Source organism: Paractinoplanes pyxinae (genome assembly GCF_026626335.1).
GTDB classification, from domain to species: Bacteria; Actinomycetota; Actinomycetes; order Mycobacteriales; family Micromonosporaceae; genus Actinoplanes; species Actinoplanes pyxinae.
Genome location: NZ_JAPNTZ010000023.1, coordinates 1 through 112,469 on the forward strand (window position 1 = coordinate 1; position 112,469 = coordinate 112,469).

The 112,469-nt window shown below is 69.9% G+C and carries 111 protein-coding genes (1 of these 111 running past the window's edge); 46 read left to right on the forward strand and 65 right to left on the reverse strand.

Features of this window, described 5'->3' with window-relative positions:
- Positions 1–229 precede the first annotated feature (229 nt).
- Complete coding sequence (locus OWR29_RS43775) at positions 230–1,480, forward strand: cellulose-binding domain-containing protein (RefSeq protein WP_267569554.1); 1,251 nt, start codon at positions 230–232, stop codon at positions 1,478–1,480.
- Positions 1,481–1,570: 90 nt separating this feature from the next.
- Here the strand turns inward: OWR29_RS43775 and OWR29_RS43780 are convergent, their stop codons facing one another.
- The 3 genes from OWR29_RS43780 to OWR29_RS43790 form a co-directional block, all read right to left on the reverse strand.
- Complete coding sequence (locus OWR29_RS43780; protein WP_267569555.1) at positions 1,571–2,326, reverse strand: class I SAM-dependent methyltransferase; 756 nt, start codon at positions 2,324–2,326, stop codon at positions 1,571–1,573.
- A 47-nt stretch (positions 2,327–2,373) separates the two neighbouring features.
- Positions 2,374–3,798, reverse strand: coding sequence for a GGDEF domain-containing protein (locus OWR29_RS43785; RefSeq protein WP_267569556.1), 1,425 nt, complete (start codon positions 3,796–3,798; stop codon positions 2,374–2,376).
- A gap of 581 nt (positions 3,799–4,379) precedes the next feature.
- Positions 4,380–4,976 carry a MarR family winged helix-turn-helix transcriptional regulator gene (locus OWR29_RS43790; RefSeq protein WP_324291314.1) on the reverse strand — a complete coding sequence of 199 codons (597 nt, stop codon included), beginning with the start codon at positions 4,974–4,976 and terminating at the stop codon, positions 4,380–4,382.
- Here OWR29_RS43790 and OWR29_RS43795 point away from each other — a divergent pair.
- Positions 4,960–5,535 carry an NADPH-dependent F420 reductase gene (locus OWR29_RS43795; protein ID WP_267569557.1) on the forward strand — a complete coding sequence of 192 codons (576 nt, stop codon included), beginning with the start codon at positions 4,960–4,962 and terminating at the stop codon, positions 5,533–5,535. The two genes, OWR29_RS43790 and OWR29_RS43795, sit on opposite strands and share 17 nt — an antisense overlap.
- 644 nt (positions 5,536–6,179) lie before the next feature.
- Here the strand turns inward: OWR29_RS43795 and OWR29_RS43800 are convergent.
- From OWR29_RS43800 to OWR29_RS43830, 7 genes are all read right to left on the reverse strand, one after another.
- Positions 6,180–6,452, reverse strand: a complete 273-nt coding sequence (locus tag OWR29_RS43800; protein WP_267569558.1) for a hypothetical protein — start codon at positions 6,450–6,452, stop codon at positions 6,180–6,182.
- 49 nt (positions 6,453–6,501) lie between these two features.
- Positions 6,502–7,116 carry a hypothetical protein gene (locus OWR29_RS43805; RefSeq protein WP_267569559.1) on the reverse strand — a complete coding sequence of 205 codons (615 nt, stop codon included), beginning with the start codon at positions 7,114–7,116 and terminating at the stop codon, positions 6,502–6,504.
- Positions 7,113–8,456, reverse strand: a complete 1,344-nt coding sequence (locus OWR29_RS43810) for a hypothetical protein (RefSeq protein ID WP_267569560.1) — start codon at positions 8,454–8,456, stop codon at positions 7,113–7,115. Before OWR29_RS43810 ends, OWR29_RS43805 begins: the two co-directional genes overlap by 4 nt.
- A complete protein-coding gene (locus OWR29_RS43815) occupies positions 8,453–9,241 on the reverse strand; it encodes an ATP-binding cassette domain-containing protein (RefSeq protein ID WP_438872736.1) in 789 nt (262 codons plus the stop codon). Before OWR29_RS43815 ends, OWR29_RS43810 begins: the two co-directional genes overlap by 4 nt.
- A 20-nt stretch (positions 9,242–9,261) precedes the next feature.
- A complete protein-coding gene (locus OWR29_RS43820) occupies positions 9,262–10,053 on the reverse strand; it encodes a zf-HC2 domain-containing protein (protein WP_267569562.1) in 792 nt (263 codons plus the stop codon).
- Positions 10,050–10,595 carry an RNA polymerase sigma factor gene (locus OWR29_RS43825; protein ID WP_267569563.1) on the reverse strand — a complete coding sequence of 182 codons (546 nt, stop codon included), beginning with the start codon at positions 10,593–10,595 and terminating at the stop codon, positions 10,050–10,052. The genes OWR29_RS43820 and OWR29_RS43825 overlap by 4 nt, the downstream gene beginning before the upstream one ends.
- Before the next feature lie 65 nt (positions 10,596–10,660).
- Positions 10,661–12,463: an NAD(P)/FAD-dependent oxidoreductase gene (locus OWR29_RS43830; protein WP_267569564.1), complete on the reverse strand. Its 1,803-nt coding sequence runs from the start codon at positions 12,461–12,463 to the stop codon at positions 10,661–10,663.
- Between the two features lie 75 nt (positions 12,464–12,538).
- On the opposite strand from OWR29_RS43830, the gene OWR29_RS43835 reads away from it, so the two are divergent.
- Positions 12,539–13,708 (forward strand): sigma-54-dependent transcriptional regulator family protein, encoded by a 1,170-nt coding sequence (locus OWR29_RS43835; protein WP_267569565.1) that lies wholly within the window; start codon positions 12,539–12,541, stop codon positions 13,706–13,708.
- On the opposite strand, the gene OWR29_RS43840 is transcribed toward OWR29_RS43835, so the two are convergent.
- Positions 13,705–13,998 carry a cytoplasmic protein gene (locus OWR29_RS43840; protein ID WP_267569566.1) on the reverse strand — a complete coding sequence of 98 codons (294 nt, stop codon included), beginning with the start codon at positions 13,996–13,998 and terminating at the stop codon, positions 13,705–13,707. The two genes, OWR29_RS43835 and OWR29_RS43840, sit on opposite strands and share 4 nt — an antisense overlap.
- A gap of 128 nt (positions 13,999–14,126) precedes the next feature.
- On the opposite strand from OWR29_RS43840, the gene OWR29_RS43845 reads away from it, so the two are divergent.
- Positions 14,127–14,681, forward strand: a complete 555-nt coding sequence (locus OWR29_RS43845) for a TetR family transcriptional regulator (RefSeq protein WP_267569567.1) — start codon at positions 14,127–14,129, stop codon at positions 14,679–14,681.
- Positions 14,682–14,700: 19 nt separating this feature from the next.
- Here OWR29_RS43845 and OWR29_RS43850 read toward each other — a convergent pair whose 3' ends face one another.
- The 5 genes from OWR29_RS43850 to OWR29_RS43870 form a co-directional block, all read right to left on the reverse strand.
- Positions 14,701–15,846, reverse strand: a complete 1,146-nt coding sequence (locus OWR29_RS43850) for a winged helix DNA-binding domain-containing protein (RefSeq protein WP_267569568.1) — start codon at positions 15,844–15,846, stop codon at positions 14,701–14,703.
- A gap of 168 nt (positions 15,847–16,014) precedes the next feature.
- On the reverse strand, positions 16,015–18,237 hold the full coding sequence (locus tag OWR29_RS43855) for a molybdopterin oxidoreductase family protein (RefSeq protein ID WP_267569569.1): 2,223 nt from the start codon (positions 18,235–18,237) through the stop codon (positions 16,015–16,017).
- 365 nt (positions 18,238–18,602) lie between these two features.
- Entirely contained in the window at positions 18,603–19,337 is a 735-nt protein-coding gene (locus OWR29_RS43860; protein WP_267569570.1) for an SDR family NAD(P)-dependent oxidoreductase, read from the reverse strand.
- Positions 19,338–19,410: 73 nt separating this feature from the next.
- A complete protein-coding gene (locus tag OWR29_RS43865) occupies positions 19,411–20,271 on the reverse strand; it encodes a fumarylacetoacetate hydrolase family protein (RefSeq protein ID WP_267569571.1) in 861 nt (286 codons plus the stop codon).
- 16 nt (positions 20,272–20,287) lie between these two features.
- Positions 20,288–21,145, reverse strand: coding sequence for an SMP-30/gluconolactonase/LRE family protein (locus tag OWR29_RS43870; RefSeq protein ID WP_267569572.1), 858 nt, complete (start codon positions 21,143–21,145; stop codon positions 20,288–20,290).
- A gap of 77 nt (positions 21,146–21,222) precedes the next feature.
- On the opposite strand from OWR29_RS43870, the gene OWR29_RS43875 reads away from it, so the two are divergent.
- Positions 21,223–22,941, forward strand: coding sequence for a dihydroxy-acid dehydratase (locus OWR29_RS43875; RefSeq protein ID WP_267569573.1), 1,719 nt, complete (start codon positions 21,223–21,225; stop codon positions 22,939–22,941).
- Here the strand turns inward: OWR29_RS43875 and OWR29_RS43880 are convergent, their stop codons facing one another.
- Together OWR29_RS43880 and OWR29_RS43885 are read right to left on the reverse strand one after the other, a co-directional pair.
- The gene (locus tag OWR29_RS43880; protein ID WP_267569574.1) at positions 22,942–23,064 is read right to left on the reverse strand and encodes a hypothetical protein; all 123 of its coding nucleotides are present in this window, start codon (positions 23,062–23,064) and stop codon (positions 22,942–22,944) included. It abuts the gene before it with no gap.
- 81 nt (positions 23,065–23,145) lie between these two features.
- On the reverse strand, positions 23,146–24,366 hold the full coding sequence (locus OWR29_RS43885) for a L,D-transpeptidase (RefSeq protein ID WP_267569575.1): 1,221 nt from the start codon (positions 24,364–24,366) through the stop codon (positions 23,146–23,148).
- Between the two features lie 203 nt (positions 24,367–24,569).
- Between OWR29_RS43885 and OWR29_RS43890 the strand changes: the two genes are divergently transcribed.
- On the forward strand, positions 24,570–25,115 hold the full coding sequence (locus tag OWR29_RS43890; protein WP_267569576.1) for a hypothetical protein: 546 nt from the start codon (positions 24,570–24,572) through the stop codon (positions 25,113–25,115).
- On the opposite strand, the gene OWR29_RS43895 is transcribed toward OWR29_RS43890, so the two are convergent.
- Positions 25,072–25,266 (reverse strand): hypothetical protein, encoded by a 195-nt coding sequence (locus tag OWR29_RS43895; protein ID WP_267569577.1) that lies wholly within the window; start codon positions 25,264–25,266, stop codon positions 25,072–25,074. The two genes, OWR29_RS43890 and OWR29_RS43895, sit on opposite strands and share 44 nt — an antisense overlap.
- A 54-nt stretch (positions 25,267–25,320) precedes the next feature.
- Here OWR29_RS43895 and OWR29_RS43900 point away from each other — a divergent pair, with 54 nt between their 5' ends.
- On the forward strand, positions 25,321–26,016 hold the full coding sequence (locus OWR29_RS43900) for a carbon-nitrogen hydrolase family protein (RefSeq protein ID WP_267569578.1): 696 nt from the start codon (positions 25,321–25,323) through the stop codon (positions 26,014–26,016).
- Positions 26,017–26,067: 51 nt separating this feature from the next.
- Here the strand turns inward: OWR29_RS43900 and OWR29_RS43905 are convergent, their stop codons facing one another.
- Genes OWR29_RS43905 through OWR29_RS43920 form a run of 4 tightly spaced genes read right to left on the reverse strand, consistent with a single transcriptional unit; the run spans position 26,068 to position 28,089 of the window.
- Positions 26,068–26,475 carry an arsenate reductase ArsC gene (locus OWR29_RS43905; protein ID WP_267569579.1) on the reverse strand — a complete coding sequence of 136 codons (408 nt, stop codon included), beginning with the start codon at positions 26,473–26,475 and terminating at the stop codon, positions 26,068–26,070.
- Between the two features lie 17 nt (positions 26,476–26,492).
- On the reverse strand, positions 26,493–26,990 hold the full coding sequence (locus tag OWR29_RS43910) for a GNAT family N-acetyltransferase (RefSeq protein WP_267569580.1): 498 nt from the start codon (positions 26,988–26,990) through the stop codon (positions 26,493–26,495).
- Positions 26,987–27,718, reverse strand: coding sequence for an aquaporin (locus OWR29_RS43915; protein ID WP_267569581.1), 732 nt, complete (start codon positions 27,716–27,718; stop codon positions 26,987–26,989). Before OWR29_RS43915 ends, OWR29_RS43910 begins: the two co-directional genes overlap by 4 nt.
- Entirely contained in the window at positions 27,715–28,089 is a 375-nt protein-coding gene (locus OWR29_RS43920) for an ArsR/SmtB family transcription factor (protein ID WP_438872733.1), read from the reverse strand. Before OWR29_RS43920 ends, OWR29_RS43915 begins: the two co-directional genes overlap by 4 nt.
- A gap of 77 nt (positions 28,090–28,166) precedes the next feature.
- Between OWR29_RS43920 and OWR29_RS43925 the strand changes: the two genes are divergently transcribed.
- On the forward strand, positions 28,167–28,631 hold the full coding sequence (locus OWR29_RS43925) for an ArsI/CadI family heavy metal resistance metalloenzyme (protein WP_267569582.1): 465 nt from the start codon (positions 28,167–28,169) through the stop codon (positions 28,629–28,631).
- Positions 28,632–28,774: 143 nt separating this feature from the next.
- Positions 28,775–29,563 carry a sulfite exporter TauE/SafE family protein gene (locus OWR29_RS43930; protein ID WP_267569583.1) on the forward strand — a complete coding sequence of 263 codons (789 nt, stop codon included), beginning with the start codon at positions 28,775–28,777 and terminating at the stop codon, positions 29,561–29,563.
- A gap of 229 nt (positions 29,564–29,792) precedes the next feature.
- Here the strand turns inward: OWR29_RS43930 and OWR29_RS43935 are convergent, their stop codons facing one another.
- On the reverse strand, positions 29,793–30,587 hold the full coding sequence (locus OWR29_RS43935) for an inositol monophosphatase family protein (RefSeq protein WP_438872734.1): 795 nt from the start codon (positions 30,585–30,587) through the stop codon (positions 29,793–29,795).
- A gap of 532 nt (positions 30,588–31,119) precedes the next feature.
- Positions 31,120–31,593: a MarR family winged helix-turn-helix transcriptional regulator gene (locus tag OWR29_RS43940; RefSeq protein ID WP_267569585.1), complete on the reverse strand. Its 474-nt coding sequence runs from the start codon at positions 31,591–31,593 to the stop codon at positions 31,120–31,122.
- A gap of 48 nt (positions 31,594–31,641) precedes the next feature.
- On the opposite strand from OWR29_RS43940, the gene OWR29_RS43945 reads away from it, so the two are divergent.
- On the forward strand, positions 31,642–32,490 hold the full coding sequence (locus OWR29_RS43945; RefSeq protein ID WP_267569586.1) for an alpha/beta fold hydrolase: 849 nt from the start codon (positions 31,642–31,644) through the stop codon (positions 32,488–32,490).
- A gap of 154 nt (positions 32,491–32,644) precedes the next feature.
- Here the strand turns inward: OWR29_RS43945 and OWR29_RS43950 are convergent, their stop codons facing one another.
- Positions 32,645–33,439 carry a universal stress protein gene (locus tag OWR29_RS43950; RefSeq protein WP_267569587.1) on the reverse strand — a complete coding sequence of 265 codons (795 nt, stop codon included), beginning with the start codon at positions 33,437–33,439 and terminating at the stop codon, positions 32,645–32,647.
- A 226-nt stretch (positions 33,440–33,665) separates the two neighbouring features.
- Between OWR29_RS43950 and OWR29_RS43955 the strand changes: the two genes are divergently transcribed.
- On the forward strand, positions 33,666–35,213 hold the full coding sequence (locus OWR29_RS43955) for a serine/threonine-protein kinase (RefSeq protein WP_267569588.1): 1,548 nt from the start codon (positions 33,666–33,668) through the stop codon (positions 35,211–35,213).
- 10 nt (positions 35,214–35,223) lie between these two features.
- Here OWR29_RS43955 and OWR29_RS43960 read toward each other — a convergent pair whose 3' ends face one another.
- The 10 genes from OWR29_RS43960 to OWR29_RS44005 form a co-directional block, all read right to left on the reverse strand.
- Entirely contained in the window at positions 35,224–35,886 is a 663-nt protein-coding gene (locus tag OWR29_RS43960) for a double zinc ribbon and FHA domain-containing protein (RefSeq protein ID WP_267569589.1), read from the reverse strand.
- On the reverse strand, positions 35,883–37,148 hold the full coding sequence (locus OWR29_RS43965) for a vWA domain-containing protein (protein WP_267569590.1): 1,266 nt from the start codon (positions 37,146–37,148) through the stop codon (positions 35,883–35,885). The genes OWR29_RS43960 and OWR29_RS43965 overlap by 4 nt, the downstream gene beginning before the upstream one ends.
- Before the next feature lie 3 nt (positions 37,149–37,151).
- A complete protein-coding gene (locus OWR29_RS43970; RefSeq protein WP_267569591.1) occupies positions 37,152–38,090 on the reverse strand; it encodes a protein phosphatase 2C domain-containing protein in 939 nt (312 codons plus the stop codon).
- 22 nt (positions 38,091–38,112) lie between these two features.
- The gene (locus tag OWR29_RS43975) at positions 38,113–40,173 is read right to left on the reverse strand and encodes a serine/threonine-protein kinase (RefSeq protein ID WP_267569592.1); all 2,061 of its coding nucleotides are present in this window, start codon (positions 40,171–40,173) and stop codon (positions 38,113–38,115) included.
- 116 nt (positions 40,174–40,289) lie between these two features.
- Positions 40,290–41,465, reverse strand: a complete 1,176-nt coding sequence (locus OWR29_RS43980) for a hypothetical protein (RefSeq protein ID WP_267569593.1) — start codon at positions 41,463–41,465, stop codon at positions 40,290–40,292.
- Positions 41,462–42,412, reverse strand: a complete 951-nt coding sequence (locus OWR29_RS43985) for a glutamate ABC transporter substrate-binding protein (RefSeq protein WP_267569594.1) — start codon at positions 42,410–42,412, stop codon at positions 41,462–41,464. The genes OWR29_RS43980 and OWR29_RS43985 overlap by 4 nt, the downstream gene beginning before the upstream one ends.
- Positions 42,412–43,713 carry a GlnX family signal transduction membrane protein gene (locus OWR29_RS43990; RefSeq protein WP_267569595.1) on the reverse strand — a complete coding sequence of 434 codons (1,302 nt, stop codon included), beginning with the start codon at positions 43,711–43,713 and terminating at the stop codon, positions 42,412–42,414. The genes OWR29_RS43985 and OWR29_RS43990 overlap by 1 nt, the downstream gene beginning before the upstream one ends.
- Before the next feature lie 93 nt (positions 43,714–43,806).
- On the reverse strand, positions 43,807–45,354 hold the full coding sequence (locus OWR29_RS43995) for a long-chain-fatty-acid--CoA ligase (RefSeq protein WP_267569719.1): 1,548 nt from the start codon (positions 45,352–45,354) through the stop codon (positions 43,807–43,809).
- A 297-nt stretch (positions 45,355–45,651) separates the two neighbouring features.
- Positions 45,652–46,134: a hypothetical protein gene (locus OWR29_RS44000; RefSeq protein WP_267569596.1), complete on the reverse strand. Its 483-nt coding sequence runs from the start codon at positions 46,132–46,134 to the stop codon at positions 45,652–45,654.
- Positions 46,135–46,663: 529 nt separating this feature from the next.
- A complete protein-coding gene (locus OWR29_RS44005; protein ID WP_267569597.1) occupies positions 46,664–48,157 on the reverse strand; it encodes an MFS transporter in 1,494 nt (497 codons plus the stop codon).
- Positions 48,158–48,203: 46 nt separating this feature from the next.
- On the opposite strand from OWR29_RS44005, the gene OWR29_RS44010 reads away from it, so the two are divergent.
- Positions 48,204–48,626 (forward strand): helix-turn-helix domain-containing protein, encoded by a 423-nt coding sequence (locus OWR29_RS44010; RefSeq protein ID WP_267569598.1) that lies wholly within the window; start codon positions 48,204–48,206, stop codon positions 48,624–48,626.
- 235 nt (positions 48,627–48,861) lie between these two features.
- Here OWR29_RS44010 and OWR29_RS44015 read toward each other — a convergent pair whose 3' ends face one another.
- The gene (locus OWR29_RS44015; protein ID WP_267569599.1) at positions 48,862–49,272 is read right to left on the reverse strand and encodes a hypothetical protein; all 411 of its coding nucleotides are present in this window, start codon (positions 49,270–49,272) and stop codon (positions 48,862–48,864) included.
- 171 nt (positions 49,273–49,443) lie between these two features.
- Between OWR29_RS44015 and OWR29_RS44020 the strand changes: the two genes are divergently transcribed.
- Positions 49,444–50,919, forward strand: a complete 1,476-nt coding sequence (locus OWR29_RS44020; protein ID WP_267569600.1) for a polysaccharide biosynthesis protein — start codon at positions 49,444–49,446, stop codon at positions 50,917–50,919.
- Positions 50,920–50,962: 43 nt separating this feature from the next.
- On the opposite strand, the gene OWR29_RS44025 is transcribed toward OWR29_RS44020, so the two are convergent.
- Genes OWR29_RS44025 through OWR29_RS44045 form a run of 5 tightly spaced genes read right to left on the reverse strand, consistent with a single transcriptional unit; the run spans position 50,963 to position 53,521 of the window.
- Positions 50,963–51,808 (reverse strand): DUF1028 domain-containing protein, encoded by an 846-nt coding sequence (locus tag OWR29_RS44025; protein WP_267569601.1) that lies wholly within the window; start codon positions 51,806–51,808, stop codon positions 50,963–50,965.
- 26 nt (positions 51,809–51,834) lie between these two features.
- Complete coding sequence (locus tag OWR29_RS44030; protein WP_267569602.1) at positions 51,835–52,320, reverse strand: SRPBCC family protein; 486 nt, start codon at positions 52,318–52,320, stop codon at positions 51,835–51,837.
- Complete coding sequence (locus OWR29_RS44035; RefSeq protein WP_267569603.1) at positions 52,317–52,640, reverse strand: ArsR/SmtB family transcription factor; 324 nt, start codon at positions 52,638–52,640, stop codon at positions 52,317–52,319. Before OWR29_RS44035 ends, OWR29_RS44030 begins: the two co-directional genes overlap by 4 nt.
- Positions 52,641–52,662: 22 nt before the next feature.
- Entirely contained in the window at positions 52,663–53,166 is a 504-nt protein-coding gene (locus OWR29_RS44040; RefSeq protein WP_267569604.1) for a pyridoxamine 5'-phosphate oxidase family protein, read from the reverse strand.
- Between the two features lie 19 nt (positions 53,167–53,185).
- A complete protein-coding gene (locus OWR29_RS44045) occupies positions 53,186–53,521 on the reverse strand; it encodes a hypothetical protein (protein WP_267569605.1) in 336 nt (111 codons plus the stop codon).
- 250 nt (positions 53,522–53,771) lie between these two features.
- Between OWR29_RS44045 and OWR29_RS44050 the strand changes: the two genes are divergently transcribed.
- Together OWR29_RS44050 and OWR29_RS44055 are read left to right on the forward strand one after the other, a co-directional pair.
- A complete protein-coding gene (locus OWR29_RS44050) occupies positions 53,772–55,364 on the forward strand; it encodes a DUF4062 domain-containing protein (RefSeq protein ID WP_267569606.1) in 1,593 nt (530 codons plus the stop codon).
- 51 nt (positions 55,365–55,415) lie between these two features.
- Positions 55,416–57,725 (forward strand): WD40 repeat domain-containing protein, encoded by a 2,310-nt coding sequence (locus tag OWR29_RS44055; RefSeq protein ID WP_267569607.1) that lies wholly within the window; start codon positions 55,416–55,418, stop codon positions 57,723–57,725.
- Here OWR29_RS44055 and OWR29_RS44060 read toward each other — a convergent pair.
- Positions 57,698–58,348 (reverse strand): hypothetical protein, encoded by a 651-nt coding sequence (locus tag OWR29_RS44060; protein ID WP_267569608.1) that lies wholly within the window; start codon positions 58,346–58,348, stop codon positions 57,698–57,700. The genes OWR29_RS44055 and OWR29_RS44060 overlap by 28 nt on opposite strands.
- Before the next feature lie 71 nt (positions 58,349–58,419).
- Here OWR29_RS44060 and OWR29_RS44065 point away from each other — a divergent pair, with 71 nt between their 5' ends.
- The 3 genes from OWR29_RS44065 (at position 58,420) to OWR29_RS44075 (ending at position 61,094) form a co-directional block, all read left to right on the forward strand.
- Positions 58,420–59,265, forward strand: a complete 846-nt coding sequence (locus tag OWR29_RS44065) for an aminoglycoside phosphotransferase family protein (protein ID WP_267569609.1) — start codon at positions 58,420–58,422, stop codon at positions 59,263–59,265.
- Positions 59,262–60,131, forward strand: coding sequence for an aminoglycoside phosphotransferase family protein (locus tag OWR29_RS44070; protein ID WP_267569610.1), 870 nt, complete (start codon positions 59,262–59,264; stop codon positions 60,129–60,131). The genes OWR29_RS44065 and OWR29_RS44070 overlap by 4 nt, the downstream gene beginning before the upstream one ends.
- Positions 60,132–60,365: 234 nt before the next feature.
- Positions 60,366–61,094, forward strand: coding sequence for a pectate lyase (locus OWR29_RS44075; RefSeq protein WP_267569611.1), 729 nt, complete (start codon positions 60,366–60,368; stop codon positions 61,092–61,094).
- Here the strand turns inward: OWR29_RS44075 and OWR29_RS44080 are convergent.
- Positions 61,091–61,510 (reverse strand): universal stress protein, encoded by a 420-nt coding sequence (locus OWR29_RS44080; protein ID WP_267569612.1) that lies wholly within the window; start codon positions 61,508–61,510, stop codon positions 61,091–61,093. The genes OWR29_RS44075 and OWR29_RS44080 overlap by 4 nt on opposite strands.
- Positions 61,511–61,590: 80 nt before the next feature.
- On the opposite strand from OWR29_RS44080, the gene OWR29_RS44085 reads away from it, so the two are divergent.
- From OWR29_RS44085 to OWR29_RS44100, 4 genes are all read left to right on the forward strand, one after another.
- A complete protein-coding gene (locus OWR29_RS44085; protein ID WP_267569613.1) occupies positions 61,591–62,973 on the forward strand; it encodes an APC family permease in 1,383 nt (460 codons plus the stop codon).
- Between the two features lie 59 nt (positions 62,974–63,032).
- Positions 63,033–63,848 carry an SAM-dependent methyltransferase gene (locus OWR29_RS44090; RefSeq protein ID WP_267569614.1) on the forward strand — a complete coding sequence of 272 codons (816 nt, stop codon included), beginning with the start codon at positions 63,033–63,035 and terminating at the stop codon, positions 63,846–63,848.
- A complete protein-coding gene (locus OWR29_RS44095) occupies positions 63,845–65,239 on the forward strand; it encodes a serine hydrolase domain-containing protein (RefSeq protein WP_267569615.1) in 1,395 nt (464 codons plus the stop codon). Before OWR29_RS44090 ends, OWR29_RS44095 begins: the two co-directional genes overlap by 4 nt.
- Positions 65,240–66,143: 904 nt before the next feature.
- Positions 66,144–67,364 carry a calcium-binding protein gene (locus OWR29_RS44100; RefSeq protein WP_267569616.1) on the forward strand — a complete coding sequence of 407 codons (1,221 nt, stop codon included), beginning with the start codon at positions 66,144–66,146 and terminating at the stop codon, positions 67,362–67,364.
- Positions 67,365–67,368: 4 nt separating this feature from the next.
- On the opposite strand, the gene OWR29_RS44105 is transcribed toward OWR29_RS44100, so the two are convergent.
- A complete protein-coding gene (locus OWR29_RS44105; protein ID WP_267569617.1) occupies positions 67,369–67,752 on the reverse strand; it encodes an ester cyclase in 384 nt (127 codons plus the stop codon).
- 59 nt (positions 67,753–67,811) lie between these two features.
- On the opposite strand from OWR29_RS44105, the gene OWR29_RS44110 reads away from it, so the two are divergent.
- On the forward strand, positions 67,812–68,138 hold the full coding sequence (locus OWR29_RS44110; protein WP_267569618.1) for a hypothetical protein: 327 nt from the start codon (positions 67,812–67,814) through the stop codon (positions 68,136–68,138).
- A gap of 461 nt (positions 68,139–68,599) precedes the next feature.
- Here OWR29_RS44110 and OWR29_RS44115 read toward each other — a convergent pair whose 3' ends face one another.
- The 4 genes from OWR29_RS44115 to OWR29_RS44130 form a co-directional block, all read right to left on the reverse strand.
- A complete protein-coding gene (locus tag OWR29_RS44115; protein ID WP_267569619.1) occupies positions 68,600–69,514 on the reverse strand; it encodes a carbohydrate ABC transporter permease in 915 nt (304 codons plus the stop codon).
- Positions 69,511–70,494 carry a carbohydrate ABC transporter permease gene (locus OWR29_RS44120; RefSeq protein ID WP_438872735.1) on the reverse strand — a complete coding sequence of 328 codons (984 nt, stop codon included), beginning with the start codon at positions 70,492–70,494 and terminating at the stop codon, positions 69,511–69,513. Before OWR29_RS44120 ends, OWR29_RS44115 begins: the two co-directional genes overlap by 4 nt.
- A gap of 91 nt (positions 70,495–70,585) precedes the next feature.
- Positions 70,586–71,953, reverse strand: coding sequence for an ABC transporter substrate-binding protein (locus tag OWR29_RS44125; protein ID WP_267569620.1), 1,368 nt, complete (start codon positions 71,951–71,953; stop codon positions 70,586–70,588).
- A gap of 292 nt (positions 71,954–72,245) precedes the next feature.
- Entirely contained in the window at positions 72,246–73,610 is a 1,365-nt protein-coding gene (locus OWR29_RS44130) for a UDP-glucose dehydrogenase family protein (protein WP_267569621.1), read from the reverse strand.
- 336 nt (positions 73,611–73,946) lie between these two features.
- Here OWR29_RS44130 and OWR29_RS44135 point away from each other — a divergent pair, with 336 nt between their 5' ends.
- The 5 genes from OWR29_RS44135 to OWR29_RS44150 all read left to right on the forward strand — a co-directional run bounded on the left by OWR29_RS44135 (position 73,947) and on the right by OWR29_RS44150 (position 81,679).
- A complete protein-coding gene (locus tag OWR29_RS44135) occupies positions 73,947–76,589 on the forward strand; it encodes a cellulose binding domain-containing protein (protein ID WP_267569622.1) in 2,643 nt (880 codons plus the stop codon).
- 60 nt (positions 76,590–76,649) lie between these two features.
- Positions 76,650–79,523: a glycoside hydrolase family 48 protein gene (locus OWR29_RS44140; protein WP_267569721.1), complete on the forward strand. Its 2,874-nt coding sequence runs from the start codon at positions 76,650–76,652 to the stop codon at positions 79,521–79,523.
- 12 nt (positions 79,524–79,535) lie between these two features.
- Positions 79,536–80,657: a lytic polysaccharide monooxygenase auxiliary activity family 9 protein gene (locus OWR29_RS44145; protein WP_267569623.1), complete on the forward strand. Its 1,122-nt coding sequence runs from the start codon at positions 79,536–79,538 to the stop codon at positions 80,655–80,657.
- A gap of 142 nt (positions 80,658–80,799) precedes the next feature.
- A complete protein-coding gene (locus OWR29_RS48210; RefSeq protein WP_369077366.1) occupies positions 80,800–80,973 on the forward strand; it encodes a SitI3 family protein in 174 nt (57 codons plus the stop codon).
- Positions 80,974–80,977: 4 nt separating this feature from the next.
- Positions 80,978–81,679 (forward strand): hypothetical protein, encoded by a 702-nt coding sequence (locus OWR29_RS44150; protein ID WP_267569624.1) that lies wholly within the window; start codon positions 80,978–80,980, stop codon positions 81,677–81,679.
- On the opposite strand, the gene OWR29_RS44155 is transcribed toward OWR29_RS44150, so the two are convergent.
- A complete protein-coding gene (locus tag OWR29_RS44155; RefSeq protein WP_267569625.1) occupies positions 81,669–84,371 on the reverse strand; it encodes an AfsR/SARP family transcriptional regulator in 2,703 nt (900 codons plus the stop codon). The two genes, OWR29_RS44150 and OWR29_RS44155, sit on opposite strands and share 11 nt — an antisense overlap.
- A gap of 148 nt (positions 84,372–84,519) precedes the next feature.
- Between OWR29_RS44155 and OWR29_RS44160 the strand changes: the two genes are divergently transcribed.
- Both OWR29_RS44160 and OWR29_RS44165 read left to right on the forward strand, forming a co-directional pair.
- Positions 84,520–84,939, forward strand: a complete 420-nt coding sequence (locus OWR29_RS44160; protein WP_267569626.1) for a hypothetical protein — start codon at positions 84,520–84,522, stop codon at positions 84,937–84,939.
- Between the two features lie 88 nt (positions 84,940–85,027).
- Positions 85,028–86,224 (forward strand): cytochrome P450, encoded by a 1,197-nt coding sequence (locus tag OWR29_RS44165; RefSeq protein ID WP_267569627.1) that lies wholly within the window; start codon positions 85,028–85,030, stop codon positions 86,222–86,224.
- On the opposite strand, the gene OWR29_RS44170 is transcribed toward OWR29_RS44165, so the two are convergent.
- From OWR29_RS44170 to OWR29_RS44180, 3 genes are read right to left on the reverse strand one after another with little or no spacing between them, the layout of a single operon-like run.
- A complete protein-coding gene (locus tag OWR29_RS44170; protein WP_267569628.1) occupies positions 86,214–86,774 on the reverse strand; it encodes a TetR/AcrR family transcriptional regulator in 561 nt (186 codons plus the stop codon). The two genes, OWR29_RS44165 and OWR29_RS44170, sit on opposite strands and share 11 nt — an antisense overlap.
- Positions 86,775–86,817: 43 nt before the next feature.
- Complete coding sequence (locus tag OWR29_RS44175; RefSeq protein WP_267569629.1) at positions 86,818–87,504, reverse strand: DsbA family oxidoreductase; 687 nt, start codon at positions 87,502–87,504, stop codon at positions 86,818–86,820.
- A complete protein-coding gene (locus OWR29_RS44180; RefSeq protein ID WP_267569630.1) occupies positions 87,504–87,650 on the reverse strand; it encodes a hypothetical protein in 147 nt (48 codons plus the stop codon). The genes OWR29_RS44175 and OWR29_RS44180 overlap by 1 nt, the downstream gene beginning before the upstream one ends.
- Before the next feature lie 230 nt (positions 87,651–87,880).
- On the opposite strand from OWR29_RS44180, the gene OWR29_RS44185 reads away from it, so the two are divergent.
- From OWR29_RS44185 to OWR29_RS44205, 5 genes are all read left to right on the forward strand, one after another.
- Positions 87,881–89,143, forward strand: coding sequence for an SGNH/GDSL hydrolase family protein (locus OWR29_RS44185; RefSeq protein ID WP_267569631.1), 1,263 nt, complete (start codon positions 87,881–87,883; stop codon positions 89,141–89,143).
- Complete coding sequence (locus OWR29_RS44190; RefSeq protein WP_267569632.1) at positions 89,140–92,067, forward strand: glycosyl hydrolase 115 family protein; 2,928 nt, start codon at positions 89,140–89,142, stop codon at positions 92,065–92,067. Before OWR29_RS44185 ends, OWR29_RS44190 begins: the two co-directional genes overlap by 4 nt.
- 1 nt (position 92,068) lies before the next feature.
- Positions 92,069–93,325, forward strand: coding sequence for an SGNH/GDSL hydrolase family protein (locus OWR29_RS44195; RefSeq protein ID WP_267569633.1), 1,257 nt, complete (start codon positions 92,069–92,071; stop codon positions 93,323–93,325).
- Positions 93,326–93,695: 370 nt separating this feature from the next.
- Positions 93,696–93,911, forward strand: coding sequence for a hypothetical protein (locus tag OWR29_RS44200; RefSeq protein WP_267569634.1), 216 nt, complete (start codon positions 93,696–93,698; stop codon positions 93,909–93,911).
- Entirely contained in the window at positions 93,908–94,516 is a 609-nt protein-coding gene (locus tag OWR29_RS44205) for a DUF2461 domain-containing protein (RefSeq protein ID WP_267569635.1), read from the forward strand. Before OWR29_RS44200 ends, OWR29_RS44205 begins: the two co-directional genes overlap by 4 nt.
- A gap of 158 nt (positions 94,517–94,674) precedes the next feature.
- Here the strand turns inward: OWR29_RS44205 and OWR29_RS44210 are convergent, their stop codons facing one another.
- A complete protein-coding gene (locus OWR29_RS44210; RefSeq protein ID WP_267569636.1) occupies positions 94,675–95,319 on the reverse strand; it encodes a DUF6199 family natural product biosynthesis protein in 645 nt (214 codons plus the stop codon).
- 51 nt (positions 95,320–95,370) lie between these two features.
- Here OWR29_RS44210 and OWR29_RS44215 point away from each other — a divergent pair, with 51 nt between their 5' ends.
- A complete protein-coding gene (locus OWR29_RS44215; protein WP_267569637.1) occupies positions 95,371–95,979 on the forward strand; it encodes an HIT family protein in 609 nt (202 codons plus the stop codon).
- A 10-nt stretch (positions 95,980–95,989) separates the two neighbouring features.
- Here OWR29_RS44215 and OWR29_RS44220 read toward each other — a convergent pair whose 3' ends face one another.
- The 6 genes from OWR29_RS44220 to OWR29_RS44245 are packed head-to-tail and all read right to left on the reverse strand — an operon-like array spanning position 95,990 to position 99,777.
- Positions 95,990–96,589: a DUF4291 domain-containing protein gene (locus tag OWR29_RS44220; RefSeq protein WP_267569638.1), complete on the reverse strand. Its 600-nt coding sequence runs from the start codon at positions 96,587–96,589 to the stop codon at positions 95,990–95,992.
- A gap of 28 nt (positions 96,590–96,617) precedes the next feature.
- Positions 96,618–97,193, reverse strand: coding sequence for an HD domain-containing protein (locus OWR29_RS44225; protein WP_324291315.1), 576 nt, complete (start codon positions 97,191–97,193; stop codon positions 96,618–96,620).
- Positions 97,190–97,966: an energy-coupling factor ABC transporter ATP-binding protein gene (locus tag OWR29_RS44230; RefSeq protein WP_267569639.1), complete on the reverse strand. Its 777-nt coding sequence runs from the start codon at positions 97,964–97,966 to the stop codon at positions 97,190–97,192. Before OWR29_RS44230 ends, OWR29_RS44225 begins: the two co-directional genes overlap by 4 nt.
- Before the next feature lie 5 nt (positions 97,967–97,971).
- Positions 97,972–98,736: a cobalt ECF transporter T component CbiQ gene (gene cbiQ / locus OWR29_RS44235; protein WP_267569640.1), complete on the reverse strand. Its 765-nt coding sequence runs from the start codon at positions 98,734–98,736 to the stop codon at positions 97,972–97,974.
- 1 nt (position 98,737) lies between these two features.
- Positions 98,738–99,082, reverse strand: coding sequence for a PDGLE domain-containing protein (locus OWR29_RS44240; RefSeq protein ID WP_267569641.1), 345 nt, complete (start codon positions 99,080–99,082; stop codon positions 98,738–98,740).
- Entirely contained in the window at positions 99,079–99,777 is a 699-nt protein-coding gene (locus OWR29_RS44245; protein ID WP_267569642.1) for an energy-coupling factor ABC transporter permease, read from the reverse strand. Before OWR29_RS44245 ends, OWR29_RS44240 begins: the two co-directional genes overlap by 4 nt.
- Before the next feature lie 371 nt (positions 99,778–100,148).
- Here OWR29_RS44245 and OWR29_RS44250 point away from each other — a divergent pair, with 371 nt between their 5' ends.
- From OWR29_RS44250 to OWR29_RS44280, 7 genes are all read left to right on the forward strand, one after another.
- Positions 100,149–100,643, forward strand: coding sequence for an AAA family ATPase (locus OWR29_RS44250; protein ID WP_267569643.1), 495 nt, complete (start codon positions 100,149–100,151; stop codon positions 100,641–100,643).
- 240 nt (positions 100,644–100,883) lie between these two features.
- Positions 100,884–103,103: a glycoside hydrolase family 9 protein gene (locus OWR29_RS44255; protein WP_267569644.1), complete on the forward strand. Its 2,220-nt coding sequence runs from the start codon at positions 100,884–100,886 to the stop codon at positions 103,101–103,103.
- 41 nt (positions 103,104–103,144) lie between these two features.
- The gene (locus OWR29_RS44260; protein ID WP_267569645.1) at positions 103,145–103,720 is read left to right on the forward strand and encodes a DUF2087 domain-containing protein; all 576 of its coding nucleotides are present in this window, start codon (positions 103,145–103,147) and stop codon (positions 103,718–103,720) included.
- Positions 103,721–103,804: 84 nt separating this feature from the next.
- On the forward strand, positions 103,805–105,604 hold the full coding sequence (locus OWR29_RS44265; RefSeq protein WP_267569646.1) for a glycoside hydrolase family 15 protein: 1,800 nt from the start codon (positions 103,805–103,807) through the stop codon (positions 105,602–105,604).
- 4 nt (positions 105,605–105,608) lie between these two features.
- Positions 105,609–105,908: a putative quinol monooxygenase gene (locus OWR29_RS44270; protein WP_267569647.1), complete on the forward strand. Its 300-nt coding sequence runs from the start codon at positions 105,609–105,611 to the stop codon at positions 105,906–105,908.
- Positions 105,909–105,926: 18 nt separating this feature from the next.
- The gene (locus OWR29_RS44275; protein WP_267569648.1) at positions 105,927–106,121 is read left to right on the forward strand and encodes a hypothetical protein; all 195 of its coding nucleotides are present in this window, start codon (positions 105,927–105,929) and stop codon (positions 106,119–106,121) included.
- 59 nt (positions 106,122–106,180) lie between these two features.
- Positions 106,181–106,621: a VOC family protein gene (locus OWR29_RS44280; protein WP_267569649.1), complete on the forward strand. Its 441-nt coding sequence runs from the start codon at positions 106,181–106,183 to the stop codon at positions 106,619–106,621.
- Here the strand turns inward: OWR29_RS44280 and OWR29_RS44285 are convergent.
- Entirely contained in the window at positions 106,614–107,309 is a 696-nt protein-coding gene (locus tag OWR29_RS44285) for an alpha/beta fold hydrolase (RefSeq protein ID WP_267569650.1), read from the reverse strand. The two genes, OWR29_RS44280 and OWR29_RS44285, sit on opposite strands and share 8 nt — an antisense overlap.
- A 62-nt stretch (positions 107,310–107,371) precedes the next feature.
- Between OWR29_RS44285 and OWR29_RS44290 the strand changes: the two genes are divergently transcribed.
- The 3 genes from OWR29_RS44290 to OWR29_RS44300 are packed head-to-tail and all read left to right on the forward strand — an operon-like array spanning position 107,372 to position 109,460.
- A complete protein-coding gene (locus OWR29_RS44290) occupies positions 107,372–108,331 on the forward strand; it encodes a helix-turn-helix transcriptional regulator (protein WP_267569651.1) in 960 nt (319 codons plus the stop codon).
- 56 nt (positions 108,332–108,387) lie between these two features.
- Positions 108,388–108,645: a hypothetical protein gene (locus OWR29_RS44295; RefSeq protein ID WP_267569652.1), complete on the forward strand. Its 258-nt coding sequence runs from the start codon at positions 108,388–108,390 to the stop codon at positions 108,643–108,645.
- A gap of 26 nt (positions 108,646–108,671) precedes the next feature.
- Complete coding sequence (locus OWR29_RS44300; RefSeq protein ID WP_267569653.1) at positions 108,672–109,460, forward strand: maleylpyruvate isomerase family mycothiol-dependent enzyme; 789 nt, start codon at positions 108,672–108,674, stop codon at positions 109,458–109,460.
- A gap of 110 nt (positions 109,461–109,570) precedes the next feature.
- Here OWR29_RS44300 and OWR29_RS44305 read toward each other — a convergent pair whose 3' ends face one another.
- The 4 genes from OWR29_RS44305 to OWR29_RS44320 form a co-directional block, all read right to left on the reverse strand.
- Positions 109,571–110,365: a M15 family metallopeptidase gene (locus OWR29_RS44305; protein ID WP_267569654.1), complete on the reverse strand. Its 795-nt coding sequence runs from the start codon at positions 110,363–110,365 to the stop codon at positions 109,571–109,573.
- Positions 110,366–110,482: 117 nt separating this feature from the next.
- Positions 110,483–111,502, reverse strand: a complete 1,020-nt coding sequence (locus OWR29_RS44310) for an ABC transporter ATP-binding protein (protein WP_267569655.1) — start codon at positions 111,500–111,502, stop codon at positions 110,483–110,485.
- Between the two features lie 79 nt (positions 111,503–111,581).
- Positions 111,582–112,391 carry an ABC transporter permease gene (locus OWR29_RS44315; protein ID WP_267569656.1) on the reverse strand — a complete coding sequence of 270 codons (810 nt, stop codon included), beginning with the start codon at positions 112,389–112,391 and terminating at the stop codon, positions 111,582–111,584.
- A 41-nt stretch (positions 112,392–112,432) separates the two neighbouring features.
- Positions 112,433–112,469: the end of an ABC transporter permease gene (locus tag OWR29_RS44320; RefSeq protein WP_267569657.1), read on the reverse strand. The gene runs 860 nt beyond the window's last position; only the last 37 of its 897 coding nucleotides appear in the window; its start codon lies beyond the right edge, outside the window; the stop codon is at positions 112,433–112,435.

The following is a 112,469-nucleotide window of genomic DNA, read 5'->3' on the forward strand; positions in this document are numbered from 1 at the left end:
CGAGCGGCGTTGGCTGCACGGTTGTGCGCGGTTGTCGTCCGGGATGCGTGCCGAGCGGCGTTGGTCGCACGGTTGTGCGCGATTGTCAGCCGAGCTGCGCGCCGAGCGGCGTGGGCTCGGCGTACACGAACGGTCGGCGGGCTGAGTGCACGGTCGGCTGTGGCGTTGTCGTGCGATTGAACGTCTCTCTTCCGTTCTGTTCCGCGTCCGGCCCTCTCGAGGAGGAGTGATGAAACGTCGTGTCGTCTGGTTGGCCGCCTGCCTCATGGCGGCGTTCTCGGTCGTGGCGGTGCTGCGACCCGCGTACGCCGCAGTGGGGTGCCGAGTCACGTACGCGGTCACCAATCAATGGTCGGGAGGCTTCGGAGCTTCCGTGACCGTGGCCAACCTGGGCGATCCGCTCAACGGGTGGTCGCTCACGTTCGCCTTCACCGACAGCGGGCAGAAAGTCGCGCAAGGCTGGAACGGCACGTTCACGCAGAGCGGGCCGGCTGTCACCGTCACCAACGCCGGCTGGAACGCCTCGGTCGCCACGGGCGGCACGATCAGCCTCGGCTTCAACGGCTCGTTCACGTCGGCCAACCCCGTCCCGACAGCCTTCGCGGTCAACGGAACGGCGTGTACCGGCGCGGTGCCCACAACACCGCCCACAACTCCGCCGACGACTCCACCCACCACGCCGCCGACCACGCCCCCGACGACGACGCCTCCACCGGCCGGTGACCAGTGGAACCCGCCGTCGACGCTCGTGCAGCCGCTTGCCGCTGTGTGGACGCATCAGGAGCAGACGTACAGCAACGGCAACCTGTACGGGTTCAAGAACTACGGCTGGGATCAGCTGTTCGCGGCCAACGGCGCCATCAACTACTGCGTACGGTGGGATTCGACCGCCCGTGTCAGCACCGCGCAACGCGACGCCATCCACGCTGCCCTGCAGCGGCAGTACCAGAGGTGGATGGACCAGATGCTGGACAACGGCCAGGGCTGGAACAACTGGCCGTACAAGCAGGTGCCGGTCAAAGTGGTCGGCTGGGCCGTTCGTGATCGCGCACAACTGGACTGGACCGACAACTCCGTCGACATCTACGTCGGCAACATCAACGAGAACGCGCCGCAGTGCTCGCCTGCGTGCGGCCGGTTCTTCCATCAGGACAACAACTACTCGGGCTGCCCGGGTGGGGCTTCCCACCACTACGACCACTCGCTTTGGCTGACCGCGGGCTTCGGCGGAGGCGCGGGCGGTGACTGGGGCCAGCGCGTGGGCTCGGAGTACTTCGTGAACAACGTCAACGCCGAGAACATGCACATCTTCTTGCACGAGCTTGGTCATACGTACGGTCTGGACGACTTCTACGACTGGGACCCGACGCCCGGGCGGGGCTTCATCATGAAGGCCGGCAGCGCCACCCAGATCACCGACTTCGACAAGTGGATGTTCCGCGACTGGTGGCGTCACCTGAAGTCGCGCTACGGCCGCTGACCGACCTGCGGCCCCGCCCAGCGACAACGGGCGGGGCCGTGGGCTGCGAATCCAGGACCCGAACCGCCGGTGTCACCGCCGTGGCGTGGCTTAATGCGAGGCGAGGGGCCGTAGCTTGAAGATCAGGATGCCCAAGTACTTGTTCATCCACTCTTGCTTGTGCGGGTAGCGCCGCGCGGCCTCCTCGGTGAGCCGGGGCTCGGCAGCGGTCTCGATCCACAGCCCGGCCGCACTGAACGTGTTGAGCAGGTCGGACATGGTGAAGGGCCGTTTGGACAGCGCGATGTGCTCGTTCCAGCCGGTGCGGTAGGTGTAGTCGGCGCTGGAGAAGTACTCCTCACCCAGTGAGGTCCCGTTTCGCTCGGTACGTTCGACGGCGTACCGGATCGGTTGGGTTCTCGTGAGCAGAATGAACCCGTCCCGCTTCAACATCGCCCGCGCGGCCCGCAAGGTGTGCACCGGGTCTTCGGCGTACCCGAAAGATTGCAGGAACAGGACCCGGTCGAACGTGCGGCCAATTGGTTGCGGCACGCGCTCCGGGTGGGACAGATCGCCCTGGATCAGCTCGACGCCGGCCGGGGGAGCGGGGATGAACTTTCCCGCGATGTCGACACCGGCCGAGGCGACCGCGCCGTCGCGGGCCAGCTCCGCCAGTTTGGCGCCGTTGCCGCAGCCCAGGTCGAGAATGGAACGTTCGGTGACATCTCCGAGAAGATCTCGCTGGGCGGGCCACTCGACGAGCCGGTCCAAGGAGTCTTCCCGGGCGCGCGCATGCTCGAAGTCCGACGTGAGCTCTTGCCAGGCCTGACTCGAATCCCGGGCCGACTGGCGATCATGTGATGTCACCCGCGAAAGCGTAATAGTCGCCGCCCTCCGGGCGCGGGTCGTCGAGGTCAGGCGAGTACGTGGTGGCGGTGGGTGGCCTTGGCGGCGTACATGGCGGTGTCGGCCTGGTGCAGCAGCGCGTCGAGCGAGCTGTCGCCCGAGGCGGCGCCGACGCTGGCGCCGATGGTGACGGGCTCGCCGCGGACGAGCATCGGCTCGGTCAGGGCGTTCCGGATTCGGGTGGCCGCTTCCGGGGCGTCCTGGCCGGTCAGGACCAGCGCGAACTCGTCGCCGCCGAGGCGAGCCACCAGATCGCCCGGGCGCACTTCGGCGAGCAGGCGTTGCGCGACCGTGGCCAGCACCTCGTCGCCGGCGGCGTGGCCCAGGCGGTCGTTGACCGGTTTGAAGCCGTCCAGGTCGATCAACAGAACGGTGGCGCCGGGATGCCGGGCCAGCAGGGCGCCGCCGCGGACGTGGAAGGCAGCCCGGTTGTAGAGCCCGGTCAGCGAGTCGTGGTGCGCCTGGTGAGCCAGCTCGGCGCGCTGGTGTTCCAGCTCGACGGCCAGGCCGCCGATGATCGCCATGGTCAGGAACTGACGTACGAGCACCAGCCCGAACGTCGTCAGCAGGATCCACACGAGTACGGGTTCGAGCGCGCCGTGCTGCACCTGCTCGATTGCGACCGCCACGACGGCCAGAACGATTGGCACGTACGGAAGAAGGGCCCAGCCGCCGGCGAAGTGCCGGGCCGCCCGCACCACCTCTTTGCGTGGCGTCTCGAGGCGGCTCGCGACCAGGATCAGCCCGGCGGCGAGCACGTAGCCGGCGCCGACCCCGCTGTACCAGGACTGTCCGTCGGAGCTGTTGTGCAGCGCGAGCATCGCCGTACCGGCCAGCACGACCGAGGCCGCCCCGAGGACGCGCGGGTTGTGACCCGTACGGCCGGGGAAGTTGCGAGCCATCGTCACGAGCGCGACCGCCGCCGCGAGCACTTCGAATGCCGTCAGCACGGTGGTGGTGACCAGCGCCGAGCCGCTGGCATGGGCCGGCTCGAGTACGTACACCCAGGAGAGGGTGAAGATCGCGCCCGACACGGCGGCCACGTCGAGCAGCCCGCGGTAGCGCTGAACGCCGGTCATGGCGGGCGCTCCCAGGAACAGCCCCACCGGCAGCAGCGTCGCGGCGGCGAGCGACCCACCGACGCCTATGGCGAACGCAACCGGCGACGACACGATTTCGTTGACCACGTAACCGACGTTGGCCAGCGCCCAGAAGCCGGAGGCGGCGGCTCCGACGCGTACGGAATGACGGGTGCGCCCGGTCTCGGTGCGCATCCGACGCCAGTAAACGACGGTGGCTGCGCCCATGGCGACGGCAATCAACGTGTCGGCCAGTCCGCGACCGAGCGCCGGCGGCATCAACAGCAACAGCAGCTGGAAGGCGAGGGCCGACACCCCCACCGTGGCCAGCTGTCCGCGCAGGGGCTTCGTCACGCTCGTCAAACTCGGTCGCGCGGCCGCCCGGTTGAGCTTTCGTCGGCGCCCAATCGAAGCGGACCGCCCACGGATCCGAGCGCCAGCGCCGACGTGCTCGAACGTGCAGCGACCGTCGAGTTGAGCGTTCATCGGCCGAAACCGAGCGTTGCCGGCGAAGTTGAGCGTTTGGTTGCGCGGGGTTGAGCGTTTGCCCGCTTGGTTGAGCGTTGTCGGCGGCGAGGTTGAGCGTTTGCCGCTGGGTTGAGCGTTTGGTGGCGGCGAGGTTGAGCGTTTGTCGGTGGGTTGAGCGTTTGGTGGCGGCGAGGTTGAGCGTTTGTCGGTGGGTTGAGCGTTTGGTGGCGGCGAGGTTGAGCGTTTGCCGCTGGGTTGAGCGTTTGGCGCAGCCGACGTTGAGCGTTTGCCGCTGGGTTGAGCATTGGCGCAGCCGACGTTGAGCGTTTGCCGCTGGGTTGAGCATTGGCGCAGCCGAGGTTGAACGGTTGCCGCTGGGTTGAGCATTGGCGTCCGCGGGTTGAGCGTTTAGCGGCGGGTTGAGCGTTTGGCGGTGGGGTTGAGCGTTTCGGGGCGGCGATGGGTGGTCAGTCGTAGCGCTCGTAAATGGCGGATCGGGCTCTTGTCGGGTCGAGGCGGTGCAGGACGGCGTCGAGGATGTCGGTCAGTTGCGTTACCTGTTCGGGGGTGAGCGCGTCGATGACGTTGTCGCGCACGGTTTCTACGTGGCCGGGGGCGGCTTCGCGCACTTTCGCCCAGCCGGCTTCGGTCAAACGTGCATTGGTTGCGCGTTTGTCCTCGGGGCAGGGGAAACGCTCGACCAGGCCGCGCGTTTCCAGGCGCTGCACGACGTGGGAGAGGCGAGCCAGCGTGGCGGTGGTCAGCTCGGCCAGGGCGGTCATCCGCAGGGTCCGGTGCGGCGCCTCGCTCAGCATGGCCAGCACGAAGTAGTCGAAGTGCGTGATCTGAGCGTCGCGCCGCAGCTGTGAATCCAGGGCTCCGGGTAACAGCTCGAGCACGGCGGCCAGGCGTACCCAGGCGGCCTTCTGCTCCTTGTCCAGCCATCGCGTGTCCACGGTCACCAGTTTTCCACGAAATTGGTTGTTGCTACAACTGGCGATTCGTGCAATGGTTGTAGCAACAACCAAACAGGTTCGGGAGGGCACCATGGCGAACATCAGCATCCTCGGCACCGGCAACATGGGTCAGGCGATCGGCGGCCTCGTCGCCAAGGGCGGCAACACCGTCCAGCAGCTCAACACGTCGAACGCCGGCGAAGCGGTCTCCGGCGACATCGTGATCCTGGCCGTGCCGCACAGCGCCCTGGCCGACATCGTGGCCACTCGCGGGGCCGAGCTGGCCGGCAAGGTCGTCGTCGACATCACCAACCCGGTCGACTTCGCCACCTTCGACAACCTGACCGTCCCGGCCGACGGCTCGGCTGCCGCCGAACTGGCCAAGGCGCTGCCGCAGTCGAAGGTCGTGAAGGCCTTCAACACCAACTTCGCGGGCACCCTGGCCACCGGCTCGCTCGGCTCCGAGACGACCGCCGTGCTGATCGCCGGTGACGACGCCGACGCCAAGGCTGCGGTGGCCGAGTTCGTGACGGCCGCCGGTCTGCGCGCGGTCGACGCCGGTTCGCTCAAGCGGGCGCGCGAGCTCGAGTCGCTCGCCTTCCTGCAGATGACCCTGGCCGCCGGCGAGAAGATTTCCTGGAGTGGCGGCTTCGCCGCCGTTGCCTGAGCGACGACAAACCGTGGCCGTTGCCTGCGCGGCGACAAACCGTGGCCGTTGCCTGCGCGGCGACAAACCGTGGCCGTTGCCTGCGCGGCGACAAACCGTGGCCGTTGCCTGCGCGGCGACAAACCGTGGCCGTCGCCTGAGCGGCGACAAACCGTGGCCGTCGCCTGACCGATGACAAACCGTGGCCGTCGCCTGCATGTGCGCGAACGGCCACGGTTTGCACGCGCGAGCGATCGCGGTTCGGACGTGCGTGAGCGACTTCAGTTCGAACGCGCACGCGCGGCCAGGATTCGAACGTGGGCAAGCGGCACGGTTCGAACGTCCATGAGGCTGATGGTGCGAATGCGCGACCAGTCGTGAGTTCAACACGCGCCAACGGCTGGCTCTGAGCGTGTCCGGCGGTCCCGGTTGGTCGCCTGCTTTGGTCCTACCCGTCGTTGGTGGGTTCTCGTGTGCGTGTCTTTGGGATCCGTCCCGCTGGATTGCTGCATGGCGGCGGCGATACTTGGTTCCCCGCGAAAGCTGGTTAAACAGCCGCCAGTCGTGACCAGGCGAGCGGGCTACGACTGGTCAGTCCAGCTTTCGTGCGCCGGCCAGAGTGCCGACCTTCTCGACAACGTCACAGTTATCAGGAAGGCGATGTTTCACACCTCGTCGTCGTGCCCGATCAACACTGTCGCGATCTCGGGGTCTGACCCCTCGCCGGGAGCACACCAGAAGACTTTGCCGCCGGCACTTGTTCCAGCCGCGATCGACCTACGCTGGTCCCAAGCGGCGGCTCGTACGCCGCGGAGCTTGGCCAGATCCTCGAAGGTGGCCCAGACGTTCAGCTCCCAGTCGTCACCGCCTTGGAGCTTCAGCACCACCTCGTGCGGTGAACCCGCGGCGCTCATCGTCACGCCAATGAGCGGTCGCATGCGGCGATCTTAAACCGGGAGGCGTCACACCCAGATCGGTGTTCGCGAGCTATTGGCCGAGCACGGCCTCGGCTGGTGCTCGGCGCGGGCCGACGCGCCACGCGTAGGTCAGCACTCCGGCGGTGAGCAGGACGGCCGCGGTGGCTGCGGCGACGGTGCTCGACGCCGGCTCGACCAGCCAGAACAGGACCTCGCGCCAGCCCGGCGACGACGCGCCGCCGGTCAGGAGCTGGATGACGGCCCAGCACAGCGGCACCTGCCACGCCATCCGGGTGCCCGCCAGGGCCACCCCGAGCCCGATCAGGCCGGTCAAGCCGGCCACCGCCCGCAGCGTCTCGCCGGGCGGGCCGAACGACGCGCCCGTGTAGCGGCTTGCCAGCAGCGGGACGGCGGCCACCACGGCGATTGCCAATAGGTGCAGGGCCCGGCGCGGCGGCCACGGGAGCGCCGTACCGGACTCGAGCGAATCGTCGTCGCTGCTGAGGGTGAAAATCAGCGGGGCCAGCACGGCCAAGGCCGTGAAGATGGCCAGGCCTTGGTTGATCTCGGGGGCGTCGGAAAACGCCGACCAGCCGGCCCAGCTCAGGGTGGCCGCGGCCACCGCCACGGTGACCGCCAGCGGAACCCGGCGGGAGCGGATGTACAGCCGCAGCCAGCGCGTCACGATGACGACTTCCCCGTCAGCAGCGGCAGCAGGTCTTCCTGGCAGGCCAGCGACGCCTCGCGGACGGCCACGACCCGGCGGATCTGCTCCTTCTCGGGCAGGGCGCGCAGTTGCCGTACGACCTCGGGCACCTGCTTCTTCATCTCCGGAAAGTAGCTGAGGCCGTCGTCGACGCCGGTCAGCTCGTCCTTGCCCATCAGCCAGGCGCCGACCGCGTGCGCGGCCACCAGATCCTGGCCGCCCTGGCAGCCGTTCCACAGGGTGCCGGCGGCGAGCACGACGTTCTCGGTCAGCGCCGGGCCGATCTGGTCGCTGAGGTCGAAGTTGACCGTGCCGGGCTCGGGGCGGGTGGCGCCCGTGCTCGACCAGTCCGACTCGCCGGGCACGTACACCTTGTCGGCCCGCCATTCGACGGCCCGGGTCTGCGCGCTCGGCAGTTTGGCCAGGAACTTCATGCCTTCACGCACTCGCGGCGCGGCGTCGTCGAGCATCTGGGCGTGCGCGGCGGTGACGCAGACCTGCGGTGTGCCGTCGGCGCAGACCAGCTTCTGCGCGCCGGCGTCCACGCGGTAGTGGGTGTCGGCCGTCCGGCCGGGGACGATCGCCGCGACTGTGCCGGCCACACCGAGCAGCACCACGGCGGCGACCCGCGGGATCCAGTTACGGCCCGCGGCCAGCAGGAAACCGGTGCCGATCAGGCCCGCGCCGAGTACCGCGTACCCGAGCAGGGCCCGCCCGGTGATCGCCTCCCACGCGTACGAGGGCGGCTGCGCCAGCATCGAGAGATTTTCCAGGTACGTCGGTTCGCCGGGCGGGCCGATCTCGGAGAACCCGAGCTGCAGCACCAGGCCGAGCACCGCGACCAGCGGCGGCACCAGCGGCGACCCCCACGCCCGGCCCGCCGCCAGCCCCATCCAGGCGCCGCCGGCCAGCACCAGCACACCCGTGAGCGGCCACAGCACGGTCACCGCGCTCGCGTAAGTGCCGGTGGTGAGCAGCCACACCGCGCCGCCGACGAAGACGACCAGGTGGCCGACGGCGACCGCCACACCGAGGGCGAGCAGACCCGGCAGCAGCCGCTGTCCGCGCGGCCGGGGAGTGCTGGCCAGCAACTCATCGGCCTTGGTGCGCTTCTCGCGACGGCCCAGAACCGCGCCGCCGGCCAGGGCCAGCGGGAGCAGCAGGAACATCGACGCCGAATGCACGTACGCGAAGGTGTGCCAAGCCGTGGATTCGAGGTTGCCGCCGAGCGCGAGCCCGGCCAGGCCCGCCGCGAGGAGCAGCACGGCCAGTGCCGGGGCGTTGGAGCGTAGTAGCTCGAAGCGGAAGATGCGGCTCACGAGAGACTCCGGTGGGAGCTCAGGAACGAGGTGTAGCCCCGCTCGGCCGGGCTGTCGCCGGTGCCGCCCTGCTCGCCGCGCGAGATCAGCTCGGCCGGCAGCCCCTGCCACACCAGCCGGCCCTCGTCGACCAGCACCACGTCCGTACAGGCCGCGACCACGTCCTCGACCAGATGCGTCGACACCACGACGCAGCTGCCGGCGCCCAATTCGCGCAACAGTGTGCGGAACTCGACGCGCTGCTCCGGGTCGAGGCCGACCGTCGGCTCGTCGAGCAGCAGCAGGTCGGGGTCGTTCACGATCGCCTGGGCGATGCCGACCCGCCGCAGCATGCCGCCGGACAGCGTCTTGAGCCGCGAGTCGGCCCGGCTGGTGAGCCCGACCCGTTCGACCGCGCGTTGCACCGCGCCGGGGACGGCCGCCTTGGGCATCTCGCGCAGCCAGGCCATGTACTCGACGTACTCGCGCACGGTGAACCGCGGGTAGAAGCCGAAGTGCTGCGGCAGGTAGCCCAACCGGCGGCGCAGCGACCGCAGCCCCCGGCCGTTGGTGGCGTCCTCGCCGAGCAGCCGCAGCCGGCCGCCGGACGGGCGGTGGACGGTCGACAACGCGCGCATGAGCGTCGTCTTGCCGGCGCCGTTCGGGCCCAGCAGGCCGTGCACGCCGTCGCCCAGGCTCAGGTCGAGACCGTTCACGGCGAGGTGCCGCCCGGCCTTGACCTCGAGCGCGGCCGCCTCGACCGGCCACGCGTAGGTGGTGGGTCTGAGCTCGGTGGCGCTGACCATGCGTACCAAAGGGGGTCTCCTTAGTTGACGCGCCGGTGATCACCGGCACGGAGGACGGCCAGGGCGGCGCCGACCAGCGCGGCCAGGGCCCAGACGGGCAGGCTGGCGGGCCGGACGACCACCGGAAGGTCGGAGGTGAGGATCGCGGGCAGGGCGACGGCCAGCAGCCAGCCGGCGCTCAGCAGCGCGGCCGCGCGGGTCACGCCGATCAGCCCGCCGAGCAGCAGCGTGGCCGCGGTGAAGGCGAGGCTCGGGAGCAGCCACAGGGTCGGGTTCATGTCGAGCCGCCAACCGGCCACCGCCAGTGGGGCCAGCACGGTCGCGAGCACGACGACCGTACGGCGGAAAAGCATTTCGAGACCGGCGCGCGGAGTGCCCACGGTGATCTCCCAGGCTGGGTCGCTGCGCCGGGACCAGGCGATGGCCAGACCAGCCAGCGGGGCCACCGGGGCCAGCAGCAGCACCAGCGACGGCCGCTGCGGGAACTCGCGGTCGAGCAGGAAGGCGGCCAGCACCGCGCTGAACACCAGCGTGACCCACGGGATCACCGACCACACGGCCCACCGATGCGCGAGGCGACGCCAGGTGCGTCGACGGACCGGCTCGGGCCCGGTACGCACCCCCCTGTCGATCATCACCTGCACGTCGTCGAGCAATGTCAGCAACGGGGGAGCGGCCAGTTCGGCCAGCTTCGCGCGGCATTCGGCGCAGTTCTCGAGGTGGACCTCGACCGCCCACACCGTGGCGTCGTCGAGGTCGCGCGCATTGGCGGTGTAGGAAGTTAGCGAAGGTGTCGGAATGTGCTCGGTCACGACAGTGCCTCCCGCAACACGCTGCGAGCGCGGCGCGCCCGGCTCTTGACGGTTCCCTCGGGCACGCCGAGGAGGATCGAGGTTTCCCGTACGGTGAACCCGTCCAGCACCATCGCGTGCAACACTTCGCGCAACTCGGGGGCGAGCCGCGAGAGGGCCAGGCCCACCTCGTCGCCGATCGATCCGGCCAGCGCCTCGTCCTCGGCGGCGGGCGTGCTGCGTACGGGCAATTCGTCCGAGGGTGTTTCGGGGTGCCGGGCGCGTTTGCGCATGGCGTCAACCAGCCGGTGCGCGGCGATCGTCCACAGCCAGCCGGCTCCGCTGCCGCCGCCCTGCAGGCCGGTGAACGAGCCGGCCGCCCGCCAGACGGCGAGATAGGTGTCCTGCAGGACCTCGGCCACCATGCCGTCGTCGGAGCAGCGGCGGCGCAGCCGGACGGCCAGCCACGGCGACGTCCGCCGGTACAGCTCGTCGAACGCGGCCCGGTCGGCCCGGGCGACGCGCCGCAGCAGCTGCTCGTCGTCCAGCTCGGTCACTTTCATATCAGGACAGACGACGGCGCCACCCGCGACGGATCATCGTCGCGAGTGACGCCGGTCACATACGGCTAGGCGGTGTGGTGCGACTCCTGCAGCCGATAGACGGGGGTGGGCAGACCTTCGTACCGGGCCTTCAGTTGCAGGGCCAGATAGAGCGAGTAGTGCCGGGACTGGTGCAGGTTGCCACCGTGGAACCACAGGTTCTCCTGCTGGGTGGGCTTCCACATGTTGCGCTGCTCGCCCTCCCAAGGTCCCGGGTCCTTCGGCGTGTCCGAGCCGAGGCCCCACACCTTGCCGACCTTGTCCGCGGTCGCGCTGTCGACGAGATCGGCCACCCAGCCGTTCATCGAGCCGTAGCCGGTCGCGTAGACGACCAGGTCGGCCGGCAGCGTCGTGCCGTCCTCGAGCACCACGGCGTCCTCGGTGAGGTGGTCGACCTGGCCGTGCGCGAGCTTGACCCGTCCGTCGGCGACCAGGTCGGCCGCGCCCACGTCGATGTAGTAGCCGGAACCGCGTCGCAGGTACTTCATGAACAGGCCGGAACCGTCGGCGCCCCAGTCGTGCCGGAAGCCGGCCTTCTCCAGCCGGGCGTAGAACTCGGCGTCCCGCTCGGCCATCCGTTCGTACAGGGGAATCTGGAATTCATGCATGATCCGGTAGGGGATCGAGGCGAAGATCATGTCGGCCTTGTCGGTGGTGACGCCGCTCGCCACCGCCCGCTCGGAGTAGAGGTCGCCCAGGCCGATGTCCATGAGCGAAGCTGACTTGACGATGTGCGTCGACGAGCGTTGCACCATCGTCACGTCCGCGCCGTGCTCCCACAACGCTCCGCAGATGTCGAACGCCGAGTTGTTCGAGCCCACCACGACGACTCGTTTTCCCGCGTACGCCTCAGGGCCCGGATGTTGGCTGGAGTGCTGCTGATCCCCGCGGAAGACGTCCTGGCCGGGGAACGTCGGGAAGTTGGCCTTGCCCGACATGCCGGTCGCGAACACCACGTGGGCCGGCGTCAGCTCGACCGAGCCGCCCTCGCGATCGACGATGACGCTCCACTTGTTCGTTTGCTGATCGAAGGTGGCCGAACGAACAGTCGAGGATGTCCAGTACGGCACCTCCATGACCTTCGTGTACATCTCCAGCCAGTCGCCGATCTTGTCCTTGGGCGCGAACACCGGCCAGTTGGGCGGGAACGGCAGGTACGGCAGGTGGTCGTACCAGACCGGGTCGTGCAGGCAAAGGCTCTTGTACCGGCCGCGCCACTGGTCGCCGGGCCGCGCGTTCTTGTCAATCACCAACGCCGGTACGCCTAGCTGGCGCAGCCGGGCGCCGAGCGCGATGCCGCCCTGACCGCCGCCGATGATGACGACGTACGGCTGTTCCGCACCGCCCAGCGCCGCCGCCTCCTCCTCGCGGCGCTCCTTCCACGACTGGCGTCCCGGCGTCAGTTCGTGCTCCACGCCTTGCGGCCGGCGCTCGCCCAGCGACTCCTCATGCCCCTTGAGCTCCCGCAGCGTCGTGAGCAGCGTCCACGCACCCTCCGGCTTGAGCCGCAGCAGCCCGGTGCCGCGCCCGACCGCCGTCTCGAACCGGATCCAGGCCTCGATCACGCCGTCCGCCTCGGACGGCTCCTCGGTCACCTCGAAGCCGGACGGGTCGGTGCCGTCCAGCGTGCTGGTCAGCAGGTCGGCGATGCCGTCGCGGCCCTCGACGGTGGTGATGTTCCAGGTGAAGGCGACCAGGTCGCGCCAGAAGCAGTCGGGGGCGAACAGGGCGGTCGCGGCCGGGATGTCCCGGGCCCGCAGCGCGGCCTCGAAGGACTCCAGCCAGTCGTCCACGCGCTGCCTTACGGAGAGCTCGGTTGTCTGCGTCATGCCCGCCAATAGACAAGCCCGACTTCGTTGCGCAACAGGGTTGCAACACATTGCACGCGCGGGCCATGCTCAGCCATGGGCGATTTCGGCGCGGTGCGGCCGGGCACCGACCTGTCGCGGCACGCCCGTGAGCTGCGCCGTGTGCACGACGCGGTGCTGACCGGGGGCCGCCCACCGCATCGTCCACGCGCGCTGGTCGAACGGTCGTGGTCGCGCGTGATCGGGCTGGGCCTCGATCCGGCCCGGGCCAACGCCCGTGACCCGGTGCCGTTCGACGATGTTGAGCGCCTGCGCCGGGAATCGCCGCTGGCGCTGATCGTCGACGACCTGCTGCGGCTGGCCGACGGCTTCCTGCTGGTGGTGACCGGGGCCGACGGCGTGATCCTGTGGCGGGTCGGGCCCACCGCGCTGCTGCACCGGGCCGACGTCCTGGGCTTCACCGAAGGTGCGCACTGGACGGAGGCGGCGGTCGGCACGAATGCGATCGGCACCGCGCTGGTCGAGGCGGCGCCGGTGCAGCTGTTCTCGGCCGAGCACTTCGAGCAGGCGCAGCACGCCTGGTATTGCACGGCTCATCCCGTGCACGACCCGCGTACAGGGGAAATGCTCGGCATCGTCGACGTGAGCGGACCCGCCCTCACGCTGCATCCGGCGATCGAGGCCCTGGTGGCCATGGGTGTACGCCTGGCCGAGGCCCAGTTGTGGCGGCATCACGCCGACCGCCTCGAACGGCTGCGCCGCTCGGCTGCCCACGTCACGGCGACGGTGGCCGGGCCGCACCTCATCGTCGATGAGCAGGGCTGGGTGGCCGCGGCGAGCGGTGTGGCCGTCCGCGACCGCATCGGGGCGCCGCGCGAGGGCACCGCGCTCGGCGTACCGGGATTGGGCCTTTGCCTGCCGGAACGCCTGGCCGAGGGCTGGCTCGTGCGCCCGGCCGGTCCGCACGTCACCATCCACGCCACCCTCGACCTGCGGGCGGCGCCGGTCGTCGAGGTGCGCGGCGAGGCCGAACCGTGGCGGACGCCGCTGACCCGCCGCCACGCCGAGATCCTGACGCTGCTGTGGACCTGCGGGCCCAACGGCCTGACAGCGGGGCAGATGAGCCGCTTTCTGTTCGGCGACGCCGACCACGTGGTGACGGTCCGGGCCGAGGTGTCCCGCCTGCGCCGGGCCATCGGGGCCCTGGTCGCCACCAACCCGTACCGGCTGGCCACCGGCGTCTCGCTCACGGTGCTGCGCGCCTAGCCTTTGAGCTCCACGAACAGCGTCTCGGTGTCGGTCTCGCCGATGTTGTGGCCGGAATGGTCCTGCGCGTCGAGCCAGCGGACCTCGCCCGCCGAGAGGTTGACCTCGACGCTGCGGTCACTGTGGACCAGCCGGCGCCGGAAGGACGACATCGTGATCATGACGCTGTCGGGGTGGTGATGCGGCCGGGTGCTGTCGCCGGGCCGGTCGTGATAGTGCAGCACACGGACCCGGGGATTCTCGAACACCACCGAGTACAGCTCCGGGTTGGTCGCGACGGGGTCGTTCATGACGTCTCCCTTCCGAGTGCTCGTGGTACTACCCTCCCATCATGGGCACCGAAGTACCACGAAGCGATTCGGCGTCATACGTGGAGACGGGTCGGTCGGCGCAAAAGCGACGTACGTACGACGCCCTGGTGGCAGCCGCGAGGCAGGAGCTGGCCGGTGGTCGCCCGGTCACGGTGGAATCGGCGGCCGCGGCGGCGGGGATCTCGCGTACGACTGCCTACCGGTATTTCGCCAACCACCGCGACCTGATCGCCGCCGCTCATCCGCAGATCGACGTGGAGTCGCTACTGCCGGACCCGGCGCCGGCCGACCCGGCCGAGCGGTTGTCGCTGGTCCTGCGCGTGTTCATCCACGACGTGACGCTGGCCTGGGAGCCCCAGTTGCGGGCCGCCCTGCAGCTGGCGCTGGCCCCGCCGCGCGAGGCCGTAGCCGCGGACGCCGGCACATTGCGGCAGGGCCGGGGCATCCGATGGATCCTCGAGGCGCTGGAGCCGTTGGCCGACACTCACCCCGGGCTCGACCTGCCGTTGCTGGCGCGGGCCATCCGGTCGGCGGCGGGCATTGAGGCGTTGATCTGGCTCACCGACGTCGGGGGTTTGTCGCGGGCACGGGCGGCCGAGGTCATGCGGGCGTCAGCGATGTCCGTGCTGCGGGACGCCACCGAACGGGGTGTCTGGCCCTGATCACCCCTTCATGGCCGGTTCATGGCCGTTTCATGGCGGGGGAGGAGTAGACGCTGCCCACGCGGAAGCCGTCGAGCCAGGCGGTGAGGCGTTCCGCTTCGGCTTCGAGCAGGGTGCGGCCGTGGTCGTCCACCTCGGAGAGGAGTTTCAAGTGGACGGCGCCGGAGGGATCTTGGACCCAACAGCCGACGGCGCGGCCGTTCAGCCAGGCGGTGGTGCCGGCGTTGCCGCGGGTGTCGAACAGCTGCTCGCGGTGCGGGCCCAGGTAGAAGTCGCGGCCCTTCCAGCCCATCACGGTCGGGTCGAGGACGGGCAGCAGAGCAGCCCACGGCTGGTCGAAGGTGACTTCGTCCAAGTCGTCGGGCAGCAGCCAGCCCGTCGCGCCGCCGTCCAGGGTGACTGGCTCGGCGTCCAGGCTTTTCAGCGCCGTGCGGACGACTGCCTTGGTGGAGCCGAGCCACCAGACGATGTCGTCCTCGGTGCCGGGACCGAAAGTGAACAGCCAGCGCCGTACGAGTTCCCGGTAGCCCTCCTCGGCGGTGAGCAGGGCCGGCAGGTCGGCGAGCCAGTGCCGCATCAGCGTCCACTGGGGGCGCGAGACGTGCCAGCCGCCCGTGTTGAGCCCGCGGACGAGATCGCCGGTCAGGCCGAGGTGGGTGAGGACCCGGCCGGCCGTCCACATCTCACCCGCCCGGACGGCCACTTTGACGTCGATCAGCGGCACCGACCGACGCAGCTCCAACGCGGACCGGCCGTCGGGCACGGCGGCGAGAGCTTCTATTACGGCCGTACGCGCCTGGTCGAGCCATTCGTGCCCGTCCTCGGCGAGGCCGGCCGTCACCGCGTCCTGCGCCATGCGGGTGCGTTCGGTGGCCGCCACGCGGGCCGACGCGCTCGGCCAGGCGGCGGCGAGAAGCCCGACCGGAAAGACGAACAGCGTGCGCCGCATGGCCAACTGCTTGACCAGCGTACGATCCACGTAGAGCGCCCGATCAACGTCAGCGACCGAAAGTGATCGCACCCGAGCCCAGCACGACAGATACACCGTCGGCGGCTCGGTGGCGTGCAGCACCGTCATCGCCTCGGTGGCAGCCTCGGGCGAGTCCACCTTGACGGCCAACGCATGCCGAACAGCCAACCGCGCGCGCCGCTCGTCATCGCTCACGTGCCGCATCGCGTCATGCTCCCACGAGCCGTTCGATTCCCACCGCCATGCCGCGTGGCCGACAAGCGCGTCGCTCGTCATCGCTCACGTGGTGCATCGCGTCATGTTGTCGCAAGTTGTTCGATGGTTGGCGCTATGCGTGTGGCCGGCGGGCGCGGCGCTCGTCGTTCAGACCTTGGTCTGCTGCTGGCTGGGTGTCGCTCCTTGCGGGGCGTTCGGCACTTCGTCGCGTCGCGCGAGCGGTTTGATCTCGACCGGGATGCCGTTGAGCACGCTGTTGCCGGAGAGCGGGTCGATCACCGACTCGTCGGTCAGCACGTTCGAATTGACGCCGGGGTGGGCCGCGGCCACGGTCTGCCGGGTGCCGGGCACGTCGTGGCCCCACCCATGCGGCAGGCTGACCACGCCCGGCATCACCGCGTAGGTGACCTCGACGCGAGCGCTGATCGTGCCGACCCGCGAAGTGACCTGGGCGTCATCGCCGTCGACGAGGTCGAGCCGGGCCGCGTCGGCCGGGTTCAGCTGCAGCGTGCAACGGTCGCGGCCTTTCACGAGGGCCGGCACGTTGTGCATCCAGCTGTTGTTCGACCGCAGATGACGGCGGCCGATCAACACCAGGCTGTCGGGTTCCCGGTTCAGTGCGGCGCGTAGCCGCTCGACATCCGCCGCCAGCGGGGCCGGGCAGAGCTCGACCTTGCCGCTCGGCGTGCGCAGCACCTCGGGCAGGCGCGGCTCCAACGGGCCGAGGTCGATGCCGTGCGGATTGTCGATGAGCTGCTGCAACGTCAGTCCGTACGGTCCGGCCCGCAACGCCGCATCCAGCAAGCCTTCCGGGTCGGCGGTCGTCCCATGGCCTGACCCTCCGTGAGTTGTCGCTTGATGGGCCTCTGCATGATCCGCGGTTGACCGGTCGGCCGTCGACCGCCCTGCGGCCAGCTGGCGACCAGAAACGATCGCCTCGAGGCGGGCCAGGATGTCGCACTCGTCCATCGAGCCGGGCAGCAGCGGCAGCACCGGCGGGCTGTAGGCGGCGAAGTTGCGGACGGCCAGGCCGAGGAACGAGAAGTCGTAATGCCCTTTGCGTACGGCGTCGGGTGGTGGCAGGACGACGTCGGCGTGCCGGGTCGTCTCGTTCAAGTAGGGGTCGACGCTCACCATGAACGACAGCCCCGCCAGGGCCCGGTCGAGTCGTGCACTGTTCGGCGTGGACAACACCGGATTGCCGGCGACGGTGATGAGTGCACGAACCTGCTCGTTTCCCGGCGTTTCGATCTCGTCGGCGAGCGTGGCGACCGGAAGCTCACCCTTGACCTCGGGCAGCCCGCGCACCCGGCTGTGCCAGCGCCCGGTGCGGAAGCCCTTGCCGCTGCCCGAACCGCGTCGCACGTGCGGGGCGAGCGGGAACATGACACCGCCGGGCCGGTCGAGGTTGCCGGTGAGCGCGTTCACGACATCGACCAGCCAACTGGTGAGCGTTCCGAACTCGACCGTGCAGGTTCCGATCCGTCCGTACACCGCCGCGCGTGGCGATGCGGCCAGCTCGTGCGCAAGCGAACGGATTCGCTCAGCCGGCACGCCGGTCACCTGGCTGACCACTTCCGGAGCGAAGCCGGCGGCCAGCTCGCCGACGGCGGCCACCCCCTCGACGTACGGCGAAGGGTTGGTCAGATTGTCGGCGAACAGCGTGTGGACAATGCCGAACAGTAAGAAGGCGTCCGTTCCGGGCCGAATGAACAGATGCTCGTTCGCGTGCGCGGCCGTGCGCGTTTTGCGCGGGTCGACGACGATGAACCGGCCGCCCCGCTCCTGGATCGCCTTGAGCCGACCCGGGAAATCGGCCGCCGTGGCCAGGCTGCCGTTCGACTCCCACGGGTTGGCCCCGAGCATCAGCAGCAGGTCGGTACGGTCCAGGTCCGGGACGGGGATCGCCAGCGGGCTGCCGAACATGTACCCGCACGACACATGCTTGGGCATCTGATCGACAGTGCTCGCCGAGAACACGTTCCGGGTGCCGAGCGCCTTGACCAGCGGACTCAGGTAAAGCCCGCCGGCCATCGTGTGCACGTTCGGATTGCCCAGATAGATGGCAGTGGCGTGCGGCCCGTACGTCTCGATCACGGGCCGCAACCCCGCCGCGACCACCTCGAAGGCCTCGTCCCAGTCCACCTCGACGTGCTCACCGCCGCGCCGCACCAGCGGCCGCCGCAACCGATCGGGGTCGTCCGTGACCTGCCCGAACGTGGCGCCCTTGGGACACACGAACCCATGGCTGAACACGTGCTCCCGGTCGCCGCGGGCCGCAACCACCCGCCCGTCCTCGATGGTCAGCTCGAGACCGCAGGCGGCCTCACAGAACGGACACGTCCGGTACGCGGTGCGCAACTCACCCACGACGTCACCAACCTCTCCAGGCGGGTTACTCGCGAGTATCCTGCCACGCCCATCCGTCGCAGGAAACCGTTCACTTATGGCCGCGGCGCACACAAACGGCCAACAACTGCGCGTTTGCTGCACGAGGTCGTTCGTTTGCGGGCGTGCTGTGTCGGGACGGCCGACGGGTGCGCGTTTGATGCACGAGGTCGTTCATCTGTCCGCGTGCTGTGGCGGAGCGGCCGACGGATGCGCGTTTGGCGCGGGCGTGGTCAGTAAATGTCCGTCGAATGCTCGGTCCGTGCGCTCAAGCGGTCTGCGGGGACGGTCAATGTAGGGCGCGGCTGACGCAGGGAGCGGTCGGCAGGACTCCCTGCGCATGGGGCTTACTTGCGAAGGCGCAGGCCCTGCATGCCGCCGTCGACGGCGAGCGCGACGCCGGTGGTGGCTGAGGCGTCGGGGCCGGCCAGGTAGGCGATGGCGTCGGCCACCTCGTCGGCGGTTATCAGGCGGCCGGTGGGCTGGCGGGCCTCCAAGGCGGCTCGTTCGGCGGCCGGATCGTCGGCCTTGCCGAGCAGCCGGCCGATCCATGGGGTGTCGGCCGTACCGGGATTGACGCAGTTGACCCGGATGCCCTCGGACAAGTGGTCGGCCGCCATGGCCAGGGTCAGCGACTGCACCGCGCCCTTCGTCGCGCTGTAGAGGGCCCGGCTTGGCAGACCGGCGGTGGCCGCGACCGAGCAGGTGTTGACGATCGCCGCATGCGACGACTGGCGCAGGTGGGGAAGCGCGGCCCGGCTGACTCGGACCATGCCCTGCACGTTGACGTCGAAGACGCGCGCCCACTCGGCGTCGTCGTTGTCCTCGACCGTGCCCTGCGCGCCGATGCCGGCGTTGTTGACCACCACGTCGAGGCCGCCGAACTGCTCGGCCGCCGCGGCGACGGCGGCTCGGACGGAAGCGTCGTCGGTGACGTCGCAGCGCAGGCCGACCAGGGGCGACGGCACCTCGGTGGTCAGGTCGAGCGTCGCGACCCGCCAGCCGCGCCGGGCCAGCAGGGTGGCGGTGGCCAGGCCGATGCCCGACGCGCCGCCGGTGACGATCGCGCGCAGCCCGGTCATCGCGGCCCTGCTTCTTGCCGGCCGGTGGCCGTCGAGCCGGCGGGCCGAGGGACGGCGTCGAGTGCGGGAATGGTCATCGGGGCGCCACCACCTGCTGGCGGGCGCTGCCCAGGTGTTCTATGCCGAGCGTCATGACGTCGCCGGGCTTCAGGTAGGTCGGGGGCTTCATGCCCAGGCCGACGCCGGGCGGCGTGCCTGTGTTGATCAGGTCGCCGGGCTCCAGCACCAGGAACTGGCTCAGGTAGTGGACGATGAAGTACGCGTCGAAGATCATCGTGCGGGTGTTGCCGGTCTGGCGGCGCTCGCCGTTGATGTCGAGCCACATGTCCAGGTTGTTGACGTTGGGGATCTCGTCGGGGGTGACCAGCCAGGGGCCGGCTGGATTGAACGTTTCGGCCGACTTTCCCTTCGTCCATTGTCCGCCGCGCTCACTTTGGAATGCACGTTCGCTCACATCATTGACCAGCACATAGCCGGCGATGGCGTCGCGCGCCTGCTCGACGTTGTCCAGATACGACGTCCGGCGGCCGATGACGATGCCCAGTTCGACCTCCCAGTCGGTTTTGGTCGAACCGCGCGGGATGCGCACGTCGTCGTTCGGGCCGATGAGCGTGTTGGGCGACTTCGTGAACAGGATCGGCTCGGCCGGCGGCTTCTGACCGGTCTCGGCCGCGTGGTCGCTGTAGTTGAGCCCGATGCACAGGATCTGGTGCGGCCGGGCGATCGGGGCGCCGATCCGCTGGTCGCCCAGCGGCTGCGTCTGCCCGGCGGCCAGGCGCTCGGCCACCGGGCCGGCGATCCGCTCGACGCCGCCGGAACCGAAGAACGCCTCGTCGAAGTCGGGCACCAGGTCGGACACGTCGACGTAGGCGCCGTCGCCGGCGCGGACGGCGGGCTTCTCGGCGCCTACGGCACCGATGCGCAGGAGTTGCACGGGGTGTGCTCCGATCTCAGGGTTTCCAGTACGGCGTACGCAGGCCGGTGACGCCGACGGCAGCGGTGAACAGACGCCCCGAAGCCGGCTGCCGCGTCAGTTCGGTGGGTGACAGGCCCTCGGTCGCGGTGGTGATGACCAGGATGCCGAGGTTCGGCCCGGCGAAAGCGCAGCTGGTCGGGTGCGGCACGTCCACGTCGACCAGGGCCAGCAGCTCGCCCGACGGCGTACGGCATTCGATCCGCCCCAGCCCGTGGTTGGCGATCCACAGATTGCCGATCGCGTCCACGCACAATCCGTCGGGCAGCCCGTCGGTGATCCGGAACAACTCCCGCCGCTCGCCGTCCGGGTAGTCACGCCCGTAGATCACGCCCGGGACCGAGTCGACGCTGTACAGCGTGCCGCCGTCCGGGCTCCAGGCCAGCCCGTTGGACAGGGTCAGGTCGTCGTCGAGCACGGTCACCGCGTCGCCGTCGAGCCGGACGAGCGTCTGGGTGCCCTTCGAGTCGTCGAGCGCCATGCCACCGACCAGGAACCGCCCCTGCGGGTCGACACCCCCGTCGTTCAGGCGACTCCCGCTTCGACTGAGGTCCGCGATGGGCGTACGGACGCCGTCGGGGTCGATTTTCACGACCTCACCCCGCTGGGCCACCAGCAGCTCGCCGGCCTCCGACACGGCCACCACGCAGGCCACATCGTCGAACTCCCAGGTGCCGGTGACGGTGATCCGGCCCGGCTCGACCGAGCCGGCGTGCACCGTGCCGCCCTGGATGTCGACCCAGAGCAGGCGATCGCGGTCGGCGTCCCAGATCGGTCCCTCACCCAGCGTGTACGCCTCCGCGCCAGCCGGCCGGGCGACAAAGCGCGCAGTCATGTTCCGGATCGTAGGCGCAACTTCCGGTCAGATGAAGGATCTTCCCGTCGGGACCGGCGCGGCGTTACGGTCAGATCATGTCTGATCGGCGCAGCGCACAGTGGTACGGCGGCGACGACCGGAACAGCTACATCCATAGAGCCTGGATGCGGCGGGGGCTGCCGGCCGACGCGTTCGACGGCGAACGCGCACATATCGCCATCGCCAACACGGCGTCCGATCTGACGCCGTGCAATGCTCACTTGAACGAAGTTGCGCGAAGTGTCGCCGACGGCATCCATCGGGCCGGCGGCATCGCGCTCAACCTGCCGGTCGTGTCGCTGGGCGAGACGCAGGTCAAGCCGACGGCCATGCTGTGGCGCAACATGGCCGCGATGGCCATCGAAGAGATGCTGCGCGCGAACCCGATCGACGGCGTGGTGCTGCTCGGCGGCTGCGACAAGACCATTCCGGCCCTGCTCATGGCGGCGGCGTCGGTCGACCTGCCGGCCGTCGTGGTGCCGGGCGGCCCGATGTTGACCGGCACCTTCCGGGGCGTTCCGCTTGGTTGCGGTACGGACGTGTGGAAGCTGTCGGAAGAGGTGCGCGCGGGCACGCTGAGCGCCGCCGAGTTCCAGCGCTCCGAGTCGTCGATGATCCGCAGCCGGGGTCACTGCAACACCATGGGCACCGCCTCGACCATGGGCCTGCTGGCCGAGGTGCTGGGCATGACGCTGCCCGGCATCGCCGGTACGCCTGCCCCCGACAGCCGCCTGCTCGAGGCCGCGCACGCCACCGGAGTGCTGGCGGTCGACCTGGTCGACCAGGAGCGCCGGCCGAGCGCGGTCATGACCCGCGCGTCCTTCCACAACGCGATCGTGGCCCTGGCCGCCCTCGGCGGTTCGACGAACGCTGTTGTTCATTTGCTGGCGATTGCCGGCCGTTTGGGCGTCGAACTGACACAGGACGACTTCGACCGCATCGGCGCCGGCGTCCCGTTGCTGGTCGACCTGCAACCGGCCGGCCGCTTCCTGATGGACGACCTCTATCGCGCCGGGGGCCTGCACGCCGTACTGGCCGAAGTTCAAGATCTGCTCGACCCGTCGGCCATAACGGTGATCGGCGAGCCCCTGGTGTCGGCGCTGGGAACGGCCCAGGTGTACGACCGTGAGGTGATCCGCGCCCGGCAGGACCCGCTGCAGATGGAGGCCGGAATTGCCGTCCTGTACGGGAACCTGGCCCCCGACGGTGCGCTGGTCAAACCGGCCGCCGCCACCCCGGCGCTGCTGCAGCACCGAGGCCCCGCCGTCGTGTTCGACTCGGTGGAAGACCTGCACGCCCGGCTGGACGACCCGGAGCTGCCGGTCACCGCCGACTCGGTCCTGGTTCTGCGCGGTTGCGGTCCCAAGGGCTATCCCGGCATGCCCGAGGTTTCCAACATGCCGCTGCCGGCGAAACTGCTGGCCGAGGGCGTACGCGACATGGTGCGCATTTGTGACGGTCGGATGAGCGGCACTGCGTACGGGACTGTGGTGCTGCACGTGGCGCCGGAAGCCGCCGCCGGTGGCCCCCTGGCCAAGGTGCGTACGGGCGACATGATCGTGCTCGACCTGGAGAACCGCCGCCTGGATGTGGACGTGCCCGCCGAGGAGTGGGCCGCCCGCGAGCCGTCGGCCGAGGCCGCGAAGGCCTACGCCGCCCCGACGCGCGGCTGGGAGAAGCTGTACGTCGACACGGTCAACCAGGCCAACACCGGCGCCGACCTGGACTTCCTGCTCGGCTCCAGCGGCGACCAGGTAGCCCGCGAGTCACACTGATCAGCCGCCGGCCGGGCCGCCCGCCATGATCTCGGCGAACGCGGCCACGGCCAGGCCGAGGAGCGAGCCGGCGGCGAGGGCGATCACGGTCTTGGGCCGGAGCGGTCGCGGCATGGTCTTCATGCGTGCCACTGTGCGCGCCGGCGGGCGGGTGGGAAAGGTGCGATCGGATGATCGGCGCATCGGTCAGGATGATCGGCTGAGTCAGTCCGATTGGCGGTCGTACTTGTCGAACGGGACCGTCCAGTCGCCGAGGCCGTTCCAGATCGGCAGCTCGCGTGGGGTGTTCTTGACGTCGACGATGTCGCCGACCAGGAAATTGTTGTAGACCCACTTGGCGTCGGCCGTGCTCAGATTGATGCAGCCGTGCGAGAGGTTGGCCCGGCCGAGCGAACGGTTCCACGGCGCGGCGTGCAGATACTCACCCGAGTAGCTGATCCGCGTACAGAATTCGATGTTTTCGGTGACGTAGTAGTTCGGGTCTTTCGGGTCGGTGATGCCGTAGCTGGCGGAGCTCATCGTGTGCTTGCGCTTCTTGCCCAGGACGACGTGCGGGCCGCCGGCCGTCCAATAGCTGATGCGCTCGCCGTTCGCGCCGGTTGTGCCCCCGCCTTTACCCAGGCTCGATTTCATCGTACGAACCAATTTGCCGTCGATGTAGACCTTGGTCATGTGCGTCCGGTTGTCGCTGATCGCGATAAGTTGCCGGCCGATGCGGAAGTTCGTCGACGCGTTCTTCGCCCCGTACGTCGTCTTGCCGAGTTTGACGCCGAACATGTTCACTTTGACGTCGATCTTCGTGCCGGCCGCCCAGTATTTCGCCGGGCGCCAATGCACCGTACGGTCGTCGCGCCAATAGAACTTGCCGGGCACCGACGGCGAAGTCTTGACCTCGATGGCCTTTTCGGCGGCATTCTTGTTCACCGCGCGGCTGAATCGGACGATGACCGGCTGCCCGGCGCCATAGGTGCGGCCCTCTTTGAGGGCGAGCATGGCGTTGGCTTGGAAGGTGACCGTGGCCGTCTTCTCCGGCTTGAGCGTGGAGAAGGTGGTGTTGTGGGTGGTTTTGGCACCCGCGCCATCGGTGGCCGTGACGGTCACCTTGTACGTCTTGCCGTACGCGAGATCGCCGGTCGACCGCCAGCTGCCGTCGTCCTGCAGCGCGCCCTCGATCTTGGTCTTCCCGGCGGCGAGGACGACCGACTCGACCTTGCCGTCGGCCGCGCTGACCACGACCGGCTTGGTCGGCAGCACCCCGGAGCTGGCCTTCGCCGGGGTCACCGTCACCCGGACGGGCGGGACGACTGCCTCCGCCACCTCAGCCGCCGAGCCGACCCAGGAGGCGGCCCCGCCGTCGCTCTTGCCGGCCGAGGAACACCCGGCCACCGTGGCGGCCGCGGCCGCACCGACGGCACCGAAGATCACCTTGCGTCGCTGAATCATGACTCTCGCATTCGGGGGATGCCAACCGGCGCCGTCCTGGCCCGATAACTAAGACGCGAGCCGGCCGTGAAACGTTGCCCCGGTTCCGGAGGGAGATCATGGTGACAGATTTGAATCCCGCCCGATACCCCGTCCCGGCGGTAAATCGATGGTGATGCTGGTCATTCGTGCGGCATGGTTCACCGGTGATCGTCATTCAGCGCGTACGGGTGAGGTGGACGGCCGCCGGACGCGGAGCGCCCGAGGCTGATCGTCGCCGTGATTTGAACGAGCCGGTGCCGCTGCCGGCGGGGGTTCCCGCTGAGGAGGTCGTGCTGCACGACGTGCTCGCCGATGAGGCAGCCTGCTATCAGCGGGACGCGACGGTTTCGGGCGGTGGATTCGAGCTTGCCCGGGATGCCGGTTTCGGGCTGGCTAGGCGCGGGGCCGATCTGGTGATCGATCGGCTGCCGGGCTGGGAATCGTATCCGCGGCGGCCCGGCAAACAGCGGCTGTTCGTGCTGAAGCCGGGCGAGGTCGGGCGTTACCGCACAAACTTCCGGTGGACCGCCTGCGAGTGTGACCAACATTGGTCGTACGACGAATGGAACGTCCACATCGCTCACCAAACGCCATTCGTCACCGACGGTCCGGACCACGAAGCCGACCACCGGGTGCATCTTTACGGTGGCCGGCGTCGCACGGCGGTCAGTCGGGCGGCTCGGGGGCGTTCTCGTCCTCGCCCTCGTTGAGGTTGGCGCGGCGCTCGTTGATGCCCTTGTTACTGCTGCCGCTGGCCGGGGTGTCGGCGGTCGGCGGCCGATCGGTGGTGAATTCGTCAGTCTCGCCGGAACCAGTGACGGCCTGGTCGGTGCTGGCTCCGGCATTGGGTGTCTCGGTCATTTCGTACGGATACCCGTTACCAGTCATTCGGAACTTCGGCGATGGGTGGTCGTGATGCGGGTCGGGGTATGCCAGACGCCGGAGATCATGGGGGACGTGGGGGCCGCGCTCAGCCTGGTCGCGGAGTTCGCGGAACAGGCGGATGGTGTTGATCTGCTGGTCTTTCCGGAGTGTTTTCTGCAGGGGTACACGGTTACGGCTGAGCATGTACGCACGTTCGCGATGCGGCTGGAAGATGTGCGCCTGAGTGTGCGGCCGACCGTGGTGCTGGGGATGATCGAACGGCGGGGCGACCGGTTCTCCAACACGGCGGCGGTCGTGCGCGGCGGGCGGGTCGTGGGGGCGTACCGAAAGACGTTTCTGACCCGTGGCGAAAGCGTCTTCACAGCCGGGGGCGGCTATCCGGTGTTCGACTGTGCCGGTGTCCGGTTCGGCATCAACATCTGTTTCGACGGGCAGTACCCGCATGCGGCTGCGGCTGTTGCGCGGCAGGACGCTCGATTGCTGGTGTTCCCGGCGCAGAACATGATGCGGCGGGCTAACGCTTATCGCTGGCAGCACAAACACAATGAGCTGCGTCGGAAGCGGGTGCGAGAGACCGGCTTGTGGCTGGCCTCGGCCGACGTCACCGGTACGCGCGGCGACACCCATCTGGGACTCGGGCCGACATGCGTCATCAACCCATTCGGCGAAGTGGTGGCGTCGGTGCCGCCCGGAACCGTGGGAATGGCCGTCGCGACCATTACCTGACGTGGACGGGCGGGGGCGGCTCATTGCGCAGACCTTGCGGCTGATCGGGGATCAGCCGCGGTTGTTGAGCTCGGTGAGGAGTTTCTCGACGCGGGTGCGGATGTCGTCGCGGATGGGGCGGACGGCGTCGAGGTTCTGTCCTGCGGGGTCGTCCAGTTTCCAGTCTTCGTAGCGTTTGCCGGGGAAGTACGGGCAGGCGTCGCCGCAGCCCATGGTGATCACGACGTCGCTGGCTTCGACGGCTTCGGGTTCGAGTTTCCTGGGGTGTTCGGCGGTGATGTCGATGCCGACTTCGGCCATCGCTTGGACGGCGACAGGGTTGATCTGGTCGGCGGGTTCGGAGCCGGCGGAGCGGATCTCGATGGTGTCGGCGGCGAGGTGGCGTAGCCATCCGGCGGCCATTTGGGAGCGGCCGGCGTTGTGGACGCAGACGAACAGGACGCTGGGCTTGCTGGTCATGGTGGTGGCTCCGAGGCTCAGGTGATGGTGGGGCTGCGGCGTTCGATGAGGGTGACGTCGCGCCAGGTGCCGTGGTGTCGGCCGACGCGTTGGCGGGTGCCGACGGTCCGGAAGCCGCAGGCGGCGTGCAGGGCGAGGCTGGCGGTGTTCTCGGGGAAGATCCCGGATTGGATGGTCCAGATCCCGGCGGTCTCGGTGGAAGCGATCAATGCGCCGAGCAGGGTCCGGCCGACGCCGCGGCCGCGGGCGTCAGGGTGGACATAGACGGAGTGCTCGACGACGCCGGCATAGACGCAGCGGTCCGAGACCGGGCTGCAGGCGATCCAGCCGAGTATCGTGCCGTCGGCGTCGAGGGCGACGAAGCGGTGCTCCAGAAGGCGGGAGGCGGTGAACCGGGACCAGTCGGGTGGTTCGGTCTCGAAGGTGGCGTTGCCGGTGGCGATGCCGAGCCGGTAGATCTCCAAGACCGGGTGGGCGTGCTCGTCGTGCATCGGGGCGACGGTGATCGTGTTCATCGTGGCGTGGCCTCCTGCTGAGCGCGCGGGACGACGACGTCAGAGGCCGCCGGGCGGGAGCCGGGATACCACCAGGCGATGGCGGCGACGGCGAGCAGGCCGCCGGCGATCTGCGCGGCGAGGAATGCCGGCGCTGAGGCGGGGGCGATGCCGGCGAAGGTGTCGCTGAACATGCGGCCGATGGTCACGGCCGGGTTGGCGAAGCTGGTCGAGGAGGTCCACCAGTATGCGGCGCCGATGTAGGCGCCGACCGCCGCCGGCGCGGTGACCGCGCGTCCCGATCGGGCCAGCGCGACGATCAGCAGGACGAGGCCGCCGGTGGCGACCGTCTCGGCGAGCCAGAGGTTGGCGCCGGACCGGGCGGTGGCGGCGGCCGTGACGACGGGCAGGCCGAACATCAGGTTGGCCAGGATCGCGCCGCCTATCGCCCCGGCGGCTTGGGCCAGGGCGTAGGCGAGCAGGTCGCGGCCGGCCAGGCCGGTGCGGGTGGGACGGCCGAGCCACCAGTCGACCGCGGACACGACCGGGTTGAGGTGGGCGCCGGAGACCGGGCCGAAGATGAGAATCAGCGCGGCCAGAGCCAGCGCGGTGGCGACGGCGTTCTCCAGCAGTTGCAGGCCGACGTCGTCTGGGGAGAGCCTCGTTGCGGCGATGCCGGAACCGACGACTGCGGCGACCAGCAGCCCGGTTCCGGTGAACTCGGCGCTGGCGCGGCGGGCCAGGTTCACGCGTCGGCTGCGACGGTCATCGTGGACGCGTCGAGCAGCTGCGACAGCGCGGCCAGAGCCGAGGGGACGACCCGGTAGTAGACCCAGGACGCGCGCCGCTCGCCGGTGATCAGCCCGGCGTCGCGCAGCACCTTCAGGTGATGCGAGATCGTCGGCGCGGTCTGGGTGAACGCGTCGAGCAGGTCGCAGACACAAACCTCGGCGCCGGCGCGGGCGGCGATCATCGACAGCAGCCGCAACCGGACCGGGTCGCTGAGGGCCTTGAACGTCTGCGCGAACGCGACTGCGTCGGACTCGGTCACCGGCTCGGTGACCATCGGCGCATTGCAGCAGCCCTCACCGGGGATCACTCGCAACTCTGGATTCGACACCCGTCGAGTTTGACACTGGTCGAATTCGATGGCAAGCTGCGGATTAGATGACAGTCGAATCTGCTGGAGGTGCAGGGATGTCTCGTGTTCAGCTCGCGTTGCGGGTCGCCGACCTGGAGGGGTCGGTGGCGTTCTATTCCAAGCTGTTCGGCGTCGAGCCGGCCAAGCGCCGGCCCGGCTATGCGAACTTCGCGATCGCCGAGCCGCCGCTGAAGCTGGTCCTGCTCGAGGGCGAGCCCGGCCATCCGACCGTGATGGACCACCTGGGCGTGGAAGTTGAGACGTCGGAGGCGGTCGACGCGGCGACCACCCGCCTGACCGAGTCGGGTCTGATCACGCTGACCGAGGGCGACACCGAGTGTTGTTATGCGCTGCAGGACAAGGTTTGGGTGCGTGGCCCTGGCCAGGAGCCGTGGGAGGTGTATGTCGTCAAGGGAGACTCGAACGTCGGTGACAAGCCGATGCCTGACGCCGTCGACTGCTGCGCGGACAGCCCGGCAGTCGCTGCCGCCGCCCCTGCCTCAGCCGGCAGCTGTTGCTGACCCCGGCCGGTGTCTTGTAGTCGTCGACGGATGAGCGCGAGCATTCCACATATCCCAGTCAGAGACCTGCCCGGCCCCGAAGCTGCGAAACATTTGCTCGTTATCGTCGCGATTATGATGAGAGCGTCGCCGGCCCGTTTGCTATGACCTGGCAGACCGGGCTCACCGGTTTCCTGGCCGGGCTGGTGATCTCCGTCGTCACTTCGCCGGTCGGGGTGGCCGGCGCCGTGTTCCTGCTCCCCGTCCAGCTCAGCGTTCTGCATGTCCCGAGTCCGGCCGTCACCCCCACCAATCTGCTGTTCAACGTCGTAGCCGGGCCCGGCGCTCTTGCCCGCTACCGCCGCAACGGCCAGCTCATCGGCCCGCTCGCTCGACTCCTGATCGCCGGCACCGTCCCAGGGGTCATCCTCGGCGCGATCGTCCGGGTCTTCGCCATACCCGGTCCGCAGGTGTTCCGCATCGTGGCGGCCGCGGTGCTGCTCCCACTCGGCCTATGGCTTCTCGGTCGCACACTGCGCCCGGTAACGGCTGATCGGCCACCGCTGTCGCGGCGCACGATCCTGGGCCTCAGCGTCGTCACCGGCGCCGTCGGCGGCATCTACGGCATCGGCGGCGGATCCGTCCTCGGCCCGATCCTCGCCGGACGCGGCATGCCGATGACGCAGATCGCGCCCGCCGCTCTCGCCGCCACCTTCGCGACATCTCTGGCCGGCGCCGGAACCTACGGCGTCCTGGCCCTGACTACCAGCGGAAACATCGCCCCGCACTGGACCCTGGGGCTGCTCTGCGGAGCCGGCGGACTCATCGGCGGCTACCTCGGCGCCCGACTCCAGCCCCACCTACCGGAACGGGCGCTGCGACTGCTCCTCGGAACCCTTGCCACCGCAATCGCCGTGCTCTACCTGATTCAAAGCCTTCAACCCCAGAGGTAGTACCGGAGATCCGCAGAAGGATGTCGTCCCGAACACACGCCCATCGAATCCGGCGAACAAGGCCTGGGCTCGGAACTCGCGATCCAACGGGGCCACTAGTAGCGCTCAGAACCACTTGGCCGCTCTCATGAGTTGGGGCGGTTTTCGTGTGGCGGCTCGAACCGGGCCGGGGCACCCGTATGAGGCCATCGGCGCGGGTCGGGTCGCCTTTGTGGGCGAGCTTGGGTTTTTATGAGGCGGCCCGGGCGGCGGGGTCGCCGACGAGGGTGAGGGCCGCTTCGCGCAGGGCGTCGCTGCGGGCGTACACCGAAGCACCCGGACCGGGACGCAAGCGTCCGTTGACGCCGCTGTAGCTGCCGCCGGCCTCCTGCACGATCAGGGAGGTCGCGGCGAAGTCCCAGATCTGGCCGCCGGTCTGCACGGCCAGGTCGAGGTCGCCGCGCGCGATCATCAGGGCCGGGTGGATGGGCCAGGGCAGCGCGGGGGTCACCTCTTTGATCGGCGCCACGAGCTCGCGGCCCCAGTCCTCGGGGACCACGCCGAGGCGGCAACCGGCCACCGAGTCAGCGCCGGCCGAGACGTGCACTGGCGTTTCCGCAACGACCCGACCGCCGACCACGCGCCCCTCGAACGATCCGCCGTCGCGCGTCGCCCACCACAGGCTGCCCTGTGCGGGGTGGGCCGCCACCGCCGCGACGATCTCGCCGTCCTCCTCGAGGGCGATCAGAATCAGCCATCGGTTGTCGCCCGCCACGAACAGCGCCGTGCCGTCGATCGGGTCGATGATCCAGCGGCGGCCGGAGGAGCCGGTCTGACCCTCCTCCTCGCCGAGAATGGCGTCGCCGGGGCAGGCCGCGGTCAGCACGTCCCGGATGGCCGACTCGACCGCGCGGTCGGCCGCGGTTACCACCGAACCGTCCGCCTTGACCTCACGCGACAGTTCGGCCAGCGCCTCGAAGTGCGGCAGCGCCACCGCCGCCCCGGTCAAAGCGGCCCGCTGCGCGAGCTGAAGATCCGTCTCCACGATCCCCATCCTGCCTCCGATCGTCCGCCGCCCAAGGCGACGCGCGGGCCGTGTCACCCACCTCACTGACAGCCCACCGCACCCGGTTGAACACCGGACCAAGCCCACCCCAACCCTCCGGTACGCCCGAACCGATCCCCATCGCAGCGATGCGGCCGCGACGCCACACGAACGCCGACGCCGACGGCCGGCCGCCGCTCGGTGTTGACCGGTTCATGTCGCCGGCTGCGTGACGTTGTTCGTTTGTTCTCCGCAGCGCATCGCTGGCGCGCTTGTGTGCTTCTGCGGGGCGGCGCCGGCGCGCTTCTGTGCTTCGCGCGGGGCGGCGCCAGCGCGACTTGTGTCGCCGGCTGCGCGACGTTGTTCGTTTGTTCTCCGCAGCGCATCGCCGGCGCCCTTCTGTGCTTCGCGCGGGGCGGCGCCGGCGCGACCGGGAATGGCCGGTGCGGTCAAGTGTCAAGCGCCGAGGTCGCGGGCCATCCAGCCAGGGTGCCGATGCGGATTCGTATGTATTCGCCGGTGGGGCCAGGTGTCAGGCGCCGAGGTCGCGGGCCATCCAGCCGGGGGTGTCGAAGCGGATGGGCTGGTCGCCGACCAGCGAGGCCAGCTGGTCTTCGAGGGTTTCCAGCTGCTCGGAGCCGATCTGCTCGGCCCACTGGCGGCGGCGGGCGTTCAGGACGGCTTCGCCTTTGCGCAGCACCTCGAAGCCGAGCTCGGTCACGCGCAGGCGTTTGCGGCGGGCGTCGCGGGTGTCCGGTTCGCTCGTTACATAGCCACGTTCTTGCAGAATGGTGATCGTTCGTGCAGCCGACTGTTTGGTGATCGACAAGCTGCGGCCGAGTTCGGACGCGCTCTCGGCGCCGTTGGCGATGGCGCGCATGGCGAAATCATGCACCGGGCGCGCATCCTCGTGCCCCATCTCGGCCAGTTCGGTGATCGCCTCGTCCACCATCGCGCGGAAGCCGGCCAGCAGCAGCAGCGCGAGATCAGGCCCGGAACGGTTCATGCGGCGAGCCTAGACAAACGACAGTCTGACTGTCTATCTTTCGACAGCATGACTGTCGAATCAAAGGTCGAGCACCACTACGCCGAGGTCAACGGCACGACGCTGCACTACGTCTCGGCCGGCGCAGAGGGCGAGCCGGTCCTGCTCGTGCACGGCTTCCCCGAAAGCTGGTACGCCTTCCACAAGCTCATCCCGCTGCTGGCCGCCCACCACCGCGTTTTCGCCGTCGACCTGCGCGGTTTCGGCGACTCCGTACTCGCGGGCGACGATCACGACAGCGCCACCGCCGCTGAAGACCTGCATGAGCTGATCGCGCATCTCGGCGTCGGACCTGTGCACCTGACCGGCCAGGACATCGCCGGCGCCACGGTCTTCCGGCTGGCTACCACCCACCCCGAGGACGTTCGCAGCCTGACTGCGATCGAGATGGGCCTGCCCGGCTACGGCCTCGAGGCGCTGGCCGACGTCACCCACGGCGGCGCCTGGCACATCGGCGTCCTGGCCGCGCCCGGCATTCCCGACTTGCTGCTCACCGGACGCGAACGCGCATTCCTGAGCGAATACGCATTCCCGTCGATGACCGCCGTCGCCGGAGCGATCACCGACGCCGACATCGACGAGTTCGCGCGCAGCTACGCACGCCCCGGCGGCTGGCGGGGCGCGGCCGGCCTGTACCGCTCGATGTTGAGCGAGGGTGACAACATCGTGCAACTTCCGCCATTGCAAACGCGCGTTCTGGCCGTCGGCGCCGGTGGCGGCCCCTTCACCGCCAACACGATGTCGCAAGCCACCGCCGGCACCGTCCACTCGGTCCAGCTGAACGGTGTCGGTCACTACGCAGCCATGGAGGCCCCGGACGAGCTGGCCAAGGCCCTGCTCGACTTCTTCGCGGCCTGAGCGCTCGCCGGAGTCGGGCGCGGCGGGCCGTACTGGCCGGGGTCGCGCGCGGCGGGCTGTTCTCGGGGTCGGGCGGCGGGCCGTCCTGGCCGAAGACCCAGGCATCGCCGGAGGAGCGGATCAGCGGCATCCTCCGGCGGATCGCTGCGCGGGGTTACCTCGCTATCACCACTGGGCAGGAGGAGCGGCGGAGGAGGCGGCTGCCGATCGAGCCGAGCATCAGGCCCTCGTAGCCGTGGGTGCGGGGGCCTACGACGACCATGCGGGCGGCGCGGGAGCGCTGCACCAGCACCTTGTCGGCTCGGCCGTCGACGAACTCGCGGTGGGCGTGGACGTCCGGGTACTTCTCGCGCCACGGGTCCAGTTCCGCGTCGAGGCCGGCGTCCAGCGGGTCGTCGGGGCCGGTCCGCTCGCCGACCGTGACGGCTTGGACGTCGGTGTGGTGCAGGGAAGCTTCTTCGAAGGCGCGGCCCACGACGGCCGACGAGCCGTTGCCGTCTACGCCGGCGACGACCGGGCCGGCCTCCGGGTCGTAGTGGCCACGCACCACGACCACGCAGCACTTGGCCTGGGTGGCGACCTGGCTGCTCACCGAGCCGAACGGCAGCACCGGCAGGCCGCCCTCGTGCCGGCTGCCGACGACCACCATCGCCGCTTCTTCGGCCGCGTGGACCAGCATCGGCACGGCGTAGCCGGGAAGGGCCAGGCAGCGCACCTCGATGTCCGGGGCGGCCGCGTGGGCCTGGGCGACCGCGCGGCGCAGGTTCTCGGCCGCGTGTTCCTCGGCCGTGCGTTTGGCCGACGGGCCGGGAATGGATCGTTCGCGGTAGTAGGCCGCCATCACTCGAAGCTCGGCCCCGCGGCGTGAGGCCTCGGCGGCGGCCCAGCCGACCGCCGCGGTGGCGTGGTCCGAGCCGTCCACACCTACCACGATCCGCGATTTGATCATGTCCGCCTCCTCGTAACAGGCGGTCGCCGGGAACCGGCGGCTCAATTCCAGATTCGACCTGTCGAGGCACCGTTGACAAGCCCATTCGACGGCCAATGACATTTCAGACAAGACCCCGGCGCGGAGCGGTCCACATGGTCGGTGGATGTCGGAACGGTCGGTTCGGGTGAGGGCGGTGGCCGGGCTGCGGATGCGGACGGCGGTCGATGTCGGCAGACTGGCGCGAATGGACGGATCGATCTCCGCCGCCGGGCCCGGGACGGACCTGGCCGGGCGGGTGCTGGGTGGGCGGTACGAGCTGCTGGTTCCCATCGGCACGGGTGGCATGGCGGTTGTCTGGCGGGGGCGCGACCATGTGCTGGCCCGGGAGGTCGCGGTCAAGATCGTGGCTACGGCGGCCGCGGACCATCGCATCCGGCAGGAGGCGCAAGCGGCGGCGGCGCTGTCGCATCCGAACATCGCGCAGGTGCACGACTATGGTGAGTTCCGCACGAACGGGGGGCTTTTCCCGTACGTGGTGATGGAACTGGTCGAAGGCGGCACGCTCGCCCAGCGGCTGGCGTCCGGGCCGGTCAGCCCGCCCCTGGCGATGCGGGTGTGCGCCGAGGTCGCGGCCGCGCTGGCCGCCGCCCACTCGGCCGGGCTGGTGCACCGGGACATCAAGCCGGCCAACGTCATGCTCGGACCGACCGGGGCCAAGGTCGTCGACTTCGGGATCGCCGCCGTCACCGCGCCGAGTGGCACTGGTGATCTCGATCCCGAACTTCTGGGCACGCCCGCCTACCTGGCGCCGGAGCGGCTGATCGACGACGCCGTGGAACCGGCCTCCGACGTGTACGCGCTCGGTGTGGTCCTCTACCGGCTGCTCAGCGGGCACTCGCCGTGGACCACCGAGGACACCACGCAGATGTTGAAGAACCACATCTACGTCGAGCCGGCGCCGCTGCCGGCCGTGCCGGGCGTCCCGGGTCACGTCCGCGATCTGTGTGAACGGTGCCTGCGCAAGGACCCGTCCGGCCGCCCGAGCGCCCGCGAGGCGGCCACCCTGCTGTCGGCCGGCGCCGAGCCGACAGTCCCAGCTCCGGCGAGGAATGCCGGGCAGGCGGCTCACACCCCAGCGGACGCTCCGGCGCGGATCGTCCGCGCACGGGGACGCACGCCGGCCGGTAACGCTGCGCCGGCTAGACGGCCCGCGCTGGTCGCCGCGACCGTTGCCGCCATGGTCGCGGTGGGCGCCGCCGGATGGATGCTCGCTCCCGGCGATAAGCGGACGGCCGGCTCCCCGTCGGCCACGCCCTCTCCGGCGCCTCCGCCCAGCGGCAGGGCTTCGGTCACCGCCTCGGTGCGTCCGGCCGATGCCGCACCGAGCGCCCGGCGATCGGCCGGCCCCATCGCGGCCGCGACACCGGCGAACCGCCCGGCCACGACGTCGGCGGCGCCGGCGGACACCGCGACACCGACCGGCACGACCACGACCCCGGTCACCGCCACCGTGACGCCGCCGGGAGCACCCACTGCCGCTCCGACCGTGACCACGGTGGCCCCACCGCCCGCCACGAGATCGTTCTCATCGACCGCCGGAACGCTGACGGCCACCTGCCCGTCGCCGAGCACCGCCGAGATTCTTTCCTATTCGCCCAGCAAGACGTTCAAGGTGCAGTCGGCCGACCCGGGCCCGGGCCCGGCCGCCACCGTCACCTTCAAGCACGGCAAAGCGACCACCACGATGACAGTGACCTGCGACGCGGGCCGGCCCGCCGCCTCGACCACCTAGCCGGCGGCCGCTAGGAAGCGGGGGAGTTGAGAGTGAGGGTGGTCCAGGCGCCTACGTGCACCCGGTCACCGCTGGTCAGGGAGCGCGACTCCCCGGCCGTCAGTGGCTGCTGGTCGTCGTTGATGTAGGTGCCGTTGGTGGAGCCCAGGTCGGACACCAGCCACACCCCGTCGACGCTCAGGGTGAGCAGCGCGTGGGAGTGGGACACGCCGGGGTCGTCCTCGGACAGGTCGATCTCGGGGTGGGTGCCCTTCGAATTGCTCTTGCGCCCGATCCGCACCTGCGGCGGCGGCAGCGAGACCGTACGCGCGGCCTGCGCCGCCGGGAACTCGATGCCGTCGATGGCGTTCTCGGCGAAGTACACCGGGTCGGGCGCGATCGTCACGGTCCACCCGGCCGTGGGTCCGGCCGGGGCCGCCGAAACCGGGCTGACCAGAGCGGGGACCCGGCCGGTGTCGTGATCGAAGCCGCAGTCCTCGCAGAACCGGGCGGTGCCGGCTCGAGGCGTACCGCAATTGGGGCACGGCGGGGCGGAAGCGGGTGCCGCCGCCGAGGCGGGCGCCGCCACGACCGCCGGAGAAGCGGCCGTAGACCCGGAGATCTTGGCCCCGCACGTGTCGCAGAAGTCGCTCTCTTCCGAGGCGTGACCCTTGGGGCAGGCGTACGTCGTCACTGGCCGCGCCCCACCCGGACGGTCTTGGTCGAGCGGGTGTCCAGTGCCATCTCGTCGGCCGCGGCCACCTTGCGCCGCAGCCGCACCGTGCCCGTCGCCGCGTCCTCGATCTCGACCACCGTGGCTAGCAGTTCGGACGTGGCCTTGTTGCCGCTCTCGTGGGCCAGCTGGGCCGCCCGGCCGAACTTTATCGTGGCGGTGTGGTCGTCGCCCGCCTTGCGCGCCTCGATGCCGGCCTGGATGGTCTCGGCCAGCTCGGCCTGGCCGGTGTAGTGGGCCACCTGCCGGTTGATCCGGGTCGACAGGGCCGCGTCGTCGGTCCACACCGCGCGGACCAGCGCCTGCGTCAGCACGTTGTCGCCCTCGACCAGCGAGATCCGCGCGGCCAGCATCTCGTCGCCGGCCGCGCCCGGCGGCACGTCGACGCACACGTGGTAGTCGCGGCTCTCGGCGCCCCACGACCCGAGCGGGTACCGTCCGGCCCGGGCCCCGTCGGCCACCCGCTTGCCGGTCAGGTCGGCCACCTGGGGCTCCACCTGCTTGACGAAGCGGACAGTGGCGTTGACCGGCGTCCAGACCTTCAGCTGGACGTCGGCCGAGGTCTTGCCCATCGCGGCGGTCATCATCTGTTCGAAGGCGGCCGTCAGGTCGGACGGGCGGGCCACGATGTCGACGGTGCCCAGCATGGCGTCGGCGATCTTGCGGAGCTCGGACACCTTCCAGTTGGTGCCCACGCCCCGGCAGTCGACCGCGAACTTGCCGGCGATCGTCTCGAGCACGCTCTCGAGGTAGCCCGCGCGCTCGCCGTTGTCGCCGTCGGTGAGCATGATGGCGTGCGCGATGTCGCCCGGCCGCTGGGCCATCAGCTGGGCCGCGAGCAGCAGCCAGGCGCCCATGGCGGTGCCGCCGCTGGCGTGCAGCCGGTCGATGGCCCAGGTCGCCTCGGCCCGGGTCTGGGCCGACGACACGGCGAGCTGGCCGGGTGCCGGGAACAGTTGCTGGGCCGTGCCCACGCCGGCGATGAGCGCGAAGTGCACGCCGTCGTCGAGGCAGGCCACGGCCGCCTTGGCCGCCTGCCGGGCTGCCGCGATGCGCCCCTCGGCCTGCATCGAGCCGGAGGCGTCGACGATGATGATCTCGGTGGCGCCGGCGGTGCGCTGCCCGCTCGCGCTGCCCGTCGAGGTGACGGTGACGATCGCGTTGACCTCGGTCGCCCCGAGGGCGAGGAACTCGTTCTGGAAGGCCTCGGCGGTGTACGTCATCCCTTATTCCTTAGAACTAGGCGACACGGGGATCAGAGCCACGGTGATGTTGTCGGCGCCGCCGGCGGTGTTGGCGTAGTCGGCCAGCCACCGGGCGGCAGAGATCAGCGTGCCTTGCTCGCGCAACCCCTCGCGCACGGCGGCGGCGAAGGCGGCCGGGTCGGTGAGGTAGTTCCACAGCCCGTCGCTGCACAGCACCAGGTGTCCCGGGTCGCCGACCACGAATTCGCCCGTACGCGGGGTGACCTTGCCGGCGTCGGCGCCCAGCCAGGCGGTGATGGCGTGCGCCTTCGGGTCGCGCATCGCCTGTTCCGGGTCCGCACCCAGCGCGATCACGTGGGTGGCCCACGAGTCGTCCTCGGTCAGCTGCTCGGCCGGGCCGACGTCGGGCACCCAGTAGGCGCGGCTGTCGCCGATCCAGCCCACGGTGACCGCGTCGCCGCGCACGGCGGCCGCCACGATCGTGCAGGCCGGGTTGGAGGCCTGCCGGCGCGGGTCGCCCGAGGCGGCCAGTTCGGCCACCGCGACCTGGGCCGCCTGGATGGCCGCGACCACGTCACCCGACGCGATCGAGGCCCCGGCCGCCTGCACCGCGGTCAGCGAGGCCACGTCGGGGTCGAACGACGACGAGACGCCGTCGCTGACCACCACGTCGACCTCGGCGTCCCGCGTGACCAGCCACATCGCGTCCTCGTTGCGATGATGCCGCAGCCCGCGGTCGGTCACGGAGGCGGCGACCTCGCCGCAGTCGGTCTCGAGATGATCGCGTTCGCGCCCGGCCAGCATCCCGCAATGCTCGCAGTACCCGTCCTCGCCCACGCCGCCGGGTGTCCCGCAGTGCGGGCACTCGGGCTCGGCGGCCAGCGACCGGCCGCAGACCTCGCAGAAGGCTGCTCCGGCGGTGCGCTCATCGGCGCACGAGGCGCAGTCGGTCATCGTCATCGGGCCTCGCTCTTGAAACCGTTCATGTACGCGTCCGGGGGCGGGACGCGTTGGCCAGGTCGACCAGGCGGATCTTCTCGGCGCCGTGAGCCGCGCGGGCCATCTCGCGGTACGCCTCCTCGAGCGCGAACCGGATGTCGCGCTCACGGATGTTGCCGTTGCGGGCGGGCCCGAGCACCGCCGCGGGCAGCGTAGCCTTGCCGGCCACGTTTCGCAGCGCCTGTTCGAGCAGCTCGGCCCGCAGAGCGGCCAGTTGTGCGGCCTCCACCTCGAGCCGTTCGATGAGGGCGGCCGCCGTGGCCAGCGCGTCGACGTCGGGCACGGCCGACGCGTGCGCCCGCACGAGCGCCCGGACCGCGCCGACCTGCGAACTCCGGTAGGCGGACGACGTACCGGGAACGCGGTTGTAGGCCTCGACGGCCCCGCTGCGGTCACCGGCGCCGAGGCGGCAACGCGCCAGGCCCGCCGCCGCGGCCGTGTAGGACGGATCGGTGCGGCTCACCACGTCGTAGTAGCCGGCCGCCGCCGCGTCCCCGGCCAGCTCGAGCGTCAGTCCCAGCGCGAGCTGCGGCGCGAGCTCGCCGGGCAGCGCGGAGTAGACGGCGTCGAAGCGCTGCCGGGCCTCGGTGTACTGGCCCTCGGCCACCGCGAGCAGCCCGTCGTACCAGGCCACCCGCCAGTCGTCGCCGTACTTGGCGGCCAGCCGGTCGCACTCCTGCCGGGCCCCGGCGAACGAGCCGTCGCGCACGCCGAGGTCGATCAGCGCCCGCAGCCCGCGCAGCGCCACCTCGAGCGTCTCGGCCGGCGCCGAGCGCAGCAGCGTCAGCACCTCGGCCGGGTCGGTGACCGTCACCGAGGCCAGGAAGGCCGCCGCCGGGTCGGTCAGGTCGATCAGGGGAGTGGGCAGGTCTTGCCAGCGCGGCGTCTCGGAGCGCAGGTCGGTTCGCAGTTCGCCGGTGAACAGCCGGGAGGGCGCCGGCTGGGGCGTGCCTTCGGCCGCCAGCACCTGCCGCAGCACGCCCAGCATCTGCTCGGCCATCTCGGCGCTGTCCACGAACCGCTCGCCCGGGTTGCTCGCCGTGGCCCGGCGCAGCAGCCGGTAGAACGACTCGAACCGCTGGTAGACCGGGAACTCGCCGCGGTCGGGGAGGCTGTCGGAGAACGTGGTCTGGTAGCCCCGGAAGTCGGTCGTGAGCACGGCCAGCGTACGGCCGATGGTGTAAAGATCCGACGCGATGGACGGGCCCAGCGTGGCCATCTCGGGCGCCTGGTAACCGACCGTGCCGTAGAGAGCCGCATCCTGGTCGTCGATGTGCACGACGCCGCCCAGGTCGATCAGTTTGAGCTGATCGGCGACCTGGATCACGTTGTCCGGCTTGAAGTCGCAGTAGATCAGGCCGCGGTCGTGCAGATAGCCGAACGCGGGCATGATCTCGAGGACGTACGCCAGGGCCTGGTCGACCGGAAGCGGGTCGGACGTGTTGCCGGCCGCCGTCCGCCGGTCCTTGAGGATGTCTTTGAGCGACTTGCCGCCGACGTACTCCATGACGATGTAGCCGGCGCCGTCGTGCTCGACGAAGTTGTAGATCTTGACGATGTTGGGGTGCTCGACCTCGGCCAGGAACCGCCGCTCGGCCACGGCCGCCGCCAGCGCGTCCTCGTCGCCCGAGTTGAGCAGGCCCTTGAGCACCACCCAGCGGTCCGAGACGTTCTTGTCGACGGCCAGGTAGATCCAGCCCAGACCGCCGTGCGCGAGCGCCCCGATCACCTCGTACTGCCCGCCGATCAGGTCGCCCTTGACCAGCTTGGGAGTGAAGTTGAAGGGCTCGCCGCACGAGGGGCAGAAGCCCGACGTACGCCCGGGCCGGTCGCCGCGCGTACGGCCGACCTGGTTGCCGCACTTGGCGCAGTACCGCTTGGATTCCGGCACCTCGGCCGTGGCCATGACGGCGGTGGCCGGGTCGGCCTGGGTGATGGGCGCGATGTCGACCAGGCCGCCGCCGAACCGGCGCCGCGATCCGGTGCGCGAGCTGCCGGTGCGGGCCGATCCCGACGTACGCGTGGAGAGCGCCGACGTACGCACGGAGGGGCTGGTCGCCTCGCGCGGGGCCGGTGCGGGGGTTGAACCTGTTCGGGGCGCGAGGCCGCAGGTGTCGCAGTATCCGTCCTCGATGGTTCCGGGGCAGTCACGTTCGCACTTCATCGGTTCCTCGCGATCGTGGCGGTGAGGGCTTCCTGGTACGCGTTGACGGCGCGGCGGGCCGTGGTCAGGTCGCACGGGGCGACGTAAAGGGCTTCGCGCGCCGTGGTGGCCAGCGGGCTCAGGTCGGTGTGCTCGGCCAGCCCGTGCCGCAGGGCCTTGGCCTGGTAGGCGTCGAGGCGGCCGCGCAGCTCGTTGCGGGTGGCCAGCAGGCCGTTGTTGCGGGCGGCGCCGTCGCGCAGGGCGGCCAGCTGGTCGCGGGCGCGGCGGTTCCACTCGGCCAGGCGGGAGCTGATCAGCGGCCAGTGCCCGGCCGCGGCCAGCGCCTCGACGGCCACCAGGTCGGGCCGCAGACTGGCCGAGGGCACGGGGGCGATCTCGTGCGGCGGGAACCGGTCGGCGGCCTTCTCGGCGGCGGCGTGCGCCTCCTGGGTGGCCGCGTCGATCTCGGCCGCCGTCTTGTGGGCGTCGGCCAGCCGCTGGACCAGCATCTCGCGCAGTTCGCCGGCCGACGTGCGCTCGGCGTCGGCGCGCTGGATCAACGTGCGTACGGCGGCCAGGTCCCGCTCCTCGACGCCGAGCGGATCGGTGGCCAGCGTGGCTGTGAACTGGCCGAGCCGCCGGTCCGCCTCGTCGACCGCGGCGGTGCTCCCGCCCGACTCGCGGGTCAACCGCCGTACGGTCTCGAGCGAGCTCGCCGCCTCGGCCGCCGCCGGCAGAAGTTTGTCCCAGGCCTCGCCGGCCCGCGTCGCGACACCGACCGCCGTGGCGAAGGCGGCCTCCATCGCCGACAGGAGCTGGGCGGGCGTGCACGTGGTGTGCACCTGGCCGGGACCGAGCAGGCCGCGCTGGGCCAGCGGCACGACCTTGGTCGACAGCGTGATCGACTCGCCCAGCACCTCGTGGGCGAACTTCGTGCGCTCGGTGTCGCTGGGCCGGCGCTTGTCGCGGAACTTGGACGCGCGGGCGACCACCTCGGTGAGCAGGCGGTAGCCCTCCCACAGCTCGGTCAGGGCCTCGGTCGCGTCGGCCCACGCGGTCGCCGTCCGCCCGGTCAGGGACGACCGGTCGAGCTCCTTGCGGGCCGGGTTGTCGTCCAGGTCGACCAGGTTCGACGAGATGGCCGACATCGCGGTCTCGAGGCGTAGCAGTTCCGTCTCGGCCTGACTCGTCATCGGTACTGAGCCTTGGGCGGTGGGGGCGCCGCGCCGAAGTCGCCCAGCCATTTGTCGTACGTCTTCTTCCACGTGCCGTCGGCGCGGTTGCGCTCGAGCACGGCGTTGACGAACCGGGCGAACTCGGGGTGGGTCTTGTTCATCGCGATCGCGTACGGCTCCTCGGTGAAACGCTTTCCGATGACCTTCGCGTACGGGTCCTGGGCCGCCATTCCGGCCAGGATCGTGTCGTCGGTCGAGATGCCGTCGACCTCGTTGCGCTGGAAGGCCACCAGGCAGTCGCCGAACGCGGGCCGGGCCACGGCGATCGGCTTGGTCTTCACCTTGCCGATGTTCTCGAACGACGTCGAGCCGGCCGCCGAGCACACCTTTTTGCCGCCGAGGTCGTCAATACTCTCGGCCGTCGAGTTCTTGGAGACGAGCACCTTCTGCCCGGCTTCGTAGTAAATGCTGGAGAAATTGACATCCGCCCAGCGTTCGCAGTTCGCCGTCATGGTGTCCGCGACAATATCCACACTGCCGTCGGCAGCGGAACTGACGCGCTTGTCGTAGCCGATGACTTTGATCTGAATTTTGTCCGGGTCGCCGAAGATGGCCTCGGCGATCTGGCGGCCCATGTCGACGTCGAAGCCCTCGATCTTGCCCGAGAAGGGGTTGCGCGAGCTGAACAGCAACGTGTCCTGGCTCGTGCCCAGGATCAGCCGGCCGCGTTCCTGGATCGTGGCCATGTAGCTGCCGGCGGGCATGTTGCCGGGCTTGGGCAGCGAACCGGCCGGGCGCAGGCTGGCCCGCGGGTTGCAGGCCGGTGCCGCTTTGCCGCCGCCGGGGGCCGGGGTGGTCGCCTCGGCCTGGGGCCGGTCGGGCGTGAAGGGCAGGGGAGTGACGTCGCCGGAGCAACCGGCGAGGGCGGCGACCGCGGCCAGGGCGAGGGCGGCTCGGATGCGCATCAGCGGTACTCCTCCAGTCGCGTGCGGAGCCCGATGAAGGCGAGGACGCAGGCCGCCAGGGCCAGCAGCGGCCCGCCGACGGTGAGCAGGCCCAGTCCGTCGCCGGCGGCGCTGATCTCCCGGGTGAAGAACTCCTTGCGGTTCTCCAGCGCCCGGTCGAGCTCGAGCCGCACCCCCTCGAACGTGTCGGTGGTCTCTTTGCCGATGGCCAGCTTGACCGCGTCGTCGTAGTTGCCGCTGTCGTCGAGCGCGCGCACGTCGCTGTGGGCGGTGACGTACTTGTCGAAGCCCTCGGCGGCCCTGTCCATGGTCCGGCCCAGGGACGGATCGAGCAGGCCGTAGGAGTTGACCATCGGCCCACCGGACTGGCGCAGCCGTTCGGCGACGGCTTCGAAGTCCTTCTCGTACGGTCCGGAGCCGGCCCGGGCAGCCAGGGTCAGCGCCTCGTCGCCCCGGGCCTGCAGGGCCAGCAGCCGGCTCTCGGCGATCGACGCCACCGGCCCCGAGCCCTGGTTGGCCGCCCGGTCGAGCCGGGTCTGCTGAGCGATGAGAATGCTCAGAACGCCGATCGTGAGAACCACCGTCACGGCGGTGGCCCCAACCAACGGCACGTTGAACGTGCGGCGCGTGTTGCGGCTCAGATAGCGCTGGGTGAGGGCCAGCGCGACGATCAGGGCCACCAGCGACAGCACCAGCAGCGTCATCCAGCCCCAGGCCCCGGCACGGCCGTAACCGTCCTGGACCTCTTGCTGCGCGCCCTGGAACAACTCGCGGGCCTGCGGCTGCAGTGTGTCGCGGTTGAGCCGTGAGGCTTCGGACAGGTAGGACGAGCCGATGGGCAGGCCCTGGCGGTTGTTGGCGCGGGCGGTGGCGACCAGAGCGGCATAGTCTGCGACGCCGGCCGACAGCGTGCGGACGGCGGTGGCGGCGCGGCCGTCCTCCGGGGTGCGGCGGGCGGCCGAGGTGAGCGCGGTGGTGGCGCGGGCCAGGTCGTCGTCGTAGCGGCGGGTCAGCGCGGACGGCTCGAGCCCGCCGGCCAGGAACGCCTGGGCGGCCGTGGTGTCGGCGTCGGCCAGCGCGGCGTAGATGGTCTCGGCCTCGACGAGCAGCGGCTGGGCGCGGTCGGCCAGATCATTCGTGCCGGCCCGGGCCGAGGAACCCGCCACGCCGGCCAGCAGACCGCTGAGAAGGCCCAGCGCGACCAGCAGAGCTACGAGCAGTTGCAGGCGCCCGGGGGAGTGGTGTCTGAGTCCGCCGACGCGCCGAAGCACGCCGGGCCGGGCCGCCAGCGCTGTGCTCAAGCTTCCTCCCCGCTGTTGTGGGCCCTTCACTGTGCGCCATGAACGCAAGCGCCCGGCGCGCGTAAAAGCGGCCGGGCGCTCCATTAAAGATGATCAGTTCAATTCGCGCTTCAGCAGCTTGCCCGTGGCGGTCATCGGCAGCGACTCGACGATGCTCACGACGCGCGGGTACTTGTACGCCGCCATCTGCTCCTTGCCCCACTCGACCAGCTCGTCCTCGGTCACGGTGGCGCCCGGCTTGAGAATCACGAACGCCTTGACCTCCTCGCCGTGGCTCTCGTGGGGCACGCCGATCACGGCGGCCAGCGAGACCGCCTCGTGGGTGATCAGCACCTCTTCGATCTCGCGCGGGTACACGTTGAAGCCGCCACGGATGATCATGTCTTTGGCCCGGTCGACGATGTAGTAGTAGCCGTCCTTGTCGCGCCGGCCCAGGTCGCCGCTGCGGAACCAGCCGTCCCGCATGACCTCGGCCGTGGCCTCGGGCCGGTTGTAGTAGCCGCGCATGATGTTGTGCCCGCGGATGGCGATCTCACCGATCTCGTCCGCGCTCTCGACCGTGTTCCATTCCGGGTCGATGAGCTTCACTTCGACACCCCAGATGGGTACGCCGATCGAGCCCGGCCGCGGGTCGGCCCCCGGCTTGCTGAAGGTGGCCACGGGCGACGTCTCCGACAACCCGTACCCCTCAAGAATGGTTACCCCGAAGCGTTCCTTGACCTCCCGGATGATCTCGACGGGCAGGCTGGAACCACCGGAGACGGCCACCCGCATGTTGGCCGCGATGCGCTCCACGTCGACGCCTTCGCCGAGCGCGTTGAGCAGCCCCCACCACATGGTCGGCACGCCCGCGAAGAAGGTGACGTTCTCGCTCTGCAGCAGCTGAACCGCGGCCTTGGCGTCGAACCGGGGCAGCAGGACCAGCGTGGCGGCCGTGGCGAAGCCGGCGTTCATGTTCACTGTCGAGCCGAACGAGTGGAACAGCGGGAGCACCAGCAGATGTGTGTCGGTGCCCGGCGTACCGCCGAAAAGACGGTTGCAAGTGAGCGCGTTGAGCAGCAGGTTCGAGTGCGACAGCTCGGCGCCCTTGGCCTGACCGGTCGTGCCGCTGGTGTAAAGGATGACCGCCGGATCGGTCTCGGGCAGCAGCACGGCCTCGAAGACCGGCGACTTGCCGGCCAGACCGGAGCCGAGCGTCTCGGCGCCCTCGATCGGCGACGCGGCCGTCGGGTCGGCGGTGATCAGGAAGAACGTGTCGCAGCCGTCGGTCTGCTGGAAGCCGGTGAACCCCTCGGCGCCCATCGGCAGCTCGGGGGTGCCCTGGAAGCAGAGGTACGCCTTGGCCTCGGAGTCCTTGAGGTGGTAGGCGATCTCACGCCCCTTGAGCAGCACGTTCAAGGGGACGACGACGGCGCCGGCCTTGAGGATGCCGTAATAGACGACCGGGAAGTACGGAAGATTCGGGCACGAGAGGGCGACCTTGTCGCCGGGCTGGATGCCCCGCTCGACCAGCAGGTTGGCCACCTGGTTGGCGGCCGCGTCGACCTGGGCGTAGGTCAGGCGCCGGTCACCGAGGACGACCGCCGCCCGCTCCGGATAGTTGCGGGCGCTGTCCTCGAGCAGGATCGAGAGGTTGAGCATGCGGTCGGTCCCCTTCACGGTGCTGATGTGACTGCCGTCTCATCCCACCATTGCTCGCCAACCTGAGAAACCCTCCGTTTCGGTGTTGTTTCCCCGCCGTCTCAGGTTCCCCCGAGCAGCGTGCGCCACGGTGATGGCCCGAGCCCGCGCGGCACCCACGCAGCCTGCCGCCTCGCCGGATCCACCTCGCCGAGTCGTGCCCGCAGCCGTTCCGGCACCCACTCGCCGGTCCCCGTCATCTGCGAGATTCCGAGCTTTTTCGCGTACGCGTCCCCGAACCAGCACCAGGCCGGGCGCTCAGGAGGAAGCCCGAGCCACTGACCGAGCGGCGCCAGAAACGGTTCCTCGGGCCGTTCCGCCGGCCCCCAGAGCGTCTTCCGATCGAGCGTCATCCCGCCGGCCACCGAGGCCGACGTAAATGGTGTCCTCCCCGGCCACCGCTAGGGCGAACTTCCGCACCCGCTCATCCGAGGGGTCGAGCTCGACCTGCAACGAATGAGCGACGACGGGCCCGAGCCGCGGCCCCCCATCAGTGCCGAGCGAGGCGTGATAGACCGGCGCCGTACCAGCCAGAAACAGCAACGTCTGTGCCCGGCCCAGGGCCGCCTCCACCTCGGCGCGCCCACCCTGCCCCTTTAAGGGTTCCGTGTCGCCGAACCGCTTCGGCACCGCCTCAGGCAGATGAGCGGCCGCCGCGTCGAACCACCGCCCCACGATGCCGGCCGCCGGCAGCCGCTCGTACCACCGGACCACCAGCACATCGATCTTGCGCTCCACCACCCGCCGAGCCTACGACCGCCACCCTCGCACCCAACACGCCGATCTCCGGTTTTAGCGCAGCGCCCCGGTCGCCGGGACCGCTCCGCTTCGCCGGAACAAGGCCGCGATGCACTCGTCAGGGTGATCGCCGTGCCGTGATCCTCCGGTGGCCGCGATGCATGCGCGTAGGCAAGCGGCGGGCGCCGGCCTGGCGTGCTTTGTCGGTGTGCAGCAGCGATCGGACGGCGGGTGTTGGTGCGGCCGGTCAGCGTGCCTGTCGGTGTGCTGCAAGCGACCAAGCGGCGGGTACTTGTACGGCCTGGCGGCGTTCGCGCGGGCGTGTTGGTGTGCCGCAGCTTTCCGGCGTGGGTATTCGTCCGGCCGGGCGAAGCAAGCCTGCCGCCAGGGTGGCCGGGATGTGTGAGCGTCGGCGAGTGTCGATGGCAGCCCATGCGTGATTGTTTGTGTGTCGCCGCGTTCGGGCGGCGGGTAGGCGCGTCGGTAGAAGTCGGGTGGCGGTAGAGCGGGCCTGTCGCGAGTGCTGCAGCGATCAGGCGGCGGGTATTCGTACGGCCGGACGGAGCAGGACTGCGATCAGCGTGGCCGCGACCAGCACCACGGCGCTTAGGACCAGAGGTGCGGCGGTGGCACCGGCCAGCGCGACGGCGACCGGCGAGGCGAGCGCCCCGGCGACGGCGGCAGCCGCGTCGCTGGTCTGGAACATGGCCGCGACCCGGCCGCGCGCGTCCTCCGGTGCAGCGCTCTGCAGATGATGGTTGGTAGCGACGGACGCGACGGCTCCAGGAACGCCCGCCACCGTGATCGCCACGACCGCAACAGCCGTGTTTGTCGTGGCGAACAGAACCAGGAAGCAGAAGCCCACGGCCGCGTAGGTAACCGTCAGAAGCGTCCGCGCCGTCCATCGAACGACCAGCGCCCGGCTCACGAACGACCCGAGCAGATACCCCGCGCCCAGCCCGGCCGCCAGATGACCGACAACCCGGCCGTCACCGTGCAACCGCTGCGCAACGAACGGAACAAGCAACGCGGTGAGCGCGGCGTTAGCCACCCAGAAGATGAACGACCCGACCAACATGCCACTCAGAAGCCGACTGCGCGCCACGGTCAGCCACCCATGGCGCACGCCGGCCCCGATCCGAGCGACGTCGGCCCGCGTCTGTCGTTCGCGCCCACCGACGACGCCCGGCGGCAGCTCGCGCTCACCAGAGCCGGCCTGTCGTAGCTTGCGCGCTTGCCGGCGGTTGTTGCGCGTTTGTCGGCAGGTGTTGCCCGCTTGCCGGCGGGTGTTGCGCGTTTGTCGGCGTTGTTGCGTGGCGTTGAGCGTTTGCTCGTCTTGGGCAAGAGCAGTCTGTGGCAGTTCGAGACGTTCCGTGACGCTCACGGCTGAGCGAGTTCGCTCAATGAAGTTGTTCGTTGGCGCGTTTCCCGTGGCTGGAGTGCGCGTTTGGCTGTGTCGGTCAACGGCCGATTGCGGGAGGCGGAGCAGCAGGAGTGCGGCAGCCAAGTAGCTCGCCGCGTCGATGACCACCACCGCTGCGAACCAGCCGCTGGCGGTCAGGGCGGTTCCGGCCAGTGGAGCGCCGATGCGCAGGACGCTGTGTGAGATGGCCAGCAGTGCATTCGCTGTTGCGCGGTCGTACTCGTCGTGGACGACGGCGGGAACGGTGGCTTGCAATGCTGGGCGCAGGAAACACGCGGCGACGCTCTCGATGACCAGGCCCGCGTAGATCAGCGACACCGGGCCGGCGGCGATCAGCGCCACGCCTAGCGCGGCCAGCACGTTCGCGCCGAGGAAGATAGATCGGCGCGGCCAGTGGTCGACAAGTACGCCAGCCCAAGGGCCGATCGTCAGAGCGGGCACGGCCTGCACGGCCAACGCCACTGCGGTCGACGTGCCGGAGCCGGTCACCGCGTAGATCTGCACCGGGACAGCCATGACGAGCAGCCAGGTGCCCAGCGCGTCGACCGTCGCGGCGGCCCACAGCTTGCGAAACGTGCAATGGTCGCGCAAAACCGTCCACATACGCGCAACCTATTCCTGCAAGATAAGCCATGGCAAGCTGTGTTCCATGGAGATAGCCGAGTTGGGTGCGACGCTGCGCAACCGACGTGTAGCGGCCGGCCGAACGATCGCGTCGGTATCGGCCGACGCGGGCCTGTCGGTGCCCTACATCGCCAACCTCGAGAACGGCCGGGGCAACCCGACGCTCGCCGCGGTCAGCAACCTGGCCGCGGCGCTGGGTGTCTCGCTCGAGGTCCGGCTCGACGGCGACGACGGCACCGCCTCCTCGACCGCGCTGCCCGACTCGCTGGTGCAGTTCTCACGCAGCGAACGTTTCCGATCCGAGGCCGCCCGCCTGCCCAGCGACGCGGCCCGGTCCCGCCTGCTCGAGGCCATGGCCGCCATGGGTGCCGTGGCAACGCGCCCGATGACCGACCTCGACTGGCATCGAATGCTGGACGTGCATGTCCTGACCACGCGGGATTTCTGACTACGGCCATGCCCGCGGCGTGCCTGGCCGTGGGTGGCCGATGGGCGGGCTCGGCCGGCGTCGCGTGCGGGATGCGGTTGTGCCGGGCGCGCGGCGTCCTGGGCTCAGGCATGGCTGCGATGTGCCGTGCGTGCCGTGGCTCGGCCTGGCTCGCCCCGGCTCCGCCTAGCTCGGCCCGGCCAGGCTCGGCCCGGCCAGGCTCGGCCCGGCCAGGCTCGGCCCGGCCAGGCTCGGCTCATCCCGGCCCGGCCCGGCCCGGCCCGGCCCGGCCCGGCCCGGCCCGGCCCGGCCCGGCCCGGCTCGGCCTGGCTCGGCTTGCTCGGGCCGCCCTGGCTCGGCCTGGCTCGGCTCGGCTCGGACCGGCCTGGCTCGGCTCGGCCTGGCTCGGCTCGGCCTGGCTCGGCTCGGCCTGGCTCGGCTCGGCCTGGCTCGGCTCGGCCTGGCTCAGCCCGGCCCGCCTCGGCTCGGCCGCCTCGGCTCGGCCCGGCCCGGCCCGGCCCGGCTCGGCCCGGCTCGGCTCGGCCCGGCTCGGCTCGGCCTGGCCTGGCTCGGCTCGGCTCGCCTTGGCTCGGCTTGGCCCGGCTCGGCCGGCGTCGAGTGCTGAATGTGGTTGTGCCGGGGTGCGCGAAGTCCTGGGCTTGAGCATGGCTCCGATGTGCCGTCCGTACCGTGTCCTGACCTGACCTGACCCGGCCCGGCTCGGCCCGGCCCGGCTCGGCCCGAGGTGAGGTCGCACGGAATTGCGGGCTCGACGTGATCGTCCCCGTCTCTCCTGCGGTTCGAACAGGGCACAATTACCCCCAAAGGGGGTGCCGTGGTGCGTCGGCAGAGGGACAACCGGGCGGAAGATCTGCTCTATACGCTGGGTGTGCGGTATGAGCGGTGGCGGCGGGAGCACTCGGGGGAGGCTCGGCGGGAACCTCGTACGCGGGCGATCCTCTTCGGTGCGGGGAGCGCGGCCCGGACGCTGCTGCACAGCATGATCTTTGATCCGCGCAGCCGGTTCGAGCCGGTTGGGGTGCTCGACGACGATCCCGGGACGCAGGGGGAGCGGCTGGCTGGAATCGCCGTCGTCGGGACCCGGGCCGACCTGGCGGCAGCCGTCGAACGGACACGGGCGGCGGCCGTCATTTTCACGATCGGCAACGCCGAGGGTTCGCTCGTTCGGGAGATCCGTGCGCTTGCCATTGCTGCCGGTGTGCGGTTTCTGGTCGTGCCGGAGATGAGCGAAACGCTCGACCATGCGCTCGGCGCGCAGGACATTCGCGATGTGCGCATCACCGACCTGTTCGGGCGGCATCGGATCGCCACCGACAGCGCGGCCATTGCGGGCTGGCTGAGCGGCAAGCGGGTGCTGGTCACCGGGGCGGGCGGTGAGATCGGCTCGGAGTTGTGCCGTCAGATCCACCGGTTCGAGCCGGCCGAGCTGATCATGCTCGATCATGACGAGGCGGCGCTGCAAAGCGTGCAATTGAGCGTTGATGCACGCGCGGAGCTGCACGATCCGTCGGTTGTGCTCGCTGATGTGCGCGACGACGAGCGAATGCGCGAAGTGTTCCGTACGCGGGAACCGGAAGTTGTCTTTCACGCGGCGGCCCTGCAACACCAGCCGCTGCTCGAACGCCACCCGGGCGAAGCCGTGAAGACAAACGTGCTCGGCACCCTGGCCGTCCTCGAGGCGGCCGAGGACGTGGAGCTGTTCGTCAACGTGTCCACGGCCAAGGCGGCCGACCCGGTGAGCGTGCTCGGCTACACCAAGCGCATCGCCGAAATGCTCGTGGCGAACATCGAAAGTGAGCGAACAGGCACTTTTCTGAGCGTTCGGTTCGGCAATGTGCTCGGCGAGCGTCGTTCAGTGCTCACTACGTTCGGCGCGCAGATCGCCGACGGCGGTCCGATCACGGTCACGCACCCCGAGGTGACCCGCTACCTGATGACGACGCAGGAGGCGGTCACGCTTGTGCTGCAAGCCGCCGCGATCGGCGACGGCGGCGAGGCGCTGGTGCTGCAACTGGGCGAACCGGTGCGGATCGCCGAGGTCGCGCAAACCATGGTCGAGCTGGCCGGCGAGCCGATCGACATCGTCTACACGGGTCTGCGGCCGGGCGAGAAGCTGGGCGAAACGTTCCTCGGCCCGCACGAGGAGGGCAGCCGGCCGCACCACCCTCTGATCGCGCACGTCCCGGTGCCGCCCCTGAACCCGTCCGAAGTACGCGGACTAGGTGCACACCCGGACGTCCGCATGCTCGCCGACCTGTGCGGCCCGCCGTCCTTGGAAACGCGAGCCGCCTGAACCCGGCGGTAGGCGTTGGCCGATTGTCGTTCGCTAAAACTTGCTACCCGGCTGCGGTGGTGGTTGAGCGGAGCTGGGCGAGCACCAACGGGTCGATCTTGCCGGCGACGATGCGCATCTCGAGGTTTTCGATGCCGGCCCAGGAGGCCAGTGACTCGTCGAGGTCGGGGCCGACCTGGCCGGCCTGGGTGAGGCGTTCGGCCACCTCGTCGGCCAGGGCGCCGGTCAGGGGGAGCAACGTCTCGGGGTCCGGGGACTCGAAGTAAAGGCTGTGCATCTCCAGCAGGCGGCCCAGTTCGGCCACCGGGTCGGTGTGGTCGTCGATGCGCAGGTCGGCCCACACGTCGCTGGTGCCGCCGTAACCTCGGCCTTTCGACACGACCAGAAGAGCGGCGCTCTGGCGGCCGCGACGGTCGCCGCCGGCCCGGTCGCCTGCTCGCAGGGCCTCCAGCAGGCGGTAGGGCAGGGGGCGGTCGGCGTCGCCGGCCAGCCAGGCTTCTTCCATGTCGGCGACCACCGCCTCGCCGGCCAGCATGTTGCCCTGGATCGCATAGCCGTCGCCGGAGCGGCCGCCGGCCCAGTCGTGGCAGGCCTTGCCGGTGAACGTCGCGCCCAGGCCGTCCGGGCCGACCACGCCGACCTGCCGGTGGTCGACCGGGCCGGCGTCGCCGGCGATGAGCGCGCTGACCGTCTCGGTGGCGGCCACGCCGGTGCCGAGCAGGGCCAGCGCCTGCGGGCGGTAGGCCAGATTCGCGTACGACTGGGTGGCGACCGCGCCGACGTCGGCCAAGGCAGCCGGGACGGCCGCCCCGACCCCCAGGAACTTGCTGGCCACGGCCACCCCGAGGGCCTGGCCGTCGGCGGAACGGGCCACGATCGAGAACGTCATGCCGTGACCCTATCCGCGCCCCTTACTCAAGACGCGAGGACACCGTCGATCTGGCCGACGGCGAGGCGGATGCCTTCCTCCATGCCCATCTTCGCCATCTGCTGCAGCTGGTCGAGGCTGGTGAACCGGGACAGCATGGTCATGCGGGTCTTGTCGCCCACCGCCTCGAAGGTGACCACGCCGTGGGTCGATCCCATCGTCGTGTCGGGCTCGCCGTTCTGGTCGGCGAAGCCGTCGTCGAACTCCAGCCGCTGCGGCGCCTCGACCAGGGTGAACTCGAACCAGCCGTGCGACTTGGTGCCGTCCGGGCCGGTCATGTGGTACGCCGAGCGGCCGCCGGGGCGGAACTCGTGCCGGTCGAACGTGGCCGGCCACATCGGCGGGCCCCACCAGCGCTCGAGCTGGCGCGGGTCCTCCCACACCTGCCAGACCCGGGCGGGCGGGGCGTCGAACTCGGCGACGAGGGTGAACGTCAGCGCTTCCTCGTCGCGGCGTACGTCGATCACGGTCATTGCTCTCTCCTCAGAACGTCCTCGATGCCGCGGACCCGGTGCCGCCACAGCTGTTCCAGGTCGGTGAGCAGGGCGCCGGCCCGGCGAAGCGCGTCCACCTCGCCGTGCACGACCTGCTCCCGGCCGCGGCGTTCCTTGGTGACGAGCCCGGCCTGCTCCAGCACCGCCACGTGCTTCTGCACCGCGGCGAAGCTCATGGGGTACAGCCGGGCCAGCGCCGACACGGACAAGCCGTCGTGGATGACCCGGGCGAGAATGTCCCGCCGCGTGCCGTCCGCGAGCGCGTGGAACACGCGATCCGCGCCGTCACCTACAACCATGTGGTTGTACGTTACGCCGATCCTAGGAGAAGAGGAAGCGTGTCTGGGAGAAAGGCTCGCCCTTGCCGAACGCGAGGATCTTGGCCGGCGTCACCGCGAAGACCAGGGCGTCGTGCTCACCGTCCTGGGTGAAGAGGCCATTGCGTACGCGGAAGTTCCACGCGTGGCGGTCTTTCCACAGGCCGGCCAGTTCGAGCAGACGCGACTCGTCGGTCACCTGGGCCGCGGCGCCCTCCACCACGACATCCAGACCCTCGTGCTGCTCGGCCGTTCCGGTGGTCAGAGCGACGTACGGATTAATCTCGAGATTCTTGCCCTTTTGCTCGCGCGCGCCGGTGCAGAAATGCAAGGCGCCGTACGCCCAGACGGCCGGCAAAGGCGTGACGTGCGGGCGCCCATCGCTGCGCACCGTCGAAAGCCAGGAGATTTTCGCGTACGTCAGAGTTTTGTCCACGTCGGACCAGGGCCGAGCGGTGGCGCTGGGATCGCTGAATCGAGCGTCGAGCGTGCCGACAGGTTCAGTCATTCACGGATCGTAGGACGCCTCAGTAGCGATAGTGGCGTGCCGCGGCCGGTTCGGCGGTGGTCGTCGTGCCGGTCGACCAGCGGCCCCGCGCGGCGTTGGCCACCGAACGGGCGCCGGCGCGGCGGCGCGACGACGGCTTGGGCGCGATCTCGACACCCGGCTGCGGCTCCATGTGCTCGGCCGACGACACCACGACGACGGACGCCTTGCCCTCGTGCAGCATCCGCATGGCGGCCGCCCAGTCGCCCGGGATCAGGCCGACCACGTTGTAGCGGCGGGCGGAGCAGTAGTCGAGGCACCGGGCAGCGCTCGCGCTGTAGTTCTCCGGCCGCATGTAAATCACTGCGTCAACCACCGGGTTGGTCCCTTCGCCTCTTATGTAGCTCGATGTCCCCGAGCGAGATCCACCTAATCGCGCCCGTCACCTTCTGCATATCCGTCGTTATGGATAAGTGACCGGACTGATCCACCCGCATCGACCGCGATCGGTCCCATCCACCCACCCGTACGGCTAATTCCGGGGTTTGGTGTTGCTTTCAACTTTCCCGCCGTGAAGACTGCCCTATCCCGTCGATGCACACCCCGCTCCTGACCGGAAGCCGACAGTGACCAAATCGGACCGTCCCGGCGCGACCCGGCCCTGGCGCGTGTTCCTGTCGCACACCAGCGACCTGGGCCCCTTTGTGGAAGCCGCCGAGGCCGCCGTGACTCGTGCCGGCCACGTGCCGGTCGACATGAAGTACTTCGCCGCCGAGGACCGGCCGCCGTCCGACGTCTGCGCGGCCGCGGTCGAGTCGGCGGACGTGTACGTGCTGGTGGCGGGCGCAAACTACGGCTCTTCGGTTCGCGAGGGGCCCGACGTGTCCTACACCGAGATGGAGTTTCGGGCGGCCGGCGAGGCGGGGCTTCCTCGGCTGGCCTTTCTGCTCGACGTTCCGGCCGAACCGAGGCAGCGGGCCTTCCGGGAGTCGGTCACGGACAGTGGCCTGACGGCCGCCATGGTCCGTGATCCGTCCGCCTTGGAGACTCGCGTCTACCAGGCTCTGATCGAGCTCGAGCGCCGGCGGGTTCCGCCGGTCTGGTCGGTCCCGCCGCTGCGCGGCACTGAGGTCCCCCGCCCCTCCCTAGCCGATGCCCTGGTCGCGGCCGTTCTCGCACCCGGGGCGAGCAGCGTCGGAGTGACCACGGGCCTGGTCGGTGCGGGCGGCTTCGGCAAGACGACTGTCGCCCGGATGGTCGCCCATCGAGTACGGGAGTACTTCTCCGGCGGCGTGGTGTGGGTGACCGTGGGTGAGGACGTGGAGGGGCCGGAGCTGGCGGCGACGATCACCTCGATGGCTCGGCTGTTCGATGCGGCCGCCCCGGAGGTCACCGATCCGCTCGCGGCCGGGGCGGCGCTCGGGCGCGCGGTGGGCGACCGCGAGGTCCTATTGGTCATCGACGACGTGTGGACGCGCGATCAGGTGGAGCCGTTCCTGATCGGGGGCGGGAGGACGGTGCGGCTCTTCACGACCCGGCAGCGGGACGTGCTTCCGGAGGCGGCGGCTCGAGTGCCGGTCGACCAGATGACCGCCGGTGAGGCGCGGCTGATGTTGAGTGCGGGGCTGCCGGCCGATCTGGCCGGCGAGACCCTGGAAGCCACGGGCCGGTGGCCGGTCCTGCTCGGTCTCGTGCAGGGCGCGGTCCGCGACGGAGTGGCAGCCGGCGGCAACCCGGAGAACGAGTTGCGGGACATCCTGCAGGCTCTCCGGGAGGGCGGGATCACCGTCCTCGACATCGGCGACGAGGGCGCGCGTTCCGAGGCGGTGGCCCGCACGGTGGAAGCCGGGCTGAGGCGGCTCACGTCCGACGAGCGCTCGCGCTACCTCGAGATGGCGGTGTTCGGCGAGGACGTCACCATTCCCGGCGAGGTGCTGGCCCGGCTCTGGGCACACACCGGTGGCTGGCCGGCGTTCCGGTCCCGCCGATTCTGCGCTCGATTGTTCAGTCTGAGCTTGCTCGCCACCTACCGTCGCCATCCGGAGGAGGCGCAGCTGCACGACGTGATCCGGACCTACCTGCGCCACCGGACGGCCGACCGCCGGGCCGAACTCGACCGGGCGCTGGTCGACGCCCATCGACCGCTGGCACCCGGCGGCTGGGCTGAGCTGCCGTCCGATCCCCGCTACCTCTGGACGTGGTTGCCGGTCCATTTGTAGGGCGCCGGCTTGCACGAGGAGCTCGAACGCCTGCTTTCCGAACCTCGGTGGTTGACCGGGAAGCTGCAGCACATCGGCGCGGCCGCCGTGGAAGCCGACCTGCGGTTCGCCGCGGGCAGCGACCCGCATCGGGAGCTGGCCACGGTCGTGCAGCAGAACGCCCACGTCCTGGGGGCGATGGACGTGCCGGGAGCGCTCGCGGCGACCTTCGCGTCACGCATCCCGCTCGGGCGCGGTCTTGACGGCGTACGGGACGGTCTGCTGGCCGGCGTCGAAGGGCCGCACCTTCGTCCGGTGACCGCCTTGCCGGATCTGCCGCACCCGGCTCTGATCCGGGTCATCCCGGCCGTGACCACGGAGCCGGTGGTCGCGGTCGCGCCGGACGGCAGGTGGATCGCCTGCACGAGCGCCGACGCCTCGGTCCGCCTGCAGGGCCCGCTCAGCGGCGCCGGCGGGCTCACCCTGATCGGCCAGTCCTCCCCGGTGCGGTCACTGATCTCGTCGCCGGACGGGAGGTGGCTCGCCGGCGGGTGCGTCGACGGGACCGCGACTGTCTGGAACACCACGAGTGGCGAGCGGCTTCACATCCTCGGCGGCGCCGGCGGTCCCGTCGAGGCGCTGGCCGCGGCGGCCGACGGCACCTGGCTGGCCGCCAGTTCGAGCGAAACCAGGACAGTCGTCCTCTGGGACACCGTGACCGGTCGTACGCGCTGGAAGCACACGCTCCCCGCGCCGGCTCGGCACGTTCGCCGACGATCCGAACGTACGCGCTCGGACGATTTCGCGGTCGACCGGCGTGGCCGCTGGATCGCGCTGCTGACCTCCGACGCCCTGGTTCACGTCTGGGACGTCGAGACCGGCCGGCCGGAACACGTGGAGATTCCGGATCGCCCGTGGATCGAGTCATTGGCGATGCCCGCCGATGCCGACTGGCTGGCGACCGCCGACGTGAGCGGGTTCGTGCAGATCCGGGACTCCGCGGACTGGTCGGAGCGCTTCGAACTCGCGGTCACGCCCGGTGCTTCCCGCCTGCTGGCCGCTGCGCCGGACGGAAGCTGGCTGGCGTGTGCCGGGGACAACCGGTCTGTCTGGGTCTGGGACATCGTCGCCCGGCGGGCGGCCACCCGGCTACCGAGCAATGGAATCGTCCGCGTCCTGCTGGTGCCACCCACCGGCGAGTGGCTCGGCGTCGTGGTCGGCGAGACGATCACCGTCTGGGACACGTCCGACTGGACCTGCCGGACCACCTTGACCGGGCACGCGGCCGCTGTCTCCGTCGCCGTGACGGCCGGCGACGGCAGCTGGCTCGCGACGGCGGCTTCCGGGCGGGCGCTCCGGATCTGGCGCTCCACGGCCGACACGACGTCGGGCGCTCCCACCGGACATTCCGCTGCAGTCGACGCGCTCGCCGTGTCGCCCGGAGGAGACGTTCTCGCCTCCGGCTCGAGAGATCGGACAACGCGGATCTGGGACCTCGCATCCGGCCGGCCGGCTCGCCTCGTCAACAACGCGAGCGCGGTTCGGCTGGTGACCCTCACCGAGAAGTGGAACGCCTCCGCGTGTTCCGACGGATCGATCCGGGTGTGGAGCGCGGATTTCGAACACGATCGTGTGCTGGACGGAGGTCCGCCCCGGGCGCACACGCTGGCTCTCGACCCGGCTGGGCGATGGCTGGCGGTCATCGGTGACTCGCTGAAGGCGTACGTGCTCGACCGGCCGAACTGGCGGGCCCACGCGTGGATGCCGGGGCAGGACGTCGAACCGGGTATCGCCGCGATGAGCCCGGACGGTGACTGGCTCGCCCTGGCCCGGCATGCAGGGGTGCTCTCCGTCTGGGACTTCAGGGACCGGCAACCTCGGCTCCAGCACAGTTTCGTGGCCGATCGAGGCGGCATCCTCGCCTTGGCCCTGGCTCCGGACGCGCGATGGCTGGCCGTGCTCGGCCGGGAGAAGGACCTTCAACTGTGGGACCCCACCGACTGGACCCGGCTGGCCGGTTTCGGGACCGGGCCGCCCACGCTCCTGCGACGCCGTACCCGGCTCGTTGTTGCTCCGGACGGAAGCTGGCTGGCCGCCTCCGACGGCGACTACTGGATCCAGCTCTGGGACGCCGCGTCCGGCGCCAGGCGGCACGCACTCGAAGGGCATTGGGGATCGGTGACCGACCTCGCCGTGACACCGGACGGCTTGCTCTGCTCGGTCGGCGACGACTGCACGCTCCGGATCTGGGATCCGATGGGCGCACGGCAACTCGCAGCGATCCGGGTCGAACATCCGCTCACCCACGTGGTCGCGGCGGGCAACCGGATCGTGATCGCGGGGGACAGATTCGTCTACTTCTTCGAACTGGCCGGCGGCTGACCCGCGACTCGTTTCGCCCAGCGGACGTCGCCGCTTTTGTCGACCTTGATCAGGGCTATTACTACCTGGGCGGGGTCTTGGAAGGGGAGCGGGTTGTCGCCGGGCTGGTGGAACCAGGCGGTGGCTGTGCCGGTGGGGGTGGCGGGGGCGCCGACGGCTGCGGTGGGCATGGAGTTCAGGCCGTACGTGTCGGTGTGGTTCTCGGGGGCTACGTCGGCCAGCCAGTCGTAGTGGTCGGGGAGGACGTCGTATGCGCTGGCCCAGTTCGAGCCGGTGGTGCCGTCGGAGACGTGGCCGCTGTCGGCGGCCAGCACCCGCGGCGGAGTCATCCGGCCGTCCAGCGCCACCAGCTGGAATCGGCCCCCGCCGGTGGCGCCGGACCACGTCACCCGCACGACTACGGACTGGCCGGCCGCCGGCACCGCTGTCGCTTCACCGGCGGGCACGCCTAGTCGGCTTGTGACGTCGGGGAAGGTCGCCTCGGTGGCCAGTTCGGTCTCCACCGTGACCTTCACCTTGTCGCCGCCGTGGGACCACTCTTGGTCTCGGCGTACGTGCAACGCGCCCGCGGCCAGGGCTGCCACCAGGGCGGCGGATGCCGCGGCGATCACCGTACGTCTCACAGGCGGCAGTGTGGCATGTCGGTGCGCGCAAATGCTTCGACAAGCCGGAGCCGGTGGGCTGTCATGGGTGGGTGGAGATCGATACGCCGTTGGTGCGCAGGCTCGTCGACGGGCAGTTTCCGCAGTGGGCGGGGCTGCCGTTGCGGCTGGTCGACCCGGCGGGGTCCGACCATGTGATTCATCGGCTGGGGGACGAGCTGGCTGTGCGGCTGCCCCGGCACGAAGGGGCCATCAATCAGGCGCGGGTCGAGGCCGCATGGCTGCCCCGCCTGGCGCCGCACCTGCCGCTGGCTGTGCCTGTTCCGGTTGCGGTCGGCGAGCCGGCGCTGGGCTATCCGTGGTCGTGGGCCGTCAATCGCTGGCTGGCGGGGGAGGTCGCCACGGTTGAGGTCGACTCCGTGGACACCGTCGCGATCCTGGGCGAATTCCTCGGAGCCTTGCAAAGGCTGCCAGTGCCGGCGCGGCCGCCGAGTGTGGGCCGGGGGCTGGCGGAGCGTGACGCTGATACGAGGGCTGCTATCGCCTCGGTGGCGGGAGTGTTCGATGGGGCGGCCCTGACCGCGCTGTGGGAGGACGCGCTGAGCGCTCCGGCCTGGGGGCGGCCGCCGGTCTGGTTCCACGGCGACTTCCACACCGGGAACCTGCTCACGGTCGGCGGGCGGGTCAGCGCGGTCATCGACTTCGGTGGCCTGGGTGTCGGCGATCCGGCCCGTGACCTGATGATGGCGTTCACCTTGATGTCACCGGCGACCCGGGCCGTCTTCCGCGAGACGCTCGGCGTCGACGACGCGACCTGGTTGCGCGGTCGAGGGTGGGCCCTGGCCGCGGGTCTGAATGCGTATTGCGCGTACGCCGTCAGCAGCCCCCGCATAGCCGGGCACACCACCCGCCAGATCACCGCGGCCCTCGCCGGATGACGCGCCCGCGACTGGCCGAGGCCCCGGCCGCCGTGCGGGAGGCGGTCAAGGAACTGCTGGGCGCTCGAGTTCAGACCGAGCAGCCGGCTCAGGGTGGCTTCACGCCGTCGATCGCGTCCGTGGTCGTCGGGCGGGGCTCGCGCTTGTTCGTGAAGGCGGCGCCCCTCGGGATGGGGGTGGAGGTCGGCGCCGCGCTGGCCGAGGCGGTCGGGGAGATCGGGCCGCGTCTCGTTGGCTTTCGGGTGGTGGGCGACTGGCGGGTGGCGGCATACGAGGTCATCGAGGGCGCGGCCGTGCGGCAGTGGGCGGCGGAGGACGTCCCGAGGCTTCTGTCGCTGATCGATCGGTGGCGTGTGCGCGCCGCGGCCTGTCGGGTCAACGGCGCTACTCCGTACGCGGATGCCTTCCGGCCGATGCTCGGGGCTTGGCAGGGTTCGGCGGTGCCGGGGCCGCCGCTGCCGGTGAGCATTGCGCTGCCGGTGCTCGCCGAGTTGGAGCGCCGGTGGCTGAGCGTGTTGCGGCCGGGCACCGCGTTGCACCACGGAGATCTGCGCCGCGACAACTTCATGCGGGAGCCGGACGGGCGGCTGCGGATCGTGGACTGGACGCACCTGTGGACGGCGCCGGGCTGGATGGACCTCGTGCGGCTGCTGCCCGATGTCGCCGCGTGCGGGTTCGATCCGGAGGAGCTGCTGCGGCGCTCGTGCTGGGCCGATGCGCCGGCCGAGGATGTGAATGTCGCGCTCGCCGGGCTGGCCGGGCGGGCCTGGCGCGACGGCCATCGGCCCGGCGATCCGGCCCTGCGCCGCATGCAGCGGGAACAGGCCTACCAGCTGCTCGGGTGGCTGGCGAGCCGGGTGCCCTGAGCGCAACCACTCACGCACGTCGCCGTGGTGGGGTGAGCGTTCTGGACGCGCCAGCGGCCAGCTCACCCCGCCGCGGCCTCGGCGGGAGCGACGGTCTGTAATCACCACCCAGCTACGACATCAAGATCTTGAATTTGATCCGTTGTCCGGCCCGAATGCGTACCTCTTGACGACAACTGTCGGCTGTGGGGGCTTGATAGTGGAAGGCCAGTCATGACTGGTATGCGGAAAAGAATGGCTGCTGTGGCGGTTGCGGTCGTCGGCGCGAGCGCGGCCGTGATCTTCGCCAATGTGTCGTCGGCGGCGACCGGCGACCAGGTGGTGACCGAGACGATCGAGGTCACCGGCGTGTTCGACGGGCAGAATCAGCGGTTCGTCGGCGGGGGCGACCTCGGTGACGGCGGGCAGGACGAGGGGCAGGATCCGCTCTTCCAGCTCGCGGCCGGGGCGACACTGCGGAACGTGATTCTGGGCAGCCCGGCGGCGGACGGCGTGCATTGTTCGGGAAGCTGCACGCTCAGCAATGTGAGCTGGGAGGACGTCGGAGAGGACGCGGCGACGTTCCGCGGCGCCAACGCGACCGTCGTCATCGAGGGCGGTAGTGCGGCGGCCGCGGACGACAAGGTGTTTCAGGACAACCGGGGCGCGGGTGGGTCGGTGACGATCCGTGACTTCGCGGTGTCGGACTTCGGCAAGCTGTATCGGTCGTGCGGTAACTGTTCGACACAGGCGGCCCGGACTGTGCGGATGGAGAACATCACCGCGACGGCGCCGGGCGGCACGCTGGCCGGCATCAACGTGAACCTGGGCGACCGGCTCACCATCGACGGCGTGCGGCTCGTCGGCGACGAGATCTCGCTGTGCGACCTGTTCGAGGGCAACGACACCGGCGACGAGCCGACCAAGATCGGTGAAGGACCGGACGGCACGAGCTGCGTGGCGACCGGAGTCGAAGGACCCTAGGCGGGATGCCCCGGATGGGTGATCACCAGCACCGGTTTGGCTGACTGTTTGATCAGGTCGAGCGGCACGCTGCCCAGCAGCCGCTCGGCCACCTTCGGGCGGGTGCTCGAGCCGACCACTATCAGGTCGGCGTTGTGCTGGCGCGAGAAGTCGAGCACGGCCGTCACCGGGCGGCCCGACAGCACGGTCACGCTCGCCTCGACCCCGGCCTCGGCCAGGCGGCGGGCGATGGAGGCGGCCGACGCGTACGCGTTGTCGGCGAACACTTTTCGCGGCACGGCGGCCAGCCGTTCGAGCTCGACCTCGTCCGCGGCGACCACCGCGACGGAGGCCCCGGTCTGTCTGGCCAGGCCGATCACCGCGTCGGCGAGCCACGGCTGATCGGCTTCGGGCTTGGCGGCGACGACGATGCGCATCACCCGACGTTAGCCGTTGATCGCGACTCGTCGATAGTTCTGCCTCGACAGATGCCGAATTGTGTACGAGTGTTGCCGGAATGGCGGACGTCACAACACACGAGGAACCGGCGCTCAAGCGTGTCATGGGGCCGGGCCTGCTGCTGCTCTTCGTGGTCGGCGACATTCTCGGGACGGGCGTGTACGCGCTCACCGGGCGGGTCGCGGCCGAGGTCGGCGGGGCGGTGTGGCTGCCGTTCCTGTGCGCGTTCGTCGTCGCGCTGCTGACCGCGTTCAGTTACCTCGAGCTCGTCACGAAGTACCCGCGGGCGGCCGGCGCCGCGCTCTACACGCACAAGGCGTTCGGCATCCACTTCCTGACGTTCATCGTCACCTTCGCGGTCATGTGCTCGGGTCTCACGAGTGCGTCCAGCGCGTCCAAGGCGTTCGCGTCGAACTTCGACGAGGCGTTCGACCTGTCGCTGGGCGACGGCGCCGCGCTGACCGCCATCGCGCTCGGGTTCATGTTGCTGGTCGGGCTGATCAACTTCCGCGGGGTGGGCGAGAGCGTCAAGCTCAACGTGCTGCTGACCTGCGTCGAGCTGACCGGCCTGCTGATCGTCATCTGCATCGGCGCGTGGGCGCTGGGCGGCGGCAACGGCGACCTCTCCCGGCTGACCGACTTCACGGCGGCCGAGGGCGAGTCCGCGTTCTTCTCGGTCACCGCGGCCACGGCGCTGGCCTTCTTCGCCATGGTCGGCTTCGAGGACTCGGTCAACATGGCCGAGGAGACCAAGGATCCCGTACGCATCTTCCCGAAGGTGATGCTGACCGGGCTCTGCATCACCGGGGTCATCTACGTGCTCGTGTCGATCTCGTCGGTCGCCCTGGTCGCGCCCGAAGAGCTCGGGGAGGGCGACGCGCCGCTGCTCAAGGTGGTCGAGGCGGGCGCGGCCGGCTTCCCGCTGTGGATCTTCGCGTTCATCACGATGTTCGCGGTGGCCAACTCGGCGCTCATCAACATGCTGATGGCGAGCCGGCTGCTGTACGGGATGGCCAACGAGCGCGTGCTTCCCAAGGTGCTGGGCAAGGTCCACCCCGGGCGCCGTACGCCGTGGGTCGGCATTGTTTTCACGACGCTCATCGCGTTCGGGCTCATCTGGTTCGCCGACCTGACCGCACTCGGCGGCACCACCTCGCTGCTGCTGCTCTGCGTGTTCACCGTCGTCAACATCGCCGTCCTCGTGCTGCGCCGCGACCGCGTCGACCACAACCACTTCAAGGCCCCCACCGTGATCCCCGTGATCGGCGCCGTGGCCTGCGCGTACCTGGCCAGCCCGCTCTCCGGCCGGTCGGCCGACGACTACCGCATCGCCGGCATCCTGCTCGTCATCGGCGTCGTCCTGTGGCTGGTCACCTGGCTCTACAACCGCAACGTCCGCCACGAGGAGACGACCCTCGACCCCACCAACCTGCGCGACTGAGCCGGGCCACGGTCGGGACCAGGCCACCGTCGCCCGGTTCCAGCCGGTAGGGTCGGCTCGTGGCTGATGACGGCAAATCCACTGTCGACACTTCGTCTCCGCATCCGGCTCGCCGGTACAACTACTGGCTCGGCGGGAAGGACAACTTCGCCGCGGATCGGGAGTCGGCTGATGCTATCGAGGCGGTGTTCCCGCACATTCGTACGGCTGCGGTGGAGAACCGCCGGTTTCTGCAGCGGGCCGTCCGTGTGCTGACCCGGGAGCACGGGATTCGGCAGTTCCTCGACGTCGGGACCGGGTTGCCGACGGCCGACAACACGCACGAAGTGGCCCAGCGGATCGAGCCGGCCAGCCGCGTCGTCTACGTGGACAACGACCCGCTCGTGCTCACCCACGCCCGGGCCCTGCTGACCAGCGACCCCCGCGGCCGTACGGCCTACATCCCGGCCGACCTGCAGGAGCCGGAAAGCATCCTGGCCCACCCGGACGTCGCTGCCACCCTCGACTTGAGCCAGCCGGTCGCCGTCATGCTGATCGCGGTGCTGCACTTCGTGCACGACGACGAGCAGGCCGGCAAAGCGATCGCCACGCTGATGGGCGGGCTGCCGCCGGGCAGCTTCCTGGCCCTGACCCACGCCACGGCCGACTTCCTGCCGCCCGAGGTCGCGGCCGCGCTCACCAGCGGCAAGGTCCAGGGCACGGGCAGCTTCGAGGGCCGCTCGGGCGCCCAGATCAGCCGGCTGCTCGACGACAACGGCCTCGAGCCGATCGACCCCGGCCTGACCGTGGTCAGCCAGTGGCGCCCCGAGCCGGGCGTCACCCCGCCACCGGCCGAGCACGTCTCGGTGTACGGCGTCGTGGCCCGCAAGTCTTGAGCGTCCTGCCGCGCTCGGCGCCCGCCGCCGCGGGGGTGTCGTCCCGGGCGATCGGCGCGCTGCTCGACCGGCTCGAGGCGCGCTCGGTCGAATGCCACTCCCTCATGGTCGTACGCCGGGGTTCGGTCGTGGCCGAGGGCTGGTGGACGCCGTACTCGGCCGGGCGGCCGCACCTGCTCTACTCGCTGACCAAATCGTTCACCTCGGTCGCGGTGGGGCTGGCGATCGCCGACGGGCTGCTCTCGCTGGACGACCGGGTGGTGGACGTGCTGCCTGACCGCGTCCCGGCCGGCGTCTCGGAGCGGGGAAGTCGTGTCACCGTCCACCACCTGCTGTCGATGACGAGCGGACACGCGACGGACAGCCTGACCGAGGCCTGGCAGCAGGAGCCGGGCGACCTGCTGAAGGGTTTCCTGCGCGTGCCGTTCGCGGACGAGCCGGGGGAGCGGCACACCTACGACAACGCGACCACCTACATCCTGGCTCGGATGGTGGAGCGGGTGACCGGGCGCGATCTGCGGGATCTGCTCGAGGAGCGCCTGTTCCGGCCGATGGGAATCGGGCCCGCGGAATGGGACCGGTTGGCCAGCGGCGCCTCCTTCGGGTTCCACGGCCTGCATCTGACGACCGAGGCCGTTGCCGCCTTCGGCGAGTTGCTGCGGCGTGAGGGCGGCGAGCTCGTGCCCCGCGACTGGGTGCGGCTCGCCACCAGGAAGCACATCGCCTGCCTGCCCGAGGCGGACGGCGACTTCTTCCTGGGGTACGGGTATCAGTTCTGGACGGCGCGGCACGGCTATTTCGGCAACGGCACCTACGGCCAGCAGTGCCTGGTCGTCCCCGAGCACGACCTCGTGGTCGCGGTGACCGCCGCTACGACCGACGAGCGGCAGACGTTGGACGCGATCGGGGAGTGCCTGCTGCCCGGCCTGGACCGCGCGGACAGCCCCCGGGACGACGAACTCCTGGCCGCTCGCCTGCGACGGCTCACCTTGCCGATGGTGGCGGGCACGGCCGATCCGGGCCGCTCGGCCGAGGCGAAACTCGAGGCCCGCGCCGCGGATTCGCCACTGCCCGACGGCATCACAGTTTCCGTCATTTCCCGGTACGACGGGTGGCTCCTCAGCCTCGGGCCGGAGCTCACCGTCGAGGCCGCGCACGGCTTCTGGCGCGAAAGCGCACCGCTAGGTCGTCCCGTCGTGGCCTCCGCCGCCTGGCAGGGCGACACATTCGTGGCCGACATCTACGTGATCACCACCCCGCACCGGGTCCGCCTCGTGCTCGACGCCGCCGCCGGAACAGCCGTGGCGACGTGGAACACCGTGCCCCTGACCACCCCCGACCTGATCCGGCACCTGCGCGCACCGCTGATGACCCGCCCCGACGTGGCGTAGACGCGAACACGACAGCACTTCTGTCGGGAGCGCCATGGCCGTGCGGCGGCTGCAGTGGTGACGCTGGTGGTGGCGACTGTGCTCGGGACGCCGGCCCCGGCTGGGGCGGCCGGGGAGCCGGGCAAGTTCTTCGACGGGGCGATCGGTGCTCAACTGCCCGTCGGTGATCATGGGAAACCCCGTACCAGGAACGCGGAGCCGGCGTCTATGTGGGCTTCTTCGCCGACCCGGACGAGACGCCGCCCGTGCCGTCGGTCAACCAGACCGTCTACATCCACGTCGTCGCGTACGGGCTAGGCAATTCCTGTTCGGGGCAGCGCTTCTTCCCGGGGCTTCCAGCTGCCGGCCGGCGTCGAGTTCGATTCCGCCTTCCCGATCCTGTGCTTCGCCAACGGCAACCAGACCACCGTGCCGGCCGACTGCCCGCAGTGGGGCAACGTCGTCGACTTCGCGTACGTCGCGGGGGCGAAGGGCTACCAGTCGACCGACAGCGCCAATGCGAACACCTGGCCGCTGCCGCAGGGCGCGAACTGGGAGTTCCGCTTCCCGGTGCGCTCGTCCACCGTGCAGAGCGCGGCCAACCTGCAGGGCTACGTGAAGATGTTCGATGGCAACAGCAGCCCGCTTCTGGCTCCGCGGGCGGGTATGTACGTGTTCGGCGGCGCTGCCGCGGCCGTGCTCTACGACTCGCCGTCGACGACCGCCAGCCCCACCATCCCGACCGGCGGCAACACACGATATGGGCTGTTCTCCGAGGGCCAGGTCGCCACCAGAGGTGCGGCGGGCTGGGCCGTGCTGCAACGGGGGTACGGCTTCCGGCGCGTACGAGTCGACAACCGCGGATGTCGAGCTGCCGACCACCTCGACGGCGTGGCGGGTCTTCACCGACTGGAACGAGCCCGCGATGACCGCCCTGAAGCCCCGCACCCGCTACTTCTGGCGGCTCGGCTTCGACCCGGGCCCGCGCGGACCCGCCGGCGGTTCGGTGTCCTACGGCGCCGAGCAGAGCTTCCTCGTGCCCGAGTCGCTGGTGTGCGCGGGCGCCCGGGCCACCGTCAGCCTCGACCTGGGCCAGCTGCCGACCGAGGGCCGGGACGTCGTGGTCGGCACGGCCGGGGCCGACAGCATCAGCGCCGGCGGCGGCAACGACGTCATTTGCGGCGGAGGCGGGAACGACACGCTGAACGGCGGAGCCGGCAACGACACCCTCAACGGCGGAGCCGGAACCGACATTGTCACGTACGCGGGGACGGCCGCCGCGGTGAAGGTGACGCTGGGTTCGACCGCTGCGCAGCCGACCGGCGGCGCGGGCACCGACACGGTGGCGGCGGTGGAAAACCTGACCGGTGGCGCCGGGGCCGACACGTTGACCGGCAACGCGGCGGCCAACGTGCTGATCGGCGGCGCGGGCAACGACCGGCTGGCCGGGGCGGCCGGCAACGACACATTGAACGGTGGCGCGGGCAACGACAATCTCAACGGCGGGGCCGGAACCGACACGGTCACCTATGCGGGGACGGCCGGCGCGGTGAAGGTGACGCTGGGCTCGACCGCCGCGCAGCCGACCGGCGGTGCGGGCACCGACACGGTCGCGGCGGTCGAGAACCTGACCGGTGGCGCCGGGGCCGACACGTTGACCGGCAACGCGGCCGCGAACTCGCTGTCCGGCGCCGGTGGGAATGACCGGCTGGCCGGGGCGGCCGGCAACGACGCGATGAACGGCGGCGCGGGCAACGACAACCTCAACGGTGGCGCCGGGGCCGACACGCTGAACGGCAGCGCGGGCAACGACGTGCTGAACGGCGCCGCCGGCTCGGACACCGTGACGTACGCGGGAACGGCCGGCGCGGTGAAGGTGACGCTGGGCTCGACCGCCGCGCAGCCGACCGGCGGCGCCGGGGTCGACACGGTCACCGCCGTCGAGAACCTGGGCGGAGGCAACGCCGGCGACACCCTGACCGGCAACGGGTCCGCCAACAAGCTCAGCGGCGCGGCCGGCAACGACACGCTGAACGGCGCGGCCGGCAACGACGCCCTCAACGGAGGCGCCGGCGCCGACCGCTGCAACGGCGGCGCCGGCACGGACACGAGCGCGGCCTGCGAGACGCGGACCAGCATCCCGTAGGCCGTCAGCGGCCCAATTGCGTCTGGATGGCGTGGCGGTCGATGAGGGAGGTCACCGCCTTGATGCGCTTGTCGGCGAACTCGTAGAAGACATGCTCGGCGAACGTCAGCCGGGTGCCGGCGGCAGCAAAACCGAGGAACTCGCCCCGCGGCGTCGTCTCGAACAGAATGCGGCAGGCGACCTGAGTCTCGGTGGCGACGACGATCCGGGCGTTGTAGAACAGGTCGGGCGCGGCGTCCAGGTCGCGGGCGATCAGATCGGCGTACTCGCCGCGGGTCAACTGCTCGCCGTTGTAGGACAGCGTGTCGTGCACGAACTCGGCCAGGTCACCGAGGCGGCGCTCGTTCAAGGCTTGCAGGTACGCGCGATAGGTCTCTTCCAGGGCCATGCAGCGATCATGCCCGCCCCACAGACTCTTGCCAGCTCCGCTGTGAGTCAATGACCGCCATGAGTGTGGAGAACGCACGCCCCACCCGAGCCCCGGCCGCCTTCTGGTTCGGCGCGGCGGCCCTCTACGCCCTCGCCGTCAGCATCGTGCTGCTGGCGCCGCCGGCCGGCCTCCTCACCCAGGAAGGCGCCTGGGTGGTGGCCCTGCTCGCCATCCCGGTCCTGCTCACGGCGGTGCCGCTCTTCGTGCGCACCCAGCGCATCCTCGTCTGGGGCTGCATCGCCCTGCTGGCCGCCTTCACCCTCTACACCATCGCCTCAGTAGGCCTCGTCTACCTACCGGCGTTGGTCATGCTCGCCGTAGCCACCTTCCGCCAGGCCCGCTGACCTCACCGGCACCGCCACTTTGCTGGCGTGCCGCGGCCTGCGAGGCGCGTGCCCGAAACGGAATGTCAGATACCTTGCCCGGAGCCGGCCGTGAGAGATGCGCGCCTGTAGGCGTGCCGCCCCTTCCTGCCGGAGCATGGCGTGAATGGGTGCCCGCCTAGAAGCGGATTGCCGGGGTGCTGCCACCTTCTTGCCTGAGCGGGGCGTGGATGGTGCGCGCCTTCAGGCCTAGTGCCGGGGGTGTCACCCTTGGAGCCTTGAGACGGCGGGTGCTGGCTGACGGCCTCGGGTGCCGGGGTCGGCGGGGTTCGGCTTCGGCGGTGCGCCGCGCAGCGGATCGGGTGTGCTCCGGGCGAGGCTGTGCGCTATGGCTCGTACGAGATGAGGGTTGACGAAGTCGGCGGCGAAAGGCGAGGGCCGCGTCCGGACGTGGACGCGGCCCTCTTCCTGGAAGCGGGAAGTTACCCCTTGACGCTGCCGGCCAGGAGGCCTCGGACGAAGTACCTCTGCAGCAGCAGGAACACCGTCACGGGGACGATGATGGAGACGAAAGCGCCCGCCGAGAGCAGTTGCCAGGCCGTTCCGCGGGTGCCGGAAAGGTTGGCCAGCTGCAGGGTGATGGGGGCGACCTCGTCGCCGCCGCCGGCGAAGACCAGGGCCACCAGCAGGTCGTTCCAGACCCAGAGGAACTGGAAGATGCCGAAGGCGGCCAGGGCGGGGGTGAGCAGCGGCAGCATGACCTTGAAGAAGATCGAGACGTGGCCGGCGCCGTCGATGCGGGCGGCCTCGATCAGGCCGGCCGGGATCTCGCGCATGAAGTTGTGCAGCAGGTAGATGGCCAGCGGCAGCGCGAACGCGGAGTGCGACAGCCACAGCGTCCAGAACGTGCCGGTCAGCTTCACGTTCACGAAGATCTCGAGCAGCGGGATCAGGGTGACCTGCAGGGGCACGATCTGCAGCGCGAACACCGCCAGGAACAGGATGTTCTTGCCGGGGAACTCGATCCAGGCGAACGCGTACGCGGCCAGGGCGGCCAGCGCGAGCGGGATCAGCACCGACGGGATGCAGATGATCAGCGAGTTGACGAAGAAGGCGGCCAGATTGACGCCGCCATCCTCACCGAAGACGCTGCGGTAGTTGTCCAGCGTGACGGTCGGGTTGGTGAAGAACGTCCACCAGCCGGTCGTCTTGATCGCGCGCTCCGGACGGAACGAGGAGACCAGCAGGCCGAAGGTGGGAATCGTCCACAGGACGCCCAGCACGATCGCGGCCAGCGACGCCCACGGCGAGCTGAGGCGCTTCTTGGCGGTCTTCGCGGCCGACGGCTTGTCGGCGACCAGTGGGGGAGTGCTGGTCACCGGAGTGACGGTGCTCATCGGGCCTCCGATCGACGCAGCTGACGAACGTTGTACCAGACGATCGGGATGACCAGGAGGAACAGCAGCGTCGCGAGGGCGGCGCCGAGGCCCTGGTTGTCCGCGTTGAACGTCTGGCGGTAGAACTCGTTGGCCACGACGCTGGTCTTGAAGTTGCCGCCGGTCATGGTGCGGACGATGTCGAAGACCTTAAGGGTGGCGATGCCGACGGTGGTCAGCACGACCACGACCGTGGGCTGCACGCTCGGCAGCGTGATGCTGCGGAACATCTGCCACGCGTTCACACCGTCGAGGCGGGCGGCCTCGATGATGTCGTCCGGGATGGCCTTGATCGAGGCGGACAGGATCGTCATGGCGAAGCCGGCCTGGATCCAGATCAGCACCACGATCAGCAGCAGCGTGTTGAGCGGCGAGTCGATCAGCAGCTGGATCGGCTTGCCGCCGAGCCAGACGATGACCTGGTTGACCAGGCCGATCTGCTTCACGGTGCCCTGGTCGGGGCGGTACTCGTACATGAACTTCCAGATGACGCCCGCGGCCACCATCGAGATCGCCATGGGCAGGAAGACCAGCGTCTTGGCGAACGACTCGAACCGCGACTTGTCGACCAGGATCGCGTAGACCAGGCCGATCGCGGTGGCCAGGAACGGCACGAGCACGACCCAGATCACGGTGTTCCGCAGCACGGTGAGCTGGTCGGGATCGCTGAAGATGGTGCCGTAGTTGTCGAATCCGATGAACGCGTCGCCCGCGGCATCGAAGAACGACTGGTAGATCGTGCGAAGGCCCGGATACACGAGGCCGACCGCGAGCAGAAGCACGACGGGAAGCAGGTAGAGATAGGCGACTACGCGGTCGCCCTTCCTACCGCCGAACCGGCCGGCGATGAACAGGATGACGCCCATGACGGCCGCGAACAGCAGCAGCGCCGAAAGCATCTGCAGGATTTTCTCGGGGGTGGTGGAGGCGGTGTTGAACACGCGACCCGGACCTCCTCTGTGCGCTGGAAAGGAGAGAGAGGTTCGGGGCCGGTCGGAAAATGTTCCGACCGGCCCCGGTTTTACTGCCGAATTACTTCGGCCACGCCTTTTCGATGTTGTTCAGCGTGGTCGCGGTGTCCTGACCGGTGATCCAGGCGGTCGACTGCTTCCAGAAAGCGTCGGAGCCCACGGCGGCCGGCATCTGGTCCGAGCCGTCGAAGCGGAACGTCGCCTTCGGGTCGAGCAGAATGGTGCCCGCCAGCTTGTCGATCGGGTTCGTCAGGTTGTTCGGGTCGAGGCCCTTGTTGGCGCTGACCCAGCCCGACGAGAGCTTCGCCTTGGTGTTGGCCCACACGTCCGAGGACAGGTAGGTCTGGAACGCCTTGACCTCGGGGCGGTCGGCGAAGGCCACGACGAACTCACCGGCGCCGAGAACCGGCTTGGTGTTGGCGTCCGGGCCCGGCAGGTAGAACGCGAAGACGTCGCCGTCCTCGGCCACCTTGGTGCTCTTGTCGAAGTTGGCCGCGTAGAAGCTGGCCTGGCGGTGCAGCGAGCAGTTGCCGTCGATGATCTGCAGGCCCGCGTCCTGGAACGTGGTGGTGGCGATGCTCTTGACGTCGCCCAGGCCGCCGTTGACGTACGCGTCGTTCTTCAGGTAGCCGCCGACGGCGTCCAGCGCGGCCGTCGCCTCGGGACCGTTGAACGGGATCTTGTGGCTGACCCAGTCGTCGTACTTCTCGGGGCCCGCCGTGCGGAGCATGAAGTCTTCCATCCAGTCGGTGACCGGCCAGCCGGTCGCGTCACCACTGGCGATGCCGGCGCACCACGGCTTCTTGCCGGACGCCGCGATCTTGTCGGAGAGCGCCTTCAGCTCGTCCAGGGTGGTCGGCACGGTGTAGCCGCCGTCCTTGAACTCCTGCGGCGAGTACCAGACCAGGGACTTCACGCTGGCGCCGAGCGGAGCGCCGTAGAACTTGCCGTCGATCGTCGTGTACGACTTCCAGGCCTTGTCCCAGAACTTGTCGACGTTGTCCGACACCTCTTGCGGGGCCGCGACGGCCTTGCCCGTGCTGACCAGCTGCTTGACCAGGCCCGGCTGGGGCACGATCGCGAGGTCCGGCGGGTTGCCGGCGCGGGCGCGCACGAGAATCTGCGTCTCGAACGACTTGTCGCCCTCGTACTTGATCGTGGCGCCGGTGCAATTCTCGAAGGGCTTGTACGACTCGATGTGCGGAGTGTCCTCCGGAGTCACAATGCCCGTGTAGATGGTGACCGTCTTGCCTTTGATGTCACCGAATTTGGTGTATGGCGCGCAGTCGATGGCCGACGCCGACGCGTCGGTGCTTCCGCTCTCGTCGTCGCCGCCGTCACCGCAAGCGGCGAGGCCGAAGATCAGCCCCGCGCTCAGCGTGCCGGCGAGCGCGGCCCGAATGCGCGGGCTCGTTGGTTGACCGAACATACCGCTCCCTATGTCAAATCGCGCTTCCGACGTCCGGAGACGTCGCCGTCCGAAGCGCTACTTGGATCACAGTCAAGAGGTAACCGGCACGTTGCGCAATGATTTCCGCTTGATCGGCTAGGTAACGATACGGCGTCGCTGCTCCGGGCACCTTAACCGGTTAAGGTGGAGTTCCTGGTCAGGCCGCGAATAGCGCCTTGATCTGGACCCTAGCGTCAGACAGAGCACCCCGCCTCGCATATCGACGAATCGGCGAGGCGGGGTGGCCTGATCGGGTGATGGCGCGGGAGCGTCAGCCCGCCATCGCGATGTACTTGTACCCCAGCCGCTGCATGCGGTCGGCGTCGAGCACGTTGCGGCCGTCCAGCACGATCGGCGTGCGCATGAGGCCGACGAACTTGCCCCAGTCGAGCTCGAGGTACTGCGCCCACTTGGTGACGAGCACGATCGCGTCGCAGTCGTCGAAGACGCCGTCCAGCGTCTCGCTCAGGTGCGGGGCCATGTCGGGGTACTCGCGGCGGAAGCGGTCGCCGGCGATCGGGTCGTGCAGCTTGACCCGGGCGCCCCGGGCGATCAGCAGGTTCGCGATGTCCAGAGCCGGCGAGTCGCGCAGGTCGTCGGTGTTGGGCTTGAACGCCACGCCGAGCAGGCCGATCTTGCGGCCCTTGAGGATGCGCAGCTCGCTCTGCAGGCGCTCCACGGCGATCTCGCGCTGGCGCTGGTTGACGTCGCGCGCGGCCTGCACGATCGGCATGTCGTACTTGTACTCGGACGCGGTGGCGATCAGGGCCTTGGTGTCCTTGCCGAAGCAGGAGCCGCCCCAGCCGACGCCGGGCTCGAGGAAGCGCGAGCCGATGCGCTGGTCGAGGCCGATGCCGCGGGCCACCTCGGTGATGTCGGCGCCGACCTTGCCGGCCAGCTGGCCGATCTCGTTCACGTAGCTGATCTTCAGGGCCAGGAACGCGTTGGCCGCGTACTTGATCAGCTCGGCGCTGGCCAGGTCGGTCGAGACCAGCGGGACGGCCGTGGTGTCGTCCGGCCGCGGCTGGAAGCTGGGCGGGGTGAAGGTCTGGTTGATCAGCGGGCGGTAGAGGTGGTTCAGGACCTCGAGGGCGCGCGGGTTGTCCGAGCCGATCACGATGCGGTCGGGGAACAGCGTGTCGTGGATGGCGTTGCCCTCGCGCAGGAACTCGGGATTCGACGCCACCGAGAATTCGCAGTTCTGGGGGCGGTCGGCACGCTGGGCGAAGGAATCGCGCAGAATCGCGTCGACCCAGTTGCCGCTGCCGATCGGAACGGTCGACTTGTTCACCACGACGGTGAAGTCGTGGTCGAGGTTCTGGGCCACGCTCTCGGCCGCCGAGCGCAGGTAGCGCAGGTCGGGGCTGCCGTCGGGGGCGGACGGGGTCTGCACGGCGACGAAGACGACGTCGGCGCCCGGGATGCCCTCGGCGTAGCTGGTGGTGAAGGTGAGGTGCTGCGCGGCCTCGGCCAGCAGTTCCTCCATGCCGGGCTCGTAGATCGGGCAACGCCCGGCCCGCAGCATGTCGACCTTCTCCTGGTCGAGGTCGACGCAGGTCACCTGGTGGCCCAGGAAGGCCAGGCTCACCCCGGTGGTGAGACCGACGTAGCCGGTGCCGACGACGCATACCTTCATCAAAAGCTCCTCCGCTGCGGGCTCCGCTGGGGGATGCGAGCCCGCTCCCGTAATCACGGCCAGATGATACACAGCGTAGAAAAACGTCGCGCAAATCCTTGACGTACCGTTATCGGTTCATTCCTTAGAGTTGCCGCGCGTTGTTCCGCTTTATTTAGCTATTGAGCAACCTGAATTCCCGGCCCGGTTTGCCGCGCCCGCTGGCGTGTACCCGCCGGACACCTGATCATGCGCGATTGTCAACTCCTGGTTTCCGGGGCTTGACAGGACTATGTCGCGCACAGGACGCTGCTGGGAGCGCTCCCATGTGGAAGCTCATCGATGGAAGGCTCTCGGATGCGTCGGTCCACCATTTCCGCGGTCGTCATGGCCGTCCTGCTCAGCGCGGTCGCCCTGGTCGTCGCGCGCCCGCTCGGCGCATCCGCGGCGGCCGTCGACCCGTACACGTGGAAGAACGTCCGCATCGACGGCGGTGGTTTCGTGCCGGGGGTCGTGTTCAACCCGGGCGAACGCAACCTGATCTACGCGCGCACCGACATCGGCGGGGCCTACCGCTGGAACGAGAGCGGGCAGAGCTGGACGCCGCTGCTCGACTGGGTCGGGCAGGACAACTGGGGCTACAACGGCGTGCTGAGCATCGCGCCCGACCCGGTCGAGACCAACCGCGTGTACGCCGCGGTCGGCATGTACACGAACAGCTGGGATCCCAACAACGGGGCGATCCTGCGCTCATCCGACAAGGGAAACACCTGGCAGATCACCCCGCTGCCGTTCAAGAACGGCGGCAACATGCCCGGCCGCGGCATGGGCGAGCGGCTGGCGGTCGACCCGAACGACAACCGGAAGGTCTATTTCGCCGCTGAGGGTGGAAACGGGCTCTGGCGCAGCACCGACTACGGCGCCACGTGGGCGAAGGTGACGAACTTCCCGAATGCCGGCAACCACGTGCAGGACCCGAATGACACCAACGGCTACCTCAACCAGAACCAGGGGCTGACCTGGGTCACCTTCGGCGCGGCGAACCAGATCTACGTGGGCGTGGCCGACAAGCAGAACCCGGTCTACCGCTCGCTCGACGGCGGCGCGACCTGGCAGCGCATCCCGGGCCAGCCGACCGGCTACCTCGCGCACAAGGGCGTCGTCGCCGGCAACTATCTGTTCATCGCGACGAGCGACACCGGGGGCCCGTACGACGGTGGGGCGGGCCAGGTGCAGCGGTTCGACACGACAACCGGCGTCTGGACGGACATCTCGCCCACACCGGCCTCGGAGTCGCCGTACTACGGGTACTCGGGCCTGACCGTCGACCGGCAGAAGCCGGGCACGCTCATGGTGGCCACGCAGATCTCGTGGTGGCCCGATGCCATCTTCTTCCGGAGCACCGACAACGGCGCCACCTGGACGCGGATCTGGGACTTCAACGGCTACCCGTCCGTCTCGAAGCGCTACACCATGGACATCTCGGCCAACCCGTGGCTCGACTTCAACACCAACCCGCAGCCGCCCGAGTCGACGCCCAAGCTGGGCTGGATGAACGAGTCGCTCGAGATCGACCCGTTCAACTCCAACCGGATGCTCTACGGCACCGGCGCCACGATCTACGGCACCACCCAGCTGACCAACTGGGACAGCAACACGACCTTCACCATCAAGCCGTACGCGAAGGGGATCGAAGAGACGGCGGTGCTCGACCTGGCCAGCCCGCCCTCGGGGGCGCCGCTGGTGAGCGCGCTGGGCGACATCGGCGGCTTCCACCACGCCTCGCTCGACGCGGTGCAGCCGAACTTCCACGACACGCCGGCGCTGGGCAGCAACACGTCGCTCGACTTCGCCGAGTTGAGCCCGACGGTGTTCGCCCGGGTGGGCAACGCGGACGCGGCGCCGCACATCGGGATCTCGTCGGACGGCGGCAAGAACTGGTATCAGGGGCAGGAGCCGGCCGGGGTAACCGGGGGCGGGACGATCGCCGTCGGGGCCGACGCGAACGCCATGGTGTGGTCGCCGGCCGGGGTCGGGGTGCACTACTCGACGACGCGCGGTAGCTCGTGGACGGCTTCGAGCGGGGTGCCGGCCGGGGCGATCGTGGAGTCGGACCGGGTCGACCCTAAGACCTTCTACGCGTACGCGGCGGGGAAGTTCTACACGTCCAAGGACGGCGGGGCTTCGTTCGTCGCGTCCTCGGCCGTTCTGCCGACGGCGGGGCGGCTGCACTTCAAGGCGGTTCCAGGTGCGGCCGGCGAGGTGTGGTTCGCGGGGGAGAGCGGGTTGTTGCGCTCGACCGACTCCGGGGGTTCCTTTGTGAAGGTCGCGTCGGTGACATCGGGCATCAACGTCGCTTTCGGCAAGGCGGCGCCGGGGTCTTCGAAGCCGGCGGTCTTCCTGGTCGGCACGGTGGACGGGGTCACCGGGGTCTTCCGCTCCGACGACAGCGGCGGCTCGTGGGTGCGAATCAACGACAACGCCCATCAGTACGGCAATGCCGGTGACGCCCTGGCCGGTGATCCGCGGGTCTACGGGCGGGTGTACCTGGGCACGAACGGGCGCGGCATTTTCTACGCCGATCCGGTGTCGACTCCCACCACGCCCCCGGTGACCACGCCTCCTGTGACTACACCGCCGGTGACGACGCCGCCGGTCACCACCCCGCCTGTGACGACGCCGCCTCCTTCGGGTGGCTGTGCGGCCACCTACAAGATGACCGGCACTTGGAGTGGGGGCTTCCAGGGCGAGGTCACCGTCAAGAACACCGGCACCGCACCGACCACCGCCTGGACCGTCGGCTGGACCTACGGCGGCGGCCAGACCATCTCCCAGCTGTGGGGCGGCGCCCACACGCAGACCGGCACCGCGGTCAGCGTGCGCAACGCCTCCTGGAACGGCGCCCTGGCCGCGGGCGCGAGCACCACCTTCGGCTTCCTCGGGAGCCTCAGCGGCAGCGCCAACCCCGTCCCCTCCCCGGTCACCTGCGCTCCGGCGTAGCGCGCCTCCCCACAGAAAGGACCCACCCCCGTGCAAGTCAGATCAAGGGCCAGACGCGTGCTGGCCGTCACCGGCGCCGCCGTCCTCGGCGCCGGCGCGGCCCTCGTGTCCGGCGTCCCCGCGCTCGCCGCCCCGAGCTGCACCGTGGTCTACAAGGTGCAGAGCCAGTGGACCGGCGGGTTCACCGGCGACATCGCCATCACCAACACCGGCGACCCGGTGTCCAGCTGGAGGCTCGAGTACGCCTTCCCGGACGCCTCGCAGAAGGTCACCCAGGGCTGGAGCGGCGTCTACTCGCAGAGCGGCCAGAACGTCACCGTCAACAACGCGGCCTGGAACGGCAGCCTGGGCACGAACGCTTCCGTCAGCACGGGCTTCAACGGCACGTTCGGCTCGGCCAACCCGGTGCCCACGTCGTTCACGCTCAACGGCACCCGGTGCAACGGCTCGGCCAACGCGCCGACGGTCGAGATCACCAGCCCGGCGGCCAACACCCGCTACACCGCGCCGGCCTCGATCCCGATCACCGCTGTCCCCGGCGGCACGGTCGCGAAGGTCGAGTTCTACCACGACGGGCTGCTGCTCAACACGGACACGGCCGCCCCCTACACGTACACCTGGACTGGCGTGCCGGCCCAGACCGCGGCCTACCAGCTGCAGGCGATCGCCTACGACGCGGCGGGTAACAAGAGCAACACCGCCGCCGTGCCGGTGTTCGTGGACGCGGCCACCACCCCGGCGATCGTCACCGATGCCACCTCGGTGAGCGTCTCGCCCGGCGGCACCGCCACGTTCAAGCTGGCGCTGTCCAAGGCTCCGACGGCCAACGTGACCGTCGCGGTCGCCCGCACCGCCGGCGCGACGACCGTCTCGGCCACCCCAGCCTCGCTCACCTTCACCCCGTCGAACTGGAACACCGGCCAGACCGTCACCGTCGCGGCCACAAGTGCGGCGGCGGTTGGGGCGACAGCGGCGTTCTCGGCCAGCGCGAGCGGGCACACCGCCGCGACGGTGAACGCGACAGTCGTACGGGAAGGGGCGGCCGACGCCCGGTTCACCCAGCTCTACAACGACATCAAGAACCCGGCCAACGGCTACTTCAGCCCGGACGGCGTGCCCTACCACTCGATCGAGACGCTGATCGACGAGGCGCCCGACCACGGCCACGAGACCACCTCCGAGGCGTTCAGCTACTGGCTGTGGCTCGAGGCGGAGCACGGCCACGCGTCGGGTGACTGGGCGCCGTTCAACAGCGCGTGGGCGACGATGGAGAAGTACATCATCCCGTCGCACGCCGACCAGCCGACCAACGACAAGTACGACGCGTCCAAGCCGGCGACGTACGCGGCCGAGTACCCGTTGCCGTCGCAGTACCCGTCGCAGCTCGACAACAGCGTCTCGGTCGGCAGCGACCCGCTGGCCTCGGAGCTGAAGAGCGCGTACGGCACCTCCGACATCTACGGCATGCACTGGCTGCTCGACGTCGACAACACCTACGGCTTCGGCCGGTGCGGCGACGGCACCACGAAGAACGTCTACATCAACACGTTCCAGCGCGGCCCGCAGGAGTCGACGTTCGAGACCGTGCCCCAGCCCAGCTGCGACACGTTCAAGCACGGCGGCCCCAACGGCTTCCTCGACCTGTTCACCAAGGACGCCAGCTACGCCAAGCAGTGGAAGTACACCAACGCCCCGGACGCGGACTCGCGCGCGGTGCAGGCGGCGTACTGGGCGTACACCTGGGCCACCGAGCAGGGCAAGCAGTCGCAGCTGACCTCGGCCGTCACCAACGCGGCGAAGATGGGCGACTACCTGCGGTACTCCTTCTACGACAAGTACTTCAAGCAGCCGGGCTGCGCCTCGACCTCGTGCGCGGCGGGCAACGGCAAGAACGCCTCCAACAACCTGATGTCCTGGTACTACGCCTGGGGCGGCGCGACCGACACCAACGCCGGCTGGGCGTGGCGGATCGGCTCGAGCACCAGCCACTTCGGCTACCAGAACCCGATGGCGGCGTACGTGCTGAGCAACGTGAGCGCCTTCGCCCCGAAGTCGCCCACGGCCAAGGCGGACTGGCAGGCCAGCCTCAACCGGCAGCTCGAGTTCTACCAGTGGCTGCAGTCGAGTGAGGGCGCGATCGCCGGCGGCGCGACGAACAGCTGGAACGGCAGCTACCAGGCCCGCCCGGCCGGCGTGCCGACGTTCTACGGTCTCGCGTACGTGGAAGCCCCGGTCTACGAGGACCCGCCGTCGAACCGCTGGTTCGGCATGCAGACGTGGTCGCTCGAACGGCTGGCCGAGTACTACTACCTGACCAACGACGCCAAGGCCAAGTCGGTGCTCGACAAGTGGGTTCCGTGGGCGCTGGCCAACAGCGACATCACGGCGACCAGCTTCTCGATCCCGTCCGACATGGAGTGGTCGGGCGCCCCGGCCACCTGGAACCCGTCGTCGCCGGCGGCCAACACCAACCTGCACGTCACGGTGACCAGCAAGGGCCAGGACCTCGGCGTGGCGGGCTCGTTCGCCAAGCTGCTGACCTACTACGCGGCCAAGTCGGGCAACACGGCGGCCAAGACCGCGGCCAAGAACCTGCTGGACGCGATCTGGACCAAGAAGGACGCCAAGGGCGTGTCGGTCACCGAGACCCGCGCCGACTACAACCGGATGGACGACACCTACAACGCGTCCACCGGCCAGGGCATCTACATCCCGCCGGGCTGGACCGGCAAGATGCCGAACGGCGACGTGATCAAGCCAGGCGTGTCCTTCCTGGACATCCGCTCCTTCTACAAGAACGACCCGGACTACCCGAAGGTCGACGCGTACCTCAAGGGCGGCCCGGCGCCGACGTTCAACTACCACCGCTTCTGGGCGCAGGTCGACGTGGCCACCGGCTACGCGGACTTCGCTCGACTCTTCCCCAACGGATAGGAGCGTCTCTCCATGCGAAAAAAGCTGCTTATGTACGCGGTGAGCGCGCTCGTCGCGGCCGGCGTGGCGGTGGTGGCCACTCCGCCGAGCGCCGCTCAGGCCCACGGCGCGATGATGGTTCCGGGCAGCCGTACGTGGCTCTGCTACAAGGACGGGCGGAACCCGCAGACGGGTGCGATCGAGCCGAAGAACGCGGCCTGTGCGGCTGCCGTGGCCCAGAGCGGCACCACGTCGCTGTACAACTGGTTCGCGGTGCTCCGCTCGGACGGCGCGGGCCGGATGTCGGGGTTCATCCCCGACGGTCAGCTCTGCTCGGGCGGCACCGGGGGCCCGTACAACTTCACGGGTTTCAACCTGCCCCGCAACGACTGGCCGGTGACCCACCTGACGGCGGGCCGGCAGATCCAGGTGCAGTACAACAACTGGGCCAAGCACCCCGGCACGTTCCGCATGTACATCACCAAGGACAGCTGGAGCCCGACCCGGGCCCTGGCCTGGAGTGACCTGGAGTCGGCGCCGTTCGACTCGGTGACCAACCCGCCGGACAGCGGCGGTCCCGGCTCCGACGACGGCCACTACTACTGGAACGCGACGCTGCCGTCCGGCAAGAGCGGGCGCCACCTGATCTACTCGGTGTGGCAGCGCTCGGACAGCAACGAGACGTTCTACGGCTGCTCCGACGTCGTCTTCGACGGCGGCAACGGCGAGGTCACGGGTGTGGGCAACGGCGGCACCACGACGCCACCGCCCACCACCCCGCCCCCGACGACTCCGCCGCCGACCACCCCGCCCCCGACCACGCCGCCGCCGACGACCCCGCCGCCCGCGGGATCGGGCGACTGCTCCGCGATGTTCAACATCACGGGCTCGTGGAACGGCGGCTTCCAGGCCGAGGTGATGGTGCACGCGGGCACCGCGGCGATCAGCAACTGGACGGTCAACTGGACCTGGCCCGGGTCGCAGACCCTGGCCCAGGCCTGGAGCGGCACGGCCACCAGCAGCGGATCGCTGGTCACAGTGAAAAACGTCAACTGGAACGGCACGGTAGCCGCCGGCAAGTACGTGACGTTCGGCCTGATCGGCTCCGGCGCAACGCCACCGTCGGTCAACAACCTGGCCTGCGCCACCGCATGACCTGACCCGCTCCGAAAAGAACCCGGCGGCGGCGCGACCCCATCGCGCCGCCGCCGGCTTTCATTGACCGTTCTGCTTCCCGAAGGTCGTGCGCGGCATCTCGACCGAGGTCGAGGAAAGGTCAAGGTGGGTCAGGCTCAGCGTGTCGTGGTCAGCCTGGAAGTTGCTGGACACTGGCGCGGAGGATGCGACCTTTGACTTCAACGGGGACATCCTGCTGTTCGTCCGGCGGGACGGTGTGCTGACCAAGCACCGGCGCGACACGTGGTGGCAGCGCTACTCGGCCGGGGACCCTTGTGGTGGGGGCGCACTGTGAAGGCATGCAGATCGTCGAGGTGAGCGACTTCGGTGTCCGCTCCGCGGTGCTGCGGCTGACGCGGGCGGGAACGCCACTGCGGTTCGAGTTCTATCCCATGGTTCACGTCGGTGAGCCGGCCTTCTACGCCGCGGTCACCGAGCGGCTGCGCCGGTGCGACCTGGTCGTCGCGGAGGGGGTCGGCCGGGGCGGCAGCTGGGCGGCGGGCGCGTTGAGCTTGAGCTATCAGCTGCCTGCCCGATTCCGGCGGTCCGGCCTGGTCGAACAGGACATCCCGCTGGACTCCCTCGGCGTACCGGTCCGCTACCCCGACCTGACCGGCGAGCAGTTCTCGGCCGGCTGGCAGGCCGTGCCGTGGTGGCAGCGCGCCGTCGCCACCGTCGGGGCGCCGCTGGTCGGCCTCGAGCGGCTGGCGTTCGGGTCGCGCCGTGCGATGGCCGCGGCCATGGAGGTCAGCGACACCGACTGGCGCGAGGAGCTGGCCCGCGCCGAGTCGATGGACGAGCTGCTGTCGCTGATCGGCGAGCAGCGCGACCGCCTGCTGGTCAGCGAACTCGACGACATCCACACTCACCGAGCGCATGAACGCATAACCGTCGGCATCGTCTACGGCGCCAAGCACGTGCCGCCCGCCGTCCACGGCCTGCGCGCCCTGCACCGCTACGCCCCCCGCGGCGCCGAATGGCTGACCGTCATCAACTACTGAGCTTCGCGCGGACGTCGGCTGCGTCAGGATGGCCCAACTCTTCCAGGATTCGCAGGGCCCGGCGCCAGGCTTCGCGGGCCTCGGCCGGGTGGTCGAATTGCTGGTGTACGCCGGCCACGCTGCACAGGGTGTCGGCCTCCAGCCGGCGGTCGCCCAGGTCGTGGAAGATGTCGCGGGCGCGTTCGTAGCTCGCGATCGACCGGCGGTAGTCGCCCAGGTGGCGGTGGACCAGGCCCAGGCTGTCCCAGCCGGTGGCGCGGCCGTGGTGGTCGTCCGCCTCCTCGTAGAACTCCATCGCCCGTACGGAGTGGGACAGGGCCGATTCGGGGTCGTTGCTTTCGACGTCCAGCATGGCGATGTTGTTGTGCGCGGCGGCCTGACCGAAGGCGTCGCCGGCGGCCCGGTACAGCACAAGCGCCTGGTCGGCGTGGGACAGCGAACCGCGCAGGTCGCCCTCGCTGTACGCCTGGACGCACAGGCTCAGGCAGATGTTGGCCTGGCCGGTGTGGTCGCCGAGCTCGCCGAACAGAGCCAGCGCGGCCTGCAGGTGGTGAACGGCATGCTTGTGATCCTGCAGCACGTCGTACGAGAAGCCGAGGCCGTGGTGGCTGTGCGCCTGCCCGGCCCGGTCGGCCGATCGGGCGGCCGCCGTGAGGGCGGTGTGCTGGATCGCCACCAGCTCGGGCCACTGGCCGCGCCGGTCCAGGAAGTCCCACAGCGTCCACGCCAGCTGCCAGGCGTGCGTGTCGTGGCCGTCGCCGGCGGCCAGCTCGATCGCCGCGAACAGCACGGGATGTTCGGCGGTGAACCACGCGGTCGCCTCACGGTGGCTCGTCAGGGATTCGGGCGTCACGGCTGGGCTGAGCGGTGTGAGGGCTATCGGGTGGCGCCGCGGATAGAGCAGGAGGGCGGCCCGGTGCGCGGTGTGCAGGTAGTGGTCGAGCAGGCGGGTGGTGGCGGCCTGCGAGTCCTCGTTCCGTGACAGCTCGGCCGCGTAGGCCCGCAGCAGGTCGTGAAGGTTGAATCGGCCGGGGGAGTGCTCGGTTATCAGGTGAGCGTCGGCCAGGCGGTTGAGCAAGTTCCGCGTACGCGTAAGGGAAAGCCCGACCAGGCTGGCCGCCGCTGGTGTGGTGACGTCCGGGCCGGGGTGACGACCCAGCAGCCGGAACAGGTCGGCCGTCTCGGCGTCCAGCGCCCGGTAGGACCACGAGAAGATGGCTCGGGCGCCGGCCAGGGCGTCGGGCACGCCACCGGCCTCGTTCAGTTCCTCGGCCAGGGCGGCCAGGGGGAGCGCCGGCCGGGTGGCGGCGCGGGCGGCCGCGACCACGATGGCCAGGGGCAGGCGGGCGCACGCGGCGATGATGCCGTCGACCGCGATCGGCTCGGCGGCGACCCGCTTCTCGCCGAGCCGCCGGGCCAGCAGGCCGCGGGCCTCGGCCGGGCTCAGCAGGTCGAGCTGCACCGGGTGCGCGCCCTCGGCGGCGACCAGGCCGGTCAGCTGGTTGCGGCTCGTCACGAGTACGAGGCATCCGGCCGTACCGGGAAGCAGTGAACGCACCTGGGCGGCGTCGCGCGCGTTGTCGAGCACGACCAGCACTCGCTTACCGGCCAGCAGGCTGCGGTAGAGGGCCGTCTGGGCGTCCAGCCCGGCGGGCAGCTGCTGCGGCGGCACCTGCAACGCGTACAGGAAACCTCGAACGGCATCGGCGGGCGTCACGACCGCGCCGTCCGGCCCGAAGCCGCGCAGATTCATGTACAGCTGGCCGTCGGGGAAACACGCGGCGACGCGATGGGCCCAGTGGACGGCGAGCGCGGTCTTGCCCACGCCGGCCGTGCCCGACAGCGCCGAGACGATCACCGCGGTCGGCTGATCGTCGGCGGTAGCCAGCGTCTCGTCCAGCTGGGCCAGCTCATCGGAACGGCCGGTGAAGCCGCGTACGTCGAGGGGCAGCTGCGCGGGTGCCTTCGTACCGGGGACCGGAACTTCCTGACGCAGGATCGCCTGATGCAGCTCCTGCAGCTGCGGTCCGGGGTCGATGCCGAGCTCGTCGACCAGCCGCTGCCGCCAGGAAAGATAGAACTGGGCGGCTTCCGCGCTGCGGCCGGCGGCGTGCAGAGCGCGCATCAGCAGGGCGGCGATCGACTCGGCGAAGGGCTCCTCGCCGGACAGACCGGTGAGCACGGGGATCACCGGCTCGAAGACACCGTCTTCCAGCTGCGCTCGCGCCCAGCTCTCGGTCGCCTCCAGGTATTCAGGCCGCCAACTTCGGCGGCACTGCGTCGCCCACTCGCCGGTCAGACCGGTCAGCGGCTCGCCCCGCCAAAGTTCGCGGGCCCGGCCGAGCAACGCGACACGGTCGGCCGGCAATCGGCGGGCCTGCTCGGTGAGGCTCCGGAAGGAGTGCCGGTCGGTCGCCGCCTCGAGGAGGTAGCCGCCCGACCGCCGGCTCAGTGTGGCGCCGTCGCCGATCTGCTCGAGCAGGCGCCGGATCCGGGTGATGTGCACGTGCAGCGCGCGGCGGGCGCCGTTCGGAGCCTCGTCCCACACCCGGTCGATCAACGTCTCGGCGGTCAGCGGCCGGCCCGCGTCGGCCGCCAGCGCGGCCAGCACGTGGCGCTGCTGACGCGGCCCGGCGTCCCACACGCGGCCCGCCGCGTGCACCTCGACCGGACCGAGAAGTCGTACCTCCATCGCGGCCCCACGATATTCGAGTGTGTCGATGCCCTTGTGGGCAGGCCGACAACATTCCATTAACAAATCGGCTCATGTCCACCCCGCACACTTCCTCAGCGCACGCTTCCTCAGCGCACGAGTCGTCATTCACGGGAGGAAAATCGACATGAGCCTTCGCCGTAGTTTCTTCGCCGCTGCCGCGGTGGCGGGCCTGCTGAGCACGGCGGTCGCCGTCGCGGTCACGCCGTCGCCCGCCCAGGCCGCGGACAACTGCACGACCTCCGGCGCCCACACGATCGCGACCGTCTTCACCCGGTCCCGCGGCATCGAGTTGCGGGCCAACACCGTCTCGAACCGCAATCTGCAGTGCGCGTGGGGCCGGATCGTCAACGGCTCCCCGGGCGACCGGGTGTGGGTCGACCGCAGCTGGGACGGCGGCAACACCTGGGAGCAGCTGAGCATCAAGACCATCCAGACCGGGGGCAGCATCCCCACCGAGCCCTACAACGACGCCTACAAGCGGATGCGCGCCTGCGGCCACGCGGCGGGTTACCCGTCGGACGTCGTCTGCACCATCTGGTGGTAGCGGCACGGCAGCCGGCCGCACGGCCGGCTGTCACCCACAGCCGAATCTGGCATAGATAACGATCAGTGGATTCGGCCAGACTCGGCCCATGAGGGAATACGACCTGTTCGCCCCCGAGGCGCTGGCGGACCCCAACGCCTTCCTGCACAAGGTCCGGGCCGAGAGCCCGATCGCGCGGCTGCCGCAGCTCGACGCGTACCTGCTGACCCGGTACGCGGACGTCAACGCGGCACTGCGCGACAAACGCATGGACAGCGCGAACATGCTGCGCGTGCTGGATCGCCTGACCCCGGCCGAGCGCGAGGAGCTGGCGCCGGTCACGCGGTTCGTCGCGATGTGGATGGGCCACACGGTGCCGGCCGACCACGTGCGGTTCCAGCAGCTTCTCAAGCGCTACTTCACGCCGGCGATGGTCGACCGGCTGCGGCCGCGGGTGCGCGAGTTCACCCACGAGCTGCTCGACGCGGTCGCGCCGAAGGGCCACATGGACGTGGTCAGCGACCTGGCCTATCCGTTGCCCGCCAACGTGATCGCCGAGCTGCTCGGCATGCCGGTCAGCGACCGCGAGCAGCTGCAGGCGTGGTCGCGCGACATCCTGCCCATCTTCGGCCACGGCGATCTGCAGTCGCTGCTGCACGCCCAGCGCAGCATGCTGGAGATGCACGACTACCTGCGCGTGATCGCGGCCGAGCGCCGCCGTGAGCCTCGAGAAGACGTATTGAGTACGTTCGTCGCGGCCGAAGCCGAGGGAATCCTCACCGAGGACGAGGCGGTGGCCAACTGTGTGCTGCTGCTGTTCGCCGGTCACGAGACCACGGCCAACCTGATCGCCAACGGGCTCGTGCTGCTGTTCGACAACCCGGACCAGATGGCGTTGCTCCGCGAGGACCCCGGCCGAATGCCTCTCGCCGTCGAGGAAATGCTGCGGTGCGACGGCCCGGCCGGAGTGATCGGCCGCGTCGCCACCAAGCCGGTCGAGCTCGCCGGGCACGAAGTGCCGGCCGGCAAGCACGTCTATCTGGCTCTCAACGCGGCCAACCGCGACCCGGACGTCTTTGGAGACCCGGACCGCTTCGACGTCACCCGACAGGGCGCCCGGCACCTCAGCTTCGGCATGGGCACCTACTACTGCCTGGGCGCGGCACTCGCCCGCATGGAGACGGACGAGTGCCTGCGCATCCTGCTCGACCGGTGCCCCGACCTGAAGCCCGCCTACAGCCGGCCGGACTGGCTGCCGGTACCGCCGATCGGGCACCGCCTCGTGACGTTGCCGGTCACATTCTGAACGTGCGGAGGCCGCGCAAAACGAAGTCGAGGCGGCGGCGGTAGTCGTCACGGGTCTGCTGGTCGCAGGCGCGCGCGATGACGCCTCGCTCCAGGATGAGGTAGACCAGGTCGTCGGGGGTGATGTCGGCCCGCACGACGCCGGCGGCCTGTGCCTCGTACAGCAGACGACTGCCGAACTGGCAGGCGCGCCAGAACAGCTCGGTCAGCGGCTCGGACTCGGGGAGCACCCGCATCAGGACGTCGTTGGCGGCCGGCTCGTCGTACTGCAGCAGCCACGTGCGCAGCAGATACTCCTCGAAGCGGAGCAGCGGCGGGCCGTCCAGGGCGTCGACCGCCTCGATGATGCCGGCGATGCGCTCGGCCACCAGCTCCTCCACCACCGCGTTGATCAGGCCGGTGCGGCTGCCGAAGCGGTGGTAGATGGTGCCCTTGCTGACGCCGGCGGCCTTGGCCACCTCGTCGAGCGGGGTGGTCAGGCCGCCGGTGCGGAAGACGTCGAGGGCAGCCTGACGGATGCCCTCGACGTTGCGTCTCGCGTCGGCTCTCATGCGGTGTCAGCTCTCATGCGGCACCGGCTCGGGCGGCGTCGGCTCATGCCGGGGATGCTGCCCTGTCCTGCCAGGTGACGTCCAGCGCCTGGCGGAAGAGCTCGACCGGCTGGGCGCCGGAGACGGCCCGCTTGTTGTCGAAGACGAAGAACGGGACGCCGCTGATGCCGAGCTCGCGGGCCCGGGACAGGTCGGCCCTGATGTCCTGCTCGTAGGCCTTGGTCTCGAGCGCCTTCAGCGCCTCGGCGCGGTCGAGCCCGAGGTCGGCGGCGAGATCGGCCAGGACGCCGTGGTCGGCCAGGTTGAGGCCGTCGGTGAACTCGGCCCGGAACAACCGGTCGACCATGGCCGGCTCCTGATCGTGGGCCTTGGCCAGGTGAATCATGCGGTGGGCGTCGAGGGTGTTGATCATCATCGACTTCGGGAACTGGTAGTCGAGCCCCGACTGGGCGCCCCGGGCCGACAGCTGGGCGTGCGAGGCCTCGATCTGGGCCTTGGGCATGCCGTACTGCTGGGCCAGATAGTCGTCGGCCAGCACGGCTTCGCCCACGGGGAAGCCGGGGTTGAGCTGGAAGCTGTGATAGCGCACCTGCACCGAGCTGCCGTGCGGGTGCTGCTCGATCGCCTCTTTGAGGATGGCGTTGCCCAGGTAGCAGAACGGGCAGACGACGTCGCTCCAGACGTCGATGAGGATCGGCTCGGCGGCGCGGCCGAAGACGCTGGCGCTCATCAGTCGCACCACCCGTCGACGGCGCATACACCGGACTCGTCCAGCGGCTCCAGCATGATCAGCGGCGCGGGTGCGGGTTCGGCGGCGGGCGCGGCGGCCTCGGCCTCGACCTGCTGGTCGTCCTCGACGACATTACTTGACGGCATGGTCAAGAAGTTACTCCTAACTTGACTACACCGACAAGTTAGTGAAAGTTCCGACGTTTCTCGGGACTGCGTCAGCCGGCACCGCGTGCTTGATCAAGGCGCGGAATCTTGACGACATAGATGGTCGCCTTTACGTTACGAGAGACCGACCGATGTGTTTCCGAAACTTCCGGCCACCACGGGAGTTTCGATGCTTCCTGTCCCCGGTGCGGCCGAGAAGGAGCTCCCGCATGCCCACCCGACGCGAATTACTCGCTCTTACTTCCGGCGCGGCCGTCACCGCCGCGGCCGGGCTACCCGTTCCCGCCCAAGCCCATTCCGCCTCCCGGGGCAGCGGCTGGACCGCCACCTGGGCCGCGGCCCCCACGACCATCCCGCCCACCCCGCCGACCGTCCTCGCCAACCAGACCGTGCGGCAGATCGTCCACTGCAGCCTCGGCGGCGACGAGATCCGCGTCCGGGTCACCAACGAGTTCGGCGCCGGGCCGCTGCGCATCGGCGCCGTCCGGGTGGCCCTGCGGGCGGGCGACGGCGCGAGCACCGCCATCGTCCCCGGCTCGGATCGGCGGGTGACGTTCAGCAACCGGGCCGACGTGACCCTGCCGGCCGGCTCGCCGCTGGTCAGCGACCCCGTACGGCTTCGGGTGCCGCCCGGCGGCGACCTGGCCGTCAGCCTCTATCTGCCGGCCCGCACCCCGGTGACCACCCTGGCCGCGTTCGCCTTTCAGGACAACGTGATCGCCGACGGCGACGTCACCGCCGCGCGTACCGTCACCCCGGTCTCGACCATCGGGCAGTACCTGTTCCTCTCGGGTGTGGCCGTCCGCAGCGATGCCGAAGCGATCGTCACGCTCGGCGACTCGATCACCAACGGCGCCAACACGCAGAACAACCTCAACCACCGCTGGCCCGACCTGCTCGCGGCCCGCCTCCGCACGTTCGGGGTGGCCAACGTCGGCATCTCGGGCAACCGGCTGCTGCACGACCCGAACCCGGCGCCGGGCAGCGACGCCGAGGGCTTCGCCGCGTACTTCGGGCACAGCGGTTTGCGGCGCTTCGACCGCGACGTGGTCGCCCAGCCCGGCGCCGGCTATCTGATCGTGCTGCTCGGGGTCAACGACCTCGGGCACCCGGGCACGGTCGCGCCCGCCTCCGAGGTGGTCACGGCCGACGATCTGATCGGCGGGCACCGGCAGCTGATCGCCCGCGCGCACGCGGCCGGGCTGGTCGCGATCGGCGCCACGATTCTTCCGTTCAAGGGGGACACGTTGGGTTTCTACAGCGAGGCCAACGAGCGCAAACGCGACGTGCTCAACCGCTGGATCCGGTCCGGCGGCGAGTACGACGGGGTGATCGACTTCGACCGGGCCATGCGCGACCCGGCCGACCCGCTGCGGCTGAACCCGGCCTACGACAGCGGGGACGGGCTGCATCCCAATGACGCCGGCATGGCCGCGATGGCCGCCGCCGTTCCGCTGAGGCTGTTCCGATGAGGGCGGCCCTGGTCGGGGCGCTGGCGCTCGTGCTGATCACGCCGACGCCGGCCGGCGCCCACAAAACCGATAAGCCATCCGCTTCGTACGTGTCTGTGGACAACGGGCCGGGCCGCTTCCCGTTGCGGGGCGCGCCCATCGTGGTCAGCAAGGACGACTACGCCGGGGTGATCCGGGTTGCCGACGACCTGCAGACCGACCTCGAGAAGGTGACCGGTGTGAAGCCGGCGGTCGGCCACGACACAATTCCGGCCGGGCGCGACCCGGTCATCGTCGGCACCATCGGCAAGAGCCCGCTCATCGACCGGATCATCGCGCGCGGAAAGCTCGATGTGCGCGGTGTGCAAGGCAAGTGGGAAACCACGGTCGAGCAGGTCGTGACGGATCCGCTTCCCGGCGTACGGCGTGCTTTTGTCATTGCCGGAAGCGACCAGCGGGGCAGCATCTACGGCGCGTACGACCTCTCGCGGAAGATCGGTATCTCGCCCTGGCACTTCTGGGACGACGTGCCCGTTCAGAAGAAGGCCCAGCTGTATGTGCTGCCGGGCCGGCACACGCAGGGCACGCCGAAGGTGAAATACCGCGGGTTCTTCATCAACGACGAGAACCCGGCCACCGGCACGTGGGCGCCCGGCTACTTCGGACCGGGCAAGGCGCCCGGCTATCCGGGTGGGTTGAACAGCGCGTACTACGCCAAGGTGTTCGAGACAATGCTGCGGCTCAAGGCCAATTATCTGTGGCCGGCGGTGTGGGGCCGGGCGTTCGCCGAGGACGATCCGCTCAACCACGCCACCGCCACTTTCTACGGCGTCGTCATGGGCACGTCGCACGAGGCGCCGATGATGCGCGGCATCGAGGAATGGAACCGGCACCCGACCGGAACCGGGGAATGGAGTTTCCGCCGGAATGCCGACGCCATCAAGGCGTACTGGCGGGACGGCGCCGAACGGATGCGCGACCAGAACATCGAGGGTGTCATCACGCTCGGCATGCGCGGGAACGGCGACGTGTCGCTGCCCGACGGCGACGGCATCGACCTGATGTCGTCCATCATCGACAGCCAGCGGCAGATCCTGCGCGAGACCGGGCTGATCGACCGGCCGCAGGTGCAGACCCTCTACAAAGAGGTGCAGCGCTACTGGGACAACGGCTATCGGCCGCCGGACGACGTCACGGTCGTGTTCTGCGACGACAACTGGGGCAACATGCGGAAGCTGCCCGATCCGTCGCTGCCGGCCCGCAGCGGGGGCTACGGCATGTACTACCACTTCGATTACGTGGGCGACGGGCGTAACTACAAGTGGGCCGACACCATCAACCTCACCAACACGTGGGAGCAGCTTCATCTCGCGTACAGCAAAGGGGTTGACCGTCTCTGGGTGGTGAACGTGGGCGACCTCAAGAACGAGGAGCTGCCCACCCAGTTCTTCCTCGACTACGCGTGGAACCCGGACGCGATTCCGGTGAGCGGGCTCGACGAATGGACCACGTCGTACGCCGCGGAGAACTTCGGGCCTTCGCTGGCGCCGGCCGTCGCGAAATTGCTCGACGAGTACGGGTTCCTGCAGTCCCGCCGCAAGCCGGAGTTGCTGAACCGGCGGATCACGCTCGACGCGAACGGCGCCGTTGTCTACGACGACCAGGCGACGCCGTTCAGCCTCACCGACTACGGCGAGATGGACCGGGTCACCGAGGAATGGATCGACCTGGCCCGGCGAGCGGACCGAGTGAAGGCGAAGGTGCCGGCCGCCTGGCAGGATGCGTTCTATCAGCTCGTGTATTACCAGATCAAGGACACGGCGCTCATCTACGAACTGCGGCGCGCGGAGTTCACGAACATCGCCTATGCCGCTCAGGGGCGGGCGTTGACGAACAAGCTCGCCGACACTGCCGAACGGCTGTTCGCCGAGGACCAGGCGATGAGCGATTACTACAACAACACGCTGGCCGGCGGGAAGTGGAAGAACTGGCAGCTGCAGCCCAAGATCGGGTACGGGAACGTCGAGCGGTACGGGCCGAACGCGCCCTGGCAGCAGCCGGAACTGAACAACGTCGCACTGCCGGACGAGATCTACCCGTACCTGAAACGCATCGAACTGCCGGCGGGCAGTAAACTGGGCGTCGGGTTGGACGGGGGCGACCCGGTGAAGCTGCCGGCGTTCAGCCCGTGGCAGGCGCAGCGGCCGCAGTACATCGACGTCTACAACAAGGGCGCCACGCCGTTCCGGTACCGGATCACCACGGGCGCTTCGTGGGTGCACGTGGCGCCGGCCGCGGGTGTCGTGGACGACCAGGTGCGAGCGACAGTGCGCGTCGACTGGCGCCGGGCGCCGAAGGGTGTGACCACCGTGCCGATCACCGTGACCGGGGCCGGCAAGTCAGTCGTCGTTGAGGCGCCGATCGACAACCCGACGGTCAAGCCGGTCGGATTCCTCGAGGCCAACGGGTACGTGGCCATGGAGGCCGACCACTACACCGGCAAGACCGGGAAGTGGCAACTGCTGCCGGGCATCGGCAAGACGGGCAACGGGCTCACGCCGGTGGGCGGCGCCGACGCGCGGCTCGAGTACAAGATGACGCTCACGAGCGGCGGTCCGGTGAACGTGACCGCTTACCTTTCGCCGCGCAACAACGTGCTGCCGGGGGACGGGCTCAAGTACGCGGTGTCCATCGACGGGCAGACGCCGCAGGTCGTGAACATAACGACGGCCACCGGCGCCAACGACACGACCATGAACCGGCAGTGGGCGCGCAACACTTCGGACAACATCAATCGCACGACGACTGTTCATTCGGTGTCGCCTGGTGTCCATACGCTCAAGTTCTGGGCCGTCGACCCGACAGTGATCGTGCAACGGCTGGTCGTGGACACCGGGGGCGTCAAGTACAGCTACCTCGGGCCGCCCGAGAGCCGGAGGTCCTGACATGCGCCGACGGACATTGCTGAGCCTGGGCGGGGTGGCTGCGCTGCCCGTGCCTGTCTCCTCGTCACTTGCCGGTGGCCCGTCGCTGGGCGGCGGCGGCCGGCGGCGGTGGATCCACACGTGGACCGCCATGCCGCAGTTGACCGAGCCGAACAATCTGCCGCCGGCGCCGTTCACAGGTGAGAGTTCGGTGCTCGTGGACACCACGTTGCGTCAGACAGTGCACGTTTCGATCGGCGGATTGCACGTTCGTGTTCGTTTGTCGAACGCTTTCGGCGGTGCGGCGCTGCCTTTGACGTCGGTGGCGGTGGCCAAGCCGGTCGGTGGCCGGGCCGGGGTGTCGGCGATCATGCCGGGGTCGAGCCGGCCGCTCACGTTCGGCGGGCGGCCTTCGGTGACCGTGCCGGTCGGTGCGCAGATCGTGTCGGATCCGGTGGCCTTGCCGGTGGAGCGCGGCGAGAACCTGACCATCACCGCGTACCTGGCGACGGGGCAGGCGACGCTCAACCTCACCTCGCATCCGGGGTCGCGCACCACTTCGTACCTGGTCGGGGGTGACTTCGTTTCCGCGCCGGACCTCGTGGGTGCGGTCGGCGTCGCGCATTGGTACCTGATCAGCGGCGTCGAGGTGCAGGCGGACGTGCCGGCGCTGGCCATCGTCGGGGATTCGCTGACCGACGGGCGGGGCTCGACGACCGACGGCAACGACCGCTGGCCCGACCAGCTGTTCGCTCGAGGCGTGCGCGCGGCCGTGCTCAACCAGGCGGCCGGCGGCAACCGGGTGCTCAACGACGGGCTAGGACCGAACGTGCTCGCCCGGCTCGACCGGGACGTGCTCGCGACGAGCGGCGTCGACCGCATGTTGTTGTTCGAAGGTGTCAACGACATCGGCACGGCGCCGGCCACCGTCGCCGACCAGAAGGCGGTGGTGGACGATCTGCTGGTCGCGTTCGAACAGATCGCGCTGCGGGCGCACGCCGAAGGCCTCAAGGTCTACGGCGCGACGATCACGCCGTTCGGCGGCAACACCGGCTACGACGACCCCGGCGGCTTGCGCGAGGCTTCCCGTACGGCGGTCAACGCCGCAATCCGTCGGGGCGCCCTCTTCGACGGCGTAGCCGACTTCGACGCCGCGGTCCGCGACCCGGCCGCGCCACGGCAGCTCCTTCCGGCGTATGACACGGGCGACCATCTGCATCTGAACCCGGCCGGCTACGGAGCCATCGCACGGGCTGTGCCTTTGCGCTGGCTCACCTGAGAGTCGCCTTCTCGCGCGGAATCGCGGCCTGTGTGGTCGTGGTTCCGCGCGGGATGGGCGCCTGAGCGGTTGCTTTCCCGCGCGGGATCGCCGCCTCAGTGGTCGCTGTCCCGCGGGATCGTCGCCTGAGTGGCTGCCGTGCCGTGCGAGATCGCTGCTTGAGCGGTTGGTCGCTTGCGAGGCCGCTGCTTGAGCGGTCGCTCTCTTACGGGGTCACCGCATGGCTGTTTATGCACGTTCGCTCATGGCTGTGCAGCATCGCTCACCCGACGGGGCTGGTTGTGCACGGGCGCTACGTTGCAGGTGATGGGCTACCCGCGCGGGGTCGGGTGGAGTTGCGGCGGTATGGGGGTGGGGGCACGATCGCGGCATGGAGGAGGAGCCTCGGTATGCGCTTCGGCGTGGGGCGGTGGCATTGACTCGACGGCAGTGGGGCGCGTTTGTAGGCGTGCTTGTCGTGGGTGTCGTTTTGGCGGTCGTGCTCATGGTGGCCGTGAAATTGTCCGCGGGCGCGATCGTGCTGGGCCTCACGGCGGTGGCCTTGGGCCTGATGGCGGGGATCTGGCGTGCCAGAATCGGGCCGTGACGTTCCGGGGATGGGCCAGCGAGGCGCTCGAGTTCTATGACGGGCTTGAGGCCGACAACTCCAAGACGTACTGGACGGCGCACCTCGCCTTTTATGAGGAGAAGGTTCGCGAGCCGATGCGGGAGTTGCTGGCCGAGCTCGAACCGGAGTTCGGGCCGGGGAAGATCTTCCGGCCGTACCGGGATGTGCGGTTCAGCAAGGACAAGACGCCGTACAAGACGCACCTCGGGGCTTGGCTCGAGATGGGCGGGTACATCCAGCTGTCGGGGAACGGGCTGGCCGCGGGATGCGGGATGTACCAGTTGGAGAAGGACCAGCTCGCCCGCTACCGGCAGGCGGTGGCCGACGACAAGACGGGCGGCGAACTCGCCGGAATCCTCGAGACGGTCGAAGGCGTGCACGGGCACGGGTCGCTGAAGACGGCGCCGCGGGGCTATGACAAGGACCATCCGCGCGCCGATCTGCTGCGGCACAAGGGGCTGACCACGTGGCGGGAGTGGGAGCCGGCGCCCTGGCTCGGCACGGCGGCGGCCAAGAAGCGGATCGTCGACTTCCTGCGGGCGAGCCGGCCGCTGAAGGACTGGCTGGACACGCACGTACGGTGACCTTCAAGCGGCCAGCTGTCGCCAAGCGGCCGGCTGTCGCCAAGCGGCTGGCTGTCGCCAAGCGGCCGGCTGTCGTCAAGCGGCCGGCTGTCGTCAAGCGGCCGGCTGTCGCCAAGCGGCCGGCTGCCGCCGGCTCAGGTCACGGCCGTCCTGGATGGTCAGCGGCCGATGGCCTCGGTCTTGGTGCTCTGGTCGATCAGCGGGCGGTCGCCGAGCGGGGCGGTAAGGGTGACCGGGTAGAGGCGGACCGGCGGGACCGGTGATGTGCGGTCGGCGTCGCACAGGATCTTCGCCTGCGTGCACGACCCGGTCAGTGTCACGGTCACCTGCTGGGTGGACTCCTGCACGTTCAGGGCGTCGACGCGGTAGGCGCCGTCGACGGCGATGAGCAGGTTGGCGCCCGTCGGCACGTTCAGGTCGAACGGGTTCGCCTTGTCGATGGTCGCGTAACGCCAGACGGCCAGCGGTCCGGTCGAACTTCCGCCGGCGGCGGCGCTGCTGGTCGCGGGTAGCGGGGTCAGCTCGACGTGGGTGGTGCCGAAGCGCTGCTCGCGGGCCTGGCGGATGTCGTCGGCGTCGCGCTGGGTCGCGTTGGCGCGGATCAGGTAGCCGCCCAGGATGACGACCAGCAGGATCGTGCCGACGCCGGCCGCGCGCCCGAGGTTGTAGGAGAGGTCGCTCGGCTCGTTGGCGTCCGGGTCGCGGTAACGCCAGGCGTTCAGCGTCAGCCACTGATGCCGCGGCGCGATGACGGTCCACAACGCGAAAGCGATCAGCGCCAGCCCACCGATGATCAATCCCACGCGGCCCAGTGTGGCAAAGCCGATCTAGCGGTTCCCACTAGGCTGCCGGGCATGGCGCTGCGACCGGACGAGTTCTATGCCCACGCTCTGGCGGCGGCCGACGAGGAGGGGCGGCTGCCGCTGGCCCGAATGACCGGGTGGGACATCAGCCCGTTCGCGCCCGAAGGGCTGATGGTGTCGCCGCTGCGGGAGCCCGTGCTGCCGGAGCCGCCACGGCACGGCGAGGACCCGGCCGACTGCCGGTCGTGCGCCCGGCGTGACGAGGGGCTGTGGCTGAACGACAACTGGCGGCTGACGCGGATCCCGAAGGCCGGCGTGCCGCTCATCCTGATGCTGCACCCCCGCGACCATCACGACCTGGCCGACCTGCCGGACGAGCTCGCGGCCGAACTGGGCGTGCTGAGCAAGCATGTCGCTAAGCACATGCAGGCGCTGCCGAACATCTCGCGCGCACACGTGTACCGGATCGGCGACGGCGGCGCCCACCTGCACATCTGGTTCTTCGCCCGGCCCGAAGGTCAATCCCAGCTGTACGGCTCGTGGCTCGTCGTGTGGGACGACCTGCTGCCGGAATACCCCGAGGACGTCGCGGCGGCCGACGCCGTGCTCGTCGTCGACGCGTTGATCGCCTCCTACGGCGGCCGGCGCGGACAAGAGTGAGAGCCGAGGTTCAGGCAGTGGCGCCGATGCGGTCGGCGACAGGCTTGGGCAGGGGGTACGGCTTCTCGGGCGGGAGCAGGGCGGCCGCAGCCTGGTCGTCGCCGGCGGAGACGTGGGCTCGGATGGTCTGCGCCAGCTCGGTGACGTCGGCCAGGCCGGTGATCCAGTCGTCGGCGTAGCGGGTGGCGGCCTCACCGCCCAGGCCGACCTGCAGCGAGCGGTGGGGCAGCGGCTGCAGGCGCAGCGAACGCTCGGGATCCCACTGCACGCGCACCGGGCTTTCGTGGGTGGCTGAGGTCCAGGCGGCCTGATCCGGGTAGAGCGCGGCGTCGTAGTGGCTCAGGCACGCGTTGGCCAGCGCCCACTCGAAGCCGTCCCGGCGGAGCGTCACCGCCAGCACGTGTTCCTGGCCGGGCTTAGTGGCCCAGCCGCTGCGGTACATCATCCACAGGAACGACGGCTTGATCCACGTCATGCGCGTCCGCTTGAACGGCGGCCGGAAGCGGCCGGCGGCCAGCGCGCGCAGGGCTATCTCGGCCGGATAGGCCTGGTAGACGGTCACCGTGTCGTCGTCGTACGCGGCCCGGATCTGCCGGTAGGGAACATCCACGCCGTTGATTGTGGGGGAACGGCGGGTTTCAGCGCACCTCGTGCCCGTAGCGCTCGGCCAGGGCGTGCAGATCGGGTACGCCGTACCGGGTGACGAGGGCTTCGAACCGCGCCGTGTTGCCCGGCCCGAACCGTGCGAGCGATGCCGCGTACGAGGGAACGGTGTTGAAACGCGGCGGGCTGGTCTTGCTGTGGAACTTGTCGGCGTACATCACGAGGGTTTCCTCGGGCGTGTCGGCCAGGTAGTCGGCGGGCGGCAGCGGGAGCTGCTGGTCGAGGACGTCCTCGCGGGTGATCCCGACGCCGGTGTGGTGCGAGCAGATGCGGGCCAGGGGTTCCGGCAGGTCGAGGGAGCGCAGCAGCTCGTGGCCGAGAAGACCGTGTCTCAGGTACGCCTCGCCGGGCGCCAGCCGATAGACGCCGATGTCGTGGAGCAGGGCCCCGGCCCGGACGAGGTCGCGATCCTCGTCGGTGATCAGCTGCTCGGCGATGTCGCAGATGATCCGGCAGTGCGTCCAGACCAGCGTGAACGCCTCGGCGTCAGGCGCGAAACGCTCGTGCAGGGTGCGGATCTCGTCGTCGCCGGGCAGGTCCACGGCGCTCACCGGGTCAGGCGGGCGGCGGCTGCGGCGGGGTCGAAGCCGAAGGGGAGTTCCAGGCGGTGGGCGCGCAGCAGGGGCTCGTCGGTCAGCACCTCCGGCGTGGGGGCGTCGGCGACTATGCGCCCCTCGTCGAGGATCACGGCTCGGGGGCAGAGCTGCAGGGCGTACGGAAGGTCGTGGGTGACCATCAGGACCGTCACCGGCAGGGGCTCGAGGATTTCGGCCAGTTCGCGGCGGCTGGCCGGGTCCAGGTTGGACGAGGGCTCGTCGAGCACCAGGATCTCGGGGCGCATGGCCAGGACCGTCGCCACGGCTACGCGGCGGCGCTGGCCGAAGGACAGGTGGTGGGGGACCTGGTCGCGGTGGTCGCTCATGCCGACGGCGGCCAGGGCCTCGTCGACCCGGGTGGTGAGCTCGTCACCTCGTACGCCCAGGTTCTGCGGGCCGAAGGCCACGTCCTCGGCGACCGTCGGCATGAAGAGCTGGTCGTCGGGGTCCTGGAAGACGATGCCGACGCGGCGGCGGATCTCGGCCAGGCCGGCCCGGTCGGCGGGGTTCACGCGGGCGCCGGCGATGTCGATGGTGCCGGGGCCGCCGTGCAGAATGCCGTTCAGGTGCAGCACCAGGGTGGTCTTGCCGGCGCCGTTCGGTCCCAGCAGGGCCACGCGTTCGCCGGGGGACAGGGTGAGGTCGATGCCGTGCAGCACCTCGGTGCCGTCGGGGTAGGCGAAGTGCAACCCGGCGACGCGTAAGGCCGGGGTCTCGGGGCCGCTCATGGGATTCATGATCCCAGGGCGGCGACCAGCGCGATGCTCGCGGTGGCGGCCGGCAGCGACGCCGCGGCCACCCACTGGCCGGTCGAGGCCCGGGCGCTCTGCAGAACCGGCATGCGGCCCGCGTAGCCCCGCGACACCATGGCCAGGTAGACGCGCTCGCCCCGCTCGTACGCCCGCAGGAACAACGCGCCGACACTCACCGCGAACGCCTTCACCTGCCACAGGAACCGCGGGTCGTAGCCGCGGGCCAGCCGGGCGATCCGCATGCGGCGGGCGTCGTCGGCCAGCACGTCCAGGTAGCGCAGCATGAACGTCGCGATCTGGGTGAAGACCGTCGGGCAGTGCAGCCGGTCGAGGCCCAGGATCAGGTCGCGCATGGTCGTGGTCGCGGCCAGCAGCAGCGAGGCCAGCACTCCGAGCGTGCCCTTGGCGAAGATGTTCCACGCGCCGTGCAGGCCGTCGACCGAGAGCGACATCCCCAGCCAGTCCACGCGCTCACCGTGGCCGGCGAAGGGCAGCGCGATCGCCAGCAGCACGAACGGCAGCTCGATGGTGGCCCGCTTGGCCAGCCACGACGCGGGGACGCGGGCGACACCGGCCACGACTGCGAGCAGCACCGCGTACGCGCCGAAAGCCCAGAACTCCGTACGCGGAGTGACCACCACGATGATGGTGAACAGCAGCACCGCGGCGATCTTCACCTCGGGAGCCAGGCGGTGCACCGGGCTCACCCTGTCCAGGTGCAGCGGATGGGCGTGCCCGGCGCCCATCTCAGGCGTCCTGACGCTTGCGCCGCGCCACCCAGAACAGGCCCGCGCCGACGCCGAAGGTGATCAGCACGCCGGCCGTGCCCGCGATGAACGTCGACAGGAAGCTGTTGCCGATGCCCCGGATGCCGTAGTCGGCCAGCGGGGAGTCGCCCAGCTGATGTTCGCCTTCCTGCTGGGCGATGCACGTGCCGCCGGTGATCTCACCCTCGTCGTTGAACGTGCAGCCCTCGCGGGCCGTCGCGTCCAGGCCGTCCGGGCTCGACGAGGCGAAGTTGCTGACCACACCGGCCAGCAGCAGGGCCACCAGCAGCCCGCCGGCCAGGAACCAACCGAGTCGCTTGGTCATGCTTTCACTCCCAGCTCGGGCGCGACGGCCGGCTTGCGGAACCGGCGCAGGGCGTACACCAGGTCGGGCCGCACCTTGGCCACGGTGGCGACGGTGGTGGCCGCGATCAGGCCCTCGCCGATGCCGATGAGCACGTGGACGCCGGCCATGGTGCCCGACACCCAGGGCAGCGACAGCTCCGTCGTGCCGCCCAGCGCGTACTCGAGAACGAAGCCCTGCGAAGCCACGACCACCGAGATGACCGAGGCGACGAACGCGGTGACGGCCAGGCCGAACGAGGTCTTGGGCAGGATGCGCAGCAGCCCGGCGACCAGCAGGTAGCCGGCCGCGGTGCCGAGCAGCGCCATGTTGGTGATGTTGAGGCCGAGCGCGGTCAGGCCACCGTCGGCGAACAGCAGGCACTGCACGATCAGCACCGTCGACACGCACAGCGCGCCCACCCACGGCCCGACCAGGATGACCGCGAGCGTGCCGCCCAGCAGGTGGCCCGAGACGCCCGGCAGCACCTGGAAGTTCAGCATCTGCACCGCGAAGATGAACGCCGCGACCAGGCCGGCCATGGGGGCCAGACGCTCGTCGAGGTCGTTGCGGGCCTTCCGCACGCAGAAGGCTAGAGCGGCCACCGCCAGCACCGCGAACACCGCCGATACCGGCCCGTCCACGATCCCGTTGGCGATGTGCATCGCCGTCGTCATGACGCCCTCCTCGGGGATCGACACTATTGCGAATTCTTGGCAATTGAGCGGGAGTTGGCAACTGGTAGTTCGATGCATCACTCCCTCTGGACGGGTGAGGGGCGGAAAACTTCAAAATCTGATGTCGTAGCGGGGTGGTGGGTGCAGACCGTCGCTCCCGCCGAGGGCCGCGGCGGGGCGAGCTGGCCGCTGGCGCGTCCAGAGCGCTCACCCCACCACGGCGACGTGCGTGAGTGGTTGCGCCCAAGACCGCCGGCATCCCGGTGCTCGTCGACAGGATTCGGCCGTGCACCGCCGTGGGCGGTTCAGCGAAGCGATCGTGCGGGTCCCGCGGTCTGGAAATCTCGGTCCGGGGTCGTACCGTGGTGCCGGTGTCGAAGGTGCTGATCACCGGGATGTCGGGAACGGGCAAGTCGTCGGCCCTGGTCGAGCTCGCGCGGCTCGGCTATCGCGTGGTCGACACCGACGATCCGGGCTGGCGCGAGTACCACGAGTACGCCGACGCGCCGGACGAGCTGCATCGGGGCGAATGGCTCTGGGCCGAGGACAAGATCGCCGAGCTCCTGGACGCCGACGACGAGCGCTCGCTCTTCGTCCAGGGCTGCGTGCGGAACCAGGGCAAGTTCTACGACCGTTTCGACGCCGTCGTCCTGCTGAGCGCGCCGTCCCACGTGATCCTGCAGCGAATCGCACAACGCACGACGAACAACTACGGCAAGTCCCCGCTCGAACGCGCCATGATCCTGGACGACCTGCAACACGTGGAGCCGCTGCTGCGAGCCACCTGCACCCACGAGCTCGACGCGTCCCGCCATTTAGGCGAGGTCGTCGCGCACCTGGTCAAGATCGCCCGTTCGCGGACTTAGCGGGTTTCAGCTTTTGGGCGCAACCACTCACGCACGTCGCCGTGGTGGGGTGAGCGTTCTGGACGCGCCAGCGGCCAGCTCACCCCGCCGCGGCCCTCGGCGGGAGCGACGGTCTGTACCCACCACCCCGCTACGACATCAAGCTCTTGATCTTCGGGGTTGCCTTTCGTCGACGCGCCCCGTGAACGTCGTGTTTCCGGAACGTTGACACCTCCTCCTGAGATCGATCAGGATGACTTCATGTCGCGAATCTGGGAGCGCTCCCGAACACTCGCTGTCGTGGGGGCGGCTGTTGTCATAGCGTCCGGGGCCGCCGCGCCCGCCGCGCACGCTGCTGAAGTGGAACAAATCGTCAATGGCGGTTTTGATAATGGGACGGAGCCGTTCTGGGCCAACGCCGGGATGACGCTCGCGCTCGAGGACGGGCGGGCCTGCGTGGACGTTCCGGGGGGAACGGCCAACAAGTGGGACGCCATCGTCGGGCAGAATGACATCGACCTGGTGGCGGGGGAGAACTACCGGTTCTCGTTCGACGCGAGCGGGGTGCCGGCGGGCAAGAGCGTGCGGGCCGTGGTCGGGCTGGCTGTCGACCCGTACGACACGTACTTCGAGCAGTCGCCCGTGCTGGGCGACACGCAGCACTACGAGTGGACGTTCACCGCGAACGCCACCACCGCCCAGGGCCAGGTCGCGTTCCAGCTGGGCGGCAGCCCGGAGCCGTGGAGGTTCTGCGTGGACAACGTGTCGCTCGTCGGCGGCGTGCCGCCCGAGGTGTACGAGCCGGACACGGGCCCGCGCGTGCGGGTGAACCAGGTCGCGTACCTGCCGAAGGGCCCGAAGGCGGCCACCCTGGTGACCACCGCGACCACCGCCCTGCCGTGGCAGCTGGCCGACAAGAGCGGCAAGGTCGTGGCGCGCGGGCAGAGCAAGCCGCGCGGCGTGGACGTCTCGTCGGGGCAGAACGTGCACACCATCGACTTCGGGCGCTACATCAAGAAGGGCACCGGCTACACGCTGACCGCCGACGGCGAGACCAGCCGGCCGTTCGCGATCGGCGCCGACGCGTACGAGAAACTGCGCGCCGACTCGCTGAAGTTCTACTACACGCAGCGCAGCGGGATCGCGATCGACGATGCGCTCCGGCCGGGCTACGGGCGTCCGGCCGGGCACGTCGACGTGGCGCCCAACCAGGGTGACGGGAACGTGCCGTGTCAGGCCGGCGTGTGCGACTACCGGCTGGACGTGCGCGGCGGCTGGTACGACGCGGGCGACCACGGCAAGTACGTCGTCAACGGCGGCATCTCGGTGTGGGAGCTGCTGAACGCGTACGAGCGGAGCCCGGGCCTGAAGCGGGTGGGCCTCAACATCCCGGAGAGCGGCACCCGCACCCCGGACGTGCTCGACGAGGTGCGCTGGGAGCTCGACTTCCTGCTGCGCATGCAGGTGCCGGCCGGTCAGCCGTACGCGGGCATGGCCCACCACAAGATCCACGACCAGGCCTGGACGGGGCTGCCGCTGCTGCCGCACCTCGACCCGCAGCCGCGTGAGCTGCACCCGGTGTCGACCGCGGCCACCCTCAACCTGGCCGCCACCGCAGCGCAGGCCGCGCGCATCTACAAGCCGTTCGACCCCGCGTTCGCCCGGAAGGCCCTGGCGGCCGCGCGGACCGCGTACGACGCGGCGAAGGCCAACCCGGACCGGCTCGCCCCCGAGTCGGACGGCGTCGGCGGCGGCGCCTACAACGACGCCAAGGTCTCCGACGACTTCTACTGGGCCGCGGCCGAGCTGTTCCTGACCACGGGGGAGAAGAAGTACCAGGCGGATGTGCTCTCGTCGCCCGAGCACACCGCCGACGTGTTCGGCGCCGGCGCCTTCGACTGGGGGAACACCGCCGCAGCGGGTCGCCTGGACCTGGCGCTGGTGCCGAACCGCCTGCCCGGACTGGCCGCGGTGAAGGCGTCGGTGATCGCCGGAGCCGAGAAGTACCTGGCCATCCAGCGCAACCACGCGTACGGAGTGCCGTACGCGCCGGCCAACAACATGTGGGACTGGGGCTCCAACAGCACCATCCTCAACAACATGGTCGTCATCGCGGCGGCGCACGAGCTGACCGGGCGCGACAAGTACCGGGACGGGGTGCTGACCGGCCTCGACTACATCTTCGGCCGCAACGCGCTCAACATCTCGTACGTCACCGGGTACGGCACGGTCAGCTCGCACAACCAGCACAGCCGGTGGTACGCCCACCAGCTCGACCCGGCGCTGCCGAACCCGCCGGTGGGCACGCTCGCGGGTGGCGCCAACTCGTCGATCCAGGACCCGTACGCGCAGAGCAAGCTCACCGGGTGCGTCGGCCAGTTCTGCTACATCGACGACATCCAGAGCTGGTCCACCAACGAGCTGACGATCAACTGGAACGCGCCGCTGGCGTGGATCGCGGCCTACGTGGCCGGGCTGTAAACGGATCGCGGAGGCGGCGCGGGTGAGGCTACGGTGACGGAATGTCCGCCGAAGCCGCCCGCGCCGCCGAGATCCTGAGCCAGCTCGCCACCCCGCTGCGGTTGCGGGCGTTCGCCGAGCTCGTCCACCGGGGCAGCGAGGGCGCCTCGATAGCCGAGCTGGCGTACACGATCGACGTTCCGGTGCAGACGGCCGGCGAGACGCTCGCGCGTCTGGTCGGGGCCGGGCTTGCCACTGGTACGGGTAACGGGATCTACCGTGCGTCGCCCGGCACGCTGCGCGAGGCGGCGTCGGCGCTCGACCGGTCCCAGCCGATCACGGCTTATCTGGGCGACTACCCGCAGCTGCGCGGCAATTTCACGCACGGGCGGCTGAGCACGATGCCGCCGACGTTGAGCGAGCGCTACGCCCAGCTCGGCGAGCTGCTGGCCCGGTTCCTGGCGCTCGAGGGGCTGCACGACGAGGGCGAGATCAACCGGCGGCTGGCCGCGGTCACCGACGACGTGGCGGCGGTGCGGCGCATGCTGGTCGAGACGGGCTGGCTGGAACGCGATCAGGCCGGCACGACGTACGGGGTGGGGCGGCCGGTGCCGCACCAGGCCCGCCCGGTCGGCTGACGGCAGCGCGCGCCTTCACCGGCGTACGCGGGAACGGGTTCGATCTCGATTGAAGTCGCCGGCCGGCGGGTATGCACGCAGGTCATGGCGCTGCCGATCGAGGACTACGCGATCATTGCCGACACCCAGACGTCCGCCCTCGTGGGGCGCAACGGGTCCATCGACTGGCTGTGCGTGCCGCGGTTCGACTCCGGCGCGATCTTCGCCGCCCTGCTCGGCGAGGAGGAGAACGGCCACTGGACCATCGCGCCGGCCGGCACCTTCGTCGCCCGCCGGAAGTACCGGGACGAGACTTTGGTGCTGGAGACCGAGTTCGAGACCGACGACGGCGTGGTGCGCCTGATCGACTTCATGCCGCCGCGCGACGGCGCCCCGACCGTGGTGCGGATCGTCGAGGGCGTGCGCGGCGAGGTGCCGATGAGCATGGTGCTGCGCCTGCGGTTCGACTACGGCAACGTCGTGCCCTGGGTCTACCAGGAGCAGGGCGATCTGGTCGCGGTGGCCGGCCCGGACGCGGTCTGGCTGCGCACGCCCTGCGAGACGCACGGCGAGAACCTGGCCACCCACGCCGATTTCACCGTCCGCGCGGGCGACCAGGTGCCGTTCGTGCTCACCTGGCGCCCGTCGCATCTGACCCGGCCCGAGCCGATCGACGCGGTCCATCAGTTGGGGGTCACCGAGGGCTATTGGCGGGGCTGGGTCTCGGCCTGCACGTACGAAGGTGAGTGGCGCGACGCGGTGGTCAGGTCCCTTCTGACCCTCAAGGCACTGACGTACGCGCCCACGGGCGGCATCGTCGCGGCGGCCACCACGTCGCTGCCGGAGAAGCTGGGCGGCGTCCGCAACTGGGACTACCGCTTCTGCTGGCTGCGCGACGCCACGATCACGCTGCAGTCGTTGCTCTACAGCGGTTTCCAGTCCGAGGCCACGGCCTGGCGCAAGTGGCTGCTGCGGGCGATCGCCGGCAACCCGGCCGAACTGCAGATCATGTACGGCGTGGCCGGCGAGCGGCGGCTGGACGAGTACATCGCGCACTGGCTGACCGGGTACGACGGAAATCCCGTACGCATCGGGAACGCCGCCGCCGAACAGTTCCAGCTCGACGTCTACGGCGAGGTGATGGACGCGCTGCACCAGGGCCGCCGGGCCGGCCTCAAGGCGGACGACCCGTCGTGGGGCCTGCAGGTGAAGCTGATGGAGTTCGTCGAGGAGCACTGGCGCGACCCCGACGAGGGCATCTGGGAGGTGCGCGGCGGCCCGCAGCAGTTCGTGCACTCCAAGCTGATGGCGTGGGTGGCCGCCGACCGGGCCGTGAAGGCGGTCGAGGAGTTCGGGCTCGAAGGCCCCGTCGACCGCTGGACGGCGCTGCGCGACGAGATCCGCGAGGAGATTCTGACCAAGGGCTACGACTCCTCTCGTGGCACTTTTACCCAGTTCTACGGCTCCGACGAGCTGGACGCCGCCCTGCTGATGGTGCCGCTGGTCGGTTTCCTGCCCGCCGACGACGAGCGCGTGGTGGGCACGGTGGCCGCGATCGAGCGCGAGCTGCTGGTCGACGGCTTCGTGCAGCGCTACACCCAACACCCGGACACCGATGTGGACGGTCTGCCGCCGGGCGAGGGTGCGTTCCTGGCCTGCACGTTCTGGCTGGCCGACAACTACGCGCTGATGGGCCGGCACGACGAGGCCTGCGAGACGTTCGCCCGCCTGCTGGCCCTGCGCAACGACGTCGGGCTGCTCTCCGAGGAGTACGACACCGACGCCGGCCGCCTGGTCGGCAACTTCCCGCAGGCGTTCAGCCACGTCCCGCTGATCGACACGGCCCGGACGCTGACCGCCGCGCTCGCCCCCAGCGAGGCCCGCGCCACCGAGGGCCTACGGTGATCGCGTGCCTTACGGATACGTCAACGCGATGAAGACCAAGCCCGGCCACCGCGACGAGGTCGCCGCCATTCTCACCGGTGGGGCGGACGGTCTGCGCGCGGCCGGTTGCCACCTGTACGTCGTCGGTCTGGACGCCTCGGACGAGGTCACCATCTGGGTCAGCGAGGTCTGGGAGTCCAAGGAACACCACGACGCCTCGCTGCAGCTGCCCGAGACCCGCGCCGCGATCGGCCGGGCCATGCCCATGCTGACCGGCGAGTTCGACGCCCACGAGACGACGATCGCGGGCGGCCTGGGCGTCTGATCCCGCTAGCCTGAGCCGATGGAGATCGAGCAGGAGCGGTTGCTGATGCTGGCCAAGCAGCTGCGGGACGCCGCCGCCGGCGCCGGGCGGGACGACGTGGTGGCGAAGGTCGACGACGTGGTCCTGCTGCTGGCCGGCACCGAGGCCGCGCCCCGGGAGGGCGAGAGCAAGGGCAACATCGTGCTCAGAATTCTGGACGGGCTCGGCTTCTGAGTGTCGAGAAGCGGGCGGCGGCTTCGTCCCTCGAGGGAAGCCTAGGAGAGGGAGCCGGCGTGGCTGTGCAACGGATGGACAACGTCCTCATCGTCGTCGAGGACCTGGACGCGGTCATCGCGTTCTTCGTCGAGATCGGGCTGGAGCTGGAGGGCCGCGGGCCGGTCGAAGGGGCCTGGGTGGAACAGGTCATCGGGGTGTCCGGCGTGAAGCAGGACGTCGCCATGCTGCGGATCCCGGGAGCGCCGGGCGGGGTCGAGCTCGCGCAGTTCCACCAGCCGGAGCCGGTCCGATCCGAGCCGCGGGTGGCGCCGGCCAACACGCTGGGGCTGCGCCGCGTCATGTTCGCCGTGGACGACATCGACGCCGTGGTCAGCCGGCTGCGCGCCGGCGGTCACGAGCTCGTCGGGGAGCTCGTGACCTTCGAGAACGCGTACCGGCTGTGCTACGTCCGCGGGCCCGAGGGCATCATCGTCGGCCTGGCCGAGGCGGTCAGCTGAGCAGGGCGGCCAGCTCCTTCGGCCGGCTCAGCATCGGCCAGTGGCCGGTCGGCAGGTAGGCGATCTCGGCCTCGGTCAGGGCGGCGAAGAACGGGTGGCCGGCCGCCATCATCTGATCGATCTGGTCGCGCGGGAACGTGCAGGCGATCAGCGTGGTCGGGAAGTCGGCCGAGGTGGCGCGCGCGCCCAGCGGCTGCCTCACCGACGCGAGAGGGTGGGGCGTGCTTCGCGTACGGAGTAATTCGAGCGCAGCCTCGTCCAGGTCGGCCAGCAGCACCGGATCCGCCTCGCTGTCCCAGGAGCGCACCGGCATGGCGTCTTCGGTCGCGTCGGTGGCCTCGCCGTAGGCGTCCAGCTGCGACATGCCTTCGGGCAGCGGGCCGCTGTCGACGTACACCACCGAGCTGATCCGGTCGCGCAGGCGCAGGGCCGCTGCGCTCACCGGCATGCCGCCGTAGCTGTGGCCGACCAGCACGATGTCGCGCAGGTCCTCGACCTCGGCCAGCCGCACGATGTCCTCGACGTGGGTGTCCAGGTCGACGTCGGGGCCGAGCAGGTGCGCCCGGTCGGCGACGCCGGTGAGGGTGAGCGGGTGGACGTCGTGCCCCTCCGCGCGCAGCGCCGCGGTGACCTGCTGCCACGCCCACGCGCCGATCCACATGCCCGGTACCAGGATGTATGTGCTCATGAGAATCAGCCTAGGAGCGATACCGGACAGGTTCCGCCCGGTATCAATGAGAAACTTGGTGCATGGCTCATCCAGCGTCCCGGGTGCTCGCGATGCTCGAACTTCTGCAGGCCCACCGGCGGATGACCGTGGGTGACCTGGCCGGTCGCCTCGGCGTCGACGAACGCACCGTACGGCGATACGCGACCACCCTGAGCGACCTGGGCATCCCGGTCACGGCCGAGCGTGGCCGCTACGGCGGTTACCGCCTGTCGCCGGGGTTCCGGCTGCCGCCGCTGATGCTGACCGGCGACGAGGCGGTGGCCGTGATCCTGGGACTGATCGCGGCGCGGCAGATCGGCCTGGCGGCCGAGACACCGGCGGCGGAGGCGGCCGAAGCGAAGATCAACCGGGTGCTGCCGGCCGAGCTGGCCGACCGGCTGGCCGGGCTACGGTCGGCGCTGGGCTTCACCCGGGCGGCCGCTGACGGTCAGGACACCCCGGCCTCGCAGATCCTGCTCGTGGTGGGTGCGGCGACCCGATCGTACGAACGAATTGTCATCACCTACCGCGACACCGGCGATCGCGAGCTCGACCCGTACGGCCTGGTCTTCCACTCGGGCCGCTGGTACGCCGTCGGCCTCGACCACCGCAGCGGCGAGATCCGCTCGTTCCGCGCCGACCGGATCGCCGCGGCCCGCCCGACCGGCGTCCTGTTCGAGCCGCCGCCCGGCTTCGACGCGGTCGCCCACCTGAATCAGCAGTGGGCCCGCCGCGATTACCGCTGGCGGGTCGAGGTGCTGCTGGAGGCGTCGATCGCGGACGTCCGGCGGCGCGTGCCGGCCAGCGTGGCCGAACTGACCGAGACCGACCGCGGCCTGCTGCTCACCTGCCAGGCCGAGCACCTCGACGGCATGGCCCAGATGCTGGCCGGCCTGGGCCACCCCTTCATCGTCCTGGCCCCGCCCGAGCTGAAGGCCGAGATTTCCCGGTACGCGGCCCGCCTCACGGAGTGGGCCGGCCGCCCGTCCGTCTCGCCCTGACACCCGCCGTTCTGCCGACCGGCCGTTCGTCGCGCAGAATGGTTCGCGGAGGGGCCATGGAGCAGACGGCGTTGTGGACGGCGGCGGCAGTGATGACGGTCGCCGTTGTTCTCGTGCTCGTCCTGGCCCGGCTGACCCGCCGCGCACCGGCCGCGCCCATGCCGGCCGCCCGCGACGACGAGTACGACGTCCAGCGCGAGCAGTTGCTCGACGCCGCCTTCCGCGACGGCCGCATCCCGGCGGTCTGGTACCGCCAGCAGAAGGCCGCCCTCGCCGCCGACGCCGAGGACGGGACGCCGCGTCCGCCGGGCTGACATCGGCCTGTGTCAGGATGGCGATCATGACGACTCTCGCTGTCCGCACCATCGCGGCCCTGCGCGCGGAGCACGACGGCCTCGTGGCCGCGCTCGACGCCTTCACGCCCGACCAGCTGGTGGGCCCGTCCGGCGCCGCCGAATGGACCGTCGCGCAGGTCTACTCCCACCTGGGCAGCGGCGCCGAGATCGGTCTGGCCGGCTTCCGCGGCCAGATCGGCGAGGGTGACGCGCCCGGACCCGACTTCAACCAGCACGTCTGGGACCGGTGGAACGCCCTGAGCCCGGACGCGCAGGCGGCCGCCTGGCGCGAATCGGACGAGGCGTGGGTGGCCGCCCTGGAGGCGCTGACCCCCGAGCAGCACGAGACGATCCAGGTCAACCCCGGCTTCCTGCCCGAGCCGATCTCGCTGGCCTCGCTGGCCGGCCTGCGGCTCAACGAGGTGGCCTTCCACAGCTGGGACATCCGCGTCGCCGCCGACCGCACGGCCGGGCTCACCAGCGAGTCGGCCGGCCTGCTGGCCGAGCACCTGAGCGGCGGCATCGGCTTCCTGCTCGGCTTCATCGCCAAGCTCGACGTTGTGTCCGAGCCGGCCGTGGTCGACATCGCCGGCACCCCGTACCGCATCGTGCTGGGCGACGAGGCCCGCCTGACCACCGAGCCGGCCACCGCGACGGCGACGTTCGACGGCCCGCTCGAGGCGGCGCTGCGCCTGCTGGTCGGCCGCCTGAGCCCGTCGTACACCCCGACCGGCGTCAAGGTCACCGGCAACGTCACCCTCGATGACCTGCGGGCCGTGTTCCCCGGTTTCTGAGGTCTCACTGCGTCTTGCTCATGTGCACGTCCTCCGGCTCGAGCTCGCAGAGCCCGGCCAGAGGGCGTGCCACCGGCTCGTACGCGTCCCCATCCCGGCGCCGTCGCACGTCAGCGGTTGGTCAGGCTGAAGTGCATGTAGTCCTTGAGGCTGGTCCAGCGGCCGCCCCAGTGGAAGCCGTTCCAGAGGAAGGCCCGGGCGGCGCCGTCGCGGTGGATCATGCCGATCAGGTAGCGGCTGCGGTTCAGGTAGAAGGCGCTGTTGGCGGGGGAGAGGGAACGACCGCGCAGCATGGGGTTCTGGAACGGGTTGATGTCGATGGCCGTGCCCGAGGCGTGTTCGGACCAGACCTTCGTGCCGCCGACCGAGCGGCAGTTGTAGCCGGCGGTGACCACGGCCATGTTGCTCTGGGCCGGCATGTTGACGCGCATGGGAGCCATGGCCATGATGCGGAACCGCCAGTTGTAGAGGATCCGGAAGATCTGCTGCGCCTGGCGGGCCACGTCGTAGCGGACGACCACGCTGCCCACGTGGTACGTGCCGTTGAAGTCTATGTAGGACACCCACAGCTTGCGCAGGTTGCCGGGGATGACCGGGCATCCCGAGCCGGGCTTCCAGTTCACCTCGCCGGCGGTCACGGGCAGGATCTTCGACTGGAACGGGGGCAGCAGGACGGCCGGGCGGTTCAGGCGCAGCACGGCGTCGGGCTGGATGGCGGCGTTGAGCGGGATCTGGTTCCACGCGGCCAGATTGCGCGCGCTGATGCCGTATTTGGCGCCGATGTAGCTCAGCGTCTCGTCGGGGCGAACGACGTGCCATGCAGGTGCTGCCATTGCTCGTACGGGTGTCAGGAACACGGCTATCAGCAGGGCGGACAGGACAGCGGCAACCAGTCTCTTCGGCACGGCTACAGACCGTACGAACGAACCCGGGCGTGTCGCAGCGAAACGTGAAACTTGCCCATGATTGCCAAAGGAGGCAGCCGTGAGGTGGCCGGCCGGTGCTGGGGCACCGGCCGGACCTCAGGCGATGGCGACGGGTACGGGCTGCAGAGTTACGCGGACCGGCGTTCCCGGGGCGAGTGACCCGAGCCGGTCGGTCGCCACCTGGGCCACCACCAGCACGTCCCCGACCGTCACCGTGACCTTGCTGATCGGGCCCAGGAAGCTGGTCGTCAGCACCCGGCCGTTGCCGTCGGTTTCCGGCGTGACCTGCACGGACTCCGGTCGCACGAGTGCAGTGACCGACGCCGACGAGGCCGGCGAGAGCAGCGGCAGCCGCGTGCCCAGCACCTCGACCTCGTTGCCGGTGACCGTGCCGGGGAGGCGGTTGCTCAGCCCCACGAACTCGGCCACGAACGGTGTCGCCGGCGTCAGGTAGATGTCGGCCGGCGCGGCCAGTTGCTCGAGCTTGCCGGACCGCATGACGCCCACCCGGTCGGCGACGGCGAGCGCCTCCTCCTGGTCGTGCGTGACGAACAGTGTCGTTGTGCCGACCTCGGTCTGGATGCGGCGGATCTCGTCACGCAGCTGCACGCGCACTTTCGCGTCGAGCGCCGACAGCGGCTCGTCGAGCAGGAGCACGCTCGGCTCGATCGCCAGCGCGCGGGCCAGCGCCACCCGCTGCTGCTGACCGCCGGACAACTGATGCGGGTATCGATCGGAAAACTGAGCGATACCGACAAGGTCGAGCATTTCTTTTGCACGTTTGAGCGATTTCGAGCGACCGCGCAGCGACAAACCGAACGACACGTTGGCCAGAGCGGTCAGGTGCGGGAACAAGCTGTACGCCTGAAAGACCATGCCCATGTCCCGCCGGCTGGCCGGTAGGGCGGTCACGTCCTGGCCGCCGACGAGCACTTGGCCGCTGTCGGCGTCCTCGAGCCCGGCGAGCACACGCAACGCCGTCGTCTTGCCACAGCCGGACGGCCCGAGCAGAGCGATGAACTCGCCCGGCTCGATCGCCAGGTCAAGGTTGTCCAGGGCATGCACGGTGCCGAACGTCCGGCGCAACCCGTTGAGATGTACGGCCACGCCGGTCATGCGACAGACTCCTTGAGAACGACGACGCCGATCATGCGGCGGACTCCTTCAGCGGCGGGGATGGCAGGCGCGATGCCGGTCATGCGGCCGGCTCCTTGGACGCGACAGCGGTGGCGGGGCCGGCGGGGGCGGCGGTGGCGACTGCGGCGACGGCCGAACCGGAGCGGCGGCGTTCGCCCAGTAGGGACAGCAGGAGCAGCAGGACGAAGGCGAGCAGCAGAGCGGTGAGCGAGACGGCCACGGACATGGTCGCGCTGCTCTTGCCCAGGAAGTTGATCGCGACCTGCAGGTTCGTGCGGTTCAGCAGCGACGCGATCGTGAACTCGCCGAGCACCAGCGCCACGGTCAGGAACGCTGCCGAGAGCACTGCCGAGCGGATGTTCGGCAGCACCACCCGCCACATCACGGTGGCCCAGCTCGCGCCCAGTGAGCGGGCGGCTTCGGCCAGCGTCTTCACGTCGATGGCGGACAGGCCGGCGTCGATCGCGCGGTAGGCGTACGGCAGAACCAGGATCGTGTACGCGAAGACGAGCGTCAGTGACGAGCCGCCGAAGAAGTACGTCACCCACGCGTACACCGGCGCCAGGCCGACGACCAGCACGATGGCCGGGATGGTCAGCGGCAGCAGGCACAGGAACTCGACCAGCCGGCGCAGCCGGGGCAGCCGCAAACGACCCCAAACGGCCGTCGGAACGAGCAATACGAGCATCAACAGTGCAGTGAGCGCCGCCTGCAGCAACGACGACGTGATGCCCTCGGCCAGCGCCGGGTACCGCTCGCTCAGCTCCGGCCAGTTGAACAGGGCCGGCCAGGTGGACGAGTCGCGCGTCGAGAACTCGACCATCGCGACGAGCGGCAACAGGAAGAAAACGCCAAGAACGAGCAACACCGTCCAGCGAAACGCGCGTTGCTTGCGCGCTCGACGAGCGATCACCCCAGCCATTTGGACGTCCGTTTCTGCAGCAAC

Coding starts and splice junctions, on each gene's coding strand:
- OWR29_RS44015 (WP_267569599.1), bottom strand. CDS start 49,272: ATGCTCAAGCCCAGGACTTCGCGCACCCCGGCACAACCACATTCAGCA.
- OWR29_RS44075 (WP_267569611.1), top strand. CDS start 60,366: ATGGCTGCTGTGGCGGTTGCGGTCGTCGGCGCGAGCGCGGCCGTGATC.
- OWR29_RS44255 (WP_267569644.1), top strand. CDS start 100,884: ATGTCGCGAATCTGGGAGCGCTCCCGAACACTCGCTGTCGTGGGGGCG.
- OWR29_RS44200 (WP_267569634.1), top strand. CDS start 93,696: ATGGAGGAGGAGCCTCGGTATGCGCTTCGGCGTGGGGCGGTGGCATTG.
- OWR29_RS43835 (WP_267569565.1), top strand. CDS start 12,539: ATGGGCGATTTCGGCGCGGTGCGGCCGGGCACCGACCTGTCGCGGCAC.
- OWR29_RS44265 (WP_267569646.1), top strand. CDS start 103,805: ATGGCGCTGCCGATCGAGGACTACGCGATCATTGCCGACACCCAGACG.
- OWR29_RS44165 (WP_267569627.1), top strand. CDS start 85,028: ATGAGGGAATACGACCTGTTCGCCCCCGAGGCGCTGGCGGACCCCAAC.
- OWR29_RS44215 (WP_267569637.1), top strand. CDS start 95,371: ATGGCGCTGCGACCGGACGAGTTCTATGCCCACGCTCTGGCGGCGGCC.
- OWR29_RS44100 (WP_267569616.1), top strand. CDS start 66,144: ATGACCGCCCTGAAGCCCCGCACCCGCTACTTCTGGCGGCTCGGCTTC.
- OWR29_RS44245 (WP_267569642.1), bottom strand. CDS start 99,777: ATGACGACGGCGATGCACATCGCCAACGGGATCGTGGACGGGCCGGTA.
- OWR29_RS44230 (WP_267569639.1), bottom strand. CDS start 97,966: ATGAGCGGCCCCGAGACCCCGGCCTTACGCGTCGCCGGGTTGCACTTC.
- OWR29_RS43875 (WP_267569573.1), top strand. CDS start 21,223: ATGTCTGATCGGCGCAGCGCACAGTGGTACGGCGGCGACGACCGGAAC.
- OWR29_RS43910 (WP_267569580.1), bottom strand. CDS start 26,990: ATGAACACGATCACCGTCGCCCCGATGCACGACGAGCACGCCCACCCG.
- OWR29_RS44180 (WP_267569630.1), bottom strand. CDS start 87,650: ATGCCGTCAAGTAATGTCGTCGAGGACGACCAGCAGGTCGAGGCCGAG.
- OWR29_RS44125 (WP_267569620.1), bottom strand. CDS start 71,953: ATGTTCGGTCAACCAACGAGCCCGCGCATTCGGGCCGCGCTCGCCGGC.
- OWR29_RS44260 (WP_267569645.1), top strand. CDS start 103,145: ATGTCCGCCGAAGCCGCCCGCGCCGCCGAGATCCTGAGCCAGCTCGCC.
- OWR29_RS43965 (WP_267569590.1), bottom strand. CDS start 37,148: ATGACGTACACCGCCGAGGCCTTCCAGAACGAGTTCCTCGCCCTCGGG.
- OWR29_RS43790 (WP_324291314.1), bottom strand. CDS start 4,976: ATGCTGATGTTCGCCATGGTGCCCTCCCGAACCTGTTTGGTTGTTGCT.
- OWR29_RS44170 (WP_267569628.1), bottom strand. CDS start 86,774: ATGAGAGCCGACGCGAGACGCAACGTCGAGGGCATCCGTCAGGCTGCC.
- OWR29_RS44080 (WP_267569612.1), bottom strand. CDS start 61,510: ATGCGCATCGTCGTCGCCGCCAAGCCCGAAGCCGATCAGCCGTGGCTC.
- OWR29_RS44105 (WP_267569617.1), bottom strand. CDS start 67,752: ATGGCCCTGGAAGAGACCTATCGCGCGTACCTGCAAGCCTTGAACGAG.
- OWR29_RS44240 (WP_267569641.1), bottom strand. CDS start 99,082: ATGACCAAGCGACTCGGTTGGTTCCTGGCCGGCGGGCTGCTGGTGGCC.
- OWR29_RS43995 (WP_267569719.1), bottom strand. CDS start 45,354: ATGCTCAACCTCTCGATCCTGCTCGAGGACAGCGCCCGCAACTATCCG.
- OWR29_RS43775 (WP_267569554.1), top strand. CDS start 230: ATGAAACGTCGTGTCGTCTGGTTGGCCGCCTGCCTCATGGCGGCGTTC.
- OWR29_RS43795 (WP_267569557.1), top strand. CDS start 4,960: ATGGCGAACATCAGCATCCTCGGCACCGGCAACATGGGTCAGGCGATC.
- OWR29_RS43825 (WP_267569563.1), bottom strand. CDS start 10,595: ATGAAAGTGACCGAGCTGGACGACGAGCAGCTGCTGCGGCGCGTCGCC.
- OWR29_RS43860 (WP_267569570.1), bottom strand. CDS start 19,337: ATGACCGGGCTGCGCGCGATCGTCACCGGCGGCGCGTCGGGCATCGGC.
- OWR29_RS43980 (WP_267569593.1), bottom strand. CDS start 41,465: ATGACGAGTCAGGCCGAGACGGAACTGCTACGCCTCGAGACCGCGATG.
- OWR29_RS44040 (WP_267569604.1), bottom strand. CDS start 53,166: ATGACTGAACCTGTCGGCACGCTCGACGCTCGATTCAGCGATCCCAGC.
- OWR29_RS43925 (WP_267569582.1), top strand. CDS start 28,167: ATGTCTCGTGTTCAGCTCGCGTTGCGGGTCGCCGACCTGGAGGGGTCG.
- OWR29_RS43970 (WP_267569591.1), bottom strand. CDS start 38,090: ATGACGATGACCGACTGCGCCTCGTGCGCCGATGAGCGCACCGCCGGA.
- OWR29_RS44005 (WP_267569597.1), bottom strand. CDS start 48,157: ATGTGGACGGTTTTGCGCGACCATTGCACGTTTCGCAAGCTGTGGGCC.
- OWR29_RS44275 (WP_267569648.1), top strand. CDS start 105,927: ATGGAGATCGAGCAGGAGCGGTTGCTGATGCTGGCCAAGCAGCTGCGG.
- OWR29_RS44195 (WP_267569633.1), top strand. CDS start 92,069: ATGCGCCGACGGACATTGCTGAGCCTGGGCGGGGTGGCTGCGCTGCCC.
- OWR29_RS44070 (WP_267569610.1), top strand. CDS start 59,262: ATGACGCGCCCGCGACTGGCCGAGGCCCCGGCCGCCGTGCGGGAGGCG.
- OWR29_RS44285 (WP_267569650.1), bottom strand. CDS start 107,309: ATGAGCACATACATCCTGGTACCGGGCATGTGGATCGGCGCGTGGGCG.
- OWR29_RS43950 (WP_267569587.1), bottom strand. CDS start 33,439: ATGATCAAATCGCGGATCGTGGTAGGTGTGGACGGCTCGGACCACGCC.
- OWR29_RS44135 (WP_267569622.1), top strand. CDS start 73,947: ATGCGTCGGTCCACCATTTCCGCGGTCGTCATGGCCGTCCTGCTCAGC.
- OWR29_RS43900 (WP_267569578.1), top strand. CDS start 25,321: ATGCGGGTCGGGGTATGCCAGACGCCGGAGATCATGGGGGACGTGGGG.
- OWR29_RS43870 (WP_267569572.1), bottom strand. CDS start 21,145: ATGACTGCGCGCTTTGTCGCCCGGCCGGCTGGCGCGGAGGCGTACACG.
- OWR29_RS44310 (WP_267569655.1), bottom strand. CDS start 111,502: ATGACCGGCGTGGCCGTACATCTCAACGGGTTGCGCCGGACGTTCGGC.
- OWR29_RS43945 (WP_267569586.1), top strand. CDS start 31,642: ATGACTGTCGAATCAAAGGTCGAGCACCACTACGCCGAGGTCAACGGC.
- OWR29_RS44030 (WP_267569602.1), bottom strand. CDS start 52,320: ATGACCGTGATCGACGTACGCCGCGACGAGGAAGCGCTGACGTTCACC.
- OWR29_RS43840 (WP_267569566.1), bottom strand. CDS start 13,998: ATGAACGACCCCGTCGCGACCAACCCGGAGCTGTACTCGGTGGTGTTC.
- OWR29_RS43815 (WP_438872736.1), bottom strand. CDS start 9,241: ATGGTCAGCGCCACCGAGCTCAGACCCACCACCTACGCGTGGCCGGTC.
- OWR29_RS43940 (WP_267569585.1), bottom strand. CDS start 31,593: ATGAACCGTTCCGGGCCTGATCTCGCGCTGCTGCTGCTGGCCGGCTTC.
- OWR29_RS44290 (WP_267569651.1), top strand. CDS start 107,372: ATGGCTCATCCAGCGTCCCGGGTGCTCGCGATGCTCGAACTTCTGCAG.
- OWR29_RS44115 (WP_267569619.1), bottom strand. CDS start 69,514: ATGAGCACCGTCACTCCGGTGACCAGCACTCCCCCACTGGTCGCCGAC.
- OWR29_RS44145 (WP_267569623.1), top strand. CDS start 79,536: ATGCGAAAAAAGCTGCTTATGTACGCGGTGAGCGCGCTCGTCGCGGCC.
- OWR29_RS43880 (WP_267569574.1), bottom strand. CDS start 23,064: ATGAAGACCATGCCGCGACCGCTCCGGCCCAAGACCGTGATCGCCCTC.
- OWR29_RS43895 (WP_267569577.1), bottom strand. CDS start 25,266: ATGACCGAGACACCCAATGCCGGAGCCAGCACCGACCAGGCCGTCACT.
- cbiQ (WP_267569640.1), bottom strand. CDS start 98,736: ATGGGCGCCGGGCACGCCCATCCGCTGCACCTGGACAGGGTGAGCCCG.
- OWR29_RS44085 (WP_267569613.1), top strand. CDS start 61,591: ATGGCGGACGTCACAACACACGAGGAACCGGCGCTCAAGCGTGTCATG.
- OWR29_RS44110 (WP_267569618.1), top strand. CDS start 67,812: ATGAGTGTGGAGAACGCACGCCCCACCCGAGCCCCGGCCGCCTTCTGG.
- OWR29_RS44175 (WP_267569629.1), bottom strand. CDS start 87,504: ATGAGCGCCAGCGTCTTCGGCCGCGCCGCCGAGCCGATCCTCATCGAC.
- OWR29_RS44130 (WP_267569621.1), bottom strand. CDS start 73,610: ATGAAGGTATGCGTCGTCGGCACCGGCTACGTCGGTCTCACCACCGGG.
- OWR29_RS44185 (WP_267569631.1), top strand. CDS start 87,881: ATGCCCACCCGACGCGAATTACTCGCTCTTACTTCCGGCGCGGCCGTC.
- OWR29_RS44155 (WP_267569625.1), bottom strand. CDS start 84,371: ATGGAGGTACGACTTCTCGGTCCGGTCGAGGTGCACGCGGCGGGCCGC.
- OWR29_RS44025 (WP_267569601.1), bottom strand. CDS start 51,808: ATGACGTTCTCGATCGTGGCCCGTTCCGCCGACGGCCAGGCCCTCGGG.
- OWR29_RS43800 (WP_267569558.1), bottom strand. CDS start 6,452: ATGCGACCGCTCATTGGCGTGACGATGAGCGCCGCGGGTTCACCGCAC.
- OWR29_RS44035 (WP_267569603.1), bottom strand. CDS start 52,640: ATGGTTGTAGGTGACGGCGCGGATCGCGTGTTCCACGCGCTCGCGGAC.
- OWR29_RS44295 (WP_267569652.1), top strand. CDS start 108,388: ATGGAGCAGACGGCGTTGTGGACGGCGGCGGCAGTGATGACGGTCGCC.
- OWR29_RS43830 (WP_267569564.1), bottom strand. CDS start 12,463: ATGACGCAGACAACCGAGCTCTCCGTAAGGCAGCGCGTGGACGACTGG.
- OWR29_RS43930 (WP_267569583.1), top strand. CDS start 28,775: ATGACCTGGCAGACCGGGCTCACCGGTTTCCTGGCCGGGCTGGTGATC.
- OWR29_RS44160 (WP_267569626.1), top strand. CDS start 84,520: ATGAGCCTTCGCCGTAGTTTCTTCGCCGCTGCCGCGGTGGCGGGCCTG.
- OWR29_RS43905 (WP_267569579.1), bottom strand. CDS start 26,475: ATGACCAGCAAGCCCAGCGTCCTGTTCGTCTGCGTCCACAACGCCGGC.
- OWR29_RS44190 (WP_267569632.1), top strand. CDS start 89,140: ATGAGGGCGGCCCTGGTCGGGGCGCTGGCGCTCGTGCTGATCACGCCG.
- OWR29_RS44010 (WP_267569598.1), top strand. CDS start 48,204: ATGGAGATAGCCGAGTTGGGTGCGACGCTGCGCAACCGACGTGTAGCG.
- OWR29_RS44300 (WP_267569653.1), top strand. CDS start 108,672: ATGACGACTCTCGCTGTCCGCACCATCGCGGCCCTGCGCGCGGAGCAC.
- OWR29_RS43985 (WP_267569594.1), bottom strand. CDS start 42,412: ATGCGCATCCGAGCCGCCCTCGCCCTGGCCGCGGTCGCCGCCCTCGCC.
- OWR29_RS44150 (WP_267569624.1), top strand. CDS start 80,978: ATGCAGATCGTCGAGGTGAGCGACTTCGGTGTCCGCTCCGCGGTGCTG.
- OWR29_RS43955 (WP_267569588.1), top strand. CDS start 33,666: ATGGACGGATCGATCTCCGCCGCCGGGCCCGGGACGGACCTGGCCGGG.